Source organism: Advenella sp. RU8, assembly GCF_048381675.1.
Classification (GTDB): domain Bacteria; phylum Pseudomonadota; class Gammaproteobacteria; order Burkholderiales; family Burkholderiaceae_B; genus Advenella.
This window is the reverse complement of sequence record NZ_JBLWIS010000005.1, coordinates 57,672-171,236: the sequence shown is the minus strand read 5'-3', so window position 1 is coordinate 171,236 and position 113,565 is coordinate 57,672. Positions and strand designations below refer to the sequence as shown.

At 50.8% G+C, this 113,565-nt stretch carries 105 protein-coding genes, 1 tRNA gene and 1 riboswitch (2 of these 107 running past the window's edge); of the genes, 78 read left to right on the top strand and 28 right to left on the bottom strand.

All coding sequences use genetic code 11. From position 1 onward, the window contains the following. On the bottom strand, positions 1 to 1,286 hold the 5' portion of the coding sequence (locus tag ACM5Q9_RS08575; RefSeq protein ID WP_418144311.1) for a hemolysin family protein. It extends 34 nt beyond the left edge of the window; only the first 1,286 of its 1,320 coding nucleotides appear in the window; its start codon is at positions 1,284 to 1,286; its stop codon lies off the left edge, out of view. Positions 1,287 to 1,495: 209 nt separating this feature from the next. Here ACM5Q9_RS08575 and ACM5Q9_RS08570 point away from each other — a divergent pair, with 209 nt between their 5' ends. After that, positions 1,496 to 3,481: an acyltransferase family protein gene (locus tag ACM5Q9_RS08570; RefSeq protein ID WP_418144310.1), complete on the top strand. Its 1,986-nt coding sequence runs from the start codon at positions 1,496 to 1,498 to the stop codon at positions 3,479 to 3,481. 10 nt (positions 3,482 to 3,491) lie between these two features. Here the strand turns inward: ACM5Q9_RS08570 and ACM5Q9_RS08565 are convergent, their stop codons facing one another. After that, positions 3,492 to 4,367, bottom strand: coding sequence for an acyl-CoA thioesterase domain-containing protein (locus tag ACM5Q9_RS08565; protein ID WP_418144309.1), 876 nt, complete (start codon positions 4,365 to 4,367; stop codon positions 3,492 to 3,494). Positions 4,368 to 4,415: 48 nt separating this feature from the next. Here ACM5Q9_RS08565 and ACM5Q9_RS08560 point away from each other — a divergent pair, with 48 nt between their 5' ends. After that, a complete protein-coding gene (locus ACM5Q9_RS08560) occupies positions 4,416 to 4,547 on the top strand; it encodes a hypothetical protein (RefSeq protein WP_418144308.1) in 132 nt (43 codons plus the stop codon). A 206-nt stretch (positions 4,548 to 4,753) separates the two neighbouring features. After that, entirely contained in the window at positions 4,754 to 5,731 is a 978-nt protein-coding gene (locus ACM5Q9_RS08555; RefSeq protein ID WP_418144307.1) for a tripartite tricarboxylate transporter substrate-binding protein, read from the top strand. A 43-nt stretch (positions 5,732 to 5,774) separates the two neighbouring features. On the opposite strand, the gene ACM5Q9_RS08550 is transcribed toward ACM5Q9_RS08555, so the two are convergent. After that, complete coding sequence (locus ACM5Q9_RS08550) at positions 5,775 to 6,260, bottom strand: acyl-CoA thioesterase (protein WP_418144306.1); 486 nt, start codon at positions 6,258 to 6,260, stop codon at positions 5,775 to 5,777. 222 nt (positions 6,261 to 6,482) lie between these two features. On the opposite strand from ACM5Q9_RS08550, the gene ACM5Q9_RS08545 reads away from it, so the two are divergent. Beyond that, positions 6,483 to 7,169 (top strand): YggS family pyridoxal phosphate-dependent enzyme, encoded by a 687-nt coding sequence (locus tag ACM5Q9_RS08545; RefSeq protein ID WP_418144305.1) that lies wholly within the window; start codon positions 6,483 to 6,485, stop codon positions 7,167 to 7,169. 158 nt (positions 7,170 to 7,327) lie between these two features. Here the strand turns inward: ACM5Q9_RS08545 and ACM5Q9_RS08540 are convergent, their stop codons facing one another. Continuing rightward, a complete protein-coding gene (locus ACM5Q9_RS08540) occupies positions 7,328 to 7,996 on the bottom strand; it encodes a Crp/Fnr family transcriptional regulator (protein WP_418144304.1) in 669 nt (222 codons plus the stop codon). Between the two features lie 199 nt (positions 7,997 to 8,195). Between ACM5Q9_RS08540 and ACM5Q9_RS08535 the strand changes: the two genes are divergently transcribed. The 11 genes from ACM5Q9_RS08535 to ACM5Q9_RS08485 all read left to right on the top strand — a co-directional run bounded on the left by ACM5Q9_RS08535 (position 8,196) and on the right by ACM5Q9_RS08485 (position 21,482). Then, positions 8,196 to 10,169, top strand: a complete 1,974-nt coding sequence (locus ACM5Q9_RS08535; protein WP_418144303.1) for an AMP-dependent synthetase/ligase — start codon at positions 8,196 to 8,198, stop codon at positions 10,167 to 10,169. Between the two features lie 2 nt (positions 10,170 to 10,171). After that, complete coding sequence (locus ACM5Q9_RS08530) at positions 10,172 to 10,966, top strand: ABC transporter ATP-binding protein (RefSeq protein ID WP_418144302.1); 795 nt, start codon at positions 10,172 to 10,174, stop codon at positions 10,964 to 10,966. Positions 10,967 to 10,973: 7 nt separating this feature from the next. After that, complete coding sequence (locus tag ACM5Q9_RS08525) at positions 10,974 to 11,903, top strand: branched-chain amino acid ABC transporter permease (protein ID WP_418144301.1); 930 nt, start codon at positions 10,974 to 10,976, stop codon at positions 11,901 to 11,903. Positions 11,904 to 11,928: 25 nt separating this feature from the next. Beyond that, positions 11,929 to 12,993, top strand: a complete 1,065-nt coding sequence (locus ACM5Q9_RS08520; protein WP_418144300.1) for a branched-chain amino acid ABC transporter permease — start codon at positions 11,929 to 11,931, stop codon at positions 12,991 to 12,993. A gap of 70 nt (positions 12,994 to 13,063) precedes the next feature. Then, positions 13,064 to 14,392 carry an ABC transporter substrate-binding protein gene (locus ACM5Q9_RS08515; protein ID WP_418144299.1) on the top strand — a complete coding sequence of 443 codons (1,329 nt, stop codon included), beginning with the start codon at positions 13,064 to 13,066 and terminating at the stop codon, positions 14,390 to 14,392. A 106-nt stretch (positions 14,393 to 14,498) separates the two neighbouring features. Beyond that, positions 14,499 to 15,323, top strand: coding sequence for an ABC transporter ATP-binding protein (locus tag ACM5Q9_RS08510; protein ID WP_418144298.1), 825 nt, complete (start codon positions 14,499 to 14,501; stop codon positions 15,321 to 15,323). A gap of 8 nt (positions 15,324 to 15,331) precedes the next feature. Continuing rightward, entirely contained in the window at positions 15,332 to 16,621 is a 1,290-nt protein-coding gene (locus ACM5Q9_RS08505) for a phenylacetate--CoA ligase family protein (protein WP_418144297.1), read from the top strand. A 232-nt stretch (positions 16,622 to 16,853) separates the two neighbouring features. Further along, positions 16,854 to 17,111, top strand: a complete 258-nt coding sequence (locus ACM5Q9_RS08500) for a YtcA family lipoprotein (protein ID WP_418144296.1) — start codon at positions 16,854 to 16,856, stop codon at positions 17,109 to 17,111. Positions 17,112 to 17,150: 39 nt separating this feature from the next. Next, the gene (mdtN, locus tag ACM5Q9_RS08495; protein ID WP_418144295.1) at positions 17,151 to 18,161 is read left to right on the top strand and encodes a multidrug transporter subunit MdtN; all 1,011 of its coding nucleotides are present in this window, start codon (positions 17,151 to 17,153) and stop codon (positions 18,159 to 18,161) included. Continuing rightward, on the top strand, positions 18,145 to 19,950 hold the full coding sequence (locus tag ACM5Q9_RS08490) for an FUSC family protein (RefSeq protein WP_418144294.1): 1,806 nt from the start codon (positions 18,145 to 18,147) through the stop codon (positions 19,948 to 19,950). Before mdtN ends, ACM5Q9_RS08490 begins: the two co-directional genes overlap by 17 nt. Further along, complete coding sequence (locus ACM5Q9_RS08485; protein WP_418144293.1) at positions 19,947 to 21,482, top strand: TolC family protein; 1,536 nt, start codon at positions 19,947 to 19,949, stop codon at positions 21,480 to 21,482. The genes ACM5Q9_RS08490 and ACM5Q9_RS08485 overlap by 4 nt, the downstream gene beginning before the upstream one ends. On the opposite strand, the gene def is transcribed toward ACM5Q9_RS08485, so the two are convergent. Further along, positions 21,479 to 21,985, bottom strand: coding sequence for a peptide deformylase (gene def, locus ACM5Q9_RS08480; protein WP_418144292.1), 507 nt, complete (start codon positions 21,983 to 21,985; stop codon positions 21,479 to 21,481). The genes ACM5Q9_RS08485 and def overlap by 4 nt on opposite strands. A gap of 377 nt (positions 21,986 to 22,362) precedes the next feature. On the opposite strand from def, the gene dprA reads away from it, so the two are divergent. Next, positions 22,363 to 23,637: a DNA-processing protein DprA gene (gene dprA, locus ACM5Q9_RS08475; protein ID WP_418144291.1), complete on the top strand. Its 1,275-nt coding sequence runs from the start codon at positions 22,363 to 22,365 to the stop codon at positions 23,635 to 23,637. Between the two features lie 93 nt (positions 23,638 to 23,730). Next, positions 23,731 to 24,648: a hydroxymethylglutaryl-CoA lyase gene (locus ACM5Q9_RS08470; protein ID WP_418144290.1), complete on the top strand. Its 918-nt coding sequence runs from the start codon at positions 23,731 to 23,733 to the stop codon at positions 24,646 to 24,648. 75 nt (positions 24,649 to 24,723) lie between these two features. On the opposite strand, the gene ACM5Q9_RS08465 is transcribed toward ACM5Q9_RS08470, so the two are convergent. Beyond that, positions 24,724 to 25,674 carry a cation diffusion facilitator family transporter gene (locus ACM5Q9_RS08465; RefSeq protein ID WP_418144289.1) on the bottom strand — a complete coding sequence of 317 codons (951 nt, stop codon included), beginning with the start codon at positions 25,672 to 25,674 and terminating at the stop codon, positions 24,724 to 24,726. A gap of 145 nt (positions 25,675 to 25,819) precedes the next feature. On the opposite strand from ACM5Q9_RS08465, the gene fmt reads away from it, so the two are divergent. Both fmt and ACM5Q9_RS08455 read left to right on the top strand, forming a co-directional pair. Continuing rightward, complete coding sequence (gene fmt, locus ACM5Q9_RS08460; RefSeq protein WP_418144288.1) at positions 25,820 to 26,755, top strand: methionyl-tRNA formyltransferase; 936 nt, start codon at positions 25,820 to 25,822, stop codon at positions 26,753 to 26,755. Continuing rightward, entirely contained in the window at positions 26,752 to 27,123 is a 372-nt protein-coding gene (locus ACM5Q9_RS08455; protein ID WP_418144287.1) for a GtrA family protein, read from the top strand. The genes fmt and ACM5Q9_RS08455 overlap by 4 nt, the downstream gene beginning before the upstream one ends. Positions 27,124 to 27,278: 155 nt before the next feature. On the opposite strand, the gene ACM5Q9_RS08450 is transcribed toward ACM5Q9_RS08455, so the two are convergent. Further along, complete coding sequence (locus ACM5Q9_RS08450; protein WP_418144286.1) at positions 27,279 to 27,908, bottom strand: HAD-IA family hydrolase; 630 nt, start codon at positions 27,906 to 27,908, stop codon at positions 27,279 to 27,281. Further along, on the bottom strand, positions 27,905 to 29,227 hold the full coding sequence (gene rimO / locus ACM5Q9_RS08445; RefSeq protein ID WP_418144285.1) for a 30S ribosomal protein S12 methylthiotransferase RimO: 1,323 nt from the start codon (positions 29,225 to 29,227) through the stop codon (positions 27,905 to 27,907). The genes ACM5Q9_RS08450 and rimO overlap by 4 nt, the downstream gene beginning before the upstream one ends. A gap of 155 nt (positions 29,228 to 29,382) precedes the next feature. On the opposite strand from rimO, the gene ACM5Q9_RS08440 reads away from it, so the two are divergent. The 7 genes from ACM5Q9_RS08440 to ACM5Q9_RS08410 all read left to right on the top strand — a co-directional run bounded on the left by ACM5Q9_RS08440 (position 29,383) and on the right by ACM5Q9_RS08410 (position 38,317). Then, on the top strand, positions 29,383 to 30,273 hold the full coding sequence (locus tag ACM5Q9_RS08440; protein WP_418144284.1) for a dienelactone hydrolase family protein: 891 nt from the start codon (positions 29,383 to 29,385) through the stop codon (positions 30,271 to 30,273). A 114-nt stretch (positions 30,274 to 30,387) separates the two neighbouring features. After that, positions 30,388 to 31,734: a 16S rRNA (cytosine(967)-C(5))-methyltransferase RsmB gene (rsmB, locus tag ACM5Q9_RS08435; RefSeq protein WP_418144283.1), complete on the top strand. Its 1,347-nt coding sequence runs from the start codon at positions 30,388 to 30,390 to the stop codon at positions 31,732 to 31,734. 60 nt (positions 31,735 to 31,794) lie between these two features. Next, positions 31,795 to 32,373 carry a DUF4390 domain-containing protein gene (locus tag ACM5Q9_RS08430; RefSeq protein ID WP_418144282.1) on the top strand — a complete coding sequence of 193 codons (579 nt, stop codon included), beginning with the start codon at positions 31,795 to 31,797 and terminating at the stop codon, positions 32,371 to 32,373. Beyond that, entirely contained in the window at positions 32,373 to 34,661 is a 2,289-nt protein-coding gene (locus ACM5Q9_RS08425; protein WP_418144363.1) for an ATP-binding protein, read from the top strand. Before ACM5Q9_RS08430 ends, ACM5Q9_RS08425 begins: the two co-directional genes overlap by 1 nt. 67 nt (positions 34,662 to 34,728) lie before the next feature. After that, positions 34,729 to 35,448: a response regulator gene (locus tag ACM5Q9_RS08420; protein ID WP_418144281.1), complete on the top strand. Its 720-nt coding sequence runs from the start codon at positions 34,729 to 34,731 to the stop codon at positions 35,446 to 35,448. Between the two features lie 14 nt (positions 35,449 to 35,462). Further along, positions 35,463 to 36,839, top strand: coding sequence for a Trk system potassium transporter TrkA (trkA, locus tag ACM5Q9_RS08415; protein ID WP_418144280.1), 1,377 nt, complete (start codon positions 35,463 to 35,465; stop codon positions 36,837 to 36,839). A gap of 8 nt (positions 36,840 to 36,847) precedes the next feature. Next, positions 36,848 to 38,317 (top strand): TrkH family potassium uptake protein, encoded by a 1,470-nt coding sequence (locus ACM5Q9_RS08410; protein ID WP_418144279.1) that lies wholly within the window; start codon positions 36,848 to 36,850, stop codon positions 38,315 to 38,317. Between the two features lie 39 nt (positions 38,318 to 38,356). Here ACM5Q9_RS08410 and ACM5Q9_RS08405 read toward each other — a convergent pair whose 3' ends face one another. Together ACM5Q9_RS08405 and ACM5Q9_RS08400 are read right to left on the bottom strand one after the other, a co-directional pair. Further along, positions 38,357 to 38,827 (bottom strand): tRNA (cytidine(34)-2'-O)-methyltransferase, encoded by a 471-nt coding sequence (locus ACM5Q9_RS08405; RefSeq protein WP_418144278.1) that lies wholly within the window; start codon positions 38,825 to 38,827, stop codon positions 38,357 to 38,359. Between the two features lie 8 nt (positions 38,828 to 38,835). Next, on the bottom strand, positions 38,836 to 39,435 hold the full coding sequence (locus ACM5Q9_RS08400; protein WP_418144277.1) for a ComF family protein: 600 nt from the start codon (positions 39,433 to 39,435) through the stop codon (positions 38,836 to 38,838). A gap of 3 nt (positions 39,436 to 39,438) precedes the next feature. Here ACM5Q9_RS08400 and ACM5Q9_RS08395 point away from each other — a divergent pair, with 3 nt between their 5' ends. The 6 genes from ACM5Q9_RS08395 to ACM5Q9_RS08370 all read left to right on the top strand — a co-directional run bounded on the left by ACM5Q9_RS08395 (position 39,439) and on the right by ACM5Q9_RS08370 (position 45,314). Next, on the top strand, positions 39,439 to 39,573 hold the full coding sequence (locus ACM5Q9_RS08395; RefSeq protein ID WP_418144276.1) for a hypothetical protein: 135 nt from the start codon (positions 39,439 to 39,441) through the stop codon (positions 39,571 to 39,573). Positions 39,574 to 39,679: 106 nt separating this feature from the next. Then, the gene (locus ACM5Q9_RS08390) at positions 39,680 to 40,603 is read left to right on the top strand and encodes a methyltransferase domain-containing protein (protein WP_418144275.1); all 924 of its coding nucleotides are present in this window, start codon (positions 39,680 to 39,682) and stop codon (positions 40,601 to 40,603) included. A gap of 145 nt (positions 40,604 to 40,748) precedes the next feature. Continuing rightward, positions 40,749 to 41,834 (top strand): glycosyltransferase family 2 protein, encoded by a 1,086-nt coding sequence (locus ACM5Q9_RS08385; protein WP_418144274.1) that lies wholly within the window; start codon positions 40,749 to 40,751, stop codon positions 41,832 to 41,834. Between the two features lies 1 nt (position 41,835). Then, complete coding sequence (locus tag ACM5Q9_RS08380) at positions 41,836 to 43,311, top strand: ArnT family glycosyltransferase (protein ID WP_418144273.1); 1,476 nt, start codon at positions 41,836 to 41,838, stop codon at positions 43,309 to 43,311. A 21-nt stretch (positions 43,312 to 43,332) separates the two neighbouring features. After that, a complete protein-coding gene (locus ACM5Q9_RS08375; protein ID WP_418144272.1) occupies positions 43,333 to 44,046 on the top strand; it encodes a response regulator transcription factor in 714 nt (237 codons plus the stop codon). Further along, positions 44,043 to 45,314: an ATP-binding protein gene (locus ACM5Q9_RS08370; protein WP_418144271.1), complete on the top strand. Its 1,272-nt coding sequence runs from the start codon at positions 44,043 to 44,045 to the stop codon at positions 45,312 to 45,314. The genes ACM5Q9_RS08375 and ACM5Q9_RS08370 overlap by 4 nt, the downstream gene beginning before the upstream one ends. Positions 45,315 to 45,472: 158 nt before the next feature. Here the strand turns inward: ACM5Q9_RS08370 and ACM5Q9_RS08365 are convergent, their stop codons facing one another. From ACM5Q9_RS08365 to ACM5Q9_RS08350, 4 genes are read right to left on the bottom strand one after another with little or no spacing between them, the layout of a single operon-like run. Further along, positions 45,473 to 46,525 carry an NAD(P)H-dependent glycerol-3-phosphate dehydrogenase gene (locus ACM5Q9_RS08365; RefSeq protein WP_418144270.1) on the bottom strand — a complete coding sequence of 351 codons (1,053 nt, stop codon included), beginning with the start codon at positions 46,523 to 46,525 and terminating at the stop codon, positions 45,473 to 45,475. Between the two features lie 10 nt (positions 46,526 to 46,535). Continuing rightward, positions 46,536 to 47,051 (bottom strand): protein-export chaperone SecB, encoded by a 516-nt coding sequence (gene secB, locus ACM5Q9_RS08360; RefSeq protein WP_418144269.1) that lies wholly within the window; start codon positions 47,049 to 47,051, stop codon positions 46,536 to 46,538. Positions 47,052 to 47,097: 46 nt separating this feature from the next. Next, positions 47,098 to 47,355: a glutaredoxin 3 gene (gene grxC, locus ACM5Q9_RS08355; protein WP_418144268.1), complete on the bottom strand. Its 258-nt coding sequence runs from the start codon at positions 47,353 to 47,355 to the stop codon at positions 47,098 to 47,100. Between the two features lie 23 nt (positions 47,356 to 47,378). Beyond that, positions 47,379 to 47,828, bottom strand: coding sequence for a rhodanese-like domain-containing protein (locus tag ACM5Q9_RS08350; RefSeq protein ID WP_418144267.1), 450 nt, complete (start codon positions 47,826 to 47,828; stop codon positions 47,379 to 47,381). 149 nt (positions 47,829 to 47,977) lie between these two features. Here ACM5Q9_RS08350 and gpmA point away from each other — a divergent pair, with 149 nt between their 5' ends. The 4 genes from gpmA (at position 47,978) to ACM5Q9_RS08330 (ending at position 52,656) form a co-directional block, all read left to right on the top strand. After that, positions 47,978 to 48,730, top strand: coding sequence for a 2,3-diphosphoglycerate-dependent phosphoglycerate mutase (gene gpmA, locus ACM5Q9_RS08345; RefSeq protein WP_418144266.1), 753 nt, complete (start codon positions 47,978 to 47,980; stop codon positions 48,728 to 48,730). Between the two features lies 1 nt (position 48,731). Then, positions 48,732 to 50,336: a peptidoglycan DD-metalloendopeptidase family protein gene (locus tag ACM5Q9_RS08340; protein ID WP_418144265.1), complete on the top strand. Its 1,605-nt coding sequence runs from the start codon at positions 48,732 to 48,734 to the stop codon at positions 50,334 to 50,336. A 62-nt stretch (positions 50,337 to 50,398) separates the two neighbouring features. Beyond that, on the top strand, positions 50,399 to 51,901 hold the full coding sequence (locus ACM5Q9_RS08335; RefSeq protein ID WP_418144264.1) for a S41 family peptidase: 1,503 nt from the start codon (positions 50,399 to 50,401) through the stop codon (positions 51,899 to 51,901). Next, positions 51,901 to 52,656 carry a HesA/MoeB/ThiF family protein gene (locus ACM5Q9_RS08330; RefSeq protein WP_418144263.1) on the top strand — a complete coding sequence of 252 codons (756 nt, stop codon included), beginning with the start codon at positions 51,901 to 51,903 and terminating at the stop codon, positions 52,654 to 52,656. Before ACM5Q9_RS08335 ends, ACM5Q9_RS08330 begins: the two co-directional genes overlap by 1 nt. Here the strand turns inward: ACM5Q9_RS08330 and ACM5Q9_RS08325 are convergent. Further along, complete coding sequence (locus tag ACM5Q9_RS08325; protein ID WP_418144362.1) at positions 52,642 to 54,426, bottom strand: M61 family metallopeptidase; 1,785 nt, start codon at positions 54,424 to 54,426, stop codon at positions 52,642 to 52,644. The genes ACM5Q9_RS08330 and ACM5Q9_RS08325 overlap by 15 nt on opposite strands. 96 nt (positions 54,427 to 54,522) lie before the next feature. On the opposite strand from ACM5Q9_RS08325, the gene ACM5Q9_RS08320 reads away from it, so the two are divergent. From ACM5Q9_RS08320 to ACM5Q9_RS08275, 10 genes are all read left to right on the top strand, one after another. Continuing rightward, complete coding sequence (locus tag ACM5Q9_RS08320) at positions 54,523 to 55,302, top strand: enoyl-CoA hydratase (protein ID WP_418144262.1); 780 nt, start codon at positions 54,523 to 54,525, stop codon at positions 55,300 to 55,302. Positions 55,303 to 55,381: 79 nt separating this feature from the next. Next, the gene (locus ACM5Q9_RS08315) at positions 55,382 to 55,837 is read left to right on the top strand and encodes an ATP synthase subunit I (protein WP_418144261.1); all 456 of its coding nucleotides are present in this window, start codon (positions 55,382 to 55,384) and stop codon (positions 55,835 to 55,837) included. Positions 55,838 to 55,902: 65 nt separating this feature from the next. Beyond that, complete coding sequence (gene atpB / locus ACM5Q9_RS08310; protein WP_418144260.1) at positions 55,903 to 56,790, top strand: F0F1 ATP synthase subunit A; 888 nt, start codon at positions 55,903 to 55,905, stop codon at positions 56,788 to 56,790. Between the two features lie 151 nt (positions 56,791 to 56,941). Next, complete coding sequence (atpE, locus tag ACM5Q9_RS08305; protein WP_169293495.1) at positions 56,942 to 57,184, top strand: F0F1 ATP synthase subunit C; 243 nt, start codon at positions 56,942 to 56,944, stop codon at positions 57,182 to 57,184. A gap of 154 nt (positions 57,185 to 57,338) precedes the next feature. Next, on the top strand, positions 57,339 to 57,809 hold the full coding sequence (locus ACM5Q9_RS08300) for a F0F1 ATP synthase subunit B (protein ID WP_169293496.1): 471 nt from the start codon (positions 57,339 to 57,341) through the stop codon (positions 57,807 to 57,809). 12 nt (positions 57,810 to 57,821) lie between these two features. Then, positions 57,822 to 58,364 carry a F0F1 ATP synthase subunit delta gene (locus tag ACM5Q9_RS08295; protein ID WP_169293497.1) on the top strand — a complete coding sequence of 181 codons (543 nt, stop codon included), beginning with the start codon at positions 57,822 to 57,824 and terminating at the stop codon, positions 58,362 to 58,364. A 33-nt stretch (positions 58,365 to 58,397) separates the two neighbouring features. Beyond that, a complete protein-coding gene (atpA, locus tag ACM5Q9_RS08290; protein WP_169293498.1) occupies positions 58,398 to 59,939 on the top strand; it encodes a F0F1 ATP synthase subunit alpha in 1,542 nt (513 codons plus the stop codon). 67 nt (positions 59,940 to 60,006) lie between these two features. Next, positions 60,007 to 60,909, top strand: a complete 903-nt coding sequence (atpG, locus tag ACM5Q9_RS08285) for a F0F1 ATP synthase subunit gamma (protein ID WP_169293499.1) — start codon at positions 60,007 to 60,009, stop codon at positions 60,907 to 60,909. 56 nt (positions 60,910 to 60,965) lie between these two features. After that, positions 60,966 to 62,363 carry a F0F1 ATP synthase subunit beta gene (gene atpD, locus ACM5Q9_RS08280; protein WP_418144259.1) on the top strand — a complete coding sequence of 466 codons (1,398 nt, stop codon included), beginning with the start codon at positions 60,966 to 60,968 and terminating at the stop codon, positions 62,361 to 62,363. A gap of 13 nt (positions 62,364 to 62,376) precedes the next feature. Next, the gene (locus ACM5Q9_RS08275) at positions 62,377 to 62,802 is read left to right on the top strand and encodes a F0F1 ATP synthase subunit epsilon (RefSeq protein ID WP_169293501.1); all 426 of its coding nucleotides are present in this window, start codon (positions 62,377 to 62,379) and stop codon (positions 62,800 to 62,802) included. A gap of 144 nt (positions 62,803 to 62,946) precedes the next feature. Here the strand turns inward: ACM5Q9_RS08275 and ACM5Q9_RS08270 are convergent, their stop codons facing one another. Next, positions 62,947 to 64,623, bottom strand: coding sequence for a thiamine pyrophosphate-binding protein (locus ACM5Q9_RS08270; protein WP_418144258.1), 1,677 nt, complete (start codon positions 64,621 to 64,623; stop codon positions 62,947 to 62,949). A 111-nt stretch (positions 64,624 to 64,734) separates the two neighbouring features. Here ACM5Q9_RS08270 and ACM5Q9_RS08265 point away from each other — a divergent pair, with 111 nt between their 5' ends. Next, positions 64,735 to 65,724: a Bug family tripartite tricarboxylate transporter substrate binding protein gene (locus tag ACM5Q9_RS08265; protein WP_418144257.1), complete on the top strand. Its 990-nt coding sequence runs from the start codon at positions 64,735 to 64,737 to the stop codon at positions 65,722 to 65,724. A 206-nt stretch (positions 65,725 to 65,930) separates the two neighbouring features. On the opposite strand, the gene ACM5Q9_RS08260 is transcribed toward ACM5Q9_RS08265, so the two are convergent. Next, positions 65,931 to 66,161 (bottom strand): hypothetical protein, encoded by a 231-nt coding sequence (locus ACM5Q9_RS08260; protein ID WP_418144256.1) that lies wholly within the window; start codon positions 66,159 to 66,161, stop codon positions 65,931 to 65,933. Positions 66,162 to 66,392: 231 nt separating this feature from the next. Between ACM5Q9_RS08260 and ACM5Q9_RS08255 the strand changes: the two genes are divergently transcribed. From ACM5Q9_RS08255 to ACM5Q9_RS08240, 4 genes are all read left to right on the top strand, one after another. Continuing rightward, positions 66,393 to 67,166: a hypothetical protein gene (locus tag ACM5Q9_RS08255; RefSeq protein WP_418144255.1), complete on the top strand. Its 774-nt coding sequence runs from the start codon at positions 66,393 to 66,395 to the stop codon at positions 67,164 to 67,166. 69 nt (positions 67,167 to 67,235) lie between these two features. Then, positions 67,236 to 68,309 (top strand): uroporphyrinogen decarboxylase, encoded by a 1,074-nt coding sequence (gene hemE / locus ACM5Q9_RS08250; RefSeq protein WP_418144361.1) that lies wholly within the window; start codon positions 67,236 to 67,238, stop codon positions 68,307 to 68,309. A 287-nt stretch (positions 68,310 to 68,596) separates the two neighbouring features. Next, complete coding sequence (locus tag ACM5Q9_RS08245) at positions 68,597 to 70,663, top strand: primosomal protein N' (protein ID WP_418144254.1); 2,067 nt, start codon at positions 68,597 to 68,599, stop codon at positions 70,661 to 70,663. Beyond that, positions 70,660 to 72,741 (top strand): UvrD-helicase domain-containing protein, encoded by a 2,082-nt coding sequence (locus ACM5Q9_RS08240; protein ID WP_418144253.1) that lies wholly within the window; start codon positions 70,660 to 70,662, stop codon positions 72,739 to 72,741. The genes ACM5Q9_RS08245 and ACM5Q9_RS08240 overlap by 4 nt, the downstream gene beginning before the upstream one ends. A gap of 525 nt (positions 72,742 to 73,266) precedes the next feature. Here the strand turns inward: ACM5Q9_RS08240 and ACM5Q9_RS08235 are convergent. Further along, positions 73,267 to 73,803, bottom strand: coding sequence for a c-type cytochrome (locus ACM5Q9_RS08235; protein ID WP_418144252.1), 537 nt, complete (start codon positions 73,801 to 73,803; stop codon positions 73,267 to 73,269). Positions 73,804 to 74,105: 302 nt separating this feature from the next. Between ACM5Q9_RS08235 and ACM5Q9_RS08230 the strand changes: the two genes are divergently transcribed. The 5 genes from ACM5Q9_RS08230 (at position 74,106) to ACM5Q9_RS08210 (ending at position 79,300) form a co-directional block, all read left to right on the top strand. Next, positions 74,106 to 74,180, top strand: a tRNA-Arg gene (locus ACM5Q9_RS08230). Between the two features lie 340 nt (positions 74,181 to 74,520). Beyond that, on the top strand, positions 74,521 to 76,197 hold the full coding sequence (locus ACM5Q9_RS08225; RefSeq protein WP_418144251.1) for an alpha/beta hydrolase: 1,677 nt from the start codon (positions 74,521 to 74,523) through the stop codon (positions 76,195 to 76,197). 127 nt (positions 76,198 to 76,324) lie between these two features. Further along, the gene (locus ACM5Q9_RS08220) at positions 76,325 to 77,392 is read left to right on the top strand and encodes a linear amide C-N hydrolase (RefSeq protein ID WP_418144250.1); all 1,068 of its coding nucleotides are present in this window, start codon (positions 76,325 to 76,327) and stop codon (positions 77,390 to 77,392) included. Positions 77,393 to 77,460: 68 nt separating this feature from the next. Next, positions 77,461 to 78,222, top strand: coding sequence for a hypothetical protein (locus ACM5Q9_RS08215; RefSeq protein ID WP_418144249.1), 762 nt, complete (start codon positions 77,461 to 77,463; stop codon positions 78,220 to 78,222). A gap of 76 nt (positions 78,223 to 78,298) precedes the next feature. After that, positions 78,299 to 79,300, top strand: coding sequence for a linear amide C-N hydrolase (locus ACM5Q9_RS08210; RefSeq protein ID WP_418144248.1), 1,002 nt, complete (start codon positions 78,299 to 78,301; stop codon positions 79,298 to 79,300). A gap of 136 nt (positions 79,301 to 79,436) precedes the next feature. Here the strand turns inward: ACM5Q9_RS08210 and ACM5Q9_RS08205 are convergent, their stop codons facing one another. Next, positions 79,437 to 79,808: a DUF6746 family protein gene (locus tag ACM5Q9_RS08205; protein WP_418144247.1), complete on the bottom strand. Its 372-nt coding sequence runs from the start codon at positions 79,806 to 79,808 to the stop codon at positions 79,437 to 79,439. A 405-nt stretch (positions 79,809 to 80,213) separates the two neighbouring features. On the opposite strand from ACM5Q9_RS08205, the gene ACM5Q9_RS08200 reads away from it, so the two are divergent. Genes ACM5Q9_RS08200 through ACM5Q9_RS08180 form a run of 5 tightly spaced genes read left to right on the top strand, consistent with a single transcriptional unit; the run spans position 80,214 to position 84,902 of the window. After that, positions 80,214 to 81,242, top strand: a complete 1,029-nt coding sequence (locus ACM5Q9_RS08200; RefSeq protein ID WP_418144246.1) for a 2-keto-3-deoxygluconate permease — start codon at positions 80,214 to 80,216, stop codon at positions 81,240 to 81,242. Continuing rightward, positions 81,239 to 82,456 carry a four-carbon acid sugar kinase family protein gene (locus ACM5Q9_RS08195; RefSeq protein ID WP_418144245.1) on the top strand — a complete coding sequence of 406 codons (1,218 nt, stop codon included), beginning with the start codon at positions 81,239 to 81,241 and terminating at the stop codon, positions 82,454 to 82,456. The genes ACM5Q9_RS08200 and ACM5Q9_RS08195 overlap by 4 nt, the downstream gene beginning before the upstream one ends. Then, positions 82,453 to 83,493 carry a 4-hydroxythreonine-4-phosphate dehydrogenase PdxA gene (gene pdxA / locus ACM5Q9_RS08190; RefSeq protein ID WP_418144244.1) on the top strand — a complete coding sequence of 347 codons (1,041 nt, stop codon included), beginning with the start codon at positions 82,453 to 82,455 and terminating at the stop codon, positions 83,491 to 83,493. The genes ACM5Q9_RS08195 and pdxA overlap by 4 nt, the downstream gene beginning before the upstream one ends. Before the next feature lie 19 nt (positions 83,494 to 83,512). Then, positions 83,513 to 84,298: a GntR family transcriptional regulator gene (locus ACM5Q9_RS08185; RefSeq protein ID WP_418144243.1), complete on the top strand. Its 786-nt coding sequence runs from the start codon at positions 83,513 to 83,515 to the stop codon at positions 84,296 to 84,298. Between the two features lie 34 nt (positions 84,299 to 84,332). Beyond that, complete coding sequence (locus ACM5Q9_RS08180) at positions 84,333 to 84,902, top strand: class I SAM-dependent methyltransferase (RefSeq protein WP_418144242.1); 570 nt, start codon at positions 84,333 to 84,335, stop codon at positions 84,900 to 84,902. Here the strand turns inward: ACM5Q9_RS08180 and ACM5Q9_RS08175 are convergent. Both ACM5Q9_RS08175 and gshA read right to left on the bottom strand, forming a co-directional pair. Continuing rightward, positions 84,899 to 85,273, bottom strand: a complete 375-nt coding sequence (locus ACM5Q9_RS08175; RefSeq protein ID WP_418144241.1) for a hypothetical protein — start codon at positions 85,271 to 85,273, stop codon at positions 84,899 to 84,901. The two genes, ACM5Q9_RS08180 and ACM5Q9_RS08175, sit on opposite strands and share 4 nt — an antisense overlap. Positions 85,274 to 85,509: 236 nt before the next feature. After that, a complete protein-coding gene (gene gshA / locus ACM5Q9_RS08170; RefSeq protein ID WP_418144240.1) occupies positions 85,510 to 87,063 on the bottom strand; it encodes a glutamate--cysteine ligase in 1,554 nt (517 codons plus the stop codon). A gap of 95 nt (positions 87,064 to 87,158) precedes the next feature. Here gshA and ACM5Q9_RS08165 point away from each other — a divergent pair, with 95 nt between their 5' ends. The 4 genes from ACM5Q9_RS08165 to ACM5Q9_RS08150 all read left to right on the top strand — a co-directional run bounded on the left by ACM5Q9_RS08165 (position 87,159) and on the right by ACM5Q9_RS08150 (position 90,946). Next, positions 87,159 to 87,668 carry a hypothetical protein gene (locus tag ACM5Q9_RS08165; RefSeq protein ID WP_418144239.1) on the top strand — a complete coding sequence of 170 codons (510 nt, stop codon included), beginning with the start codon at positions 87,159 to 87,161 and terminating at the stop codon, positions 87,666 to 87,668. Between the two features lie 40 nt (positions 87,669 to 87,708). Further along, positions 87,709 to 87,787: riboswitch (SAM riboswitch) on the top strand. After that, entirely contained in the window at positions 87,777 to 88,967 is a 1,191-nt protein-coding gene (metX, locus tag ACM5Q9_RS08160; protein WP_418144238.1) for a homoserine O-succinyltransferase MetX, read from the top strand. It overlaps the preceding riboswitch by 11 nt. Further along, complete coding sequence (gene metW / locus ACM5Q9_RS08155) at positions 88,964 to 89,596, top strand: methionine biosynthesis protein MetW (RefSeq protein ID WP_418144237.1); 633 nt, start codon at positions 88,964 to 88,966, stop codon at positions 89,594 to 89,596. The genes metX and metW overlap by 4 nt, the downstream gene beginning before the upstream one ends. A gap of 45 nt (positions 89,597 to 89,641) precedes the next feature. Beyond that, positions 89,642 to 90,946, top strand: coding sequence for an AmpG family muropeptide MFS transporter (locus tag ACM5Q9_RS08150; protein ID WP_418144236.1), 1,305 nt, complete (start codon positions 89,642 to 89,644; stop codon positions 90,944 to 90,946). Between the two features lie 155 nt (positions 90,947 to 91,101). On the opposite strand, the gene ACM5Q9_RS08145 is transcribed toward ACM5Q9_RS08150, so the two are convergent. The 4 genes from ACM5Q9_RS08145 to ACM5Q9_RS08130 form a co-directional block, all read right to left on the bottom strand. Beyond that, a complete protein-coding gene (locus tag ACM5Q9_RS08145; protein ID WP_418144235.1) occupies positions 91,102 to 91,887 on the bottom strand; it encodes an exodeoxyribonuclease III in 786 nt (261 codons plus the stop codon). A gap of 171 nt (positions 91,888 to 92,058) precedes the next feature. Next, a complete protein-coding gene (gene msuE / locus ACM5Q9_RS08140) occupies positions 92,059 to 92,640 on the bottom strand; it encodes an FMN reductase (RefSeq protein ID WP_418144234.1) in 582 nt (193 codons plus the stop codon). A gap of 134 nt (positions 92,641 to 92,774) precedes the next feature. Beyond that, entirely contained in the window at positions 92,775 to 93,743 is a 969-nt protein-coding gene (locus ACM5Q9_RS08135; RefSeq protein WP_418144233.1) for a tripartite tricarboxylate transporter substrate binding protein, read from the bottom strand. 134 nt (positions 93,744 to 93,877) lie between these two features. After that, positions 93,878 to 95,482, bottom strand: coding sequence for a rhodanese-related sulfurtransferase (locus tag ACM5Q9_RS08130; RefSeq protein WP_418144232.1), 1,605 nt, complete (start codon positions 95,480 to 95,482; stop codon positions 93,878 to 93,880). 107 nt (positions 95,483 to 95,589) lie between these two features. Between ACM5Q9_RS08130 and ACM5Q9_RS08125 the strand changes: the two genes are divergently transcribed. Then, positions 95,590 to 96,519: a LysR family transcriptional regulator gene (locus ACM5Q9_RS08125; RefSeq protein WP_418144231.1), complete on the top strand. Its 930-nt coding sequence runs from the start codon at positions 95,590 to 95,592 to the stop codon at positions 96,517 to 96,519. Here ACM5Q9_RS08125 and ACM5Q9_RS08120 read toward each other — a convergent pair. Further along, complete coding sequence (locus ACM5Q9_RS08120; RefSeq protein WP_418144230.1) at positions 96,481 to 97,689, bottom strand: acyl-CoA dehydrogenase family protein; 1,209 nt, start codon at positions 97,687 to 97,689, stop codon at positions 96,481 to 96,483. The two genes, ACM5Q9_RS08125 and ACM5Q9_RS08120, sit on opposite strands and share 39 nt — an antisense overlap. A gap of 202 nt (positions 97,690 to 97,891) precedes the next feature. Here ACM5Q9_RS08120 and ACM5Q9_RS08115 point away from each other — a divergent pair, with 202 nt between their 5' ends. The 8 genes from ACM5Q9_RS08115 to ACM5Q9_RS08080 all read left to right on the top strand — a co-directional run bounded on the left by ACM5Q9_RS08115 (position 97,892) and on the right by ACM5Q9_RS08080 (position 105,972). Next, positions 97,892 to 98,986 carry an LLM class flavin-dependent oxidoreductase gene (locus ACM5Q9_RS08115; RefSeq protein ID WP_418144229.1) on the top strand — a complete coding sequence of 365 codons (1,095 nt, stop codon included), beginning with the start codon at positions 97,892 to 97,894 and terminating at the stop codon, positions 98,984 to 98,986. A 30-nt stretch (positions 98,987 to 99,016) separates the two neighbouring features. Then, positions 99,017 to 99,862 (top strand): class II aldolase/adducin family protein, encoded by an 846-nt coding sequence (locus tag ACM5Q9_RS08110; protein ID WP_418144228.1) that lies wholly within the window; start codon positions 99,017 to 99,019, stop codon positions 99,860 to 99,862. A 9-nt stretch (positions 99,863 to 99,871) separates the two neighbouring features. Further along, positions 99,872 to 100,876: an ABC transporter substrate-binding protein gene (locus ACM5Q9_RS08105; protein WP_418144227.1), complete on the top strand. Its 1,005-nt coding sequence runs from the start codon at positions 99,872 to 99,874 to the stop codon at positions 100,874 to 100,876. 4 nt (positions 100,877 to 100,880) lie between these two features. Beyond that, the gene (locus ACM5Q9_RS08100) at positions 100,881 to 101,930 is read left to right on the top strand and encodes an ABC transporter permease (protein ID WP_418144226.1); all 1,050 of its coding nucleotides are present in this window, start codon (positions 100,881 to 100,883) and stop codon (positions 101,928 to 101,930) included. Then, on the top strand, positions 101,924 to 102,730 hold the full coding sequence (locus ACM5Q9_RS08095; RefSeq protein WP_418144360.1) for an ABC transporter ATP-binding protein: 807 nt from the start codon (positions 101,924 to 101,926) through the stop codon (positions 102,728 to 102,730). Before ACM5Q9_RS08100 ends, ACM5Q9_RS08095 begins: the two co-directional genes overlap by 7 nt. Before the next feature lie 37 nt (positions 102,731 to 102,767). Continuing rightward, positions 102,768 to 103,919 carry a c-type cytochrome gene (locus ACM5Q9_RS08090; protein WP_418144225.1) on the top strand — a complete coding sequence of 384 codons (1,152 nt, stop codon included), beginning with the start codon at positions 102,768 to 102,770 and terminating at the stop codon, positions 103,917 to 103,919. A gap of 67 nt (positions 103,920 to 103,986) precedes the next feature. Further along, complete coding sequence (locus ACM5Q9_RS08085) at positions 103,987 to 105,327, top strand: LLM class flavin-dependent oxidoreductase (protein ID WP_418144224.1); 1,341 nt, start codon at positions 103,987 to 103,989, stop codon at positions 105,325 to 105,327. 57 nt (positions 105,328 to 105,384) lie between these two features. Continuing rightward, positions 105,385 to 105,972, top strand: a complete 588-nt coding sequence (locus tag ACM5Q9_RS08080) for a cysteine dioxygenase (protein WP_418144223.1) — start codon at positions 105,385 to 105,387, stop codon at positions 105,970 to 105,972. A 66-nt stretch (positions 105,973 to 106,038) separates the two neighbouring features. Here the strand turns inward: ACM5Q9_RS08080 and ACM5Q9_RS08075 are convergent, their stop codons facing one another. Beyond that, positions 106,039 to 106,890 (bottom strand): DMT family transporter, encoded by an 852-nt coding sequence (locus tag ACM5Q9_RS08075; protein WP_418144359.1) that lies wholly within the window; start codon positions 106,888 to 106,890, stop codon positions 106,039 to 106,041. Between the two features lie 90 nt (positions 106,891 to 106,980). Continuing rightward, entirely contained in the window at positions 106,981 to 107,775 is a 795-nt protein-coding gene (locus ACM5Q9_RS08070) for a DODA-type extradiol aromatic ring-opening family dioxygenase (protein ID WP_418144222.1), read from the bottom strand. Positions 107,776 to 108,157: 382 nt separating this feature from the next. On the opposite strand from ACM5Q9_RS08070, the gene pyrE reads away from it, so the two are divergent. The 4 genes from pyrE to ACM5Q9_RS08050 all read left to right on the top strand — a co-directional run. Continuing rightward, positions 108,158 to 108,826 carry an orotate phosphoribosyltransferase gene (pyrE, locus tag ACM5Q9_RS08065; RefSeq protein WP_418144221.1) on the top strand — a complete coding sequence of 223 codons (669 nt, stop codon included), beginning with the start codon at positions 108,158 to 108,160 and terminating at the stop codon, positions 108,824 to 108,826. Positions 108,827 to 109,100: 274 nt separating this feature from the next. Then, positions 109,101 to 110,348 (top strand): sarcosine oxidase subunit beta family protein, encoded by a 1,248-nt coding sequence (locus ACM5Q9_RS08060; protein WP_418144220.1) that lies wholly within the window; start codon positions 109,101 to 109,103, stop codon positions 110,346 to 110,348. 22 nt (positions 110,349 to 110,370) lie between these two features. Further along, positions 110,371 to 110,646 (top strand): sarcosine oxidase subunit delta, encoded by a 276-nt coding sequence (locus tag ACM5Q9_RS08055; RefSeq protein WP_418144219.1) that lies wholly within the window; start codon positions 110,371 to 110,373, stop codon positions 110,644 to 110,646. Next, on the top strand, positions 110,643 to 113,565 hold the 5' portion of the coding sequence (locus tag ACM5Q9_RS08050) for a sarcosine oxidase subunit alpha family protein (RefSeq protein ID WP_418144218.1). 86 nt of this gene lie beyond the right edge of the window; only the first 2,923 of its 3,009 coding nucleotides appear in the window; its start codon is at positions 110,643 to 110,645; the stop codon falls past the right edge of the window. Before ACM5Q9_RS08055 ends, ACM5Q9_RS08050 begins: the two co-directional genes overlap by 4 nt.

Here is a 113,565-nt window from a genome sequence, read left to right as displayed (position 1 = left end):
GGAACGATTTCAGACACCAGCACCCGGTCAATCCGGTGCTTGTCCATGTCCACCACTTCGAATTTGTAGTTTTCCCATTCCACGCTTTCGGTTTCAGTCGGAATGTGCCCTAACTGGTGCATGATGAAGCCGGCAATAGTGTGGTAGGACTCGTCTTCTTCTTCCGGGAATTTAACGGTGGATGCGAAAATTTCACGGAAGCGGTCCAGTGACACGCCACCATCCAGCAACCAAGAGCCATCCTTGCGCTGCACGGCGTCCGAAACCTGGTTTTCATTAATCGGAATCGCGTGACCCACCAATACTTTCAGGATGTCGCGTAGGGTCACCACGCCTTCCACTTCGCCATATTCGTTAATGACCACCGCAATTTCAGAGCGGTTTTTTTGCAGGGCTTCCAGCAGGTCCATGGCGCTAATGGTTTCGGGGACATACAGGGCCGTTTTGGTAATCGACTCGATGTTGATTTGATGCAGTTTGATTTGCTGCTCGAACAGGCTGCCGGCATCCACAATGCCAATAATATTGTCAAGTCCGTCCCGGCAGACCGGGAAGCGGGAATAGGGGCTATCGGCAATGCGCAGCAGCGTTTCTTCAAGCGGGGAATTCAGGTCTATATAGTGAATATCCGAGCGTGGCGTCATGATGGTGCCAATATGCTTGTCATCCAGTTGCAGTGCCCTGGCCACAATATCATGCTCGGTTTTTTCAAACAGGCCGGCGGTGGCGCCTTCTTTTAGCATGCCGCTAATGTCCTCTTCGGTTAACGAGCTGTTTTTGCTGTCATGCAGGCGCAGGACTTTCATGATGAAGTCGGTGGAAAACGACAAAACGGCAACAAAGGGTGACACAATCCGTGACAGCCAGGTCATAGGCACGGAAATAAACATGGCGACCGCTTCAGGGTATTGCATGGCAATGCGCTTGGGCACCAGTTCGCCAAGAATTAATGACGCATAGGTAATGCCAATCACCACGGTTGCCAGTGAAAACTCATAGGCATAACCACTAATTGGCTGAATATTAAGGAAAAAAGGAGTCAGTCTGGATACGATAGAGGCTTCACCGAAGGCACCGTTGAAAATCCCGATCAGGGTAATGCCGATTTGTACCGTGGACAGAAAGCGGCTTGGGCTGTCGGATAGTTTCAGGGCTGCAGCCGCGCTTTTACTGCCGTTGTCGGCTTTGTTTTGCAGGCGAATGCGTTTGGAAGAAACAATGGCGATTTCAGACATTGCGAAAAGACCATTGACTAGAATGAGTCCTAATATGATAAGGATATCCATGACTTGTGGGCGGCTTGCCGCCTTAAACTCCTGTAGTTGAAAAAAATATTTTACAGGTTTCAATTGATAATTCGGGGTCTGCCGATATTTTCCAATATTTATTTGGCATTATTTGATGCAGGATAAAATATTTTTAACCAATTTTTGCGCTTTGCAATATGGGTTAAGATACTCTCGTTTACTGTTGCAATTTTTTTGTGTTGGGCACTATGTCTTTGTTTGTTCCGGTTCATGAAGCTCCCCGCGCTGGCTATCAACCCGAGGTAGATGGGTTGCGGGCACTTGCCGTGATGGCTGTATTGTTTTTCCATGCCGGGTTTTCCGTGTTTGGGGGCGGGTTTACGGGGGTTGATGTTTTCTTTGTGATTTCCGGCTATTTGATAACCCGGATTTTAATCGACAGTTGCCAGGCTGGCTCATTTAGTTTTACCCGCTTTATGGTACGGCGGATTGCGCGGTTGTACCCGGCCCTTTTATTTACCCTGTTGCTGTGTCTGGTCCTGGGCTTTCTGGTCTTTTCGCCTGGTGATTATATCTCCCTGGCCGAGTCAACCATATATGCCTTTTTTTCGGTGTCCAATATCAAGTTCTGGCTGGGGGCAGGGTATTTTGATACTTCTTCTGAGACCAACCCATTGCTGCATACCTGGTCGCTAGGGGTAGAGCAGCAGTTTTATCTGGTTTGGCCATTTATTGTTTATGGCGCGTACAGGCTTAATGCCCGTCTGTTGCCCTGGGTGCTGGCATTGTCGGGGCTGCTTTCCCTGCTCGCCTCGCAGTGGTATACGCAGGTGGACCCTTCGGCCAATTATTTCCTGACCCCATTCAGGGTGTTTGAGTTTGCCATTGGCGGCTTGCTGGTTTTTGCCGTGCGCCGCTTTGTGTTAGCCAATGTCTGGCAAGAGCTAATCATGCTGGCGGGCTATGCCTTGTTGGCATGGGGCGTGTTCATGTTTGATAAAACAACCGCTTTTCCGGGCTTCAACGCGCTGGTGCCGGCACTGGGGGCCGCCCTGTGTATTTTTGCCAGTGGTGCCCGTTATGCCGGTTGGCTGCTCAGGAACCGGCTTGCGGTGTTTATCGGGCTCATTTCTTATTCGGTATATTTGATTCATTGGCCGTTGATCGTTTTTTATAAATACTATATTTACCGTCCCTTGGTGCCGGCCGAGCAATTGGCCTTGGTGGTATTGCCCCTGTTTTTGGGCTATGCCATGTATGTATGGGTAGAGAACCGTTACCGGCGCATGAATCTGGCCAGTTGGTATTTCAAGGAAATGCTGCTGCGGGTCGGTGCGGTGGCGGTGGTGTTACTGCCCGCTTTTTTTATACTGACGCAAAACGGCATGCCATTCAGGATGAATACGCATTTCAGCCAGCATACTTTTGATTCCCCCCGTTTTCACGAAGAACAGTACGGTGGGGCCGGATATGAAATGGGTAGCCAAACCCTTGGCGACCCCCAGGCCCTGTTTCATGAGGCCGTTTTTTTGGGTGACAGTTACGCGCGGCAGTTTGCCTACGGGCTAGACCAGGTGTTGGCAGGGCAAGGTATAAAAATAGACACGTCATTTGAAGATGGCTGTTTTTTTGGGCCAGGCTACACCCGTATCCTGGATGGTATCGCCCGCCAGGATTGCCAGGACCGGCTAGACTACGCCTTGCAGACGGCATTTACTTCTCGAATTCCCCTGATTTATGCGGTCAGTTTCCGTAATTACCAAAATACCCTTGGCAAGGCCGATGGCAGCCGGGTTCGCCTGTCTGATGAGGCCTATGCACTTTTTCTGCAGGCCAATTTTGATGCCATCCATGAGCGGATCGGGCTGGATAACCCGTTAATCATCATCGGTGCACCGCCCGGGGCAGGTTCGCAGGTGGGGCTGGCTTCCTGTGTAGACAGGCCTGGCTATTTGCCGCTGACTTGTGCCAAATACCTGGAGTTGCCACGGGAACAGGGCAATGCCTGGCAAATTAACCAGATGCTGGCCCAATACGCTTTGTCCCGATTCAACGTGATTTTTATTGATCCCTATGACATTTTATGTGGTGAACGGTTGTGCCAAACCATGCAAGCGGGCCGCTTCCTGTATTCAGACGGCACTCACCTGTCACGTGATGGCTCCCTGTTGGTTAGCCAGAAAATTGTGCCTGAGTTAATGCGTGCATGGGGCCTTGAACCAGACAAGGAATAGGGCCTTGTGTTTATGGCTGTGCCGGGGTTTTCCGCATAAGCCCTTCCTGGGCACTGGAAGCAACCAGGCGACCACGGCGGTCAAAAATATTGGCCCGGCAAAAGCCTCTGGCATTACTGGCGCTGGGTGATTCTATGGCATATAGCAACCATTCATTCATGTTTGCCGGGCGATGAAACCACATTGCATGGTCAATGCTGGCCATTTGCATGGATGGGCTGAAGGCGGATTGTCCGTGTGGCAGCAAGGCGGTAAGCAACAAATGAAAGTCAGAGGTATAGGCCATCATGGACTTATGCAGCAACGAGTCTTCGGGCAGGATGCCGTTGGCCTTGAACCAGAAATTTGAACAGGGTAAATGAGCCCCTGGATTCAAAGGGTTAATGGGGTTAACCGGACGAATATCGATAGGTGGTGTTTGCATGACACGTTTGGCCCATGCTGGGGGCAGTTCTGCGGCAATTGACCGGAATATATCAATTTCACTTTGCAGGCTTTCCGGTGACGGCACCGTGGGCATGGTGGCCTGGTGTTCAAATCCCGGTTCGCTGGCCTGAAAGCTGGCGGACATGAAAAAAATGGGGCGCTCATGCTGTATGGCAACTACACGCCGTGCCGAAAAACTGCCGCCATCGCGGATGCGTTCCACTTCGTAGCGGATAGGTTCATTGGTATCCCCGGGTAGCAGGAAATAGGCATGCATGGAATGCGCCTCCCGTTCCTGTTTGGTGATGGTTCTGGAGGCAGCCATGAGGGATTGGCCGAGTACCTGACCACCGAAAACGCGTCCCGAACCAAAAAGGTCGATGCTTTCACCAAGGAAAGTATTGCTATCAAGGGCAGTCAGTTTGAGTTGTTCTGTCAGGGCAGTCAGTGCTTGGTTCATTGCGGGATCAGGAATGTAATGTTCAATGCTGGAAGTTTAGCAGCTAACGTGAAAAATGTTGATGGGTTGTCTTTTACGGGCAAAGTCTGGCAGGCAATGGCAAGTACCGGTCATGACACCGTGCATGGACTTGGGTCAGGACGTGTCTGCACGCTGAATGCAGAAAGTATTTTTGTTTGACGTGACGCAAGTGTTTTTTGTAACCTGCAATGTAAGTTTTAGTAAAATGAAGTAAAATTAAATTGTTTGAATAGTTAAGAAATGTAAAGTTTGTGCATTGTAAATATTCATAGTGCGCACCTTGAGGGCAAGGTTCGGGTTTTTGTGTTTTCGGCTTAATTATGAATAGGCACGGGTTTTTGTACATGGTAATGAATAAACAGTTCATGCATATAATGCGTTGGTTGCTGGTGTCTGGTTTGGCTTTTCTGTCATTGGCTGGGCATGCCCGGGCATATCATAATCATGATATTGCGGCCAACTTGCCAGTGGTTTCCGTGGTGGTGGGTACTCAGATGCCCAAAACCCTGAATGAGTTTGCCTCCGCTTTTTCCAGTTTTTTGCATGAAAAAATAGGTTCTGACGTAGAGTTCATGCAAATAAGCGGGGAAGGAGGCATGATCAGTGCCGATTATGTCACCCAGTCTGCCGGGGATGGTAGTGTTTTTTTGCTGTCAACGCATTCAACCCAAGGCGTTAACAGCATGTTGCAAAAAGACAATTCCTATTCTCCTGAGCAGGATCTTGTCAATATTGGCATGATTGGAACCTCTCCTGCCGCGCTTGTCGTGCCGGCCAACAGTCCGTTCCATACATTTTCACAATTGTTAGAGGCCATTCGCCTTAATCCGGCCGATTACCGGATAGGCTATTACAACAGCACCTCGCAGGTTGCCGCCGGGTTATTCAATTATTATGCTGATTTAAATGTCAACATCATGCCTTATACAAACCGGCAAATGCTATTGCATGAACTGGCGATAAACGGGATACAGTTTGCTTTTCTTGATGGTATTTTTATTGCCGACCTACTGGCAGAAAATAAAATCCGTGTATTGGCCACCACCGGAGATATTCCGGGGCTTGATATGAGCATGGTAGAGTCAACCACAAAACTGCATCCGGATTTCGTCCTGGAAGGGTGGGTTGGTGTGGCGGCACCCAAGGGCGTGGCCCCTGAGGTGGTAACAAAAATGCGCTCCGTGCTGCGAGAATCCGTATCTGACCCCAAGGTAAAGCTGGCCATGCAAAAAACAGGTTTAAAGCCCCTTGACAAGGTTTGCCTGAATATTGATAAATTCATTCAGTATGAGGCAGAGCGTTGGCGCAAGCGAATCACGCTGGCTAAAATCAGGCCCCGCTAAGGTTTGTGGCTGGCATTGTTCATAAGCTTAAAAATTTGCCAGCCTAGTTGTTTGCCCTGATTTCCGCGTGGCGTTTTTCCATTTCTTGACGTAGTTCGCGGCGTTGTTGCGCGGCAATGAAACGATGTTTTTCTTCTTCCGTCGTGGGAGTAAGCTGGGGTACTGCCGTAGGTTGTCCATTATCGTCAACCGCAATCATGGTGAAATAGCAGCTGTTGGTGTGGCGCACGAATTGTTCCCGAATGTTTTCCGTGACGACTTTAATGCCAATTTCCATTGAGGTTTTGCCGGTGTAGTTAACGGATGCGTAAAAATTCACCAGTTCGCCTACATGAATCGGTTGGCGGAACATGACCTGGTCTACTGACAGGGTAACCACATAGGTACCCGCATAACGGCTGGCACAGGCAAAAGCCACCTGGTCAAGGTATTTCAAAATGGTGCCACCGTGTACATTACCGGCAAAGTTGGCCATGTCGGGGGTCATTAGAATGGTCATGGAAAGTTGGTGTGGCTTGTTGTGGCTCATGGCGATATTGCAGGGGGTATTTGAAAATTGAATTATACCGAATTTAAACCGCTTGCCCCACGGTAAGTTTGGGGCAAGGTGGGTTGTGGCCTCGTTGAAGACAAATCACTGCGGCATGCCAAGCTTTTGCAGAGGCTTGGTTAGCGAACGAACAACTGGCTCTATGTAGGCGACAGGGGCTGGGTTAAAATAGGTGCTGGTTTTTCAACAGGAGCAGTGGTAATGCTGGCACAACGCTACGAAGAAGTAAAAAAAAGGGTGGAACAGGCTTGTATCAGGGCAGGACGTGAACCTGACAGTGTACGGATATTGCCGGTTAGCAAAACCTTTGGGCCCGATGTGCTCCAAGAGGCAATCAATGCCGGCCTGCGCCGTTTTGGTGAAAATAAAGTGCAGGAAATGAAGCAAAAAGCCGAAGTGTTTCACGAGTATCCCATTGAGTGGGTCATTATTGGCTATATGCAAACCAACAAGGCCAAGGAAGTGGCCCGTTATGCCGCTGAAGTCCAGTCTATGGACCGGCTGGACTTGGCCTTGGCGCTGGATAAACGCTTGCAGCTTGAAAACCGCACGATAGATGTGCTGGTGCAGGTAAAAACCAGCCCCGAGGAAAGCAAGACCGGCATGCCAGCCGAGGCGGTGCCGGCGTTTTTACAGGAACTCAAAGCTATGCAAACGCTTCGCCCAATGGGGTTGATGACGGTTGCTGAAAATAGCGATTCTGAGGCAAAGGTGCGGGCATGTTTTGCTGCCTTGCGTCATTTAAGGCAGCAATGTCAAGATCAGACCGGATTGGCGCTGCCTACCCTTTCGATGGGCATGAGCGGTGATTTTGAATGGGCCATTCAGGAAGGCTCTACCGAAGTCAGGATCGGTTCGGCCATTTTTGGCCAGCGTGATTATGCTTAAGACTTCCGGCAACCACCCCGTCAGGCTGCGCCTGCCACCCCTCCAGGGGAGGGGAATTTTCTTTCTTCGTGGAAACGACTGTACTACACATTCCCCTCCTGCGGAGGGTTGGCGCGCAGCGACGGGGTGGTTACACGCAAAAATCAAATAGTTTGCATCTAATTACCGTAGTTTTGCAGGCCTTCCAGGTCTTCTACGCAGATAGCCCCATACTCCACGCTTAACAGGCCGTCTGCCTCCAGTTTTTTCAGGGCCTGGTTGGCCCGCTGGCGTGAAACCCGGGCCAGGTAGCCTAGCTCTTCCTGGGTTATTTCCATGCGATTGCCAATGCCTGGATACAGGCGCGAGTTGCAAAGTTCGGCCAGGCAGCGCGCGATACGGGCATCGGCATTTAGCAGGCGGTCGTGTTCGGCTTTGCCGACAAAGTGTCCCACCCGTTCGTTAAGCAGGTGCAGCAAATAGCGGTTGAAAGGGATGCTATTGTCCAGCAGCCATTCAAACGTGTAGGCCGGCATTTTGGCAATGGTGGAATGGCGCAGCGCAATAATGTCATATTTGCGTTGTTCTTTTTTCAGCAGGCTGCCTTCACCCACCCAACCCCCTGAAGGAATGCCAATGAGTGCCGCGACCTTGCCGTCGGCATTGCCGACCGAGATGCGGATTAATCCTTCAATAACGCCAATCCAGTGATCGGAAGATTCGCCCTTGCGCACAATCATGGCGCCTGGCGGATATTGATGCACCTTAATGTCCTGCCTGACCCGTTCTTGATGTTCGGGGGCCAGAAGAGGAAACCAGCTGGAGAGATGTGGAGCAAATTCAGTCATAAGGACTTACCCTAGAAGCGGTCAAAATGTCACCGTAACGACAGTTAGATTACATTCAACAGGCTAACTTTGCAATACATTAAAAAGAATAATTACACAAGATTGATCCATCCGTTTTTATTTCTAATTTAAAGTTTTAGTGGTAAACAGAATAAAACGGAACAAGTCATGCTAGAGACACAATATACAAGGAGACAACATGGCTCACGCTATGTATGGTGCTGGTCCGGAAGCGGGTCTGGACACATTTCCGGCCTTGCTGTTGCATCACGCGCAAGTTCGCGCTGACAAACCGGCATTGCGAGAAAAAGATCTGGGCATTTGGCAAACCTTAAGCTGGGCACAAGTTGCCCAGGAGGTTCGGCAAACTGCCTGCGGCCTGGCCGCATTGGGCGTCAAGAAAAATGATCATGTGGCGGTCGTCGGTGAAAACCGTCCCCGCCTGTACATGGCCATGATGGCAGCCCAGTCCCTGGGGGCCATTCCTGTGCCCATGTACCAGGATGCGGTAGCGCAGGAAATGGTTTATGTGCTGCAGGATGCCGGTGTGCGGGTGGTGGTAGTGGAGAACCAGGAGCAGGTGGACAAAATGATCGAGGTGCGCGAACAGGTGCCCGATCTTGCCCATGTGGTTTACGATGATCCGCGTGGCCTGCGCCACTACACCGACGAGCTGTTGCTGTCATGGGAAAAACTGCAAGAAAAAGGGCAGGAATATGATCTTGCCAAGCCCGGTTTTTTTACTGACACGGTGCAAAGCCTGAAGGCTGATGATACGGCTGCCATGTTCTATACCTCTGGCACCACGGGCAAGCCCAAAGGCGTGGTGCTTACCCATCACGCCCTTATCGACCGTGCCCGGGTTATCCAGAAACTGGAAAACCTGACCGACAAGGAGGAGGTACTGGCCTATTTGCCACCGGCCTGGATCGGGCAAAACATGTTTTCCTATACCCAGCTTCTGGTGACCGGTTTTACCGTGAATCATCCCGAGTCACCGGCGACGGTGTCGATTGACATGCACGATATCGGACCAACCTATTATTTTTCTCCTCCACGGGTGCTTGAAGACCTGCTAACCCAGGTCATGATCCGGATGGAAGATGCGGGTAGCCTTAAAAAGGCTATGTTCAAGTCATGCATGGCGCTGGCCAAACGGGTGGGCACCCGAATCCTTGATAAGGAACCGGTCGGCATATGGGATCGTTTCAGGTATTCGTTGGGTGACTGGTTGGTTTATGGTCCTTTGCGTAACGCCCTGGGCATGAGTCGGGTTCGGGTAGCCTATACGGCCGGTGAGGCGATTGGCCCTGACCTGTTTTCTTTCTACCGTTCAATTGGTATTAATTTAAAGCAATTGTATGGTTCCACCGAAACCTCGGTATTTGTCTGTGTGCAAAGCGATGGTAATGTCAGGGCTGATACCGTGGGGCCGCCCGTTGAAGGAGTGCAATTACGTATTGCCGATAATGGCGAGGTGCAAATAAAAAGCCCGGGCCTGTTCAAAGAGTACTACAAAAACCCCGAGTCTACCAAAGAGTCGTTTACCACTGATGGCTGGTATCACACCGGGGATGCCGGGGTCATTGATGCCAACGGGCAGCTTAAGATTATTGACCGGGCCAAGGATGTGGGCAAATTGCGTGATGGCCGTATGTTTGCGCCCAAGTATGTGGAAAACAAGCTGAAGTTTTTTCCTTACATCAAGGAAGTGGTGGCGTTTGGGGCGGACATGGATTTTGTTTGTGCCTTTGTGAACATCGACCTTGAAGCGGTGGCCAACTGGGCCGAACGCCGTGGCCTGGCTTATGCCGGTTATACCGACCTGGCTTCAAAGCCCGAGGTCTATGACCTGATTGCCGATTGCATTAACCAGGTCAATATTGATGTGGCCAGTGATGAAATGCTGGCTGGATTGCAAATTCACCGTTTCCTGATCCTGCATAAAGAACTTGATCCCGATGATGGCGAGCTGACCCGAACCCGCAAGGTGCGCAGGGCATTTATTGCCGATAAATACAAAGTCTTGATTGATGCCTTGTTTGAAGGCAAGAAAAACCAGTTTATCGAGACTGAAGTCAAGTTTGAGGACGGACGTACCGGCAAAATTTCTGCCGATCTGAAAATTGCCGAAGGCAAAGTGGTGGATGTCAAGATGAAGAAGGCTGCCTGAGAATGATGAACGAACGAGAAAAGCAGATTGGTGACGTGATATTGGATATGCAAAGCATTTCCCTGTCATTTGGGGGTGTCAAGGCGTTAACCAATATTTCATTTAATGTTAAAGAGCATGAAATTCGTGCCATTATCGGTCCTAACGGTGCCGGTAAAAGTTCAATGTTAAACGTTATTAACGGGGTTTATGTGCCGCAAGAAGGCGGCATACAGTTCAGCGGTACTCATTTCAACCGCATGACGCCGCGCCGGGCTGCCGAAATGGGCATTGCACGTACCTTCCAGAACCTGGCCCTGTTCAAGGGGATGAGCGTGCTGGATAACATCATGACCGGTCGCAACCTGCGCATGAAAAGCGGCATCCTGTCCCAGGCATTCAGGATTTTTGGTGCCGAAAAGGAAGAAATCAGGCACCGCGAGTTTGTGGAAAACATTATCGACTTCCTGGAAATCCAGGCGTATCGCAAAACTCCGGTGGGGCGCTTGCCCTATGGCCTGCAAAAACGGGTTGACCTGGGCCGTGCGCTAGCCATGGAGCCCCGGCTGCTGTTGCTTGATGAACCCATGGCTGGCATGAACATCGAGGAAAAACAGGATATGAGCCGTTTCATCCTTGATGTTAACGATGAATACGGCACCACCATTGTGTTGATCGAACACGATATGGGCGTCGTGATGGATATTTCGGATCGTGTCGTGGTACTGGATTACGGCAAGAAAATTGGCGATGGCACACCGGCCGAGGTTCGTTCAAATGAAGAAGTGATTCGTGCCTATCTGGGCGTAGAGCATTGAGGGCATTATGGGATATTTCTTGGAAACTTTATTTGGTGGTCTGATGAGCGGCATGCTATATGCGCTGGTTGGACTGGGTTTTGTACTTATTTTCAAGGCATCGGGCGTCTTTAACTTTGCCCAGGGTGCCATGGTGCTGGTAGCGGCACTGTCGATGGCTCGGTTTTCAGCCTGGCTGCCCGAGTGGCTGGGTTTTGAAAGCATGTGGCTGGCCAATATACTGGCCTTCATTATCAGTGCCATTTTAATGGTCATGATTGCCTGGCTGGTAGAGCGGTTGGTGTTGCGCCACCTGGTTAACCAGGAAGCCACTACGCTGTTAATGGCTACCTTGGGTATCAGTTATTTTCTGGATGGTTTCGGCCAGACCTTGTTTGGCAGTTCGGTTTACACCATTGATGTCGGCATGCCCAAAGACCCGGCCTTTATTCTGGGCAACCTGTTCGAGGGGGGCATTCTGATCAACCTTGAAGACCTTACGGCGGCAGCGATTGCGGCTGCCCTGGTGGCCGCCCTGGCTTTCTTCTTCCAGTACACCTCTACCGGAAGGGCCTTGCGGGCCGTGGCTGATGACCACCAGGCAGCACAGTCGATTGGTATCCCCCTAAACCGCATCTGGGTCATTGTATGGGTGGTCGCCGGTATTGTGGCGCTGGTTGCGGGCATTATCTGGGGCTCCAAGTTCGGGGTGCAGTTTACGCTTTCCACCGCGGCATTGCGGGCTTTGCCGGTGGTTATCCTGGGTGGCCTGACCTCTGTGCCGGGTGCGATTATTGGCGGCCTCATTATTGGGGTGGGCGAGAAGGTGTCTGAAGCTTATCTGGGTCCCTATCTGGGGGGCGGCATTGAAATCTGGTTTGCCTATGTATTGGCTCTCACGTTCCTGCTGTTCCGTCCGCAAGGTTTGTTTGGCGAAAAGATTATCGACCGCGTATAGCGGCCAAGCGTAAAGGAAGTACATCATGTTATATCGTGAAAATGGGCAGTTCAAGACAAGCTACCGGGCCGATCAGCAGATCTTCCCGATCCGGCAGGATCGTGTCCTGATGGTTATTTTGCTGGCATTTGCCTTTTTGGCCGTGCCGGCAATGGCCAGTGACTATTTGTTAAGTGGCGTTGTTATTCCATTCCTTATTCTTTCCCTGGCGGCTATCGGCTTGAATATTCTGGTGGGCTATTGTGGCCAGATTTCATTGGGTAGTGGTGCCTTTATGGCGGTAGGCGCTTATGCTGCATGGAATTTCGGGGTGCGTTTTCCTGAAATGCCCTTAATATTGCAAATCCTGCTGGGCGGTTTCTTTTCCATGCTGGTAGGAATTGTATTTGGCATTCCCAGCTTGCGTATCCGTGGCCTGTATCTGGCGGTTGCCACGCTGGCGGCCCAGTTTTTTGTTGACTGGACTTTCCTGCGGATTCCGTTCTTTACAAATTATTCTTCTTCCGGCAGCGTGTCGGTGCCACCGCTAACCTTTTTTGGCTTTGATGTGCAAACACCGGTACAGAAATATCTGTTCATTCTTTTGCTGGTGGTCATTATTGCCCTGTTGGCCAAAAACCTGGTGCGCAGTGCGGTTGGCCGTGAGTGGATGGCCATCCGTGATATGGACGTGGCGGCTTCGGTCATTGGCATTCGCCCCATGTATGCCAAGCTTAGCGCCTTTGCGGTCAGCTCGTTCATCATAGGCGTGTCCGGTGTACTGTGGGGTTATATGCACCTGGGTTCATGGGAGCCGCTGGCCTTTGACCTGAACCGTTCTTTTCAACTTTTGTTCATGGTGATTATTGGTGGCCTGGGTTCTATCGTAGGCAGTTTTTATGGCGCTGCCTTTATTGTCCTGATCCCCATTTTGCTTAACCGGATTCCCGCCATGTTGGGTATTCCGATTGGGGTGGATACCGCTGCCCACATCGAGCATATGGTATTTGGTGCCCTGATTGTCTTTTTCCTGATTGCGGAACCGCATGGCCTGGCAAGATTGTGGAGTATTGCCAAAGAGAAGTTGCGGATATGGCCTTTCCCACATTAAAAATGTTCAAGTTTAACTGATTTGTCATTCATAAAAAACAGCAGTATCAATTTCTTCGGAGGAGACCGATATGAAATTAAGCTTTAAATCCATTACGGCAGCCCTGGCAGTTAGCGGTGTATTGGCGACGATTCCCCTGCAGGTACAAGCGGCAGATGAACAGTTTGTGCCCTTGTTTACCTATCGTACGGGTTCCTTTGCCCCCTTGGGTATTCCATGGGCCGATGGCAAGATTGATTACCTGAAACTGATTAATGAGCGCGATGGTGGCGTAAATGGCGTGAAAATCGCCTTTGAAGAATGTGAAACCGCCTATGCCACAGACCGCGGTGTTGAATGCTATGAGCGCCTGAAAAATGCCAAGGGTGGTGCTTCGGGCTTTGATCCGCAATCCACCGGCATTACCTTTGCGGTGTCAGACAAAGCCCCCATTGATAAGGTTAGCATCGAGACCGTTGGCTATGGCTTGTCGCAATCGGCCAATGGCAGCGTATTCAAGTGGAACTTTCCGCTGTTGGGTACTTATTGGACAGCGGCCGACGTAATGATCCAGGATATTGCCAAGAAGCTGGGTGGTGAAGATAAGCTTAAAGGCAAGAAAATTGCCCTGGTCTATCATGACTCTCCGTATGGCAAAGAGCCTATTCCATTGCTAAAGGCACGTGCCGAAGCCAATGGTTTTGAGCTGCAGTTGTATCCTGTAACAGCCCCCGGGGTGGAACAAAAATCAACCTGGCTGCAAATCCGTCAGAAACGTCCCGATTACGTCCTGCTTTGGAGTGCGGGTATCATGACCCCCACTTCCATTCGTGAAGCCCAATCTACCGGTTTCGCTCGCGACAAGATCTACGGTATTTGGTGGGCCGGCTCCGAGGGCGATGTCAAAGACCTAGGACAGGTTGCCAAAGGTTATAACGCCATCACCATCCACAATACCGGCGAAAGCAAGGGCAAAATTTACGATGACCTGAAAACTTATCTGTATGACAAGGGCCTTGAGTCAGGCAAAGACACCAAAGGTTCGCTGGCCTATAACCGTGGCATGGTGATTTCCATGTTGCAGGTGGAAGCCATTCGTGCCGCCCAGGAAAAATTCGGCAAAGGCCAGCACATGACCCCCGAGCAGGTGCGCTGGGGTTTTGAGAATCTGAACCTGACCGAAGAAAAGCTCAAGGAGCTGGGTTTTGATGAAATGCTGCGTCCTGTCAAAACCAGCTGCGAGAATCATATGGGTGATGACTGGGCCCGTATCGTACAGTGGGACGGCAACAAGTTTACGGTGGTTTCCGACTGGTATCAGTCTGACAAGAAATATGTAGACCCACTTGTCAAATCCGAGGCCGAGAAATATGCCACCGAGAAAAAAATCACCCCACGTGATTGTGCCGCCGAGTCGTAAGTAAATTGCAGTGCTTCGGGAAGCTGTATGCCCTGTTGCCGTTCCGTGCATGCACGGCAACAGGGGTGTGTGAGCGCAGCTTCCCACCTGACTTCAGGAAATGAGTATGGAAACCAAACAAGAGGCACCAAAAGCCTTATTAGATGTGAATGGTATCGAGGTTATTTACAACCACGTTATCCTGGTGTTGCGGGGCGTATCGCTGGTGGTGCCCGAAGGCAAGATTGTTGCCTTGCTGGGCGCCAATGGTGCCGGTAAAACCACGACGTTGCGCGCCATTTCAAATTTGCTCAAGAGCGAGCGTGGTGACGTTACCAAGGGAAATATCCATTACAAGGGAGAGCGGATTGACAGCCTGACGCCTGCCGACCTGGTCAAGCGCGGTGTTATCCAGGTGATGGAGGGCCGGCATTGTTTCGGGCACCTGAGCATCGAGGAAAACCTGTTGACCGGCGCTTATACCCGAACCTCCAGCAAGGGCGAAATTGCCGCTTCGCTGGATATGGTTTACCAGTATTTTCCCCGCCTGAAGCAGCGTCGTACCAGCCAGGCTGGATATACTTCGGGTGGCGAACAGCAAATGGCCGCGATTGGCCGTGCCCTGATGGCCGACCCTAAAATGATTCTTCTTGATGAGCCTTCCATGGGGCTGGCACCGCAAATCGTGGAAGAAATTTTCGAGATCGTGCGTGACCTGAATACTCGAGAGGGGGTCAGCTTCCTGCTGGCAGAACAAAATACCAATATTGCCCTTCGTTATGCCGATTATGGTTATATCCTTGAAAGCGGCCGTGTGATGATGGACGGCAAGGCTGAAGAACTGGCCAACAATGAGGATGTCAAGGAATTCTATCTGGGCATTGAAAGTGGCGACCGCAAGAGTTTTCGGGATACCAAGTTTTATCGTCGTCGCAAGCGCTGGTTGGCCTAGGAGCTATGATGAGTGAATATTTTGATGTGTTGGAGCATCGCGATGCCGATGCACGTGAACAGGCCCTGTTTACCGCCTTGCCCCAGGCCTTGAAAGCGGCAGTGGAACGGGCCCCTGCGATTGCTGAACAATTGCAGGGTATCGAGGTGAGCGGGGTGCATAACCGTGTGGCCCTGGCCGGTTTGCCGGTCATTCGCAAGTCGGAATTGCTAGAGCGGCAATTGAACGGGCGCGGCAGCATGTTGGGCGTGGCTAAACAGCCCGGTGATGAAATAAATCGTGTTTTTGGCGGTTTTTCTACCATTGGCTGGGGGCAGGCACTGCGTGTTTTTGCTTCACCCGGCCCAATTTTTGAACCGGAAAGTGCCCGCGCCGATTACTGGCGTTTTGGGCGGGCCCTGTTTGCGGCCGGTTTTCGCAAGGGCATGCTGGTTTACAACTGTTTTTCGTATCACTTTACACCGGCCGGTTCGATGTTTGAAACCGGTGCGCATGCCTTGGGTTGCACGGTCTTCCCCGGGGGCATTGGGCAGACCGAGATGCAGGTACAAAATATTCGCGATTTGGCACCTGATGGCTATACCGGAACTCCAAGTTTTCTTCGCCTCATCCTGGAAAAGGCCGATGCGATGGGTGTTGCCCTGCCTTCGTTAAAGCGGGCCCTGTTTTCCGGCGAGGCATTTCCGCCGTCTTTGCAGAAGTGGTTTGCCGACCGTGGCATTGAAGGTTACCAGGCTTATGGCACGGCCGACCTGGGCCTGATTGCCTATGAAACCGAGGCGCGTGACGGTTTGGTGGTGGCAGAAAATATTATTCTTGAAATTGTGCGCCCTGGCACGACCGAGCCGGTGCCCGATGGTGAAGTAGGCGAGGTGGTGGTGACCACGCTTAATCCCGATTATCCCTTGGTGCGCTTTGGGACCGGTGATTTGTCCGCCATTATTGCGGGCCCTTCGCCTTGCGGTCGTACCAATAAGCGAATCAAGGGCTGGTTGGGCAGGGCAGACCAAACCACCAAGGTGCGTGGCATGTTTGTGCATCCAGCGCAGGTCAATGTGATTGCCAAACGGTTTTCGCAGGTACAGCGTGTCCGGCTGGTGATTAGTGGTGCCGTAGGTAATGACCAGATGAGTCTTTGGGTAGAAGTGGCACCGGGGGCTGTTTCCGAAAGCCTTGAAAAGTCACTGGTTGATGCTGTTCGCGATGTTACCAAGCTGCGAGCCGAAATCGTGTTTGAGGAACCCGGCAAATTGCCCAATGATGGTAAAGTCATCGATGATGTCCGCTCATATGAGTAACCTTGCCTGAAGCCGGCATCCTGGTAAGGAATGCCGGTTTTGCAAGTGTCAAGTCAAAGGCTGATAGCTAATGGAAGTAATTAAATTTTGATAATTTTTGTAAACAACTGAATTGACAGTTATTATTCTGTATGGGAGTATAGCCAGCTAAACTGATTACATTAAAATAGTTTCGCCTGATGCTTCTCAAACAACTCTATTTTTCTGGTTCGCCACCATAAAGGCTGTAATTATGCCACGTCTTATTACGCTTTGGCTGGTTGCAGTCATGCTTGCGGGTTGTACAAACGCACCTTCCGTTTATGCTTTCGGATCGTATTTTCCTTCATGGTTGCTTTGCGCTGCAATTGGCATCATTGGGGCAGTATTGGTTCGCGTGCTTTTTATTTTTTTGCAGCTTGATGACGCCTTGCCATTTCGGCTTCTAGTTTACATATCTGTAGCGCTCATTATTGCCATCGCCACATCGCTGGCTTTTTTCTCCACCTGATCCATGAATCATCCTTCTTCCCCAAACAAGCATAAATTTGTGGCCCGTTTTGTTGCGGCCATTATTATCCTGGTGGCCGTTGCGCTGATTTTTTTCTATCAATTGAAAAATGAGCCCTTGTCGGAAGACGCGATGTTGCAGGCTGATGTCGTGCATATCAGTACGCCAGTGCCCGGTCGCGTCGAGCAGTTCCATGTTACTGAAAATGGCATGGTCAAGCGTGGTGAGCTTTTGTTTACGCTTGACCCCACGGTCTATCGTTTGCGGGTTGCACAGGCAGAGGCCGAACTGAAGTCGGCCATGGCAGCCCGTGATCTGAAACAAAGGCAGATTAAAGCAGAGCTTTCCAATGTGACGATTGCCAATGAGCAGGTTGAGCGTGCTCTTTCAAACTTGAGTCTTACCGAAAAAACCCTGGAAAGGCTGATTCCCTTAAATAAAAAAGGCTACGTTACCACCCAGCAGGTGGATGACGCCCGAACCCTCTATCAAGATGCACAGGTCAGTCTGAGACAGGCCCGGGCACAGGCGCAGGCAGCTGAAAACCTGGTTGGTAACATGGAAGCGGCGGATGCACTTGTCGAGGTTGCTCAAAGTGCCTTGGCAATTGCCCAGCGCGCCTTGGCTGATACCGAGGTTAGTGCTCCCCATGACGGACTTATTGTAGGGCTCTCGGTTTCCTCGGGTGAGTATGTCGCGCCCGATCAATCACTGTTTACTTTGATCAATACCGAACAGTGGTATGCCACCGCTTTTTTCCGGGAAACGGAACTCAGCGAACTCAAGCCCAATGCATGCGCCGTGGTTTATGCGCTTGCCGACCCGTCTGTTGCTATTAAGGGAAAGGTTGACAGCATAGGTTGGGGAATCAGTTCAACTGATATGATCGATCTGCCTCGTGTCTTGCCGATTGTGCAAAAATCCCTTAACTGGGTGCGGGTGGCCCAGCGTTTCCCGGTCAGGGTACGCCTTGAAAATGCCCCTGAAAACCTGTTGCGTATTGGTGCATCGGCTGTCGTGGTGGTAAAAAAACATGACGATGACTGCTAGCCGCTTTCTGTCTGTCATTTTTCATACAGCGAGTAAAGACCTGCGTCCTTTTGACGGGCGTCTGGCGATGGCTTGGCGGGTTGCCGCGCAATGTGCCTTGGCGGCTTTGCTGTTCATGACTTACGGCATCCCTTTGGCAGCCATCGGGTGCTACCTGATCCTGTTCCTGATGAAACCCGATAGCGCTGAAAATTCCTTAATGGCGATTGGCTTGACGGTTTTGGTGGCGCTGGTGGTGGTAATGCTGCTTTATCTGGTTCGCTGGACTATTGATTACCCCATGTGGCGCTTGGTGGTGATTGCCGTCGGCTCTTTTATCTTCCTGTATATTGGCGCCGCCAGCCAGTTGGGGGAGATTGGCAGTGTTCTTGCTTTGGTGGTGGGTTTTGCCATGACCTTGCTGGGCGATGTGCCTTTCGGTGAGGCCGCCACGCGTGCCTTGCTTTATGCTTGGTTGATGACCGTTGCGCCAATGGGCATTATTGTTGTTTTCAACCTGTTTCTTGGGCGCTCGGCGGTACGCGTGCTGAAATCCGAATTGGTGCAAAGGCTTGAAACAGTGGCGCGGGTGCTTGAACAGGCAACAGCTGCTGATGATTTGCTTGAGCTGCTGCAGGAAGGCAATGAAGCGATGAAAAAGCGTGCAGTGAATATCAAGCTGTTGCATTTGGTCTCTACTGCGCAAACCCGTTATTTGAATGGTGCGATTGATGAGTCGTACCGCTTGATGCTTGCTGTTGCGACGTTGGCGGGCACTATACCTGAACAGCAGTGCGCCGAACTGGCCACGCAATGTCGCCAGGCTGCCCGGGCAGTGGCCGACGGCTGTCCTCCCGATATTCCCCCTGGCCAAAACACTATCACGTATGGGGCAGGCCCGGCTGAAGCCGCCAGACAGGCTCTTGATACGCTGCTGGGCCGTTGCGCCATGCCCGAGGGGCAGGCCGGTAAGGCGCCCTTTTTTTTCAAAGATGCCCTCACCAACCCAGCTTATCAGCGCTTCGCCCTTAAAACCACGGCGGCTGCCATCATTAGTTATCTGGCTTATACCGCGATAGATTGGCAAGGTATTCATACGGCCATGATCACCTGCTATGTGGCTGCTTTGGGGACCACAGCCGAAACCGTGCATAAGCTCGTGTTGCGTATTATCGGATGTTTAATAGGCGCAGCCATGGGGATTGCTGCCATTCTATTCCTGATTCCGCATATGACCAGTATTGGTTCCTTAATGGCCTTGGTATTTGCCGGTATATTGGTGGCAGGGTGGGTGTCTGCAGGCAGCGAACGGATTGCCTATGCCGGCATTCAAATTGGCCTGGCATTTTTACTGACTATTTTGCAGGGCTTTGGTCCGGATATCAGTATGTCAGCTGCTTCAGACCGTATCATGGGCATTTTGCTGGGCAACCTGGTCATGTACCTGGTTTTTACCCGGATTTGGCCGCAGAGCATCGCTTCGGTGGTGTATGACAAGATAAGCAATGCCCTTGAGGGCCTTACCGGGATTTTGGGTTCGGCCAATACCAGGCCAGTTTCCATGGATGAAATTTCCAAAGTAGTGGTGACGCTACATGAGGCCCGGGAGGAGCTTGGCTTGTCGATGTTTGAACCGAGCAAGCTGCGATTGGATGATGAAACTATTTTGCGCCTGAAGGAGCTGATAGTCCGGGCAGAGGCCTTGTGCCCTGTTGTTGTTTTTAAAACGGCGGATTCTTTTTCCGCAACAGCCCGGGCGCTTGATGAGATTGGGCAAATGAAGCTATTACTGAACAAGAGCCAAGGATGAATAAACAGGCATATTTACCCACCCAATTTGATTCCCCCTTAAGGACTCCGTTTCTTGGGCTGGCAATGTGTATTGCGCTTTCAGGTTGCGCAAGTGAAGCACTGAAGCGGGCCCCTTCTGCACCCGACAGGCCATGGAAGCCTGAGGCGCAGGATACTGCTGCCACGATTGGCAAGCCTGAATTGGCGCCGGGTTTTTCAGTGCCTGTTGTACCCGAGGCCGCTGTTTTGCCGTCAGCACCTGTTATCAATAACAAGCAGGCGTATGGCCTGCCACAGTTAATTGATATTGCCCAACGCGAGAATCCCGAAACGCGCCTGGCGTGGAACCGGGCTAAACAGGCTGCGTTGGCGGTTGGTACGGTTGAAGCAACTTTCCTGCCGCAATTGTCTGCCAATGTGATTAGTGGATGGCAAAAAAACCATACACCGCTTCCTTTGTTACCGGGGAATCGAAGCCTTGATACCGAGTTTCACGGCGTGGTGCCTGCGCTGGCGCTGGAATGGCTGATCTTTGATTTCGGGCAACGCAAGGCGCTTGCCGAGGGGGCCAAGCACGCTTCTTTTGCCGCCAATGTGCTGTTTAATGGCACGCACCAAAGAATTATTCATGAGGTGACGAATGCCTATTACTTATATGCCGGCGCCAGCGCCAAAACCGGTATTGCCGGCCAAGCCCTGAAGAACGCGAACCAGATTGCCAGCGCGGTAGAGGCGCGCCGCAAAGCCGGCCTCGCTACTGTTTTAGAGACATCCCAGGCCAACCAGCAAGTGGCCCAGGCAAAGTTGCGCCAGGTTACCGCACAAGGTGATCAGCAAATTGCTTATCAAGCCCTTCTGGCTGCGGTTGGCTTGCCGGCGACCACGAAGATCAAGATTACCAACCCGCCCGGCAACCCCTTGCCGAATGCCAACTCGACACTAACCGATGAAGCCATCCAGATGGCCATTTCCCGGCGTCCAGATGTGCTGGCCAGTTATGCCGCGATGAAGGCCAGCCAAGAAGGAATTGTCGCTGCCGAAGCCGAATTCATGCCTAAAGTATATTTGGGTGCGGTGGCGGCCCGTAACCGCACCAATTTTGATGTACGTGGTTTGCCAAGCCTGAGCCAGACAACCGGTTCAAGCAGCGTGATATTGGGCGTAACGATACCAATATTCGATGGCGGTCTTCGCTCTTCACGTTTGCAAGATGCAAAGACGGTCGCAGATAGTGCATCTCATGTTTTCCGGCAGTCGCAGCAGGCGGCCATGCGGGAAATTATTGCTGCCTCGAATATGTTGCGCACGGCCTTGTCCAGTCATCAGGCGGCTTCCGGGTTGGTGAGTACGGCAAAAACAACTTACGATGGTGCGCTTGAGGCTTACCGCCAGGGCTTGGGTACCCTGACGGCCGTAACCATGGCAGACACCGCCCTTCTGGATGCGCAACAAGCCCGCCTGGATGCCAGGACGGCTTCTCAAACTGCGGCAGCCAATCTTGCCTTTGTCACAGGAAATATGACGGCCGCACGAGAAAGCTGGGTTGATTAGGCTTTTTCTTTAGCCTGTTTTTTGATCTTGGTTTTGATGCGGTTTTGTTTCAGGCTGGAAAGATGCTCAACAAAAACCCTGCCCATCAAATGGTCCAGTTCGTGTTGTACGCAGACGGCCAGCAAGCCATCTGCCTCAAAGGTGTATTCTTCACCTTTTTCATTCAGCGCCTTCACTTTGACTTCGGCCGCGCGTTCCACCTTGTCGTAGATGCCAGGCACTGACAGGCAACCTTCTTCATAAACTTGGGTGTTATCACTTTTCCAGATGATTTCCGGGTTGATCAGTACGCGCAGTTCATTGCCTTTTTCAGAAATATCAATAACTACAATACGCTCATGTACGTCGACCTGGGTGGCTGCCAGGCCAACGCCGGGTGCGTCATACATGGTTTCGGCCATATCCTTGACGAGTTGGCGAATGCGGTCATCCACCTGTTCAACAGGTTTTGCCACTTTGTGCAAACGTGGATCGGGGTAATGAAGAATAGGTAGTAAGGCCATAAAATAAAATGTGTGTTCAAGTAAAAGACGCGCCTGTCCGGTTTGTCGGATTGCTTGCCGGTATATAGGTACTTAGAGGCGTCAAAAGGTATTTGGTTCAGCAAAACGTGACGGACGTAATCCGGCATGTTAACAATATCAATATTATAGGCAAATTTTACGGGTAGATAATCACTGCACTGGCTGGAATGGGGGAATTCCCATGCAGTGCCATGGCAGAGGATGTCTGCGACTGCTGGCAGACCAAATTATCCGCATGTTCCGGTTCTTTTGAACAAATAGTGGCACACTGTCATATTTCAAGTCTTCGTGTGGCGCTTTACCTTTCAGCCGCCGTGGCACGGTAAGATAATGCTTATTTCATCCTTGTCTTTCAAATGTCTTTTATGAGCTCCCAAGAAGAATTGCAGGCCTGGCTCAGGCTTACCCTTGAGCCGGGCGTGGGTCCGGTGACGGCTCGTCAGCTATTGGCGGTTTTTGGTTTGCCAGACCAGGTATTTGCCGCTTCGGTAGGCCAGCTCATGAAATACCTGCCACAAAAACTGGCCTTGCAACTGGCGGCTGAACCAGTGCCCGAAATACAGGCGCTCATTCATAAAACCTTCGAGTGGCTGGCCAAACCGAAACATTACATTCTTACACTCGCCGACCCTTTATACCCAAAATCCTTGCTGGATACCCATGATCCACCAATACTACTGTATGTAGATGGCAACCCCGAGTTGTTTGCCTTGCCCGCGATTGCCATGGTGGGTGCCCGTAATGCAACCATAGGGGGCAGTGATAATGCCCGTGCATTTGCCAAATACCTGGCAAGCCAGGGCTGGTGCGTGGTCAGCGGACTGGCCCATGGCATTGATGCCGCAGCGCACGAAGGCGCCCTGGAAGCGCCGGCAGGCACGGGCAGTACCATTGCCGTCATGGGAACCGGCATTAACCGGCTGTACCCGGCCGCCAATAAGAACCTGGCCTTGCGCATCCGCGAACAGGGCGCCCTGGTTTCCGAATTGCCACTGGATACCCCGGCTGTAGTGCACCAGTTTCCACGCCGCAACCGGATTGTGGCGGGCTTATCCAAAGGGGTGTTGGTGGTAGAGGCCGCCAAACAAAGCGGCTCGCTTATCACCGCCCGTCTGGCCGGAGAAATGGGGCGCGAAGTCTTTGCCATTCCGGGTTCCATCCATTCTCCCCTGTCACGCGGTTGTCATGCCCTAATCCGCCAGGGGGCAAAGCTGGTGGAAACGGCCCAGGATATTCAGGAAGAATTAACGGGTGTCCCTGGGCAGGGTATAAAGGCAGGTAGCGGACGCACGATAAAGCGGGGTATGCAAGACCCATCGTTGGACGGGACGACAAGTAAGATGCCTAAAAAACCGGGGCAAGAGCAGGAATTGCCCGGAATGGAATCGGTTGAATCTGTTCAGCCCGGCGGCATTGCCCCTGCAGCAGTGCAAAACAATACGTCAGATTTTGTTCTTGGCCCAGAACAGCTTCATTTGCTCGAGCGGATGGGGTTTGAACCCTTAAGCTTGGATGCCCTGATTAACGATTTGCAAATAGACGTGGCCCAGGCAAGCAGCTGGTTGCTGGCGCTTGAGCTGGGGTCTTATGTGGTGCGTTTGAATGATGGGCGATATCAGCGTTTGCGCTAGGCAGTTCAGATTATAATAAGCGGTTGAAAAACGCCATTGATGGCATTGAATTACTATTTTTAAAAACAGCAACCAAAAGGAAGGAAGACAGCCATGGTATTGCCAGGTAAAGTGAAAATTGTGGAAGTAGGCCCACGTGATGGCTTGCAAAATGAGAAAAATTTTGTCCCGACCGACATCAAGGTGGAACTGGTAAACCAGCTTGGCGATGCCGGCTTTCTTAATATAGAGGCCACTTCCTTCGTGTCACCCAAATGGGTACCGCAAATGGCTGATGGTGCCCAGGTCATGCAGGCCATCAAGCGTCGTGAAGGCACTGTTTATTCGGTGCTTACACCCAATATGCGCGGTTTTGAAGGTGCCCTGGCAGCCAAGGCCGATGAAGTGGTTATTTTTGGTGCGGCCAGTGAAGCCTTCTCGCAGAAAAACATCAATTGTTCCATTGATGAATCCATTGACCGTTTCGAGCCTGTTGCCCGTGCGGCCAAAGAAGCGGGTATTCGTCTGCGTGGCAGTATCAGCTGTGCCCTGGGTTGCCCTTATCAGGGAGAGGTACCGGTTGAATCAGTGGTGCACGTGGCCCAGCGCCTGATTGCCCTGGGCTGTGATGAGATTGATGTGGCGGATACCATTGGGGTAGCAACGGCCTCACAGGTTTATCGGGTCATGTCAGCGGTTACCGAAAAAGTTGACCCTCGGCAGGTGTCCGGTCATTTTCATGATACTTACGGGCAGGCACTGGCCAATATATATGCTTCCTTGCAGGCCGGGATTTCAATTTTCCATTCATCCGTCGCCGGTTTGGGTGGCTGTCCTTATGCCAAGGGTGCAACCGGTAATGTGGCCACTGAAGATGTGCTGTACATGCTGCATGGCATGGGTATTGAAACTGGCATTGACCTGGATGCAGTGATTACAACCGGGCAGTGGATTTCCGATTACCTGCAACGTCCGAATGCCAGTCGTGCCGGCAAGGCCCTGATCAACAAGCGTGCAGCTGTTTGTGCCTGATCATGTCCCCGCCTGTGAGAGCGGGGGTTTCCCTTGCAGCCGTTAAGTCCGCCTGGCTTGCAAGGGTGAGTCTGTTTAACGCGGGTCAAAATGGGTGGTGATATCCAGGATGTCTTCACCTTCCATGGCCCGTCGGCAGGCCTCTTCGGAAATTTCATGGCCTTCGGCAATGGTCATGTTGGCGGGCAGTTCAATGTGCACTTCCACTAAAATCATATCGCCCATTTTGCGGGTTTTAAGGTCATGAATGCCTAGCAGGCCAGGGGTGCCGGCCAGTTTATCGTAAATGCGCTGGTAGGTTTCAGCATCCACCGAACGGTCTGTCAGGTCATTCAGGTTAGACCAGATGAATTTAAGGCCCATGCGGGAAATCATCAGGCCGACGATCAGGGCGGCAATCGGGTCTGCCCAGGTAAAGCCGACCATATTGGCTAGAATCCCGATTGCAACAATCAAGGATGAGGCGGCATCAGAACGGGAGTGCCAGGCATTGGCCACGAGCATGGAAGAGCGTACTTTTTCAGCTTGTTTGAGCAGGTACCTGAACAGCAGTTCTTTGCCAACCAGCGTGGCAAAGGCAATGATAAGGGCCGTGTAGTGCACTTGGGCAATCGGTTTGCCGCTTTGCACGCTTGCTGCGGCCGCCCAGATCATTTCAACACCAACCAGCAGTAATAAAACTCCAATGCACAGAGCTGCCAGGGTTTCAAAGCGCTGATGGCCATACTGGTGATTGTCATCGGGGGCCTTATTAGCATGTTTGCTGGCAAACAGGACAACAAAATCAGACACCAGGTCGGACAGCGTATGAACGGCATCGGCAATCAGGGCCTGTGACTGGGCAATAATGCCAATGATGATTTGCAAGATTGACAGGCTGAAGTTAACCGCAACACTTACCCAGGTACTGATACGGGCGACCCTGACACGTTCCTTGTTTTGGGCCAGGGAGGCCCCCGGTTTTTTGGCAGTGTGGTGGTGGGAAGATTCCTGATTTTTTTGATCGGAATGGGGCAATTGGCTCATAATAATGGTCGGTACCGAAAAAGATGGACGATTGCCGCTACTTTAACTTAATCCACTCGAGTTAAGCGGCGATTGTCTGAATTCGTGGCATGTGGTGAGTTAAAATCGTTATCATTCAGGATTATTTGCAGGAAGATAAGGAATTATGCGAGTCGTATTTGCCGGAACCCCCGAGTTTGCCCGCCTGGCCTATGAGGCGATTGTCAAGGCAGGGCATGAAGTCCCGTTAGTATTGACCCAACCCGATCGCCCTTCGGGCCGGGGGCTGAAATTAACGCCTAGCCCGGTCAAGCAGGAGGCACTGGTGCAAGGGGCGCAGGTATTGCAGCCCCAAAGCTTGCGGCTTGATGGTAAATATCCTGATGAAGCCCGCCAGGCACAACAGGCGTTGCTGGCGCTAGCCCCCGATGTGATGGTGGTGGCTGCCTATGGCCTTATTTTGCCCCAATGGGTGCTGGATTTGCCCAAATACGGTTGCCTGAATATTCACGCCAGCCTGTTGCCACGCTGGCGTGGTGCCGCACCTATCCAGCGTGCCATTGAAGCCGGTGATGCGCAAACCGGGGTAGCAATCATGCAAATGGATGTGGGCCTGGATACCGGCGATGTTTTGCTTGAAAAGCGTATTGATATTACCGACCAGACTGCTGCCGTATTGCATGACCAGCTGGCCGAAATGGGGGCGGCATGCATTACTGAAGCATTGGGCAAGTTGGGCACGGGCGAGCTTAAAGCCGTGCCCCAGCCCGAGGAAGGTGTGACTTATGCGGCCAAGCTGGAAAAATCCGAAGCGCCCATTGATATTCGCCAGGATGCCCAAACGATTGCCCGCCGTATTCGTGCTTTTAATCCGGTGCCAGGGGCAACGTTGCAGCTGCCAGGCCTGAAAGACCCGGTCAAGGTATGGCAGGCTGTAGCTTTGCAGGAAAACACCCAGGCAGAACCAGGTAGTGTATTGTGCGCCACACCCGAAGGGGTGGATATTGCCACAGGGCAGGGTGTGTTGCGTTTGCTCGAGCTGCAGAAGGCGGGCGGCAAGCGCCAGCCAGTAGCGGTTTTTGTAACGGGCTGGAAACCTTGAGTACCCGAAAAACAGGTGTTTTGTTTTCAAAATACCTGATGACCGGTGTGCTGAATACCCTGATTCACTGGGGTGTCTTTTTCCTGGCATATAGTGTTTTCAATGCTAGCCAGGCGCTTGGTAATTTTATTGCATTTTGTGTGGCCGTGAGCTTCAGCTTTTTTGCCAATGCCCGGTTTACTTTCAAGTCCAATGCCAGTGTAAAGCGTTATTTATTGTTCGTGTCATTCATGGGGACGCTTTCTGCCCTGATAGGATGGGGCGCAGATGCGCTGGGGGCTTTGCCTATTATTACACTGGTGTTTTTTTCGGCTGTCAGCCTGGTGCTTGGTTTCGTTTATTCCAGGTATATTGTTTTCAGGACCTGAATGTTTCAGGTGTGGGCAGATTAATGATGAATACCCGTTACCACGCAGGAGCGTGTGAACGAGTAGATTCCAAGAAGCTCGACAGTCCGTATACCTTCGTTTTGAACTGCACCCCAAGAATTGAGCCTCGCTCCCATGCTCCTGCGTGGGAATACCTAAGTTAAAGCCTTAACTATATCCATTGGCGATGTAAACAGGAAATTAGGCTGTTCCTGTTGCAAGGCATCACGACTGTTATAGCCCCAGGTGACGGAACCAATCATTACTTTGGCTTTTTGGGCAGCCTCAATATCGCGCAACTCATCACCGATCAGCAGGCATTCCGCGGGAGACAATTGGTGTTTCTCAAGTAGTTTACCCAGTTTGGCCGGTTTGCCGAAAAGATCAGTGCCACACATGAACTCATCAAAGTAAGCCACATTCGTTTTAAGAATCTGGCGTACATTGAGTTCACTGTTTGAGCTCAGGATAGCCATTTTATATCCCTTGGCATGCAACTGTTGCAATGCTTCGGGAATACTGTCAAACAGTTCGATATCAGGTGAGGCGTCCTGCATCCGCTGGCGGAATTCCATCAGGATAGCGGGCGCTTTCCAGAAAGGAATTTGCAGCGTTTGCAAAATTTCACCTGCTTCCATACTGCGCAAGCGGGCCTTTTCTTCGGCGGAAGGGTCACGAAAGTTATATTTTTGTGCAACACTGCTTAGGATTTCGTCAAACCAGGGCAGGGTATTGGCCAGGGTTCCATCGAAATCGAAAGCAATGGTTTTGGGAAGCGTGCTCATTCCTTGACGTCTGCCCACAAGTCATATTCATCGGCATCGGTTACTACTGCACGCACGATATCGCCCGGTTTCAGGGGTTTGTCGCTGCTTAAATAAACACAGCCGTCAATTTCGGGGGCGTCGGCGCTGGAGCGGCCAATCGCATCGCCATCTTCGTCAATTTCGTCAACCAGAACGCTAATTTCCTTGCCGATTTTAGTTTGCAGGCGAGCAGCTGAAATGGCTTGCTGGTGCGCCATGAAGCGTTCCCAGCGGTCCTGTTTGACATCGTCAGGCACAGGGTCGGCCAATTCGTTGGCGGGTGCGCCTTCGACGGGCGAGTATTGGAAGCAGCCAACCCGGTCAAGCTGGGCTTCTGTCATCCAGTCAAGCAGGTATTGGAAATCTTCTTCGGTTTCACCGGGAAAGCCCACGATAAAAGTGGAGCGAATGGTAAGGTCGGGGCAGATTTCACGCCATTTCTTGATGCGGGCCAGGGTTTTGTCTTCAAACGCAGGGCGTTTCATGGCTTTTAAAATGCGCGGGCTCGCGTGCTGGAACGGGATGTCCAGGTAAGGCAGGATTTTGCCTTCAGCCATGAGCGGGATGACTTCATCCACGCTGGGGTAGGGGTATACATAATGAAGACGTACCCAAACCCCCATTTCAGCCAGTGCACTGCAAAGCTCGGTCATGCGGGTTTTAACCGGACGGCCATTCCAGAAGCCGCTGCGGTATTTAAGGTCTACCCCGTAGGCGCTGGTGTCCTGGGAAATAACCAGGATTTCTTTTACGCCGGCATTCACCAAGCGTTGGGCTTCGTCAAGCACATCGCCAATTGGACGGCTAACCAGGTCTCCACGCATGGACGGAATAATACAGAAGCTGCAACGATGGTTGCAGCCTTCTGAAATTTTCAGGTAGGCATAGTGACGGGGTGTCAGCTTGATGCCTTGTGGTGGCACCAGGTCTGTAAAGGGGTCATGTTGCAGATTGGGTGGCGCAGCTTCGTGTACGGCACGCACGACCTCTTCGTATTGCTGGGGACCGGTAACGGCCAGCACACTGGGATGGACGTCGCGAATGACATTTTCTTCCACACCCATACAGCCGGTCACGATGACTTTGCCATTTTCGGCAAGTGCTTCCCCAATCGCTTCCAGCGATTCGGCCTTGGCGCTGTCAATGAAGCCACAGGTGTTAACCACCACGACGTCCGCGTTTTCATATGAGGGGGAAATTTGATAGCCTTCAGTGCGCAGCTGGGTAAGAATGCGCTCGGAATCGACCAAGGCTTTGGGACAGCCAAGGCTGACAAAACCGACTTTGGGGTTGGACATAAAAAACAATACCTTTTGAATGAGCAAGGCTCAACAATACTTTTAAAATCAGTATTTTAACTTTTTTTTCTGAAAAACGTTCTTTTTGGAACCCATTCCACGTAAACTGTGAAATACCTTGTTTTATCAACCTTTTTTATCAAGAGGTCGTTGTTATGGAACGTAAAAAAGCAAGTGATTTTCCGCCTGCGATCCTGAAAGAATTTGATTTGTATGTGCATGGGCTTATTAGCCGGCGCGAGTTTTTAAACCGGAGCGCCCGTTTTGCTGTCGGGGGTGTGACCGCTGCCGCCATTCTTGAAAGCCTGCAACCGAATTTTGTCTGGGCCCAGCAGGTGCCTAAAGATGACAGCCGGATCAGGGCTGAATACACCAATTATCCATCGCCCAAGGGCAATGGCACCATGAAAGGGTATTTGGCCCGCCCTGCCACGGCAAGTGGCCCTTTGCCTGCGGTGGTGGTTATTCATGAAAACCGTGGACTGAATCCGTATATTGAAGACGTGGCTCGCCGTTTGGCGCTTGAAGGTTATTTGGCTTTTGCACCTGATGCCTTGGCAGTGGTTGGCGGCTACCCCGGTGATGAAGATAAGGCCAGGGAAATGTTTGCCAAACTTGACCCGGGCAAACGCACTGAAGATATGGTGGCAGCAGCCGAGTTTCTGAAAAACCATCCTGAATCCAGTGGCAAGCTGGGGGTGATCGGTTTTTGTTACGGAGGGGGTGTGGCGGGTATTCTTGCCGTACGCATGCCCGATCTTGCCGCTGCCATTCCGTTTTATGGTGCCCAGCCTCCCGCTTCCGAAGTGGCTGCCATCAAGGCGCCGTTGCAAATTCATTATGCCGGGCTGGATGAACGTGTCAATGCAGGATGGCCCGCTTTTGAAAAGGCTTTGCAGGATAATGGCAAGCAGTATGAAATGCATAGGTATGCTGATACCCAGCATGGCTTTCATAATGACACTACGCCACGCTATGATGAAAAGGCCGCAAAATTGGCCTGGAGCCGCTCGCTGGCGTTTTTCAACCAGCATCTCAAGTCCTGATGCCGGTGATTGGTGTTTTCTTCGGCCGAACACCAGACGCTGCTGAAAATTAACAGAAACCAACATCAGGCAGGTTACACTTGGGTTTATTCGTTTATTTTTCTCCGGTTTTTTATGACTGCTTCTGTTGCTGCTCCTGCCCTGTCTGATGTCCTGTTTGCCTGTGCAGGCTGTTTGCGTGATGTACTGGCGGGTCGCTCCCTGACTGAATCTCTCCAAGATGTGCCCGATGAATTGCGCGCACCGGTGCAGTCGGTTTCGTTTTATGTCATGCGAGAGCTGGCGACCGGGCAGGCGCTTAGCGGCTTGTTACTAGATAAAAAAGCCCCTAATCGTCTGCTTGAATCGTTGCTGGTAGTGGCTTTGTGCCTGCTAGCGGTTGATGAAGACCAGGAAAGCAAGGCGCGCCATGTGCCGGTTTACGATGGGTATACCGTGGTAAATCAGGCGGTAAAGGCAGCTGAAAAACATAAGAAAACCGCTTCATTCAAGGGCCTTGTTAATGCCTGCCTGCGCAATTTCCTGCGCAACAAAGAAACGTTAATGCAAGCCATTGCCGTACGCAGTGAGGTGCAATGGGGTTTTCCCAAATGGTGGATTCATCAGATACGCGAGGCTTACCCCGAGCAATGGCGTGAAATCCTTGCATCGGCTGCTACGCCGGGGCCCATGACTTTGCGGGTCAATACACGTCAAATCAGTCGTGAGGCCTTACATAAACTGTTTACCGAACATAATATCGAGTCCCATGAAACCGGGCATGCCGGCCTGGTTTTGGCGCAGGCCCTGCCGGTTACCCAAATACCCGGGTTTGAGCAGGGCTGGTGGTCGGTGCAGGATGCGGGCGCACAGATTGCCGGTGAAATCGTGCCGCTACGCAATGGCATGCGGGTGTTAGATGCCTGTGCCGCCCCTGGCGGTAAAACGGCCCATATGCTTGAACGGGCCGATCTTGAAATGACGGTGCTTGACGTGGACAGCCGCCGGCTTGCCAGGGTGGCAGACAACCTGGCGCGCCTGAAGCTGGACGGCCCGCATGTACAAATGCTGGCTGCCGATGCGGCAGACCTGGCGCAGTGGTGGGATGGTGTGCCCTTTGACTTGGTGCTGGCTGATGTGCCTTGCACGGCATCGGGCATTGTGCGCAGGCATCCTGACATCAAATGGCTTCGGCAAGAGGCCGATTTGGCTAAAACCGCCGCCTTGCAAAGAACAATTGTGCAGGCCTTGTGGCAAACGGTGGCTCCGGGTGGTTACTTGTTGTATGTTACCTGTTCCGTGTTTCCCATAGAAGGGCATGAGCAGGCACGATACCTGGAAATGTCACTGGCCGAAGCCGAGCGGTTGGGGGCGCCAGGGCAAATTCTGCCGCTGGCCCAACAGGCAGGAAGTGTTGCGCCTCATGATGGTTTTTATTACGCCCTGTTTCGTAAAAAAACGGCATCAGGCAATGGTGGGTAAAAGAATTTGAAAGACCATTTTTTTTCGCAAGCTGCTTATCAATGGTTTGGCCGCATTTTTATGTGGTCGTTTTTGGCTATGTTCCTGCTGTTGCCGGTGTGGTTTTCTTCCGCACAAGAGTTTGAGCAGGCACAGCCCGATGCCTGGATAGAATCCCTTGAGTTGGGCAAGGAAAAAAACAATTACACCTTGTCGGCCAATATTTCCTTAAACCTGGGCGATGAAGTGCGCAATGCGGCTGAAAGAGGGGTGCCACTTTATTTTACCCTCAATATGGAAGTGCTCAAGCAACAGCTGTTATGGTTTGATACCACAGCACTGACGCAGCAGCATACCTGGCGCATTCAATACAATGCGCTTTTGCGCCAATGGAGAATCAGTAACGGAGAGTTATCCATATCCGAGTTGTCGCTGGATGATTCCTTGCAGCATATTATTCACCTCGAGAGCTGGCCAATAGAAAATCTTGACCAGCTTGACCCCGCCATTGACTATAAAGGCCGATTACGCCTGAAGCTGGATACTTCGCTGCTTCCGAGGCCTTTTCAGATTAATGCATTCAACAGTAGCGCCTGGTCCTTATCAACACCATGGAAAAATTTCACCTTAAAAGTTTCGGATATAAAACCCAACTCCTGATTTCCTGGCTGGTGAAAGCCAGCTTCATGGTTATCGTGCTGGCAGCTTTTGTCCTGCTGGGTTTGCTGGTGGGCTCAACCGGTAATACATCCCGTTATGCACAGCAGTTTGATTTGTTGTTGTTGCTCAATGGTGTGTTGGCCCTGGCCCTGTTTATCTGGGTCGCAACCCTTACCTGGCGACTGGTTCGTCAATTGCGCAAGAAAAAGTTCGGTGCCCGCCTGACCTCCCGGTTTGCCATGGCTTTTGCCGTGATGGCGATTATTCCTGGTGTGGTTATCTATCTGCTGTCGGTGCAGTTCATGTCACGTTCTGTCGAATCGTGGTTTAACGTCAAGGTGGACAGTGCGCTAGAGTCCGGACTGGCTTTGGGACGGGCTTCGCTGGATAGCCAGGTGGCTGATTTGCTTGCCAGGGCGAAGGCTATCTCCACTGATTTGTCACGGGTGCCCGAGCAGGACATGCCGATGGAGCTGACGCGTTTGCGTGAGGCCAATGGCCTGAGTGAGGCTTTGGTGTTCTCGGCGGCGGGTAACCGTGTGGTGGCCTTTTCCTCTTCAAACTTTGGCAGTTTGTTGCCTTCCATGCCGCCGGCCAGTATTGTGAACCAGTTAAAATTAACGCGGCAATATGCCCGTGCCGAAGAGACCAGTAATGGTGATACCGAAAATCCGCAGCTCAGGATTCGGGTCATCGTGCCCGTCTTTACCCATTCATTCCGCTTCGATGTGCCGCTGGGGGCTGCCCCTGAGCCGTATTGGCTGCAACTGACCCATCTGGTTTCCGAGAATCTGGGTAATCACCTGAACCAGGTGCAGCAGGGTTTTCGTGATTATGAAGAGCTGGCGCTATCCCGTGCCGGTATCCGCAATTTGTATGGTATCACCCTGACCATGGCCTTGTTGCTGACCGTCTTTGCCTCTATTGGCGTGGCATTGGCGATTGCCCGTCAGTTGGTTCAGCCTTTGCTGAACTTGGCCGAAGGTACCCAGGCTGTGGCGATTGGTGATTACCGGCCTTTGCCCGAGCCGGATGCCAAGGATGAGGTGGGGCAACTGACGCGTTCGTTCAACATGATGACGCATCAGCTGGATGAGGCCCGCAAGCAGGTGGAATTGAACCGCCTGCAGCTGGAGCGCTCCAATGTGTACCTGGAAAGCGTGATGGAGGGCCTGTCATCGGGCGTTATCGTTTTTGACGAGCGCTTCAATGTCACTACCGTTAACAAGGGCGCGCAGACTATCCTGAATGAAGATTTGCGTTCGGTGCCGGGCCGGCCCCTTGAGGTGGTGGATAACCTGATCGAGTTTACGCAGGATATTCGCAAGGCATTTTCCAACCATGCGGCGGTGGGTTCCGGGCGTCATTATTGGCAGGAACAAATCGAAATCATGATTGGCGCGGAATCTGGTGATGATCAGAAAACTGTCACGCTTTTGATGCGTGGCACGCGGCTGCGGGTGGATGGCCGGCAGACCGGCTATGTGGTTGTTTTTGACGATATTTCAGAGGTCATCTCGGCCAACCGTGCGGTTGCCTGGGGAGAGGTCGCGCGCAGGCTGGCCCATGAAATCAAGAATCCGCTGACGCCTATCCAATTGTCGGCCGAAAGGCTGGCCATGAAACTGACCGACAAGCTTGAAGAGGCGGATGCCAACATGCTGATTCGTTCCACCAATACGATCGTGAACCAGGTGACTTCCCTGAAAAAAATGGTGGATGATTTCCGCGAATATGCAAGAACACCGCCTGCACAGATGCAACACGTCAATATTAATGCTTTAATAACGGATCTTGCATTGCTGTATGGTTGGGACCCTGAAGGAAATCATGCTGAAGAACCGCTGAGCCGGCGGGTAGGCCTGAAACTTGATCCCATGCTGCCCGAGGTCGAGGCTGATCCGACACAGCTGCGTCAGGTGCTCAACAACCTGATGGCCAACTCCCGGGATGCCATGGCTGATCTTGAGCTTGACGGAGACGAGCCGGGCATCACCATTCAGACTATGCTCACAAAAGTAGCGACTGGCGCCACCGATGAGGGTGAAGCGGTTAGAATAATGCTCGAGGATCGGGGTTGCGGGTTTACTTCACAGGTCTTGCAGAATGCCTTTGAGCCATACGTTACGACCAAAGTGCATGGCACGGGTCTTGGGTTGGCAATCGTTCGTAAAATAGTAGAAGAACATGGTGGCAAAATTGATATTTCAAATCGCAAGGAAGGGGGCGCCCGTATCTCTATTTTACTCACGCGACTTGTGAAGAAAAGCAAAAAAACCATGTCCTGATGGTTATAATTCGATTAATCAGATTTAAATAATAGTACAGAAGTACGTTAGTAATAGGTGACTACATATGGCCAGAATACTGGTGGTAGACGATGAAATTGGAATTCGTGAGCTTCTTTCTGAAATTTTGTATGACGAAGGTCATACCGTAGAGCTTGCCGAGAATGCTTCCCAAGCACGTGCCGCACGCCTGAGATACCGGCCTGACCTGGTTTTGCTGGATATCTGGATGCCCGATACCGACGGGGTCAGTCTGCTTAAAGAGTGGGGCTCACAAGGCTTGCTTGACATGCCGGTCATCATGATGAGTGGGCATGCTACGGTTGATACCGCGGTAGAGGCAACCCGCATTGGCGCGATGGATTTTCTTGAGAAGCCCATCACCCTGCAAAAGCTTCTTAAAACTGTCCAGTCTGGCCTGGCCCGTCCGCATGCCAAGCAGGTCTTGGCTTCTGCCGGTATGGCGCCTGCTGCACGTCCTGCTCCGGCCATGGTCAAAGCACCGGTTGCGCCGGCTTTTGTTGCTGCGCCTGCAGCTGTTGCCACCGCAGCACCTGCACAGGATGCCGTGCCACAGCAACAGGGTTCCATGCTGGGTAATATTACTCTTGACCAGCCTTTGCGTGATGCGCGCGATGAGTTTGAACGGGTTTATTTTGAATACCACCTGGGACGAGAAAACCATAGCATGACACGCGTTTCAGAAAAAACCGGACTTGAACGTACCCATCTGTACCGTAAGTTGCGTCAACTGGGTATCGATTCATCTCGAAAGCGTAACGCCTAGTACTGTCTGTTTCCATGAAGATTCTCATCATCGGAGCAGGGCGAGTCGGTTCGAGTGTGGCCGAAAACCTGGTGTCAGAGCAAAACGACATCACGGTCGTGGATACCAACCCCGATCGCCTGGCCTATCTGCAGGAACGCTTCGATTTGCGCGGTGTGCTTGGCGATGGTTCGTTGCCTGATGTGCTCGAGGAAGCCGGTGCCAATGATACGGATCTTCTTGTGGCGTGTGCAGCCACCGACGCCTCCAATCTGGTGGCTTGCACAATAGCCCGTGATGTTTTCAATATTCCCCGTCGCATTGTTAGGGTCAGGGGGCCGTCCTATTCTGATAATCCGGAATTGCTGGCCGAAAGCTTCGGGGTGGATTACATTATCAGTCCCGAAAAAAGCGTAACGCAGTATCTTTACAGCCTGATTGAATTTCCTGAAGCCTTGCAGGTTGTCGAGTTTGCTCAGGGTCGGGTAAGTGTGGTGATTCTTAAAGTGGGACGCAAAAGCTCCCTGATTGGCCACCAAATAGACGAAACCCACCTGAACCTGCCTAACCTGAATACCCGAATCCTCGAGGTCATGCGTGGTGAGATTTCAATTCCCATGAACCGGGTGGGTGCCATTCAGGCCAATGATGAACTGGTGCTGGCTATAGATACTCGGCAGGCCCGTGAAAGTATCGCTTCTTTTCACAAGGAAAAAAAGCGTATCCGTTCAATCATGATTGCCGGTGGCGGCAATATTGGTTATCGGTTGGCCAAAGAACTGGCTGAAGAAAATTACAATATTCGCATTATCGAAAGCAATAAGGCACGTTGCCAGTGGCTGGCTTCCATGCTGCCTGAAAACGTACTCGTGTTGCATGGCAACGGAACCGACGAGTCTTTGCTCGAAAGCGAAGGGATTGCCGAAATGGACACCTGGCTTGCCCTGACCAATGACGATGAGGACAATATCATGTCTTCCTTGCTGGCCAAGCGTCTGGGGGCCCGCAAGGTGATTGCCCTTATCTCTCGGCAGGCTTATGGCGAGCTGATGCAGGGCAGTATGATAGATATTGCGGTTTCGCCTGCCCAGGCAACGATTGGTGCCCTGTTGCGCGATGTTCGCCAGGGGGCGGTGGTTGCTGGCCACCGTTTGCGTCGCGGTGCGGCCGAAGTTATCGAGTTCGAGGTACTGGGCGACATCAGCAGTTCAAAACTGGCCGACAGATCGGTCAAGGATATTCAGTTTCCCAAGTTTTCAACACTGGCGGTTATTTTCCGTGAGGGTTATCTCATCATGCCTGAACCCGATACCGTGATTCGCCAGGGCGACCACGTCATTGTTTACGCAGCAAACCGCGAAACCATGAAGAAAGTGGAAAAAATGTTCCAGGTTTCGGCTATGTTTGTTTAGGAAACGGCATGCGCAGTATTCTGAATGTCCTGCATGCGCTCGGTCTGACCATGGTGGTGTTTGCAACCACCTTGTTGTTTCCCTATGTTCTTTCCCGTCTTTTTCAAGATGGCGCCCATGATAGTTTCATGACCAGCTTTATGCTGGCTGCCGGCAGTGGTCTGTTGCTTTGGCTGCTTACCTATCCGTTTCGTCGTGAACTGCGCTCGCGTGACGGGCTGTTGCTGGTTTTTCTGGTGTGGACAGTATTTCCTCTTCTGGCCTCCTTGCCTTTAATGCTGGAAGCTTCGCATCTTGGCGTGAAGTTATCATTTACTCATGCTTATTACGAAGCTATGTCTGGACTGACCACAACCGGTGCTTCAGTTTTGCCAGATGTGACGCAATTGCCCAAATCCCTGAATCTTTGGCGGCATACCTTGGTATGGTTTGGCGGTATGGGAATCCTGGTGTTGGCAGTGGCCATTTTGCCCATGCTGGGGGTGGGCGGGCATCAGGTCATGCGTGGCGAAATGCCGGGCCCCATGAAAGAAGAGAAACTGACCCCACGCATTGCCGGTACAGCCAAGGTGCTTTATGCCATTTATTTCTCGGCGTCGGTCTTGTGCCTGATTGCCTACCGCCTGACGGGCATGAACTGGTTTGATGCCTGGTGCCATACGGCCTCCACGATGGGGCTGGGCGGGTTTTCCACTTATAGCGGTGGTTTTGTAGATATCAATTCGCCAGCTGCCGAAATGGTGGCGATGGTCTTCATGTTGTTTGCCGGCATTAACTTTGCCACGCATTTCAAGGTTATACGCAATCGCGATTTATCCATTTACCGGTCGTGTCCTGAAACCATTCCGTTTTTACGGCTGGTGCTGGTCAGTGCGGTCCTGATCAGCCTGTACCTGTATTTTTCCAACGAGTATGGCAGTTTGATCGAAGCGTTCAGGTTTGGTATGTTCAATACCATTTCCGTGGCAACCACCACCGGGTTTGCCAATGTAGACTACCTGCAGTGGCCGCTGTTTCTGCCTATCGTCATGCTGTTTCTGGGGGCCTGTGCAACTTCGTCGGGCTCTACGGGGGGCGGCATCAAGATGATTCGCCTTATTCTCGTCATCAAGCAGATTCGTACCGAAATCCGTCATATCTTGCACCCGCATGCGGTGTTTCCTGTCAGGCTGGGTGCACGCATTATTGATCAGGGCGTGCTGATGTCCATCATGGTATTCATGCTGGTGTATGCCTTAACCCTCATGGTCTTGTCTGCCGTGATGCTGTTGTCTGGGCTAGAGCCAACTACGGCGTTTTCCGCCACTTTTGCCAGCCTTAACAATATCGGCCCGGGGCTTGGCGGGGTCGGGCCAATGGGCAATTACAGTGTCTTGTCTGATTTTCAGATCTGGGTATGCACGTTCGCCATGCTGATCGGGCGTCTGGAGCTGTTTACCGTGTTGGTTATTTTTACCCCCGGATTCTGGCGCCGTTAGGTCTTCGTGCGACACTCGTTGCATCAATTTTTATCAGGTTTATACGCTGCCGGCATAGCCGATGTGTCGCCAAGCCTCGTAAACCGTGATGGCGACCGCATTGGACAGGTTCAGGCTGCGCGAGTCGGGGCGCATGGGCAGGCGCACGGCGTTTTCAATTCCAATGGTTTCCCATTCCTCGGGCTTGAGTCCGGCTGTTTCACGGCCAAAAATAAAGACGTCCCCGTCGGCAATGCTAATGTTGCCAATGTGGCGTTGTCCTTTGGTGGAAATCGCAAAAATATGGCCGGCTGCCGCACCGGTTGAGTTGATGGCTTCCTGCAGGTTGTCGTGAACCTTGATATCGGCCCATTCATGGTAGTCCAGCCCAGCCCTGCGCAGGCGTTTGTCGTCTAGCATGAAGCCCAGTGGCTTGACCAGATGCAGCTGTATGCCGGTGTTGGCGGCCAGGCGGATGATATTGCCGGTATTGGCAGGAATTTCGGGTGAAACAAGAATAATGTGAAACATGCGATTGCTTAAAAATGTTTTGGGGGAGTGCGGGCGATGGCCAGGGCATCCACGCGCTGTACACCGGCGGCCAGCAAGGCTCGGGCGGCACTGTCAAGGGTGCTGCAAGTGGTGACTATATCGTCTACCAGAATGGCATGTGGCATATCCAGGCGGCGCGAACAATAATATAAACCGGCTGTAGCGGCTCGACGTGCGTGACGGGACAGGCTGGATTGCTTGAGATGCTGGTCATGGCGGTGCAGTACAAAATGCTCAACTGGTAATTGTAGTTTTTTTCCAAGGTGTTGTGCAAACTCTGCTGCCGGATTAAAGCCACGCCGGGCAAGTGATTGCCGGCTGCCAGGAATGGGAACGAGGCAGGCGTTTTTAATGGGCAGTAAACCCCGGTGTTGCAGCTGTTGGCATAGCAGTTGTGCAAAGGCGGGTGCCAGATCAAGCTGGCGGCCATTTTTGTAGCGTAAAACCAGGCTGTCCAGTGGATGCACATAATCAAAGGCGGCCATAATGAGACCGGTGTGCAGGGCTTCTTCGCTGCAGTCGGGACAGGGTCCCTGGTCTGGCAGGGCCAGGCAGCAGCGTGAACAGCGATAGGGATGGTTTTGCATGGAATGCAAAATATCGTTGCGACAGCTGGGGCAGAATCTTTCACCGGTGCAGGTGGTGCCACACAGGGGGCATATGCCGGGCAGGGCACGGCTGATGCGGTTGACCAATCGTCTGGCATGGTTGGTAAGCCAGCCTAATCTTTTGTTTTCGTAAGGGTTTTGCACAGAATGGTAGAAGTCTTATTTACAATATGGGCTTATCAAATCATTTTCTTCCCGTATTAACAATACGTCAGTGATCTCAATGTCCCAGGCTATTTATTCTCCCCAGGTTTTGCCCATCAATCCCGAACACGTCGTCAAGCAATTTTCCCGCCGGGGTTTATTGGAAGATTCACGGTTTTTTTACGATGAAATCAGCCGTCGAATGATTGGCCGGTTAAGTTATATCCGGATCAGTCCTGAAACGGTGGTTGATGCTGGTTGTGGTCCCGGTCATTCACTAGCGTCGCTTAGGGAGCGTTTTCCGAAAGCACGCCTGATTGGGGTGGACAGTTGTCCTTCGTTTATCGAGCACTGCAAGAAGACGTATTTGCCCAAGGGCATGCAGGCATGGGTATCAAAACTGGGGCGTAAAAGCCAGGATGAGTTTCACTTGGCCGATTTGGCCGCCATGCCAATGGCAGCCGAGTCAGCTGGCCTGGTCTGGTCCAATATGGCACTGCACTGGCATCCTGAGCCCCATAAGGTGATTGCTGAATGGCGCAGGGTAATACAGGTTGGCGGCATTTGCATGTTTTCCTGTCTTGGTCCTGGTACTTTCATTGAGTTGCGCAAGGCTATTGAAACGGCTGGCATCCAGACTAAAACCGTGTCTTTTGTTGATATGCATGATTTCGGCGATATCCTGCTGGAACATGGTTTTGTTGATCCGGTCATGGATCAGGAAGTCATAACGCTGACTTACCAGAGCCCGCAAAAACTGCTGGCCGATGTCGCCGCCCTTGGCGGGAATCCGACCATCGGGCGCCATGACGGATTGGTAGGGCGCCAATGGTACCAGCGCTTGTGTGATGCCTTCGAGCAGCAGCGTCAGCCTGACGGGAAATTGCACCTGAGCCTTGAAGTAGCGTATGGTCATGCCTGGAAAAGTGCCGTACATAAAACAGCAGCAGGAGAAACGCATATTTCCCTGAGCGCTATTGGAGGAAGAAAATCACCCCAGTGAACCTGACTGGATTGATCAGGCTTAAAGCACGTCTTCGGACGTGCTTTTTTTTGATATTTAATTGATTTTTGATTGATGATTCCTTGTTGCATCAAGACGTATTCTTACGCCTGTAATGTTCAAAATATCAAAGCAGGTGCTGTCAATGAATGCAATGGAAGAAAACGGGACGTCCTTGTATCAGGCCGAAAAAGGTCTGGTCTTATCCATCGTGATTCCTGTTTATAACGAACGGCAGATGTTGCCTTTGCTGTTTCCCCGGTTGGCCTCGATTCTGGATCCGTTGGGAGTAACTTATGAACTGGTGATGGTGGATGATGGCAGCCGTGACGGGTCGGGAAATTTTCTGGCTGAACGGGCTGTCCGGGATGAGCACCTGAAACTGGTTCGCTTAAGCCGCAATTTTGGCAAGGAAGCCGCCTTGAGTGCCGGCCTGGCGTATGCCGGAGGACAGGCAATCATTATTATGGACGCGGATTTGCAGGATCCGCCCGAGTTGATTCCCCAAATGCTGCAGGCCTGGAAGGAGGGAGCTGATGTTGTCACCATGAAGCGCCGTTCACGTGAAGGAGAAACCTGGTTCAAGAAATTTTCTGCCCATGGTTTTTACCGTTTGCTGAACCGCATCAGTGATGTTGATATTCCCGAAGATACCGGTGATTTCCGTTTGCTTAGCCGCAAGGCAGTTAATGCCATGAGCCAGTTGGGTGAACGCAATCGCTATATGAAGGGTCTGTTTGCCTGGATTGGCCTGCCGACCAAGGTCATTGAGTATGATCGGCAGCCCCGCGCTGCGGGTGCCAGCAAATGGGATTATCCCGGCTTGATGGGACTGGCATTCGAGGGAATTACTTCTTTTTCAGTGGCGCCTTTGCGTCTGACGATGGTGGCCGGTATTTTGACTGCACTGATGGGTATTTTATTTGCCCTGTGGATTGTGGCCAAAACCATGATGCTGGGCGAGCCGGTGCAAGGCTATCCCTCGTTGATCTCCATGATTACTTTTCTGGGTGGCGTCCAGCTGATTTCGATTGGCCTGTTGGGTGAATATGTGGGTAAAACCTATTTTGAAGCCAAGCAGCGCCCGGTTTACCTGATTAGGGACGTGCTGCGGAAAAACAGGATGGGCGTTCAGGAGCCGCTTGTGAATAGGGACGCTGAGCTTAATCAGTCAGGTGTAACGCGCCAGGATGAAGCGGTTCGCGAGTTGATGGTTGTTAAAGGAAAATAAAGTGACTCGCAGGATTGATTTATGGTGGGTGGTAGCTGTTTTGTTATGCCTGCCGCTGGTAAGTATGGCTTTGATGCCGCTGTCTGATACGTCTGAACCCCGTTATGCCGAAATTGCCCGCATGATGGCGCAAAACGGTGACTGGATTACACCCTGGTTTGAGCCTGGCAAGCCATTTTGGGGCAAACCGCCGCTCTCGTTCTGGGCACAGGCCTTGTCTTTCAATTTGCTAGGTGTTAATGAGTTTGCGGTACGCTTTCCTTCATGGCTAAGCATGGTGGCAACGGCGGGCCTGCTGGTTGCCTTTACCCAGGCGTTTTTTGACAAACAGATCGCCCAATGGACCGCGATTATTTATAGTACTTCTGCCCTGGTGTATGTCACTTCGGGTGCGGTGCTAACCGACCCCTTTTTGGTGCTGGGCACTACCCTGTGCATGACATCTTTTATGATGGCGCGGCAACATTCGTCTTGGTTCTGGCGTTACGGATTTTTTGTGGGACTTGCCATTGGCCTGCTGGCAAAAGGTCCTTTGGCGGTGGTTCTGGTGGCGGGTCCGCTACTGTTATGGCTGTTGCCTGACAGAAGCCGTTTTGCTTACGTCAAGGCATTGCCCTGGAAGCGTGGTTTGCTGTTAACGGCATTGCTGGCCCTGCCGTGGTATGTGCTGGCTGAAATCAAAACCCCTGGTTTTTTGAATTATTTTATTGTCGGAGAACATTTCCTGCGCTTTGTGGATCCGGGCTGGCAGGGGGATTTATATGGGACTGCCCATAAAAAAATGCATGGCACCATTTGGTGGTATTGGTTGCAGGCCAGTTTTCCATGGGGTTTGATGGGTATAGGTTTGCTGGTGGTCACTGTTCTGAAAAAGGGCTGGCATCTCAATATCAAGACGCTTGTTGCTTCTGCCAACCTGTCTTATCTGTTGGTCTGGGCATTGTTTACTCCTTTGTTTTTTACGCTTTCAGGCAATATTCTCTGGACTTATATTTTGCCGTGTCTGGGCGCTTTCAGCATCTTGATGGCCCTTGGCTGGCGCAAGTGGGTGGAAGATAGCCAGTGGCGGTTTGCCGAACATACCCGGTGGATGGCAGCCATTGTGCCGCTGGTGCTGGTTTTGCTAAGCCTGTTTGCTTATGTCAGTCCCAATCAGCTTAAAACAGAAAAAGGTTTGATTCAATTTGCATCGACTCAGGTGCAGGCAGGTACACCAGTCTATTATGTCGACGAGCGTCCCTTTTCGGCCCGGTTTTATTCTGGTGGAACGGCAGAGTTGTTGAAGATTGATGAGGTTTCTGCCAAACTGGAAAGCAGTAGGATGCCTTTGTTGCTGGCGATACCCAAAAAGCGGCTGAACGAGGTGGCCCATGCTTTAAGCGTGCCGGTACAAAAGCGCTACGAGAACAAACGTTATATTTTGTTTGAAACAAGTCCCGGACTCAATCAGGCGGGCTTGTCCATAACGGCAAATTAACTTTTATTTTCTAGAAATTGCATGAATACATCTACAAAGCCCATTCGCATGCTGGTGGTTGAAGACCATGTCGGGCTTGCCGAGAATCTGTCGGAATATTTTGACAATTCGCATTATGTGCTTGATTTCGCTTCGGATGGTTTAACGGCCCTGCACTTGATTTCAACCCATGAATATGATGTCATCGTGCTCGATGTAATGTTGCCAGGCTTGTCAGGGTTTGAAATCTGTCACCGTATCCGGAACGATATCCAGTGCACGACACCGGTGATCATGATGACAGCCAAAGATCAGCTCAAAGACAAGGAAGAGGGGTTTCGGGCTGGGGCAGATGACTACCTGGTCAAACCGTTTGACCTTCGCGAGCTGCAGCTTCGGGTAAATGCCCTGTACCGTCGCAAAGAGGGTATGGGCAAGACGCCGGGGATAGAAGTGCCTGGTATTCGTTTCGATCCAGGCAAGCTGACGGTTCAGGTGGAGAACAGTGGTTCCCTTGAATTAAGCGGTACCATGGCGCGTATTTTTGAAGAGCTGATTAAAGCCTATCCTGGCTTCCTGTCTTATGAGCAGTTGCAAGAACGCATCTGGGGAGAAAAAGAGGTCGATATGAACACCTTGCGTACCCATGTCTATACATTGCGCAAGCTATTGCAGGATACCTTTGGTTTTTCCATGATCAAGACCATGCACGGGCGTGGTTATCGACTGACCTCACCGGTACAGGCAAGCCAATGAGATCTATTTCAAGGCGTATCCACCGTGCCATTTTGCTGGTTAGCATGGCATGTATTGCTGTCATGGTGGTGATGGTGCTGGAAGTTAATGAAGACCTTGAGCGAACCATGCTGCAGGTGGAGTTTGAGCAGGAAGTGGATTTCATGCTTGAAAACCGTGACCAGTCCGAGCTTTTTGTTTGGGAAGGGTTTAACCAGCAGATGGTGTTTGTGCCTCAAGGGCAGGCAACACCAGCCCAAATGCCCGAGGTTTTCAAGGATTTGCCCTTGGGGTTTTCTGATGAGATAAGGCGGAACGAGAAGACGTATTTGGTTAATGTGGCCGTTTTGCCCAAGGGGGTGGTCTATATTGCCAAGGATATCACCCACTTTGAAAATCGTGAGTTGCTTTTCAGCTGGGCACTGGGTGTCATGACGTTGCTCATCATTGGCCTGGGCTTATGGATGGCAACGTTAAGCAGCCGGCGAATTGTCAATCCCTTGCGGCAACTGTCAGAGCAAATCAGCGAAGTGCCGGTGGGGTCGCAAATGCCGCGTATCCCGGTTAATTACACCGATAGTGAGTTGTATACAATTGCGGAAACCTTTAATCGTTTTCTTGGCGAGCTGGAATCTTACGTGCGCAGGGAGCAATCGCTGTTAAGCCTGGCCAGCCATGAGCTGCGAACACCGGTAGCGGTCATGTCAGGCGCCCTGGATATCCTGGAAATGCGTGGCCAGCTCAAGCCCAATGATTTGGCCACGGTGGCCCGTATGCGCAATGCCTGCACCGAGATGCGCAGCAATGTGGAAATCCTGCTCAAGCTTTCGCGCAACCAGGACGACGCTTCTCCTGTCATGGAAGTCATTTCCCTGATGAACTTGGTGGAAGAGGTTCTTGATGACCTGAATAATTTATTCAAGGCCAGGGACAGGGTGAGGGTAAATGTCATCGACAGGATTATGCTCAGGACCGATGCAGTGCTGGTGAAGATGCTATTGCGCAATCTTATCCAGAATGCCTTGCAGCATACGCAAAAGGAAATCGATATTACGCTGGGCCAAGGTGTGATCCAGATAAAGGACAGGGGCACAGGGTTTACAGCTGGGCAAAAAGCCATCCTGAACAAGGAAATCTCGGTAGTGCCGGGCAGTTCCGCCCTTAATGGCTTGGGCCTGTATATTGTCACGCTGATGTCAGAGCGCCTGCAATGGAAGTTGCAAGTGACCCGCAGTGATTCAAGCGGAACCGTGATCGAGCTAAGTATTCCCGCAGATCAAATCCTTTAATAAAGCTGGGGTAATATGCTTGTTACCATGTTCTGAAGCAGCCCGTGCTTGTTCCTTTGTTGCTTGTTTCCACGCAGGAGCGTTGGAACGAGTAGTGTGCCCAGCTTTTGGTTGGTATTTCACTCCTGCATGGAAACGGGTACGGGTGCGGAAAGGGCTTATTCAGCTGGCCATTCGGCTTTGGCTTCGCGCGCCAGCAGGTTGGAAACTGCCTGCAGGGGAGGCATGGCATTGAACAGGACATCGCATACCGCTTTGGTAATTGGCATCTCAATGTTCAGGGCGGTGGCGCGGTTCAGGGCATCACGGGCGCAGCGTACGCCTTCGGCGGTCATGCCGGCAGCCAGGATATGGTCCAGTGATTGACCTTGCCCCAAGGCTAGGCCGACCTGACGGTTGCGCGACAGGTCACCGGTGGCGGTCAAGACCAGGTCCCCCAGGCCGGTAAGGCCTGAAAAAGTGGCTGCCTGGCCACCCAGGGCTATGCCCAGGCGGGTAATTTCAGCCAGACCACGGGTAATAAGCGCAGCCCGGGCATTGGCGCCCAGCTCTAGACCGTCTGAAATACCGCAGGCAATGGCCATAACGTTTTTAAGGGCCCCGCCCACTTCCACGCCAATCACATCGTTGCTGGCATAGATGCGGGTGTTGTTGGCATGCAGGGCGGCTGTCGTGTTTTGGATAGTGATGTCGCTATGGCTGGCAACAGTCAGGGCGACAGGTAGATTGCGGGTTACTTCTTTGGCAAAAGACGGTCCTGACAAAACACCGGTATTGGGAATTTGATTGCCAAAAACAGATTGCACGATTTCATGCGGCAATTGCCCGCTGTTTTGTTCAAAGCCCTTGCATGTCCATACAATGGGTGTATCAGCCAGTTTGGCTTCTTGCAGTTGTGTCAGCCAGGTTTCGCAGGTGCTACGCATGGCCATGACAGGCACGCCCAGGATGATTAACCGTTGATGTTGGTGGCGGCCTTGCAGATGGGCAATAGCTTGCTGAATGCTGGTGGTGCTTTTCAGGCTGAGGGGCAAGGAAAGATTGCCCAGATACTTGGTGTTGCTGTGCCGGTTGTTGATTTCTGATGAAACAGCCTCATTACGGGCTAGCAGCAAGGTAGAGGTATTATTGGCTGCCGAGGCAGCCAAGGCGGTTCCCCAGCTACCCGCACCTATAACCAGTACATGAAGCGAAGTGCCGGGAAGTAACATGCGAACCTGCTTACTGACGGGTTACGCCAGGAGGCAGAATGATGCCGGAGTCTTCAGGTGCGGCACTGTTTTGCGCCTGCTGTTGTGCTTCCTGGATACGCTGTTCGTACAGGGCCTGGAAGTTGACTTCTGCCAGGTGCAGCGGGGGCAAAGAGGTACGGTTAATCGCATCGGCAATATTGGCGCGCAGGTAAGGGAACAGCATGGTAGGGCAGACAATGCCAAGGAGTGGGTCAAACTGTTCTTCAGGGATGTTGGCAATTTCAAAAATACCGGCTTGGGTACCTTCAACCAAATACAGGACTTTGTCACCGATTTTGGTTGTAACGGTGGCGCGTACGGTGGCTTCGAAAATGGTTTCTGCCAGGCGTTGGCCGCCAACGCTCAGGGAGATTTCAACCTCTGGAGTTTCCTGCTCGAGGAAAATCTGGGGTGAATTGGGCATTTCCAAAGACAGGTCTTTCAGATAGACACGCTGCAAATTGAATGCGGGATTGGTATTTTCTGCTTGTTGCTCTTCAGCCATGCTGTTTCCTAATTAAGAAGGTTAAAGGTTAAATTGCGCTGATGGCCTAGTCAGCCAGCAGGGTAGTCAATTCACCGGCGCGGTCAAGGGCCATCAGGTCATCACACCCACCAACGTGTTTGTCTCCGATGAAAATCTGGGGAACCGTGGTGCGTCCGGTGCGCTCAATCATAACAGCACGTTGTTCACGGTTGGTGTCAATGCTGATTTTTTCCAGATTTGTGACGCCACGCTCGAGGAGCAATTTTTCGGCACGAATGCAATACGGGCAGGTTGCCTTGGAGAACATAGTGACTTTTTTCATGGTGTTTTTGCTACGTAAATGGTTTAACGGGTTGGTTTGCGGGTGTTGGCTACCGTGTGTTTTTTTAGGGGCAAGCCGTCCTGCTTCCAGGCTGAAAGACCACCGGAAAGCACATGAACTTCTTCAAAATTGAGTTTTTTCAGGGTAGCTGCCGCTTTTTGTGCCGAACGGCCCATATTGCAAACCAGGATAACTGGCTTGCTCTTGGACAGGGAAGCGGTTTTTTCTTCAAGTTCGTCCATGGGAATATTACGCGCTTGGGGAATCGAGCCGTCTTTGTATTCTTCGGCCGGGCGGATGTCAATAAAAATGGCGGCTGATTTATTAGCCATTTGCACGGCTTCTTTGGTGCTGAGCATATTGGCTTGGCCACCAAAGCCCCCCTTACGAACCGAAGGAATGGCCAACAAGATGCCCGATACCAGGGCAAAAGCTAAAAAATAAATGGTATTTTGGTAAAAAAGAAAATCCACGTCTAATCCTGTAGGTGTGCTTTTTTCAAGCTTAATTCTCAGATTATAAAATAGCTGGACAAATAGAGATAAGACTTCGCTAAAATAATGGAAAATTGTTTGGGTATTGAATTGTTTATTTCTTAATTTAGTGGAAAAGAGCTCATAGTATGTACAAAATCGTATTAATGCGTCATGGTGAAAGCCAGTGGAATCTTGAGAACCGTTTTACCGGCTGGACCGATGTTGACCTGACCGATCTGGGTCGTCAGCAGGCATGGCAGGCGGGTGAATTGCTGAAGCAAGAAGGGTTTTCATTTGATGTGGCTTATGCTTCCGTTTTGAAGCGGGCCATTCGTACTTTGTGGATTGCGCTAGATGCCATGGATGCCATGCATACGCCCATTCATCTTAACTGGCGCCTGAACGAGCGCCATTATGGCAACCTGCAAGGCCTGAATAAAGCCGAAACCGCTGCAAAGTATGGTGATGAGCAGGTGTTGGTATGGCGCCGTGCTTATGCGATCGCACCTAACCCTCTTGACCTGGACGACGAGCGCCATCCCCGTTTTGATAGCCGCTATGCACGCATTCCCGCCGATCAATTACCAGCTACCGAATGCCTGAAAGACACCGTTGCCCGGGTCTTGCCTGTCTGGAATGAGTCCATTGCGCCTGCGATCAAATCGGGCAAGAATGTGCTGATTGCTGCACATGGCAACAGCCTGCGTGCATTAATCAAGCATCTCGACAGCATTTCCGATGATGATATCGTTAATTTGAATATTCCAACCGGACAGCCGCTGGTTTATGAGCTGGATGAAAACCTCAAGCCTATCCGCCATTACTACCTGGGTGACCAGGAAGCGATTGCTGCCGCGGTAGCTGCCGTGGCTGCCCAAGGTAAAGCCCAAAAGGACTAATGTGAACAGGTGGGTGATTTGCATTTCCCTGTTTGCACTGTTCAGTGCCGGGCCGGTTACGGCCCAGCCTGCGGCTGCCTTAAGCGAACAGCAAAAAACGGCTGAAAAGCAGAAAGCCCATTTGCAAAACCAGATAGAAGAAATCCATAAAAAAATCAAAGAGCAGGAAGAGGATAGAAAAGACGTCACCGATGAATTGCGGAAATCCGAAACGGAAATTTCTAAAATAAATGCACGGCTTGATGCGTTGCAGGCGCAAGCAGGGCAGGCCAAAAAGGAATTGGGCGCGTTGCGAAAACAGCAGGACCGCCAGCAAAAAATCATGGAGCTGCGCCGCGATGAGCTGGCCGAGCAATTGCGGATGCAATATACCAGCGGTCTGTCTCCGTGGGCCGCATTGCTGTCAGGTGAAGATGCCCAGAAAATTGGTCGCGATCTGACTTATCTGGGTTATGTTTCCAAAGCACGGGTCGAACTGGTGCAGAAATTGCAAACTGAAATTGCCCGTCTTGATGAATTGAAGCAACAAACGGCGGAACGCCAGAAAACGATCGACCGGTTGGCCGAGCAAACCCGGGTTGGCAAGAACGAGCTTGAGTCCGAGCAAAAAAAACATGCTGTGGTATTGAAAAAAATTGAAAAAGACCTGGCAAGCAGGCGCTCACAGGCTACTAAGCTGGCGCAAGATGAAAAACGGCTTAACAGCCTGATTGACGATATTCAGAAAAACATTTCAAAGCAACTGGAAGAGGCCCGTCAAGCAAGGCTTGCCCAGCAGAAAGCCGAAGAGGAAAAACGCCAGGCAGCCTTGCGTCAGAAAGAGCAGGAAGCGGCCCAGGCCAGGGAGCAGGCAGCCAGGGCATCCATTGTGGCTAAACAGGCAGAACAGCAAACCGAACTGGCTTACGTGGTGTTGCAAAGCGCGGTAGTAAACCAAGAGCAGCAAACCCGGGCCCTGGCCCAGGCACAACAGCAGGTTTCGCAGGCTCAGGATGAGTCCCAACGGCAACAGGCACAGCAGCAAGTGCAAACGGCCCTGCAGCAAACCGAACAGGCTCGCGAGCAACTTGCACTGGCACGACAGCAGGCTGAAAATGCTGAAATTGAACGGGCGAAGGCACGGATTCAAAAAGAAAAAGAAGAACAGGCCGCCCTGCTGGCCCAAAAGGCCCGGGAAGATGAACGTCGGGCAGCGGCCAATGCCGACTCCGGTGCTACTGGTTTGCAAAAAGGCGCACCCTGGCCGGTACGTGGTGCCCTGCAGGGACGTTTTGGTACTACCCGGCCCGATACCGGTGGGGTTTGGCGGGGTATCCTGATTAGTGCTAACGAAGGCACGCCGGTGCGGGCGATTGCCGGCGGACAGCTGGTGTTTTCATCCTGGGTGCGCGGTTTTGGCAATCTGGTCATTATCGATCATGGCAATAACTATATGAGTGTGTATGGATATAATCAAAGCGTATCAGGAAGTGTGGGCGATAGCGTTCGTGCCGGACAAACCATAGCCCGTGTAGGGGCAACCGGTGGGCAGGTTGATCCTGCCTTATACTTTGAAATACGTAATGGTTCCACTCCGGTTGACCCATTAAGCTGGTTGTCAAGATAATATAGCCAGGACAGATAGCGCATACCACTGAAACTTTATTCGATTGCAGGCAGGAGTGTTTTGTGATAAGTAGAAAACAATTGGTCAGTTACATGGTGGCGGCAGGATTGCTGCTTACAGCTGCCATGCCAGCATGGGCGCAAAAGGTATCGCATGAGCTTCCCTATGAAGATCTGCAGCGTTTTGCCCGGGTCTTTGCTGCTGTCAAAAATAATTATGTCGAGCCGGTCTCAAATCAGGCGCTGATTGCATCCGCGATTAAAGGGATGGTTAGCGATCTTGATCCGCATTCTTCTTTTTTGGATGAGGACGAGTTTGAGGAAATGAAAGAATCCACTGATGGCGAGTTTGGTGGGCTGGGGATTGAGATTGGTGCCGAACAAGGCTTGGTTAAAATTATCGCGCCGATTGAAGATACACCGGCAGCCAAGGCCGGTATCATGCCTGGCGACCTGATTGTAAAAATCAATGGTGAAAGTACCGAAGGCAAACCCCTGAGCGATGTCATCAAGCAATTGCGTGGTGAGCCGGGCAGTGAAATTGTCTTGACTGTTAAGCGATCTTCCTCGGCAGAGCCGCTGGATATTAAAATTGTCCGGGACATTATCCAGGTGCGCAGTGTGCGCAGTAAACGCCTGCCCGATGACATTGGTTATGTACGTATTTCGCAGTTTCAGGAACGTACCGGGGCAGATCTTGCCCAGCAGTTGACTGACTTGGGCAAAAACAAGCCCCTGAAAGGCCTGGTGCTGGATTTGCGTAATGATCCTGGTGGTTTGCTGAATGCGGCCATCGGCGTTTCGGCTGCTTTTATCGAACCCAATAAACTGGTGGTTTCAACCAAGGCTCGCGAGCAGGAAATGCAGCGTTATCTGGCAGTTTCTTCCGAATATGCACCCGATGGATCTGACTATCTGAAAAACTTGCCTGACTGGACGCGCAAGGTGCCTTTGGTGGTGCTTATTAATGTGGGCTCGGCCTCGGCCTCTGAAATTGTGGCGGGTGCCCTGCAGGATTACAAGCGTGCCACTATTATGGGTAACCGCAGTTTTGGCAAGGGTTCGGTGCAGGTGGTCATGCCATTGGATGACAATACCGGCATCAAATTAACGACTGCCCGTTATTACACGCCGCTTGGGCGCTCCATTCAGGCAACCGGCATTGAGCCGGATATCATTGTTTCCGATACCGCAACCGGCGACTTGTTCAGTTTCCCCCGGGAAGCTGATTTAAATGATCACTTGAATAATGAGCAGGCCCCCAAAACAGATGCGCAGGGCAATATTAATCCTGAAAAAATGAGTGAAATGCTCAAGGAACCCGAAGAAATGTTTGAGTTCGGTTCCGAAGATGATTTCCAGCTGCAACAGGCTATTAACCATTTAACCGGTAAAAAGGTTGATCAGGGGGTTATCACCAAAGAAAAGCCCAAGGGCCTGACCAAGGAAGAAATGGAAGCGGTCAACCCTAGCACTGAATCGACAACAACCGATGCAGGCAAGTTGCCAAACAGTAAAGGTGACGGTGTTGCAGGTGACAAGGGCGCTGAAAAGCAGAAAAAATAATGGATGATTCCCAGCTATTACGTTATGCCCGGCACCTGATGCTGGATGAGATTGGCTTTGAAGGTCAGCAGAAAATCATGTCATCACGGGTGTTGGTGGTGGGGGTTGGCGGGCTGGGTTCTCCGGCCGCCGCTTATCTGGCGGCAGCAGGTGTTGGCCAACTGGTGCTAGTTGATGATGATCAGGTCGATCTAAGCAATTTGCAGCGGCAAATTCTGCATACGACCGAGCGGATAGGCCAGCCCAAGGTCGAATCAGCCAGGCAAGCTTTGCAGGCCTTGAATCCCGATACGGTCATTGAGTGCCATGCCCGGCGACTGGATGGGCCAGGCTTGATGGCACTGGTCAACGATGCCGATGTGGTGCTTGACTGTACCGATAACTTCCTTACCCGTCATCATATCAACCGTGCGTGTGTGGTGCATAAAAAACCGCTGGTATCGGGGGCGGCGATCCGTTTTGACGGGCAGATAGCGGTGTATGACCTGCGGCATGAAAATGCGACTTGTTATGCCTGCCTGTTTGAGCCCTCTGATAACCTGGGTCCTGATAACTGCGCGACGCTGGGCGTTTTTGCGCCGTTGGTCGGGATTATCGGCAGCATGCAGGCTGCCGAAGCCCTTAAGTTACTGGTGGGCATGCCCGCCGGACTTGACGGGCGTTTATTGCAACTGGATGCGCGCACCATGCAGTGGCATGCGATGCAGGTGCAGAAAAACCCGCAGTGCCCGGTTTGTGGTTCAGCACACCCCTGATGTTTTTTGCATTGGTTCAATCACACACTCGTTAAGCACGGGCGGATTCAAGGCAACGGTAAAGCTTCTTAATTCATCGCGCCTGAATACATGGATAAGGATGCTTTGTCCTGGTTGGTAGCGTTTGAGCAGCATATCCAGATTGCCGGTATCCACCTTGATGCCATCAATCGCCACCAGGGTATCGCCAGCACTCAGCCCGGCTTTATGGGCGGCGCCATTTTCAAGCACGCTGCCGATCTGGCAGGCATTGTCGGCCACTTTGGTGCGAACATCCAGTGATGGCGTGTTGCTGCTATTTTTCCAGCTTAACGTCATATTCTGGGTGGCCAGTAATTCCTTCAGGGGAATATCTTCCGTGCCGTGGGCGAAGCGGGCAATGTAGTCGCTGGCATCAACGCCGGTTGCATTATTGATGATTGATGCCAGTTCATCTTCTTTCAGTCCATCGGCGGGTTTGTTGAAAAAGTCGCGACCGTAGCGTTGCCATAGCAGTTGCATGACATCATCAAGGGATTTTTCATTATGGGTGGCATTGCGGATAGTCAGGTCCAGGCCCAGAGCAACCAGTGAACCTTTGCTGTAGTAGCTCACGATGGCATTGGGGGCATTTTCATCCTGCTTGTAAAATTTGGTCCAGGCATCAAAAGAGCTTTGTGCCACGCTTTGTTTGAAGCGTCCTGGAAGGCCATGGACATTGGCAATGGTTTTGCCCAACAGGCCCAGGTATTGTTCCTGCGTGATAAGGCCGGCCCTTAACAGGGTCAGGTCGTCATAATAAGAAGTGAAGCCTTCAAATACCCAAAGCAGGCAGGTGTGGTTTTCAGTATTAAGATTGTAGGGGGCAAATGCTTTAGGCTTAATGCGTTTTACATTCCAGGTATGAAAATATTCATGACTGACCAGGCCCAGGAAATTTCGGTATTGTTCACTTTGCTCGGGGTTGCCAAGGGTTGGCAAGTCGTTGCGTGATGCCATCAGGGCCGTTGATGAGCGATGCTCAAGGCCGCCGTAATCCTTGCCGGTCACCATGGTCATGAAGACATAGCGGTCGGAAGAGTCCAGGAAAGGGGCTTTGTGCGTTTCGGGTTCGAAAAACTTGATTTGGTATTCGCAGATGCGGGCAGTGTCTGCGGCAATGCGTGCCAGGTCCAGATTGGGGATCTGGCCGGTAAAAACCATTTCATGCGCGGCACCACAAGCCTTGAATGTCACTACTTGAGGCGTGCCCATTTCAACCGGGTGGTCGATCAGTGCATCATAGTTGGGGGCGGAATACATGCCGAAGCCGTGACGTGTAGCGCCATTGGGGTGTTTTTTTGCTTCGGGCAGGCTGGTATAGACTTTCCAGTTCCGGATGTTTTTTGGGGGCCTGAGATCCAGCAGGCAAGGCTGTTCTTCCTGCTCATGGATTTGCAGGAATACGCTGGTGCCATTGAAAAAACCATGCGTTTCATCCAGGTGTGCGCTGCGTACCGATAAATCCCAAGCATAAACAGTATAGGTAATATGCAAGGGTTCCTGGCAGGCCTGGATTTGCCAATGGTGGTTGTCTGTTTTTTCAATCAGCAGTTTCTTGGTGCCGCAACGAGCCTCGATGGTTTCTATATTGCGGGCAAAATCCCTGATCAGGTAACTACCCGGAATCCAGGCGGGCAAGGATACTTTTTGGCCTTCGGGGTTGGGGACGGGAATGCTTATCTCTACAAGGAAGCGGTGGCCGGCAGGATCATGCGGGGTAATGGTATAAATAATTTCGTTCATCAGGATTTTATGTGTTTGTATATATTCAGACAAAGTAACTATAACAAACTCGCTACAATACCTCAGGAAAAACAGTTCATCGACAACTTACAGGAGGGTAGTATGTCAGAGCAGTTGGTATTGACGAAGATTGATGGCGGTGTTGGTGTATTAACCTTGAACCGTCCTAAAGTACTTAATGCACTTAGCAACGAAGTCATGGAAGCGCTAGGCGAAGCTTTGCTGGCGCTGGAGAACAATGATCAGGTGGGTGCTATTGTGCTGACTGGCAATGAAAAGGCCTTTGCAGCCGGTGCCGATATTTCAGCCATGAAAGACTGGTCATACATGGACGTGTATAAAAGCAATTATATTGGCGGTCCATGGGAAACCATGAAAAATGCCATTCGCAAGCCCGTGATAGCGGCTGTTTCTGGCTATGCGCTGGGTGGTGGTTGTGAGTTGGCCATGATGTGTGATTTTATTATCGCTGCCGATAACGCAAAATTCGGCCAGCCCGAAATCAAGTTGGGGACCATTCCCGGCCTGGGGGGTACACAACGGCTGACGAGGGCTATCGGCAAATCAAAAGCCATGGATCTGGTCCTGACTGGTAGAATGATGGACGCTAAAGAAGCGGAAAGTGCCGGCTTGGTGGCCCGTATTCTGCCCCTTGAAAACTTCCTTGAGGAAGTGGTTAAGGTGGCGCAAGGTATTGCCGAACTGTCAACGCCTGTTGTGATGATGGCCAAACAATGCGTGAATGCGGCACTGGAAACGACACTTGAGCAGGGCTTGCAATATGAGCGGCGTGTATTTCATGCAACATTTGCAACCCAGGATCAAAAAGAGGGTATGAGTGCATTTGTAGAAAAGCGCCAGGCAAATTTCAGGAATATGTAATGAAACTTGCTGTCAGGTTTGCTTATGCTGTAAAAAATAAGTTATACTCTCAAGGCTTGACATATTACGAAACCTTGTTATGACCATCTTACATAATAAGTACACGTACTTGGGTAGCTCTGAAGACACCGTACTTAAGCTTAGTAAAGCTGAAAAAGCCAGGCTCAATGCAAGCTCTGCCAAAGGACTTGTAAATATTGTCTTGGCGCAGTTTGTTTTACTCGCGGTAGTGGTGCTCTTGTGCTGGCTGGTCTCTGGTTTGCCGGCAGCATTGTCGGCGTTAGCCGGCGGCATGGCTTACCTGGTACCAACAGCATTTTTTGTGCTGCATATGTTGTTTAAGCTTTATAGCGGTTCAAATGCAAGCGTGCTTACGTTTTTCTGGGGAGAAGCATTCAAGCTCGGAGGTACTGTAGCCTTGCTTGCATTAATAGTTAAATTATCCGGAGCCTTGCTGGTCTGGCCAGCGTTGCTGATCGGCCTGGTTGCGGTATTAAAGGGTTATGTATTGTTATTGGCTTTTAAAAAGCTTTAGTAACAATCATTGGGAAAGAGTGTAATGCAGCCTCATTGGCTGCCAAATCGTGGAGTACGAATCAAATGGCTGCACCTGCAGATGTCTCGCCTCAGTCATATTATGTTCAGCATCACCTTGTCCATTTCAATAACGTCGGAGAAGGACAGGCCAACATTGTAGACTTCGGTGTTATCAACTATGACTCCATCTTCTGGTCTGTTGCAATGGGTTTGCTGGTCGTTGGTTTCCTGTGGAAAGCCGCACGTCATGCTACCTCCGGTGTTCCCGGTCGTTTCCAGGCTGGTGTTGAAATGGTTGTTGACATGGTCAATGATCAGGCAAAAAGTATTATTCACAATTCTGAATCACGCAAGTATGTTGCGCCATTGGCGTTAACCATATTTTTGTGGATCACGCTCATGAACGTACTCGACTTGGTACCCGTTGATCTGTTGCCTTCCCTGTTTGGCTGGCTTGGTCTTGCTGGTCATGGTGAGGCGCATGGTCCACTGTACTATCATCGTATTCTTCCTACTGCTGACTTGAACGTGCCAATGGGCATGTCTCTGGGTGTTTTGCTGCTGTCTATTTACTACGGCTTCAAAATCAAGAATCCCGGTGGTTTCATCAAAGATCTGTTCACAGCTCCTTTCCATTCAAGTGGTATTGGCGCAATTGTTCTGGCCCCTGCCAACTTCGCATTAAACGTTATCGAGTATGCTGCCAAAACAGTGTCTCTGGCAATGCGGTTGTTTGGTAATATGTTTGCCGGTGAACTCGTATTTATGTTGATCGCCCTGTTGGGCGGTGCATGGACAGGATTCAATGCAATGAGCATTGGGTTGGGAGTTGGCCATGTTCTGGCTGGTTCCGTCTGGGCAATTTTCCATATTATGATTATTTTGCTCCAGGCATTCATTTTCATGATGCTGACACTGGTTTATATCGGTCAGGCACATGAAGGGCACTAAGATTTAACGTCCTGGCTTTAAGTAAAAATCCGGGATGTTTTTTCTTGCAAATTGCATCATTTAATTTTTAATTGGGCTGTTTGCTTTATTTTTTAGTAGTTTTTTTTCCATCTTTAAATTTGTTTTAGGTTCATAACCACAAGGAGTTGTCATGACCACAGCAGCTTTCGTTGCTCTTGCTTGCGCGTTTATCATCGGTTTGGGTGCTATCGGTGCATGTATCGGTATCGCTATCATGGGCGGTAAATATCTTGAGGCATCTGCTCGTCAACCAGAATTGATGAATGCACTGCAAACAAAAATGTTCTTGTTGGCTGGTCTTATCGATGCTGCGTTCCTGATCGGTGTTGGTATCGCTATGTTGTTCGCGTTTGCTAGCCCATTCGGCGCTTAATACAGTAAACGTCTATACCATCTGTTGATGGGGTGTGAACTGGATGGAGATGCGGGCCTTATGATTTATCAATAAGGCCTGCATATGACAGAGTTCAATAAATTTCGGGTTTTGCAATTTCGCAAAGCCTTAACATAGTAGAAGGGAAACGACCGTGAATTTAAACGCGACGCTCTTTTTCCAGACGCTCGTTTTCTTTGTATTGGCATGGTTCACAATGCGGTTTGTGTGGCCTCCTCTTACAAAGGCTATCGATGAACGTCGTCAGAAAATTGCCGATGGTTTAGCTGCTGCCGACAAAGGCAAGGCAGATCTGGCTCAGGCCCAGGCTCGTATCAGCCTGATCGAAGCATCTGCAAAATCAGAGAATCACGCTAAATTGGCAGAGGCGGAAAAACAGGCAGCACTTATTGTAGAAGCTGCTCGTGGTGAAGCCGAGTCTGAACGCGCCCGTATTTTGGCTCAGGCCAAACAGGATGCCGAGCTCGAAGTAGAACGTGCTCGTCAGGGACTGCGTGAAGAAGTGGCCGCTTTGGCTGTTAAAGGTGCAGAGAAGATTCTTCAGCGTGAAGTAAATGAAAAAACGCATGCTGAGTTGTTGAATCAACTTAAAGCACAGCTTTAATTCGGGATTATCATGGCTGAATTATCAACAATTGCCCGCCCATATGCAGAAGCCTTGTTTGCCGCTGCCAAAGATGATCAAGCCGGCTTGGCTGCATGGTCAGAGGCTGTTAGTGAATTGGCACAAATTTCAAGTGTATCGGATGTGCGTGAAGCAATGTCCGATCCCAGATTAAGCAAAGATCAACGTAAAAAGCTGTTCTCAGGGCTGGTCAAGTCTGCACTTTCCAAAGGAATGCAGAACTTTATCGATCTGCTTGTGGACAACGATCGATTATTGCTATTGCCCGAGATCGCAGCGCAATTTGAAGAACTGAAAAATCGCCATGAGGGTTCTGCCAGTGCAGAAATCACAAGTGCTTTTGAATTAAGCGATGCGCAAATTCAGGAATTGCTTACTGGTCTCGAGAAAAAATTTGGCTGCAAGTTAAAGCCGGTTGTTACTGTCGATAAGTCACTTATTGGCGGTGTCCGAGTCACAGTGGGTGATCAGGTATTAGATACTTCCGTGCAAGCCCAGTTGGCTCGCTTGCGCGATACATTGGTCGCTGCATAAGCGCCAGAATAACAGGATTTCAGGAGTCTGAATATGCAACTCAATCCGTCAGAAATCAGCGAATTGCTTAAGAGCCGTATCGAAGGCTTGGGTACTTCTGCTGATGTTCGCACACAAGGTACGGTCGTTTCCGTAACCGACGGTATCACACGTATCCACGGTTTATCCGATGTGATGCAAGGCGAAATGCTTGAATTTCCAAACAACGTTTTTGGTCTCGCTCTCAACCTTGAGCGTGATTCAGTTGGTGCGGTTATTTTAGGTGATTATACAGGTGTGTCCGAAGGTGACCCTGTTAAAACAACCGGTCGCATTCTTGAAGTGCCCGTTGGTCCCGAATTGCGTGGTCGCGTTGTAAATACACTGGGTCAGCCCATCGATGGCAAAGGCCCGATCAATGCCAAAGAAACCGATATTATCGAAAAAGTGGCGCCAGGCGTTATTGCCCGTCAATCTGTTTCCCAGCCATTGCAAACCGGTATCAAGGCGATTGACGCCATGGTACCCGTTGGTCGTGGTCAGCGTGAGCTGATTATTGGTGACCGTCAAACTGGTAAAACCGCTGTTGCTATTGATGCCATCATCAACCAGAAAGGCAAAAACGTTACTTGCGTTTATGTGGCTGTTGGTCAAAAAGCATCCACTATCAATAACGTTGTTCGCAAGCTCGAAGAGCACGGCGCACTGGAATACACAATCGTTGTGGCTGCCGCTGCTTCTGATTCTGCCGCCATGCAGTACCTGGCTCCTTATGCCGGTTGTACCATGGGTGAATATTTCCGCGATCGTGGCGAAGATGCCCTGATCGTTTATGATGACCTGACCAAACAGGCATGGGCATACCGTCAGGTATCCTTGCTGTTGCGTCGTCCACCAGGCCGTGAAGCTTATCCCGGTGACGTTTTCTATCTGCATTCCCGCTTGCTCGAACGTGCGGCCCGTGTGAATGCCGACTATGTTGAAAAATTCACAAAAGGCGAAGTAAAAGGCAAAACAGGTTCCCTGACTGCTCTGCCTATCATTGAAACACAGGCAGGTGACGTTTCCGCTTTCGTTCCAACCAACGTAATTTCCATTACCGACGGTCAGATCTTCCTGGAAACAGACTTGTTTAACGCGGGTATCCGTCCTGCGATTAACGCGGGTATTTCCGTGTCTCGCGTGGGTGGTGCAGCCCAGACCAAAGTAGTCAAAAAACTGTCTGGCGGTATTCGTACCGACCTGGCCCAGTATCGTGAATTGGCTGCTTTCGCCCAGTTTGCATCTGACCTTGACGAAGCCACTCGCCGTCAACTGGAGCGTGGTAAACGCGTGGTTGAGTTGTTGAAACAGCCTCAGTACCAGCCTTTGCAGGTATGGGAACAAGCCGTGTCTCTGTTTGCCGTGAATAATGGCTACCTTGATGACATCGATGTCAGCCAGGTTCTGTCATTTGAAAAAGGTTTGAAAGATGAGTTGAAACACAAGCATACTGCTTTGGTTGATCGCATCGAAGAAACCAAAGAGCTTTCTAAAGATGACGAAGCCACTTTGAAAGAAGCGGTTCTGTCATTCAAGAAGAACGGTACTTACTAAGACCTGGTAGGGTGCACGATCATGATCCTGCACCCTTGTTTTGCAAAACCGTCTAACAGGAAGGCTTATGGCTGGAATTAAGGAAATCCGTACTCAGATCAAGAGTGTGCAAAACACTCGCAAGATCACAAAAGCAATGGAAATGGTCGCTGCTTCCAAAATGCGCAAGGCGCAGGAAAGAATGCGTGCAGGCCGTCCCTATGCTACCAAAGTACGTGAAATTGCTACGCACATGATGCAGACACATCCTGAGTACTCTCATCCTTATCTGGAAGAGCGTAAAGACCTCAAGGCTGTCGGCATTGTAGTGATAAGTACAGATAAAGGTCTGTGTGGGGGCTTGAATACCAACATACAGCGTCTTGTCTTGTCACGTCTTAAAGAATTTGATGCCCAGGGCATTAAGGTTCAGGCTACTGCGATTGGTAACAAGGGCCTGGGCTTTTTGACTCGAATCGGTACAAACCTGGTTTCTCAGGAAGTGCAGTTGGGTGACACCCCAAGTCTCGAGCGTCTGATTGGTGCACTGAAAGTGCAGTTTGATGCTTATATGGATGGCACGATTGATGCTTTGTATGTTGCCACGAACGTTTTCGTCAACACCATGAAGCAGGAACCTTCGTTTATTCGTTTATTGCCGTTGCCTGATGGTCTTGCTGATCCTTTCCAGACTTCCCAGGAAGAAGAGTCTCAGCTTCCCAAGGCATCATATAAGTGGGATTACATTTTCGAACCCGATGCAAAGTCAGTCATTGATGACCTGTTGCATCGCTATGTAGAGTCCGTAGTCTACCAGGCAGTAGCAGAAAATATGGCGTCTGAGCAGTCAGCCCGAATGGTGGCTATGAAAGCTGCGTCAGATAATGCGAAAAAAGTGATTGGTGATTTGCAACTGGTTTATAACAAAACCCGTCAGGCAGCAATTACTAAAGAAATTTCAGAAATCGTGGGGGGAGCTGCAGCCGTTTAAGCCAAGGGCTTGCTGGCTGTCAGTTTCTTTCAATCGTTATTAAGTAAGGAATCGACATGAGTAACGGTACCATCGTTCAGTGCATCGGCGCCGTCGTGGATATACAGTTCCCACGCGACAACATGCCAAAAATTTACGAAGCGCTTGTTTTAGCAGATGATGCAGGCGGTTTCGCTGAAAAAGGGCTTACCCTTGAAGTTCAGCAGCAACTGGGTGACGGCGTTGTCCGTACTATTGCCATGGGTTCAAGTGACGGTCTTCGCCGCGGCATGCAAGTGATTAGAACCAATGCAAATATTTCCGTACCTGTTGGTCAGGGTACGCTGGGCCGCATCATGGACGTTTTGGGACGTCCAATCGATGAAGCAGGTCCGATCGAACATGAAGAAAAACGTGGTATTCACCAGCCCGCTCCAAAGTTTGACGAATTGTCTCCATCAGTAGAGCTGCTGGAAACAGGTATTAAGGTTATTGACCTGGTTTGTCCGTTTGCCAAAGGCGGTAAAGTGGGTCTGTTCGGTGGTGCCGGTGTAGGTAAAACCGTTAACATGATGGAACTTATCAACAACATCGCCAAACAGCACTCCGGTTTGTCTGTTTTCGCTGGTGTGGGTGAGCGTACCCGTGAAGGTAATGACTTCTACCACGAAATGGAAGAGTCTAATGTTCTGGACAAGGTTGCCATGGTTTTCGGTCAGATGAACGAACCCCCAGGAAACCGTCTGCGTGTTGCGCTGACCGGCCTGACAATGGCTGAGAAATTCCGTGACGAAGGCCGTGATATCCTGTTCTTCGTTGATAACATCTACCGTTACACGCTGGCCGGTACCGAAGTATCCGCGCTGCTGGGACGTATGCCTTCAGCGGTGGGTTATCAGCCTACACTGGCTGAGGAAATGGGTGTTTTGCAAGAGCGTATTACCTCTACCAAAACAGGTTCCATTACATCGATCCAGGCCGTTTACGTTCCTGCCGATGACTTGACCGACCCTTCTCCTGCAACGACCTTCCAGCACTTGGACTCTACCGTTGTGTTGTCTCGTGACATCGCTTCACTGGGTATTTACCCTGCGGTTGACCCACTGGATTCCACCAGTCGTCAGCTGGACCCACAAGTTGTTGGTACCGAGCATTACGAAGTGGCCCGTGCTGTTCAGCAAACCCTGCAGCGTTATAAAGAGTTGCGTGATATTATCGCGATTCTGGGTATGGACGAGTTGTCTCCTGAAGATAAACAGGCCGTTGCACGTGCCCGTAAAATTCAGCGCTTCCTGTCCCAGCCTTTCCACGTTGCTGAAGTGTTTACCGGTTCTCCTGGTAAATATGTTCCATTGTCAGAAACCATCCGTGGTTTTAAAATGATCGTGGAAGGTGAATGCGATGCGTTGCCCGAACAGGCGTTCTATATGGTTGGTTCAATCGACGAAGCGTTTGAAAAAGCCAAAACCTTATAATTAAGGAATAGCGATGGCTACTATACATGTTGATGTGGTAAGTGCGGAAGAATCGATTTTTGCCGGTGAGGCCAAATTCGTTGCTTTGCCTGGTGAAGCGGGTGAACTGGGTATTCTTCCAGGCCACACACCACTGATCTCTCGTATCCGTCCCGGAACAGTGAAAATTGTTCGTGAAGACGGAGGCGAAGAGCTGGTATTTGTGGCTGGCGGCATCATTGAAGTTCAGCCGTATGGCGTTACGGTATTGTCTGACACAGCTATTCGTGCTGCAGATCTTGATGAAGCGAAAGCGGTCAAGGCACGCGAACAGGCTGAAGAAGCGTTGCGTAATGCACGAGACAAGGCAGAGATTGCTGTGGTCGAAGCCGAGTTGGCCATGTTGGCCGCTCAGGTTAGCGCCGCTCGTCGTCTGACTCAAATGAAAAATCGCCATTAAGCGACAAAAGAAGTACGAAAATAGCGCCCTTTGGGCGCTATTTTTTTGTATTTTTAAAACCCGGTTTTGTTTGGCGCCATTACGTTTTTCTGGTGATTGCTGCCCTGCCGGGCATTCATACCCGGCAGGGTGGAAAAACAAGGTTTATTTCAGGGCTGCGGCACGAATTTGGTCAATGGTTGCCGAAGGGGTGATCGCCTGTGGATCAACCAGACAATGCAAAATGGCCGGTTTTCCGCTTGCCACTGCCCGTTCAAAGGCAGGGCCAAATTCTTCATTGCTTTCCACTCTTTCTCCGTGGCCGCCAAACGCGAAGGCATAGGCGGCAAAATCGGGATTTTGCAAATGAGTGGCACTGATCCGCCCTGGGTAATGTTTTTCCTGGTGCATGCGGATGGTGCCATACATGCCGTTGTCAAAAATCAGCACAATGATATTCAGGCCGTATTGAACGGCGGTGGCAAATTCCTGGCCGTGCATCATGAAGCAGCCATCACCGGCAAAGCAGACAACCGGCGTGTCGGGCAACAGGCGTTTTGCACCCACAGCCGCAGGCAGGCCATAACCCATCGAGCCCGAGGTGGGGGCCAGCTGGGTACCGAATTGAGTAAACCGGTGGAAACGGTGCAGCCAGGTAGCATAATTGCCGGCTCCATTGGTCATAATCGTATCTGGAGTCAGCCGGCTCGCCAGGTATTGCATGATATGTGGCATTTGCAGTTTGCCAGGCACGCTGACGGTTGCTGGGTCACTCCAGCTCAGGTATTCGTTATGGGCCTGCTTGACCAGTTCCTCTCGGCCAGTGGCCGGCTTGATGCTTAATTCGTCCAGTGCACGGGTGAGTTCTGTCGGGCTGGCGTTAATGGCCAGTTGTGCCTGATAAACCCGGTTCAGTTCCTGGCTGTCGGGGTGAACATGGATCAGCTTTTGTTTGGGTACCGGAATGGACAGCGCCGTATAGCTTTGTGAAGGCACTTCGGACATGCGACCACCGACCAGCAGAACGGTATCGGCTTGCTCAAAACGTTTCAGTAATTTGGGATTAATGCCCAAACCAATATCACCCGCAAAACAGGGGTGGTTGGCGGGAAAGAGCATTTGTCGTCTGAATTGGACAGCTACTGGCAGTTGGTTTTTTTCCGCAAAACGGGCAAAAGCATTCACGCTTTCTTCGCTCCAGCGGCTGCCGCCCAGAATGGCAATCGGGTTTTTGGCTTCAGCCAACAGTTTTTCAAGTGAATCCAGTTGGGATTGGGTGGGTGCAGACTCAACCGCTTCCACGCGGGGAGCATCAACCACGTCACGCAGTTGCACAAGCATGTCTTCGGGCAGGGCAATGACGACCGGGCCGGGCCGGCCGGAGGTGGCGATATGAAAAGCCCGCGAAATCAGTTCTGGAATTCGGCTGGCATCATCAATTTCGGTGGTCCATTTGGTTTGGGTGCCGAAAACGGCGCGGTAATCCACTTCCTGGAAGGCATCTCGTTCACGCATGCCGGTTTCAATCTGGCCAACAAAAACGATTAAAGGGGTTGAGTCCTGTTTGGCTATATGGATGCCGGCAAATGCATTGCTTGCACCGGGACCACGTGTTACCATGCAAATGCCTGGACGTCCGGTTAGTTTTCCATAGGCATCGGCCATCATGGCAGCGCCTCCCTCTTGCCGACAGACGGTAACTTGGATATCAGTATCGTGCAGTGCATCAAGTACGGCAAGATAGCTTTCACCCGGCACACAAAAAACGTGATCCACGCCTTGTGCCATAAGTTGATCTACAAGAATTTGTCCACCACTGCGAGTTTTGATATTGTTTTCCATGAGTATTCTATAATATTAGGGTTTGTACTAGGTGTGGCCAGAATAGAAAGTTATCTTGCTTCTTCAGAAAATATTCTGGTTGCCGAAACATTATATTAAAGGAAATTTTATATGAAAGGGCGTTCTCTATTTCGCGTAGCTGCGCTTGCAATGAGTCTGGGCCTTGGTTTTATGAGCATGACATCTCCAGCCAAAGCGCAAACCAACTATCCTGACCATGCCGCAAAGATCGTGGTTGGTTTTAGTCCTGGCGGTACCACCGATGTGTTGGCACGTATTGTGGCCAAAGGCCTGACAGAAGAGTTTGGTGAAACCTTTGTGGTTGAAAACAAAGCGGGTGCTGGCAGTAATATCGCTACAGACATCGTTGCGCGCGCCAAACCCGATGGTTATACATTGCTGATGATGGCAATTACCACTACCATTAACCAAACCCTGTATAACAACATCAAGTTTAATGTTGAAAAGGATTTTGCACCTGTTGCATTGGTAGCCAAAGTTCCTAACGTGCTGGTTGCCAATAAAAACATGCCTTATAACTCTGTCAAAGAATTGGTCGAGTTTGCAAAATCCAAACCTGAAGAAGTAGTCTATGGCTCTTCTGGTTCTGGTACCTCCATGCACTTGTCTGGCGAGCTTTTCAAGCAACAGGCTGGCGTTCAGATGTTGCACATTCCCTATAAAGGTAGTGGCCCGGCGATGACAGCCCTGTTGGGTGGTGAAGTTCATGTCATGTTCGACAACATGCCATCTTCTGCCCCGCATATTAAGGCAGGTTCACTGAAGCCATTTGCTATTACTTCAGCAAATCGTTCTCCGACCTTCCCGGATGTACCAACCTTGCAGGAACTGGGTTACCCTAATTTCACGGTTGACTCCTGGTTTGGTATTGTTGCACCCGCTGGTACACCCAAAGAAATTGTGGACAAACTTAACGTGACCATCGAAAAAATCCTGTCCAAGCCAGAAGTGGTTGAGCAACTGGATGGATTGGGTGCAGTGGTTGAGAAAAACACACCAGAACAGTTTGGTGCATTCATTTCAGCTGAAACCAAAAGCTGGGGTGATGTTATCCGCAAAGGCGGCATTAGCGTAGATTAATCCTACACCCAGTGGCTTGCCATTATTGGTTCTTCCTTTACTGGCAAGTCACTAACAGTCAGTCTTTGCCAAAGACGTAAAAAAAGCTAATAGACCAAAAATCTATTAGCTTTTTTTGTTACTTCTCAATCCAGGACTTTATCCCTCTTGTGGGGATCTTACATGGGGTTTATACAAAAGCAGAGAATGCTTTTTACTGGTCTGGTTTACCAGCTGAAACCACCTGTGTTGTGATCTTTACGATCAGCCTGGTCAATTGCTTTTTCTGTGTCTTTGAACATTTCCAGAAAAACACCGAATGCGGTGGCAACGGAGGAAGTAACTGCTTTAAACATTTTTACCAGATTGACAGGCCGCTCTTCGCTGATAGCCTGTGAAATAAGTTCGCGCTCAAGGTTGTCGCTAAGGGTGATGCTGGAATTCATTGCGGTTTTCATGTTTCGTCTCTCTTGAATTGAGTATTATGTAAGTAGATTCCATTATAGGGTTTTCCCTAGGTCAATGCAAGGCAAACTAGACTTTATTTTAATAATTAATTGAAAATTAAGGGTTTTTCAAAAAAAACCACAATTCATGCAGTTTTAGTATTGTGGGAAACAACAATTGTTACAAAACATTATTAATTGTTATTATGGGCGCAATCAAGGACAGTAAAAATGGAGACAAAAATGCGAGAATGTTTGGATTGCGGGGTTTTGATGGTGCCTACATTTGAAAAAAGAATACAGGCATTCATTGATAAGGCAAATTCAAATACCCGGAAACTGAACTTGTATCCTGTTAACCTCATTGAAGATGATTGTTCTGGCAACATGTCTCTTGTTCAGGCGAAGCAACAGGATGCTTATCCAGATCCTTCCGTTTTATCAAGCCTGTCGCAAAGGCTACAACGTTTTGACGTGATTTTGCTCCCGGTATCACAAGACTCGTTGGTATGGACCAGAATGCTGCTTCAGCAAACCCCGGTATCCTTGTTGCGTCCAGTGGTTGCGCTAAGCAAAGAAATTCATCCTGTGGCCATGTATGACCTGCTTTGCCTCGGTGCGACCGATTTTTCCTTTGAGCCAGACCAGATAGAAGCATTAAGAATTCGCTTGCTCATGATATTGCGCAATGAACAGGGTAGGCAATTACTGAATCAAACAGGCACGCCTGTGCTGCAAGATAAAGCTCGTGAAGGGCATGGAATGTCCAAGTTTGCAAAGCCTGTGTTCAACAGCAATGCTTGCTGCAGGGACCTGGCCAGTCAGGCCAATTCGTATAAAGAAGCCAAGTCCAAGGTTGTCACGCATTTTGAAAAAACGTATGTTTCAAATGCCTTGTTCAAGTGTGGTGGTAATATTGCCATGGCGGCCAGAATGTCCAGCAAGCATCGTCGGGCGTTCTGGGCCCTTATGCAGAAACACGATATCAGTGCGGATCAATTCAAAGATATCCTCTAGTCCGTAACTGGCGCCCTGTAAGTGCCTGAATCAGTTAAAATCTTGGATTCATCATTAAAAGGGATTGCTGTGGTTGCCGCTACATTACAAAACGATACTTTCCTTCGCGCCTTGCAACGTCAGCCGGTTTCTTATACACCGGTTTGGCTCATGAGGCAGGCAGGCCGTTATCTGGCTGAATATAAACAAACCAGAAATACAGCAGGCTCGTTTCTTGGGCTGGCCAAGAACCCGGATTTTGCGACAGAAGTCACCATTCAGCCTCTTGACCGTTTTCCGCTAGATGCGGCCATTCTTTTTTCAGATATCCTGATGATTCCCGATGCCATGGGGTTGGGACTTGATTTTGTTAACGGAGAAGGTCCGCGTTTTGCCCGTCCTTTACGCACCGAAGACGACATCAAGAAACTGGCAGTGCCAGACATGAACGAATTGCGTTACGTGTTTGATGCGGTCGCCCAAATCAGGAGCAGCCTTAATGGTCGTGCTCCGCTAATCGGGTTTGCCGGCAGTCCCTGGACAGTAGGGTGCTATATGGTAGAAGGCCAAAGCTCTGCCGATTACCGTACCATTAAAACCATGCTGTATACCCAGCCAGCGCTTTTGCACCGGATCCTGGATATTACTGCCCAAACCACCTGCCAGTACCTGAACGAGCAAATCAAGGCGGGTGCCCAAGCCGTGATGATTTTTGACAGCTGGGGCGGTGCCTTGGCCGACGGGTTGTACCAGCAGTTTTCATTAGCCTACATGAAGCAGGTTTGCGATGGCTTGCTGCGTGAATACAATGGCCAGAAAGTCCCGGTTATTGTCTTTACCAAAGGCGGCGGCTTGTGGCTTGAAGATATCGTGACATCCGGTTGTGATGCCATTGGCCTGGACTGGACAGTCAATCTTGGCAAGGCACGTAGCCGTGTCAACGATGCTGTGGCCTTGCAGGGCAACCTTGACCCCATGAGCCTGTTTGGCTCTGAAGAGTCGGTACGTCAGGAAGTACGCCGGGTCATTGATGATTTTGGTCCGGTAGGCAAGGGTGGGCACGTATTTAACCTGGGACACGGCATTTCCCAGTTTACCAATCCTGAAAGGGTCGCGGCCCTGGTGGATGAAGTACATACTTATAGCCGTAAAATGCATGGTTAACTGAAGTTGTGCACAGTTTTAATAAAGGGTAATATTTGCCCTTTATTAAAACAAAACCCAGGAAGTTATTCCAACTCATTGATTTAAAATAACAAATATAATTTGTTAAAGTGTTTTGTGAAGAGCATGTGGTTTTTGTCAGCTTTTCAACAGATTATCAATATACTTTTCCCCAAAGTTATCCACAGCCTGTTGCCTGGGTAGTCCATCAGAGAGATTCAATATCAAAGGGTGGTGATTGAAGTTATCCTAATCGTATATCAGGCAATTTTTTCAGGAATCAGGGTTTGAAACATACTCAATGGATTCGTGTTGCATTGGATGTTCCTTTGGCGGGTCCATTCGACTATCGTGTGCCAGAGTCCATGACGGCCATCCAGGGACAACGGGTGCTGGTGCCATTCGGCAGGCGGGAGTTGGTGGGCATTGTGCTGGAAACCATAGAAAGCCCCTCTTACCCTGAAGACCAGATCAAGGACATATTGATGGTGTTTGATGATTTGCCTGCCCTGCAGCAGGATTGGCTTGATTTCGGCCAGTTTGCCGCATCGTATTATCATCGTCCGGTTGGTGAGGTCCTGTTGCCTGCCATGCCTTCGTCGCTTCGAAAGCCCGGTGCTTATACCGGTAAGCTGTCCAAGGGGGGGCCGGTTGCCAGGCTTGACCGCCGCAAGAAAAACACCAAGATTCCCGAGTCCCCTGAAGACAGGATGCATGTGCTTAACCCTGAGCAGCAGGAAGCCGTGGATGCCGTGCTGGCCATCGAAGGGTTTAAAACCGTCCTGCTGCATGGCGTGACCGGTAGTGGCAAAACTGAAGTTTATTTGCATCTGGCACTTAATGCCCTGAACCAAGGCAGGCAGGTGCTGTTTCTGGTGCCTGAAATTAATCTTACGCCACAATTTGAGCAGGCCTTGCTGGCCCGCTTCCAGCAGGTGGTGGGTCTTGAGGGGATTGCAGTGTTGCATAGCGGCCTGGCGGATGGCGAGCGCCTCAAGGCCTGGGTCGCCATACAGCGTGGCCAGGCCAGGGTAGTGCTGGGAACCCGAATGGCTATTTTTGCTCCCTTGCAAGAAGCCGGCCTGATAATTGTTGATGAAGAGCATGATGCCTCTTACAAGCAACAAGAGGGATTACGTTATTCTGCACGGGATTTAGCCATATGGCGGGCGCATCAGCTGAAAATTCCTATTGTTTTGGGGTCTGCCACACCGTCATTGGAAAGCTGGCAGCATGCCAATTCTGGCCGGTATCTCAAACTGAGCTTGAAAAAACGCGCCAAAACCACTTGCATGCCTGTTATCAAGCTGGTTGACACTAAACAGATCAAGCTGGAGCAGGGGTTTGCACCGGTGGTCTTGCAATCCATCCGGGAGCGGCTGGAGCGGGGTGAACAATCCCTGGTGTTCATTAATCGGCGAGGCTATGCGCCTGTCATTCATTGCGCTTCATGCGGTTGGATGAGCCAGTGCCCACGTTGTTCGGTTTATACGGTCATGCATCGCATGCCCGGGCATGGCAATGTTTTACAATGTCATCATTGTGGTTATTACGGCAGGGTGCCTGTTAAGTGTCCCGATTGCGGAAATCAAGACCTGGAAATGTTGGGCAGGGGAACCCAGCGGGTGGAAGAGTTCTTGCAGGAAGCGTTTCCCGAGGCCTGTGTAGAACGGATTGATGCAGACAGTACCCGCTTGAAAGGCAGTGCCCGACAATTGTTTGACCGGGTCCATTCAGGGGAAATTGATATACTGGTAGGCACGCAAATGGTGGCCAAGGGACATGATTTTCGTAAACTTGGGCTGGTGTGTGTGCTGAATGCCGATGCCATGCTATTTTCTTCCGATTTCAGGGCCCCCGAGAAACTCTTTGCCCAGCTTGCCCAGGTATCTGGCAGGGCGGGCAGGCATGTGGCCGGTGGAGAAGTACTGATTCAAACCGCTTATCCCGAACAGGCGGTTTATCAGGCCCTGATACAACATGATTACGATGCTTTTGCCAATGCCAGCCTTGAAGAGCGTAAAATTACCAGTTTGCCGCCTTTTTCGCATCAGGTGCTGATTAGCGCCCAGGCTAAAACCGTGAATGAAGCCATGCAGTTTTTACAGGAAGTCAAGCAACTGCTAAAGGCAGAGCCACAACTGGCCGGTTTTCAGTCAGCCATTAATATGTATGACCCTGTTCCGTTGCGGATTGTCCGGGTAGCGCACGTAGAGCGTGCCCAGTTGTTGGTGGAATCGGCATCACGCCCTGTTTTACAGGCATTTCTTGGACAGTGGCTGCCACTGGTGCAGGAAATTGCCAAGCGTCACCGTATTCGTTACTTTACCGAAGTGGATCCCCTTGAAATATGAGCACAACAAATCTTGATGGCTTGAACGCCTCCCAGCGCGAAGCCGTCCTGTACCTGGATGGGCCCTGTCTGGTATTGGCCGGTGCGGGCAGTGGCAAGACGCGTGTGATTACCCAGAAAATTGCCTATCTGATCAATATTTGTGGCTATGATGCCAAGGGCGTGGTAGCGCTGACGTTTACCAACAAGGCCGCCAGGGAAATGGCAGAGCGGATTAAAGCGCTGGTTGACCGCAAGCTTATGAAAGGGTTGATTATCAGTACTTTTCATTCGCTAGGCGTACGTTTTTTGCGGGAAGAAGCCGCTCATGCCGGCCTGAAGCCACAGTTTTCCATCCTTGATGCCAATGATACCTACGGGATTGTGCAGGAAATGCTGTCCACGACTGACAAGGGGCGTATTCGCATGGTGCAGCAAAAAATTTCACTCTGGAAAAATGATCTGGTTACACCCGATATGGCAGAAAAAATCGCGCAAACCCCGGATGAACAGGATGCTGCCTTGGTGTACCGCAGTTATGATGCTACCCTCAAGGCATACCAGTCGGTGGATTTTGATGACCTGGTTCGCCTCCCTGCCCAATTGATGATGAATAATGCCGAGGTGCGCGAGCGCTGGCAAAAACGCGTGAAATACCTGCTGGTGGATGAGTATCAGGATACCAACGTCTGCCAGTATGAATGGGTAAAGCAATTAACCGGATTCCGGAATATGTTTACCGCTGTGGGCGATGATGACCAGGCCATTTATGCCTGGCGTGGTGCCACCATAGAGAACCTGGCCAAGCTGACCAAAGACTATAAAAACCTGAAGCTGATCAAGCTGGAACAGAACTATCGCTCGGTGGAAACCGTGCTTACCGCCGCTAACGAGGTCATCTCTAAAAATCCCAATCTGTTTGGCAAAAAACTGTGGTCAAACCTGGGCAGGGGAGAGCCGATTCAGGTTATTTCAATGGACAACGAAGAGGCTGAAGCCGAGTCGGTGGGCATGCGTATATCGGCTTCCCGCTTTGAGCGCAATGCTCAATGGAAAGATTATGCCGTTCTTTACCGGGGTAACCATCAGGCCAGGATTATTGAGCAAACGTTCAGGCAATTGCGTATTCCTTATACCATTTCGGGCGGGCAAAGTTTTTTTGATAAGGCCGAGGTGCGGGATGTGCTGTCTTATTTAAGGTTGATTGCCAATGAGGAGGATGACCCGGCTTTTATCAGGGCGGTGACGACACCCAAACGGGGGGTTGGCCAAGCGACCCTGACGGCATTGGGTGAGCATGCGGCAGAAAAAAAGTGTTCCCTGTTTGAGGCGGTCTTTGATGAAGGCCTGGAAGGTAAAATTGCCACCCGGCAGCTAGAGCCCATGCGGGTGTTTGCCAAATTCATCCAGAACATTCAGTGGCGTGCCAGCAAGGGTAAGGCTGATCCTGCCCAGGCCGTGCAACCGGCATCGGCCGAGGTGCTGCTGGATGAGATACTGAAATACATGAATTACGAGCATTACCTATACGAAACCCAGGAAGAGCGGGCGGCGGAAAACCGTTGGCTGAATGTGCTGGAACTGGTTGACTGGCTTAAACGCAAGTCACGCGATGATGGTCTTAACCTGATGCAGCTGGTGCAGCATATTGCCCTTATCACCATGCTGGAGCGTAGCGAAGATGATGAGGAGCCGGATGCCGTCAAGCTGACTACCATCCATGCTTCCAAGGGGCTGGAGTATCCGTATGTGCATATGGTGGGAGTAGAGGAAGGCCTGTTGCCTCATTTGGGCAAGGATGATGAATATGGCGATGCCAATAAAGACGCCGAGGCGCTGGATGTGCGTATTCAGGAAGAGCGTAGGCTGATGTATGTAGGTATCACCCGGGCACAATTTCACCTGACCCTGTCCTGGTGTAAAAAACGCCGTCGGGCGCGTGAGGACCTGATTCGTGAGCCTTCACGTTTTATCAGTGAAATGGGGCTGGAAAGTGGCCGACAGCTTTTGCAGGATCCATACCAAGGCATGAGTCCGAAGGAAAGGCTGGTTAAATTAAAGGAAATGCTACAGAAAAAAAACGGCACTGCAGAAGGGTAAGCACTGGTCACTGCCAGTGTTGGCAATGCAGGTACTCAATTTTTTGGCTTAATTGCACGGCAACGCGATCATTTATGTTCATCAAGTGAATCACGAGAAACCAAAAAGGCCTGAAGATGTTCTTGGCTTTTCTGGTTAATATTGTCGCAAAGTAAAAAATTGGCAAATTCAGTGCCAAAAATAGTTTTCACAGTATTAAATAAGATATTAAACATCTTATTTCCTCCTCAAAAATTCCAAGTGACTTCCTTTCAGGCAAGATTTGCTGATGAAGTCTATTATTCGTTTTTTTTATGACAGAACCGTCTTTGCAGCGGGCAGTTGGTTGTTTTTTTTGGTAAAAATATTTTTAATAATGATACTGCTTGTGGCTTTATTTTTGTTTAAGGGTTAATACTAATTTTTTATCTTCTTAACTATTTTTGTAGGTCGTGAGTGCTTTCAGTCGCGGTCATGTGTTTTGAGCAGGCAATAAAAAGCCTTCGGCAGGGCGAAGGCTTTTCTAGGGCAGGAGGCCGAACAGTTTTATTGTGCAGCGGGTGCTTCGGGTTCAGTTAAAGAGCCGCCTGATTTGTTTACCATATATACAACGGCACGTTTGACTTCAATATCATCCAGCTTGGTGTCACCACCTTTGGCAGGCATGGCGTTAAAGCCTTCAAGTGAATGCTTGAACAGGGTATCTTCACCAGCTGCTATGCGTGGAGCCCAAGCGGCGTTATCACCAATTTTGGGGGCGCCAGCCACGCCAGCGGCATGACAGGCCATGCAAAGTTTGTTGTACAGGGCTTCACCGGTCAGTAATTGTTTGGGGCCGGTTTCTTCGGCTTCTGTTACGATGGTCACGTTGTACAAGGCTACTGGCGCGATACGGGCGGCAATGGCCTCATGAGACATGGCATCTGAGCCGTAACCAACCCTGGGTGTTGTATCTACCAGCTTTACCAGCAGGATGATCGCGATGACAGGCACCAGAAACGCCAATCCTACAACGAGGATAAGTTGCTTGGGTGATTTGATGGGACTTTTGTGTTCTTCGTTGTGTACTGTTTGTTCGCTCATGGATCAAATCCTAAGGTTTTTTGTTTGCGCAAATACGAGTGGGTAATGAAAACCGGTCATTTAGTATGGTTAATCAGATTATACTTACTAAAGGTACACGGGGGATTATAGTGATGAATTATAGCGACACTATCTGAATTTTGTATGAATTCCAGCAATTTAACCCCTTAAAATGCTGTTTTTACGTGCCTTTTATGACAACACTCCTGTTTTTTTCTTGCCCTGTCTTATCTTTTAAACAAAAATTTTGTTAAATGGTAGCGATCATCAATATTAATAAGGTACAATTGTTGGTTCTGTCAGTCTCCGTAGTTCAATGGATAGAATGAGAGTTTCCGAAGCTCTTGATACAGGTTCGATTCCTGTCGGAGACGCCAAATGAATATTTTTTTATTGTTCGATACCGCATTAAAAACCCCTGTTTTCTTTATGAAAGCAGGGGTTTTTTTATACTCATGTTGTTGAGTAAAGTTGGCAGAGTGTTGTTTAAAATGTTATCGCGAATGGTACTATGGTACTTGTCTTATTTAAAAAGTGTAATTTTCAGGCTTGCTTTCAGGCCAACTGTAAAGTCTGTTTAAGTTGATATTGACATACCTTAAGGATTACAGTAAAAAATTGAAGCAGCGGAAACAACTTGAGCCCGTTGAGAAATGTCCTGAGCAATTTGTCGACATTAAGAATGGCATGGCCAATTTCACATAAGAAGCAAAAACAATGAATCGATTTGTTGGTTTTTTCAAATCACTAAGCGGTATTGGCTTAATCCTTGGTGTTTTATGCTTTGCAGCCTCGCTTACCCCAAGCCTGATTCCCAGGGACTATGTTACGCAAGGTGTGCTTTCGGGCCTTGCTTTTGGTGCCGGATATGGCATAGGAGCGCTAGTGCGCGCGCTCTGGCGCTACATGGAGTTGCCAGGCTTGCCTTCGGGCGTGCTGAAAGTTACAACACCCGTCTTAAGTCTTTTTTGCCTGGTGCTTTTGGCAACATCGTTGTATCACACAAAAACCTGGCAGAACTCCGTCCGGAGCGTGGTAGGCATGGACCCCGTTGAAAGCGGGTATCCAACCAGTGTCTTTATCATTGGGCTTTTAACCTTTGTCGTGCTGTTGCTCTTGGCACTTGCATTAATCAGTTTCGGAAAATTCCTTACTAACAAGGTCTACAACTTTTTCCCCCGGCGTGTGTCTGTAGTTGCAGGTATTGCGCTTTCTGTTTTCCTTATTATCACGCTCACCAATGGCGTTTTGGTTGAGTATACATTCCGGGTGCTGGACAAGTCGTTTGAGCAGTATGACGCATTGCTCGAGCCAGACCGGCCCCAGCCGCTTATTGCTGAACGGTCCGGCAGTCCAGATTCAAAGCTTGATTGGCGCGAGCTGGGGCGTGCAGGCAGGGAGTTTGTTTCATCCGGGCCAACCGCGGCTGACATTAGCGCGTTCAGCCAGCAGGAAGCCATGGAACCCATCCGGCTTTATGCAGGCTTGCAGGTTGCCGAGACCCCAGAGGAACGTTCGCAGCTTTTGCTGGAAGAGTTGATACGCGTAAAAGCCTTTGACCGTTCAGCCCTGGTCATCATCACCCCCACAGGAACAGGCTGGGTTGACCCCTCTGCAATGGACGGATTAGAGTATTTGCTTAATGGTGATATCGCAAGTGTTGCCTTGCAATATTCCTACCTTAATAGTCCGCTTGCCTTGGTATTTCAACCTGAAAGCGGGCTTGATTCTTCACAGGCCCTTTTTCGGACTATTTATAATTACTGGAAAGATCTCCCTGCCGGCCAGCGACCCAAACTCTATCTTCACGGGCTCAGCCTGGGTGCTTTCCATTCTCAACGGTCATTAACTTTTTTTGATATTCTCAGCGATCCTATTAGTGGCGCCGTCTGGAGCGGCCCGCCCTTCCCGAGCGAAATGTGGCGGGAATTAACCAATGAACGTGAAGCAGGCTCTCCAGAATGGTTGCCTGTTTATCAAGGCGGGAGGTTCGTTCGATTCATGAATCAGGACGGCACCTTCAATAATGAAAGCTCCCAATGGGGTGATCTGCGCTTTGTTTATTTGCAGTACGCAAGTGATGCGATTACTTTCTTTGAGAAAGACCTGTTTTACCGGGAAGCAGACTGGATGAAAGCACCACGGGGGCCTGATGTGTCCCCATTGCTTAAATGGTATCCGGTGGTCAGCATGTTGCAGTTGCTGGTTGACATGCCTTTGGCTGATACCGTGCCGATGGGATATGGACACGTTTATGCACCCGGGCACTACCTGGATGCCTGGCTGGAAGTAACAGGCATTGACACTTGGTCTGCCGAGCGCATTCAGGCGCTCAAAACAAGGCTACTCAAGAAAACTGAAACCGGCGATGGCTATGAATCTCGCGGAGGATAAACGTCTGTTTGCCATCGTGGCCAGGCATGGCGGCTTAAGCTGTCTTGCCAGCGTATGTCCTGGATTGAACAGCGTTTCCCGGTTTCATGAAACAAGTTACCCCTTCTATATTTAAAGGATATTTACCATGTCTTTACTCACCAAGGCTTTACGCAAAACCGCCGCTGCCACTCTTATAGCAACCATGCTTGCGGGCACCGCTGCACAGGCTTGCACCCGGTTGGTTTATCACGGCGTCAATGACCAGATCATCACCGCCCGCTCAATGGACTGGAGTGTAGATGTGGAAACCAATCTGTGGGTATTCCCCCGGGGTATGGAAAGAACGGGCCAGGCTGGAGAGAACTCCCTGCGCTGGACTTCAAAATATGGCAGCGTGATTGCATCGGGTTATGACATTTCAACGACAGACGGCATGAACGAAGCCGGTCTGGTAGCCAACTTGTTATGGCTGGTTGAATCAAGTTATCCTGAATTTGATAAAAACAGCGCACCGGGCCTGACTATTGCTGCCTGGGGGCAATATATTCTGGATAACTTTGCCACAGTTCAGGAAGCGGTTGATGAACTGCGTAAGCAGCCTTACACCATTGTCTCCCGCGACGTACCGGGACAGAACAGGCTGGCCACGTTACATCTGGCCATCTCTGATGCCAGCGGTGACAGTGCCATCGTTGAATATATTGATGGCAAGGCGGTGATTCATCACAGCCCTAAATATCAGGTTCTAACCAACTCGCCCACTTTCGAGCGTCAACTCGCCCTGCATTCATATTGGACCGAGATAGGGGGTACAGTCATGCTGCCGGGTACCAACCGCGCTGCTGACCGCTTTACGCGCGCTGCCTTTTATGTAAACGCCATTCCTCGTGAAGAAGATCCTCGCAAGACCATCGCCAGTGTGTTCAGTGTGATTCGCAACGTGTCTGTGCCATTTGGCATCAGCACACCAGACCAGCCCAATATTTCGTCAACCCGCTGGCGCACCGTGGCTGACCAGAAACGCATGCTGTACTTTTTTGAAAGCGCACTTACCCCTAACGTTTTCTGGGTAGAACTCAATAATATTGATTTTTCTAAAGAAACCGGTAAAGTCAAAAAACTGGATCTTGGTCCAAATCAGGCTAATCTTTTCTCGGGCGTGGTAAATGATAAATTTGAGGAATCCAAACCTTTTGAGTTTTTGGGTCTCTGATTATGTCAATTCGGGATATAAATTAGCATATTGCGACATGTTTTATAAAAATCACAGAGAATATATTAATGTCTAAATTTTATCAAAGGCGCTACTTGCGAAAACGCGATGCTTGCATTTCAATCTTTGCCTGCGTCTTTGCCCCATCAATCGTTAATGCCCAGGATGCTGGTTGGCAGGGGCAAATTACCCCTTATGTCTGGGCAACCGGGGTGGGGGGGCATGTCAAGCCTGTTTCCGGGGCACCCACCATTTCATTTGACCGTTCCTTTTCAGAAACATTAAAAGACCTGGATGCCGCTTTTTTTATTAACGGATTTGCAAGAAAAGAGCGGTTCGTTCTGGCAGGAGACCTGTTGTATTCCAGCCTTTCCAAGAAAGGCACGGTTTCTCCGGGTGTTTCAGCCAAGGCCAAGATGCGCATGGCATCGCTTACGTTACTCGGCGGGTACCGTGCCATTGAGGATTCATCCATGGCACTTGATGTCATGGCGGGTGCACGGGTTTGGCATACGCGCGCTTCTCTGAGTGTTCCGGTGATTGGTGAACAGCGGTCCAGCACCCATAATTTTATTGATCCGGTGGTCGCAGTGCGTGTTAATTTCAGTCTTAGTCCAAGCTGGTCCATGCTGGGATATGCTGATGTTGGCGGCTTTGGAGTGGGTTCTGAGCTGACCAAGCAGTTTGCCCTCAGCGTCAATTATCAAGTGAATGAAAACATCTATGTTTCAACTGGATATCGTCATCTTGACCTCGATTATAAGGATAAGGGAATGCGAATTGACACAAAATTGACAGGGCCATTTTTTGGTTTTACCTGGAAATTTTGAGACTGGCCATGTACTGGTTCAAGAATGAAGCGATCTTTTTGATTTTAAAGTAATTATATTTGGAATAATACTAGCTATGGCATGTACACGAGTGGTTTATTTGGGCGAAGAGCAGCAGATTATTACTGCTCGCTCAATGGACTGGAAAATGGATTTGGGCACCAATCTATGGGCATTGCCCCGTGGGGTGAAACGGGAAGGGCAGGCAGGCGCAAACTCTCTTTCCTGGGAGTCCAAGTATGGCAGTCTGGTTGCCACGGGTTATGATATTGCCACCACTGACGGGCTCAATGAAAAAGGCCTGGCAGTTAACCTGTTGTGGCTGGTCGAATCAGAATACCCGGCATTTACGCCGGAAAGCAAACCCGGCTTGAACATTTCCCTGTGGGCGCAATACATGCTGGATAGTTTCGCCACGGTCGATGAGGCCGTCAAAGCACTGGAAAAAGAACCCTTTACCCTGGTCACCGATCAGGTTCCGGGGCAGGGCCGTCTGGCGACTTTGCATCTTTCGTTGTCGGATGCCTCCGGAGACAGCGCCATTATTGAATATATTGGTGGCAAGCAGGTGATTCACCATGACCGGAAATATCAGGTCATGACCAACTCTCCCACATTTAATGATCAGCTGGCGCTTAACGCTTACTGGAAACAAATTGGCGGCACCGTGATGTTGCCGGGTACCAATCGGGCGGCGGACCGTTTCGTGCGTGCTTCGTTTTATGTGGATGCCATCCCGCAAAAAGCGCCGATTGCCGACTCCTTGGCCAGTATGTTTGGGGTCATCCGGAATGTTTCGGTGCCTTATGGTATTGCTTCTGAAACAGAGCCGAACATATCGTCAACCCGCTGGCGAACCGTGGTTGATCACAAACATTTGAATTATTTTTTTGAATCGGCGTTCAGTCCCAACACTTTTTGGGTAGACCTGAAAAAAATCGATTTTGGCATGGATCCATCCAAAGCCCTGAAGCTGGATTTGGGACCCATGGCAAGCAAGGTGTATGCAGGCGAAGTCTCGTCCTCTTTTGAACAAGCCCAGCCATTTGCCTTTTTGTCAGCGGGTGCTGGCAAATAGCACCGTGCAGTAGCACAGGTGCTTAGATATCCGGTTTTCTCCGGATACGCTTTTGGCCTGACCCCAAAAAACTGGACATGTTTTCAGTTTTTTGGGGTTTTTTAATATTGTTCAAGTGCGCGATAAGCCACGCCATTTATTTGACCAATGTGCCTGCCGCTTCCAGATAGGCTTTACCTTTGGTTTTTGCCGTATTGGTATCCATGGTTTCCGAAGCAATGTGCACTGCTTCCAGGTTGTCGGCCATGGTATCTACTTCTTCTTTGATTTTTGCAATGGCATTTTCTATGGTGTAGGTTAACTGGTGGATTTTGGCCATGTTTTCAGCTGTCAGGTCCTGTTCAAGTATGCCGCTGAGCTTTTGATTGTATTCTGAAAAGTTGGCAACAGCCTGGGCCAAGGTTTCGGAGGGTTCTCCTTTGAAGTGGGGAGCCCGCTCGTTTGCCAGCGCACCGGTGGAAAGCATCAACCCAAAGCCCAGTACTGCTGTCTTCAATAGTTTTTTCATAAAAATCCTTCTTGTTTTGAGAAGATAATGAGAATCATTATCAACTATATTGATATGCTATTGAACCTTTCTGAAGATTGTTTTGATTAAAATCAATAAAACTTAATTTAAGAGATCCGTTTTTTACAGGCAGGAAAAAAACTGGATTTGGTAGAAATATAGTCAGCAAAGCAATATTTCATAATTCTGGTTTTTTCTGTTGAGCTGGTAAGTCATTGGTTTTACAAATTAAATTTGTTGTTGACAATTTTATGACAAAGTAGAATAATCCCATCCTGTACGTACAGCCTGTGCGTACAGGATGGAGTTCAGCAAGCCATGGGTGGCCAGTCATGAGCGGTCGGATTTCATGTTTATTCACCAAGTAAATTCATATTCTTAAACCAAGTAAGGCTGGGTCGGTAAATGACACAAGAGCGTTCCACATTTCCTATGTTCAAGACAATGCTTAAGATCCCTGGAGGGTTAATGCTTGTCCCTCTGATTTTGGGTTCCATTCTTGGCACCTTTGCACCCGAGGTGTTGGGTATTGGCAGTTTTACAACGGCCTTGTTTAAAAACAGTGCAATGCCATTTATTGCCTTGCTGATTTTTGCCACGGGCACCCAGGTCAATATGCGTACCGGTGGCCCCATTCTGGCCACGGCAGGCACGATTCTTTTTTGTAAAACCATTATTCCTGCCAGCCTGATTGTATTGCTGGGTACGTTTGTGGGTCTTGATGGTATTTTGGGGGTATCCGTTCTTGCCCTGCTGGCCGCCTTTGATAACAGCAATGGCGGCCTGTGGCTGGCCTATACCGGGCAGTATGGTGATAACCGTGACCGCGGCGCATATGTTGCCAGTGCGGTTAATGATGGCCCGTTCTTCAGCCTGTTGTTCTTGGGTGCATCCGGCCTGGGCGACATTCCCGTGATTGCGCTGGTGGCTGCCCTGGTACCGTTCATTCTGGGTGTGATTGTGGGTAATCTGGACGTGCAGTGGCGTAAAACGCTGGAGCCGGTGCCTAATATCGTGATTCCGTTTTTCGCTTTTTCCCTGGGTACCGGCATTAACCTGAGTGCGATTGTCAGCGGTGGCATGACAGGTATTGTTCTTGGCTTCCTGATCAGCCCCATCACCGGCTTCCTGGTTTATCTGGGCTATAAATACGTGTTGAAACGTGGTGGCAAAAGCGGTATCGGCTTTGCCGCGGGTACTACCGCCGGTAATGCCATTGCAACACCGGCCATCGTGGCGGCTGCCGATCCGCGTTTTCTGGTGTATGTGGAAACAGCGACCGCACAGGTTGCCGCATGTGTGTTGATCAGTTCCATCATGGCGCCCGTGCTGGCTTCCTGGTTCCTGAAAAAGTCCGCTGAACTGAAGCCGGTAGAGGATGCCACCATTATTGCCGATGACGGCCTGGCAACAGACGGTGTCGTTAAATTATGAAACCTGAAATAGCCATCATCGCCGATGATCTGACCGGCGCGGGTGATTCCGCCGTACAGTTTGTGCGTTGCGGCTGGGAAACCCAGTTGTATGTCGGGGGCTCCAAAGAAGCCTTTTCCCAGCCAGGTATTCATGCTGACGTCGTGTCGATCAACAGTAACAGCCGGGGCTTGGCGGCAGAGGCAGCCGCTCAGGCGGTTGCCAGCGAAATCAGGACGCTCAAGGCATATGGGGTTCGTTATTTATTCAAAAAGGTCGACTCTACCTTACGTGGCCCGTTTCTGGCAGAGATTGACGCCGCAAGGCAACACTGGCATGACAATGCGGTGGCTGTGGTCTGTCCCGCTTTTCCGGCAACCGGTAGAACGGTTGAAGCGGGCGTGTTGCTGGTCAATGGCGTTCCCGTAACCGAAACATCGGCAGGCAGTGATCCGGTTACGCCCGTTACGCAAAGCCATATTCCCAGCCTGCTTGGCTGCACTCTGATCAGTCCACAGCAAAGCGATACGGCGGAAACGCTGGCTGAAAAAATCCGTCAAAGTGGTCATACGGTTGTCGTGGATGCCGTCACCAATCAGGATCTGAAACGTTTGGCCCGGGCCATTGTGCTCTTGGGTGAACAGGCGTTGCCCGTTGGTGCTGGCGGACTGGCCATGGCCATGGCGGCAGCATGGGCCCACCGTATGGATCAGGAAGGGATTGTGCTGGCTGTCGTGACCTCCCAGCATAGTGCCACCCGCAGGCAAGTGCGGGTATTGCAAGAGCGTGGTGGCCTGGTCATGTTGCCCACGCTTGAGGTCTTGAATAATCAGGCGGCCTTTGATGACTGGAAAAGCCAGGCGCTGGACAGTTGCCGCCAGGCTTTGCAGAAGGGCCAACAGGTCGTGGCCCTTGTGGCGCCAGAGGGGCAGTATCCCGGTTTATCCCCTGAAATGGTGGCATGGCGGCTTGCCCGGTTTGCGCTGGATATTGTCAATACGTTTAATGTCAAAGGAATCATCGGAACCGGTGGTGACGGTGCGGAACAGGTCATGAAAGCCTTGCAGGCAACTGGCATTCGTCTGCTTGATGAGGTTTCTGGCGGTGTGCCCTTGGGTACCCTGATTGGTGGCGATTATGCCGGTATGCCTATTGTAACGAAAGCAGGCGGTTTTGGTGCCGACGACATATTGATTCAGGCGGCAGAAAACCTGATGGAAAGGAAATTTAAATGAGTGAAAAAAGATTGCCCGTTTTGGCGGTAACCGTTGGTGATGTGGCCGGTATTGGCCCTGAAATTACGGCAAAGATGTTGCTGAATCACCCTGAACTCAGGCAGAAAGCAAAATTTGTGGTGATTGGTGATGTGGCCGCCTTGCGCAAAGCGGCGGCAGGTTTGAATGTGGATGCCGGCAAGGTGCGCGAGATCCAGTCTCCGGCACAGGCCAGCAACGAAGCGGGCACCATAGAAGTGATTCAGGTTGGCCCGTCACTGGAAGACGTTGAGTTGGGCAAGCTGGATGCCCGGGCCGGTGCCGGTTCGGCATTGTTTGTGATGAAGGCCTGCGACTTGGCCCGTAAAGGCGAAGTTGATGGCATCGTGACTGCCCCCCTGAACAAGGCTGCCATGCATTTGGGTGGATACAAATGGCCCGGCCATACCGAACTGCTGGCCCATGAGTTTGGGGTGAAAAACTATTCACTGGTGCTGTCGGCCGGTGATTTGTATGTGTTTCATGCAACCACTCACGTTTCCCTGCGTCAGGCCATTGAAGACACCAATCCCAAGCGCATGGATGACATCCTTGAACTGGTTCATGCCTTTTCCAAGGCCCTGAATCGTCAGGATGAGCCGATTGCCGTGGCCGGTTTGAATCCCCATGCCGGAGAAAACAATATTTTCGGTACCGAAGATAGTGCCATCCTGACACCTGCCATTGAAAAGGCAAGGGCGGCAGGCATTAACGCTGTGGGTCCGATTCCGGCCGATGCACTTTGGCCCCAGGCCGTGCGTGGCAAGTGGAAATTCCTGGTTGCCTGTTATCATGACCAGGGTCATGCTCCCTTCAAGGCGGTTTACGGAGATGATGGCGTGAATATTACGGTAGGCTTGCCGGTGGTGCGTGTTTCGGTTGATCACGGTACGGCATTTGATATTGCCGGTAAAAATATTGCACGCGAAGACAGCCTGATACTGGCTGCAGAACGTGCCGCCAGCCTGTCCCTGGGCTGGTCAACCGTTTGGGAAGCCGCCTCCCGCACCGAGGCTTAAATCAATTACCGGAGGAATCGTGCTGTATCTGGAAAAACTTTCAGACGAAAATAAAGGCAAAAATGCGTTGTACAAGCAGGTGGTGCAAAGCCTGAAACAGGCTATTACCAATAATCAATTGCCACCTGGCAGTGCGATTCCCAGCGAAAATGCCTTGAGCGCACACTTTAATGTGGCCCGCAGTGTGGTGCGCCAGGCCCTGGCGATTCTGGTTGAGGATGGTTATATCCTTAAACAGGCGGGACGCACGTCGGTGGTTGCGCCTCGCGTCAAGCACCGGCGTAATTTGCAAAACTCCCTCAGTCTTCACTCCCAGCTTGAAGACAAGGGAGTAACGCTCAGAACCGAAGTCTTGCGTTTGGAAAAAGGCGTGTTTCCCGATGCCGTGGCCGGGTTTTACGGGGCTCCGGATGGGTTATTGCTTGAGCGGCTGCGTTATATCAATGAAGAGCCCATCTCTTATGTGCAAACCTGGTTGCCTATTGAATTTAACACCTTGACGCAGGCGGACCTGACTAATGATTCGTTGCACCAGCAGCTACACAAACAGTTCAATCGTAAACCTGAACAGGGAAGAAACCAGATTCAGATTGTTGCCGCTGATAAAAAACTGGCGGCTTACCTGCAGGTTAAAAACAATAGCCCTTTATTGCAATTGCAGGCCAGTTACTATGACCAGCACGGTTTACCAATGGAGTGGTTTACCGCTTGGCACCGTGAAGACAAAGTGGTGTTTGATATTGCCGTTGATGCTTCGTTGGAAAACAAGATTCAGGTGAAAAACTTTCAGCGCGTGCTAAAGTAACCGCTTTTCAATCATTCTCGTTATTTATCCTGCCATGACCCAGTTAGTGCCTGTCCTTTCCTTTGCCCATCAGCTCTTAAGACAGGTGGTGCAGCCGGGTGATGTGGCGGTAGATGCCACCATGGGTAACGGACATGATACGGTGGTGCTGGCCCAATGTGTGGGGGGCAGCGGCAAGGTGTATGCGTTTGATATACAGGAGCGGGCCTTGCATAAAACACGGCGTCGCCTGCAGGCAGCCAGCTTGGATGATCAGGTTGCGTTGATTTGCGAAGGCCATCAGCACATGCATAAGCATGTGCGGCAGGCCTTGTCGGCGGTGATTTTTAATCTGGGCTATTTGCCGGGTGGCAACAAGGCGCTGACTACCCAACCGGATACCACGCTGGCCGCCATTACCCAGGGCCTGGCATTGTTGCGGCAGCATGGTTTGTTATTGCTGGTTATTTACCCGGGCCATGAGCCAGGCAGAATAGAGCAGGAAGCCATTGAGGCTTTGGTAACCGGTCTGGACCAGCAGTATTTTCAGGTGTTGCGCTACCAGTTCATCAACCAGAAGAATAATCCTCCTTATTTGCTGGCTATCGAGAAACTGCAGGTTTAGAGGTGTGACAGGGTTTCCTGGGCAGACTGCGTGAGTTGTTCTTTGAAAGCGGTCCTGGCCTTGATTAAATATTCATCATTGAAATGGGCAATTTTTTTATTGCTTCTGCCATCCTTGATCTGGCTGATGATATAGCTGCCTCTGGCGCAATGCCGAAGAATCAGCAAGTCATATTGCAGGGCGCTCTTGGGATTGTAGTGCTTGAAGATTTGGGGGATGCCTTCTTTCAGGCCTTTTTCACTGAGCCAGCCAGAGCGGGAATAAAATTCGGGATTGGCCTCTTTTTGGCACGGTAGGGCCAGGTTTATATAGAAAGGATTGTCTTTATGAACGCGGTCATCAAAATTTCTGTACAAATAGGCTTGTTCCATGGGACACCCATATAAATCAAAATGTTATGTGGGCATTATCCTTGGCTTGTGTTAAAAAACGGTGACAGTTTCCAAGTGGAAACGTTTTCGCGGCAGGTGTTGCATTGTTGCCTGCCGCGTTTTATTGTTGGCTGGACAGTCTTTTCCCTTGCGGGAGCGTGGGAACGAGGGGTATGTTGCATCTGGCGGGGGCTGCCTTGTTATAAGTGCGGGCAGGCAGCCTATTCGCCAGCGCATCAGGCCGGTTTTTTCAGGGATGCGTGATAGTGTTCGACATAAGCTTCAAAGCTTTCGGTGTCGGATGCTTCCAGCTCTTTTTGCTCAAGAATGGAGTCTTGGGCCATGGTTTTGAATTGCTGGTCCACTTCGGGTGGCAATTCGGCAAATCGTAGTTCATCCGACTTTTCCTGGCTCTTCAGCAAGGTATAGTCGTGCAGGCTTAAGCCGCTTTCACGCAGTTCGCTCAACAGGCGGGCAGAAGGGGTAAGCCCGGCGTTGTCCAGTTTCTGGCGCTGCAATTCTACGGCAGCACTGTATTGGGTTGTACTGTAGGCAATATCAAGTTCTTTGGCATAAAGATTTACCTGGTCCAGGATCTGGTGTCCCCAGTCTTGCAGGCTTATGCTGTTGCCTTCGTTATTCAGGGTCAAGCCCGGTTTGCGACCGTTTTTCACTACATGTTTGAAATTGTCCTGGCAGATTTCACAAGGGCCGTCAAACGGTAAGCAACGGCTCTCATTGACTGCGCAGAAAAGCAGGAAGGCATCCATGAAGTGACAGGTGGTGTCGGCAATGCCAACCGGTTCAAAGGGATCGATATCCAGGCAGCGGACTTCAACATACTGTATGCCGCGCTCCATGAGTGCGGTTACCGGCCGTTCTCCGCGTGCCGTGGTGCGCTTGGGACGAATGCTGGAATAGAATTCATTTTCTATTTGCAGGACATTGGTGTTTAGCTGAATCCATTCTCCGTCACGGTGTGTGCCAATCTTTTCGTAGGCAGGCCAGGGTTGGGTGACCGCATTGTACATTTTGCTAACAAAAGAACCTAGGTCGTTGTAGCAAAGGGTCAGGGCTGCCTGCGCATCATTCTGGTAGCCCAGGTCACTCATGCGAAGGCTGGTGGCGTAAGGCAGGTATAGTGTGTCGTGATCCAGTGTTTGCAGATCATGGGGGGTATCAGCCAAAAATGATTTTGAAACTGCCGGAGAGGCGCCAAACAGATACATCAGGAGCCATGAGTAATGGGTAAAGTTGCGAATCAGGGCAAGGTAGCCATTGGATTGCTGTTCCTGGTGGGTATTGCCTTGGTATTCAAGCAAGTGCCATAAATCGGGCGGCAGGGAAAAGTTGTAATGCACACCGGCAATACATTGCATTTTTTTGCCATAACGTTCGGCCAGACCCCTGCGGTAAACGTGCTTGAGCATGCCTGAATTGGAAGTGCCATACCAGGCAATAGGGATCTCTGCTTCGGAAGGCAAAACAGCAGGCATTGATTGCATCCAGAGGCTTTCCTGGCTGACCTGCTGCATCACGAACTGGTGAACCTGGCGCAGTTCCTGCAACAGGGATTCCACGGTGGTGTGGGTACCGGTAATCAATTCAAGCAGCGATTCAGAGTAATCGGTAGTAATATGAGGGTGTGTAAGTGCCGAGCCAAGCGCCAGCGGATGCGATTGACGCGATAAATGACCTTCCCGGTTAACACGTAAACCTTCACGTTCAATTCCACGCATGGTTCGGGTTAAGATGTCGCGATGTTGTTGTAATTGAGTAAAGCGCTGCACAAATAATCCTGAATCGTCTGACGAAAATTCGATTTTAAGGGAGAAGTGGGCCAATTGGCCTGAAAATTATTTTTTATAATATTTTTATCCCCAACATGAATGTAATTACCCGTTTTTTTCTGCTTATGTCCTTTGTGTTGCTGGGTGCCTGTTCGCCCGAGTATGACTGGCGTAGCGTGAATACCGCGGAAGGCAATCTGACGGCTTTGTTTCCGGCCCGGCCGGTGGAGCAAACCAGGCAGGTGGAGCTTGATGGTGAAAAAATGCCGTTTACCATGCAGATTGCCACGGTCAGCGATGAGGTGTATGCCGTGGGATATCGTGTCTTTCCGGTGGAGATGGTGGCCGAGCAGGCAAAAATTGAGCAAAAAGGCAGGGCACTTATGGCTTCGGTTTACTACACCATGGGCGAACCCATGCCCGACCCGGCGCCCGCTTTTGGGGAAATATTCAGTTTTTACAAGGGGGTAAACGGCAAGGTTTTCAATGTGCATGTCAAAATACTGGCGGCCAACGGTATTATCGCCCAAGCCTATGTGGCTGCAGACAACCAGGCACCGGCAGAACAGGTCAGGCAGTTTCTTGATGGGGTGAAAATCAACTAAATGCCTGTCGTATGCCGTTGAAGATGTTAGAATCATGCTTTCAAAGTTTTGCGCCGATTTGCTTGATCTGCTTGCGGGCGCTTCAAAAATCCAGCTAAAGAGGTCCTTATGGCCGAATCTATTCCTGAAAAAAAATTGTCTCAATCCGTTGGTGTTGTCAGTCCGGTTTACCTGGACTTCCAAGAGCCCTTGCCCCTGGCAAGCGGGCAAGTCCTTGAAAGCTATACCCTTGCCATTGAAACTTATGGCACCCTCAATGAAAATGCATCGAATGCCGTACTGGTGTGCCATGCCCTGAATGCTTCCCATCATGTGGCCGGCATATCGGCTAGCGATCCCAATGATATCGGCTGGTGGGATAACATGGTGGGTCCGGGCAAGCCGGTGGATACCAATATTTTCTTTGTTATTGGCATCAATAACCTGGGTTCCTGTTTCGGTTCCTCGGGGCCAGCCTCCATTAATCCGCAAACCGGCACTCCGTGGGGGGCGGCGTTTCCGGTGCTTACTGTCGAAGACTGGGTCCATGCGCAGGCCAGGGTGGCTGATTATTTTGGCATTAAGCGCTTTGCGGCGGTCATGGGAGGTTCGCTGGGCGGCATGCAGGCCCTAAGCTGGGCAATCCAGTGCCCCGAGCGGGTGGCCCATTGCGTGGTCATTGCCAGTACCTGCAGCCTGTCTGCCCAGAATATCGCTTTCAATGAAGTGGCCCGGCGCGCCATCATTACCGACCCGGAGTTTTACGGTGGTGACTATTATGCGCACAAGACCGTGCCCAAACGGGGCCTGTCGGTGGCCCGCATGATTGGTCATATCACGTATTTATCCGATGATGACATGGCCGAAAAATTCGGCCGTGCGCAACGTAATCCCACCGAAGACGGCCGTTTCCGTTATGGCTACGATGTCGAGTTCGAAGTCGAGTCTTACCTTCGCTATCAGGGAGAAAAGTTCTCCGGTTACTTTGACGCAAATACTTATTTGCTGATTACCCGGGCATTGGATTATTTCGATCCGGCCCGCCGTCATGGTGGAGACCTGAGCAAGGCGCTGGCAAATGTCCAGGCCGATTTCCTGACGGTTTCTTTCACCACAGACTGGCGTTTTCCGCCCGAGCGTTCCCGTGAACTGGTGCGTGCCCTGCTAAAGAACCAAAGCAAAGTCACTTATGCCGAAATTGACGCGCCACATGGGCACGATGCCTTTTTGCTTTCCGATCCCCGATATCACGCCGTCGTTAAGGCGTATTACGAACGTATTGTGCGGGCCCTTGATCTTGCTCCAGAGGTAACGGCATGAATAAAAAATCGGTTTTAAGGCCCAATCAGGGAAAAATCCGCCCCGACCTCATTCGGATTGCCAGCTGGATCAAGGAAGGTACCCGTGTACTCGACTTGGGCTGTGGAGACGGTGCCTTGCTGGCACACGTTCAAAATAGCAAGGGTGTAACCGGTGTTGGCGTTGAGATTGAAGATAATCATGTCATTACCTGCGTGCAAAAAGGGGTAGAGGTCATTCAGCAAAACCTGGAAGATGGTCTGGCCATGTTTGACGACCGGCAGTTTGATACGGTCGTGCTGTCGCAAACGTTGCAAGCCATGAAGAATACCGAAGATATCCTGAAGGAAATGTCGCGGGTGGCACGTTACGGTATTGTGTCTTTTCCCAATTTCGGGCATTGGACCCATGGCTGGTCTATTCTTAACGGCCGCATGCCGGTTACCGGGCAAATGCCTTATCAGTGGTATAACACGCCTAATATTCATTTGTGCACCTTGCATGATTTTGAGGCGCTGACCAGCCAACTGGGGATTAAAATACTCGAGCGCGCCACCTTCAATGAGGATCGGGAAATTGCTTTCCTGCCAAGCTGGCGCAGTACGCTGGCGGTTTATCACTTTGAGTCAGCGCCCTTGGCGAAGGAATAAATCTTTTTTCTTTCGCCTAACACATAGCCCGGTCAATCAAGGAGTATGCATATTTTCAACTATATCCAACCTTATCTGAGCCGCCGGGTTTATCCATTGCTGTTGCTCGGGGTGGCCAGTGGCTTGCCACTGGCGCTGACCGGAGGCACCCTGCAGGCCTGGGCAACGGTTGAAAATGTGTCGCTCAAGGAAATCGGTTTCCTGACCCTGGTGGGGGCGGCGTATACGTTCAAATTCCTGTGGGCTCCCCTCATTGACCGCTTTGTGCCTCCCTTCATGGGACGGCGGCGTGGCTGGATGGCGATTGCGCAAATTGCTTTGGGCATCACCATTGCTTGCATGAGCCTGTTCAGCCCGTCTGAAAACCTGTTTGTGCTGGCCTTGCTGGCTACCGCGGTGGCCTTTCTGTCGGCTACCCAGGATATTGCCTTCGATGCTTATAGCGCCGAAGTGCTGAAACCTGAAGAGCGGGCAGCGGGGGCGGCCATCCGTACGCTGGGCTATCGCATCGGGATGATTGTTTCCGGAGGTCTGGCGCTGGTGATTGCCTCGGTCTGGCTGGGGTGGGCCAATATGTATCTGCTCATGGGCCTGTTGATGTTCGGTTTTGCCGTGCTAACCTGGCTGGCCCCTGAGCCGGATGACTCACGAATACAGCCGCCGCGCAATATTTATGATGCCTTTACCGTGCCGTTCCGGGAGTTTTTTTCACGTCCCGAGGCATGGTCCATTCTGGCCCTGATCGTATTTTATAAACTGGGTGATGCCTTTGCCGGCGCCCTGTCCACGACCTTCCTGATTCGTGGGGCCGGTTTTCCGCCCGAGGTGGTGGGTTCGGTCAACAAGATCCTGGCCGTTATCGCGACCATCATTGGGGCCCTGGTAGGGGGTTCCATCATGAGCAAGCTGGGCCTTTACCGTTCGTTGATGTTTTTTGGGGTAATGCAGGCAGTATCCAACCTGGCATATTGGGTGGTTGCCATTATGCCGCAAAGCATTCCTGTGATGGCGCTTGCGGTTGGCCTGGAAAACCTGTGTGGGGGCTTGGGGACGGCCGCTTTTGTGGCGCTGTTAATGGCCTTGTGTCACCAGCAGTTTACGGCTACCCAGTTTGCCCTGTTATCGGCTTTGTCTTCAGTGGGACGCGTTTTTCTGGCAGGTCCCCTGACCCCGCCACTGGTGGAATCGTTTGGCTGGCCCGGATTCTTTATTTTTACGGTGTTTATTGCGCTGCCCGGTTTGTTGCTGTTGTGGTTTCGCCGCAAGGAGCTTAACCGGTTGGACCGGCCGCAAGAAACGGAAGATGCGGGCGCTGAAACCGAAGCAGGAATGTCTACTGCATCTCGCTAATATGTATGCATTCCCACGCTCTGAACTGACCCCTAAAAGTTGAATGGGTGTCCAACTTTTTGGGGTCAGTTCACTCCTGCATGGGAACACGTACGAACCCTGAGCGGGCAATAATGTCGGTATCTAGGTCAGCCTTGCCAGTCCTGCCGGTAAGCTTAAAGGCTAATGTCGTAATCAATCGTTAGCGGTGCGTGGTCTGAAAAACGCTCGTCTTTATAAATAGAGGTGGCCACGGCTTTGTCGGCAATGCCCGGGGTTGCAATTTGGTAATCAATCCGCCACCCCACGTTTTTGGCCCAGGCCTGGCCACGGTTGCTCCACCAGGTGTATTGGTCGGGCTCGGGGTTCAGCTTCCTGAACACATCCACAAAACCCCGGCGGTCAAAGACATCTGACATCCAGGCCCGCTCTTCCGGTGTAAAACCCGAGTTCTTCAGGTTGCCTTTCCAGTTTTTCAGGTCAATTTCCTTGTGGGCGATATTCCAGTCACCGCAAATGATGTAGTTGTGACCGGTTTTTAGATGGTCTTCCATCATGGCATCAATCCAGGGACCGAATTTGTCCAGGAAACGGAACTTGGCCGCTTGCCGTTCTTCGCTACTGGAGCCTGAAGGCAGGTAGGCACTGATAACGGTCAGGTCATCCCAGCGGGCACGGATCAGCCGGCCTTCCGCGTCAAATTCATCACAGCCCATGCCGGTTGCTACCGGTACATCTTGGCGGGTATAAATGCCTACCCCGCTATAGCCTTTTTTTTCAGCGTGGCAAAAAAAGCCGCGGTAATCAAGCGGGTTGCGCAATTCGTTAACCAGGTCCGGGTCGCTAACTTTAATTTCCTGTAGGCAGACAATATCGGCATTATGTTTTTCCAGCCAGGGAATAAGTCCTTTTTTGGCGGCGGAACGAATGCCGTTGACATTGATGGAGGTAACGCGTAACAAAATAAATTCCTCTTTTATTTTTAAGCTATGTTTGCTTGGGAAAGATGACTGCCGTTATTATAAATAACCCACCAATAACCATGCATTGGGTGGGTCTCGGCAAACAGTATCCAAGGCTCAACAATAGCATAAACCCGCGCAAGGAAAATGATTAGTCCCTTTGAAATATGGTTATGCAGGGAGCAGTTCTTCCGCTTTATTTTGTTGGTGTAACGCGATGCCTTGCAGAACAGGTGTTGCCAAATTGGCGACCAGTTCAAGGCGCTGTCTTAGGGCAGCGCTTGTAATCAGGCCATCCTCAATGTCTTCCTGCGTGGCGTATATGCCGGCAGGCAGGCTAAGCGCATGAAAGAACCCGAACAGGGTGCGTAGCTGGTGGTCAATCATCAACGCATGTCGGGTGCTGCCACCGGTTGCAGCCAGCAGAACAGGTTTGCCAGCGATGGCATTCATATCAACCAGGTCAAACAAATGTTTACACAGGCCGGGAATGGAGCCCTTGAATACGGGAGTCCCTACGATTAGAAAATCGGCCTTTTCAATTCGTGATAAAGCCTGTTTTGCATAATCGTTCAGATGATCGGCGGAAAGTGCTGTTCCAATATAGGGAACCAGATCGACTAGATCGATGAATTCAGTTTCAAGCGTAACTCGCTTTGATATTTGTTTCTCGATTTCATTCAGCAGTACACCGGTACGGGATGGGCGGTGCAAGCTGCCGTTGATGACGACCGTAGTTAATGGTTGTGACATGTTGTTCTCTTTTCGGTTAGATGTATATTAATTCTGGCCGTTGAGGAATTCTTCAGCCAGGATTAAGTAATTGACTCATTGCATTAACAAATAGGATTCACAAAAACAGGATTCAAAAAAAGCAAAATCGTATTTCAGTTAATCTTGATGTTGGCTTCGGCTGCTAGCGCTCTCCATAGCGGGATTTCTGTTTTTACAATGTGATCCAGCTCTGCAGTCGTGCCTCCAACTGCTACAGCACCCTGTGCTAGAAACGCTTCTTGTATCGCTTTGTCTTTGGTGCTGTTAGCTAATATTGTCTGAATTTTATTAATGATTGTCTCAGGGGTATTGGCTGGTGCAAACATGGCATACCATGAATCCACATTAAAGCCAGGCAGTGTTTCTGAGACAGCAGGAACATCGGGCAGCACGGGGGTGCGATTTGTGGTGGATACGGCAAGCGCCTTCAGTTTCCCTGATTTGATGTGCTGTGTTACGGCTGGCAAGGAAACCCAGAGTAGGGGAATTTGTCCACCCAGTACATCAATGGTAGCAGGACCACCTCCACGGTAAGGAACGTGTGTCAGTTCTGTTTTTGAGCTTTTCTTGAATAATTCAACGGCAATATGACTAGGTGTGCCAACACCGGCAGAGCCATAAATCAAGGGGGTGTCCGAATTTTGGGCAAACGTGATCAATTCCTTGATGGTGGAGGGTGGGAATGAGGGGTTTGCAACCAGAACTTGCGGTGCCGAGGCCACCAGGGAGACGGGAGTCAGGTCTTTTTCGGTGTCAAACGGCAGTGTTTCATAAATGGCTGGATTGATGGTATGCGAGGATAGCGTCAATAATAAGGTATAGCCATCAGGATCACTTTTAGCGACTTGTGATGTACCAATGGTTCCACCGGCGCCGCCTTTGTATTCGATAACGACACTTTGACCTAGCTGCGTGGCAAGCGGCTCTTGAATAATATTGGCTGCGACGCCTACACTGCCACCGGTTGGGTAGGGCACGACCAGGCGGATAGGTTTATCCGGGTAGGTTTCTGCATTCGAGAGGGTTGTGAATGCAAGGGTAAAAATGGTAAACAGTGTCTTGATTTTATTTGGTATTTTCATTTCAATTCTTCTGGATTTCAATTTCTTTAATAAGGCCATTTCAGCACTAATATGAATCTGGCCATGATTAATGGATAGAGCTTATGGTCTGGCCAGCACGAAAGGCATGCTGGCAATCAAGCGTGCAGTCGCCCTTACAGCACATTAAAAAAATGGGTGCCATCGCGGTTCAGTTGTTCCACAAGACCAAACTCCCAGTCCAGATAAGCTTGCATGGCACTGGCCGGGGCATCGGTGCCTTCATAAGGACGGCGATATCGGTCAATAGCGGGGCTGGCCAGATGACTTGGGCCATGCTCCAGTGGCAGGCCTGCATCTATCCAGGCTTGGGTGCCTCCATTCAATACAAAGATAGGGCTTGAAGTATGGGCCTGTGCATCATTCGCGGCAAAGCGGGCCAGTTGGCTTGAGCCACATGTGAAAATGAATTTTTTGTCGGCTGGCTGGGCTGCAACTAATCTTCCGATGTGGCTGCGCAGGGCAAATCGGGCGCCAGGAATATGACGCTTCAGGTAATTGACACTAGTTGTAAAATCAAAAATCAGGTAGTTTTCATTTTCATCAGCGTTAAGGATTTCCTGAAGTTGTGAGGCTGAAATTTCCTGTGTTTTGCCTGGTTCAGGAGCAGGGTTTGAGGTTTCACCTTTGACCGTAAAATCCTCGGGATCGGCAGGTTCAATGACAAAGGTTTCCCAGCCCATTTGCGCAAGCCATGAGGCAGACATGTTTGCCCGTACGCCATCCAGGTCTGCCAGAACAATTCGTGCTCCCCTGACGGGGGCGGTGTGATCGGTTTCCTGGACCAGTTGTCCACCCGGTACATTGATAAAGCCGGCTAAATGACCGTTTTTATATTCTTCGGGTGTTCGTACATCAATGAGGTAAGTGGTACGGCCCTTTTCCTGCAGTTGCGGCAGCGAGTCGATCGTAATGTGCCTGACCCCGGCGGCATCGGCGACACGGCGCGCATCAGCCTGAGCCAATTCAAGAGCCTGCCTGTCAATATTGTCAGGGAATTTTCTGTTTGCCCCGGTTTCCAGTTCGTAGCCGGCCAGTGTCCAGCCAATCGTGCCATTGCGCAGTGCGGCAATCGGGTTGGGAAGGCCTGCATTGACCAATGATTGGGTACCTATGATGCTTCTGGTGCGGCCTGCGCAATTGACGATAATCGGGGTTGATGGGTTGGGGGCTAGTGCTCGTGCCCGCAGCACCAGCTCTGCGCCCGGCACACTGATTGAGCCTGGAATGTTCATGGTTTGGTATTCATCAAAGCGGCGTGCATCCAGAACAATCGTATCAGTATCGCTTTCTAGCCGTTTTTTGACTTCCTCGGCGCTTAGGGATGGTGTGTCTTTATGATGTTCAACCCACTCGCCAAATGATTTGCTGGGAACATTAACATCCCTGAAAATTTCACCGCCCGCAGCGCGCCATCCTTCAAGGCCGCCTTCCAGAATAAATACCCGGGTATAACCCAGCCCGGACAGAATCTGTGCTGCACGGGGTGCCAAGTCTTCCAATTCATCTTCACCATATACCACAATCGTCGTATCCCGTCTGGGGATGCGGCGCCACGCCTGCAGTTCCAGGCGGGACAGCGGAAAATTGCTGGCCCATAGCGGGTGTTCTTGTGCATAGGGGTCTTCTTCACGTACATCAATCAGTGCAATTTCATTGCGTGCCAGCAGTTTTTCTCGGACGGTGGCGGCACTGAGTACAGGATAGGCATGGATTGTCATTTACTGATTTCCTTATGAGTTCAAGTTCATGGATAAGCTGACATCAAGCCATGAACAGGTATATGATTATTTTTAATTAAGTTAATGGATAAATATTTAAAAAAAACATGAAAATTGATGATATTGATGCTTTTGTGGCAGTCATGCGCTGTCAGTCCATCAGTTTGGCTGCACAGGAATTGGGTTTGACGCAACCAGCGATTACCCGTCGTGTCCAGAGTTTTGAAGAGGCGCTGGGTGTACAGTTGCTGGACCGCAATTCCAAGCCGCCAAAGCCAACGGATTTGGGCAAGCGCGTGCATGAGCAATGCAATGCCGTGTTGCGGGAAATTGACATTTTGTGTGAACTGGCAGCGGTTGATTTTCCACCTGCCGGAAATATTCGTCTTGGGTTGACCCAGGGGATTGGAGAGCTGGTTGCTTTGCCCGTTTTGGCTGAATTGAAAAAAAATTGGCCAGATGTGCATCCTTTGATGGCTACGGGTTCTGGTGGTCAGTTGATGCTTGAACGTTTGGAACGTGGGGAACTGGATGCCGCGGTCCTTTTTTTGCCCACAGGTGCCGCGTTGCCCAAAAATTTTCATGGGGAAAAACTGCTTAAATCGAAACTGATTGTGGTTGGGCGCAAGGACGAGTGGAACAAACGCCAATATTCGCTGGAGCAGTGCAACAGCAAAGGCTGGGTGTTGAATCCGGACGGTTGCGGTTTCAGGGCTGGCCTGAAGCGTACGTTGGCCATGAAGAACTTGTCTTTGCTTGTCAATCTGGACACTTATAGTCGTGCGGTTCAATTGCAAAGTATTGTGCAGGGTATGGGCCTGGGCCTGTTTCCTGAAACTTTCTTGCACGGTAATGATTGGAGTGATCAGCTTCATCGGGTCAATGTCATTAACTTCAAGCCGGTTATTGAGTTGTGGCTGGTATATGGCAAAGCATTGGGTCGCTTGCAAGATCCAGCCAGAGAGTTTGGTAAATATATTGCGCACTTCATGCTTAAACTAAACAGTAGCCAGCGCGGTGCGCCCGGCCATGACTAAGACGCTGTCATTTTGTGGGGTATGGATGCGGCTGCATAATACGTCCCGGTAATGCCGTTCAAGTGGATTGTTACGGCTAAGCCCATGATTGCCGCAAAGAGACAAGGCCTGTTCCACGGCTTGAATGGCATTGTTGGTGACGATGTACTTGGCCAGGCCGCTTTCGCTTGGGGACCCCGGTGTGTTCTGGTCGGTTTGTTGGGTCAGGTGATCCAGAATAACTTTATTGGTATGCAGTAAGGATTCTATCCGGCCAACCTGTTCCTGTATCCGCGGTACGGTAGACAAAGGGGCGCCCAGGCTGCTAGGTGTCCGGTTACGCAGAAAATCCAATAACCAGTCACGGGCTGCACGGGCAACGGCATCATATAAGGTGCTTAAAAGCACAATCATCCAGGCTTGTTGATCCCTGTTTTGTCCCAAATCAGTGTGTGAGGTGCCGCTGGCTGCCCATTCTTCAGGGAGTCGTAAGTCAACGGCATGGCTGGGTGCCAGCTTGACATTGTCAAAAATCACCAAATGGCTGCCAGATGCCCGCAAGCCCATATGATTCCAGTTTTCCACAATACTCAGCCCTTTATCTACGCTTGGGCGATGCACCAGAAACGTTCCCGTGCGCGGTTTTTCTTCATCGGTTTTGGCCCAGACGGCCATCCATTCCAGCGCGGGTGAGCCGGTGCAGAAAACTTTCTGGCCGCTCAGTAACCATCCATTATCCTGTTTGCGCGCAGTCGTGTCGGGTAAACCGCCCCTGGCCGGTGAGCCCAGCTCTGGTTCAACACGCAGGGCGTTGATTAAACCCCCGTGCCTGGCACTTTGCAGTACTTGTTCCCGTATTGTTTTAGGCCATTGATTATCAGGGCGGCTTAGTTGACGATGATTCAGGTAGGTCATCGTGAGGACCAGCGCTGTTGCCGGTTCGGCATAAGCAATGGTTTCAATGACTTTGCGGGCTTGTGAAAGCGTTGCGCCATGTCCAAAGGGAGAGGGGGCAACCAGCTGTATTAAACCTGCCTGCCGTAAGGCGGCTATGTTTTCATGAGGAAACTGTCCGCTTTGATCAAAATGCGCGGCTGTTTTTTGAAATGCCGTGCGCAGTGAAAGAAGATCCGTATCTGAAATAATCGTTGGCGAGTTTGTATCTGGACTGATTGTATTGCTGAAAATCATAATCGTTGTGGCCTGCAAATGACGCAATTCTTTGGTAAACAATCATCTTAAGGTTTTTATCAAATAAATTTAAATATGCAAAATTTATATAAACATTAATTTTTTGTATTTAAAAAATTTATAAAAGAGGCGTAGTCTCCAAGATGTTTTCTGCCATGAACAGAAAAATAAACAACAAAATAAATCTCTGGAGCGATTTGAAATGAGTGTGCAAATTATTGGAATGATCCAAAGCCAAAAACAATCGGAAATACAGGCGGCCACAGGGCCGGTCATTGATCGGGCATATGTGCGGGATTTTGCCCAGGCCCATGAAAAATCAGGTTTTGACCGAATTCTGGTGCCCCATCATTCGACCGGGCCATCTGCTGCCCATACGATTGCTTATGCCGCCGGTGTCACTGAACGGATCCATTTCATGCTTGCGCACCGTCCCGGTTTCGTGTCACCAACCTATGCGGCCCGTGATATTGCATCACTTGACCAATTTACCGGAGGGCGTCTTGGCGTGCATTTCATTTCAGGAGGATCTGATTATGAACAGCGCAGGGACGGAGACTATCTTGACCATGATGAGCGCTATGCACGCACCGATGAGTATCTCAGTGTGCTTCGTCAGGTCTGGACGGCTGAGGCGCCTTTCAGCCATGAAGGAAAATATTATCGTTTTGAGGATGCCTGGTCTGAAGTCAAGCCTGCTCAAAAACCACATGTACCCATTTTCTTTGGCGGCGCTTCCGAAATTGCGCTTGATGTGGCGGCACGGCATGCCGATATCTATGCCTTGTGGGGGGAATCATTAGAGCAGGTCCGTGAGTTGACTCACCGGGTTCGTGCCAAGGCGGCTGCGAATAAACGAAAAATCGGCTTTTCTGTTTCATTCAGGCCCATTCTGGCGGAGACCGAAGAAAAAGCCTGGGCAAGGGCGGACCAGATTCTGCAACAGGCGAAGCATTTGCGTGCGCTTCAAGGCTTGACCGAACCGGGTGATCCCCAGCAAAGCGAAGGTGCCAGGCGTTTGCTGGCAGCGGCAAAGCAGGGCGCCAGGGTTGATCAATTGTTGTGGACGGAAATTGCCAAATTGACCGGTGCCCGTTCGAACTCAACGGCTTTGGTGGGAACCCCTGAACAGGTCGCGCAGGCACTGCTGCAATATTACGATCTGGGCGTTGAAACATTTCTGCTTCGTGGATTTGATCCACTGGAGGATGCCAGGGATTATGGGCGTGAGCTGATTCCGAGATTGCGTGAAGGTGTTCGGGCCCGACAGATTCAGATCGATAAAGCGGTTGCCTGAATTGATGATTAACGACAACCGGAAATCAAAATGAATGCAATTGTAGCTTTGAAACATGAAGCGGAAACAGCAAGTGGCTTGCTGTTGAACCCTACCCCGGTGCAGAAATTCTGGTTTGAGCCGGCACCATCGAACCGTACCTTGGCAGAAGAGCGACGTCATCGCCAGGAGCGTCTGGCAGCGGCATTCCGGCTATTTGCGCGCTATGGCTTTGACCAGGGATTGGCCGGGCACATTACCGCGCGGGATCCGGAATTAACCGATCATTTTTGGGTTAACCCGTTGGGTATCCATTTTTCGCGAATGCGTGTCTCAGACCTGTTACTGGTGAATAGTCGTGGCGAGACCGTCATTGGCAACCTTCCCCTGAACAAAGCAGCCTTTGCCATTCATGCCGCCATTCATGAGGCGCATCCCGGTCTGGTGGCTGCCGCACATACCCATTCTACTTTTGGCAAGGCCTGGTCAACATTGGGGCGAAGCTTGGATCCATTGACACAGGATGCTTGTTCATTCTACGAAGATCATGTGCTCTTTGATGACTTTACCGGCATGGTTGTGGATATTAGTGAGGGCGAACGGATTGCCCAAGCGCTCTTCAAGGATGATCAATCAGCCTATAAAGGCGTCATCCTGAAAAATCACGGCATTTTGTCGGTAGGCACGACGGTTGAGGCTGCTGCCTGGTATTACATTGCGCTTGACAATGCGTGTCACACCCAATTGCTCGCAGAGGCTGCGGGCACCCCCAAGCCTATTGATCATGAAACGGCAAAGCTGACCCATTCACAAGTGGGTGGCAGTGAAGGGGCACGTTACGCATTTGAAAGTTTATATGCAGGTTTGCTAAAAGACGAACCTGACTTTTTGGAGTAGGAGTAATTTATGCACAAACTCAGTCAAATTAACCGACGCAAGTTTTTAGGCCTCACGCTTGGCACCGCGCTTGCGGCACCTGTTCTTTTGCACAACAGTCAAGCCTGGTCAGGTCAAAAAAAATTGACGTTTGCCTGGAATCAGAATGCATTTTGCCTGACTCCTGTGGTGGTGGCAAAAGAGTTGGGTTATTTCGAGAAAAATGGTCTTGATGTTGATTTGCTCAACTACAGCGGCTCTACCGATCAGCTGCTGGAGTCGGTGGCAACCGGCAAGGCGGATGCCGCGATTGGCATGATCCATCGCTGGTTGAAACCGCTTGAGGCAGGGTTCGATGTGAAAATTGTGGGTAGCTCGCATGGGGGGTGTGTTCGATTGCTGGGACACAAGGCTTCTGGTGTGACCCAATTAAACGACTTGAAAGGAAAAACCGTGGGAGTCAGCGATTTGGCGGCACCTGGCAAGCACTTTTTCACGATTCTGCTGGCAAAAAACGGCATTGACCCGGACAAGGACATAACCTGGCGCCAGTATCCCGCTGATTTGTTGGGGATCGCTGTGGACAAGGGTGAAATCCAGGCGATTGCCGATGGTGACCCCAATCTTTATTTGCTGGAAAAACGCACCAACGGTGCTTATGTTGAGCTGGCCACCAACCTGTCCGGCGAATATGCCCGCAAGACTTGCTGCGTGGTCGGGGTGCGTGGAGAGCTGGTGCGCAATGATAAGCCAACGGCCGCGGCATTAGCGCGCTCGATCGTGCAGGCGAGTGATTTCATGCTGGAGAACCCCAATCAGGCAGCCCGTATTTTTGCAAAATACTCACCCAAAATTACCGAGGATGATTTGCTCAAGCTGTATAACACCTTGACCTTTGATCATCATCCTACCAATGTCGATTTACGAGATGAAATTGCCTTCTTTGCTGAAGATTTTAAAAGTATCGGTGTCATCAAGCCATCTACAGATACCAAACGCTTTTCGCAGCATGTCTATGTTGATGTTTTGGGGTGATTGAATGAATGAGTTTATCGCAAGTGGAACCCTGGGACAGGAGCCGGCTATTGTCAAATCATCCGGGGCGCTGGATGGGCAGGCTGCCGTATCCCAAGTATGGCATTCCGGTGTGTTGGCCGGTCTGGCCTGGATTTTATTCGGTCTTCTGACCGGGGTGATGCCGAATCATATCGTTGGTTTTAATGACTGGTTATATACCAAAGAGTTGGGGATAGCCGGTGTCTTGATCGGTACGGGATTGTTGCTGGTTTCACCGTCATGGGTGCAGCAATCGGGTGGCCCCAGGCTGCAGGCACTCAGGTCTGCTGGACCATGGCTTTTTGCCACGCCGATTATTTTAGGACTGTGGGAGTACCTGACTGCCAAAACGGGCATTTTACCGGTGCCTTTTTTTGCTCCACCCCAATCCCTGATTGATGTCTATATTGATGACTGGCAACGTTTGGGTAGCAGTGTTGTTAATACCTTGAAGCTGTTGGCAATGGGCGTGGCATACGGAGCGGTGGTTGGTTTTCTGGTGGGTGTGTCGGTGGGATGGTCAAAAAACATCGGGTATTGGGTTCACCCGGTATTGCGTGTTTTGGGGCCTTTGCCAGCCACCGCCTTATTACCCCTGACCTTTTATTTCTTTCCGTCCAGTTATTCTGCCGCCATTTTTCTGGTGGCCCTGGCAACCGGATTTCCCGTTGCAGTGCTGACGTGGTCAGGTATCGCCAGTGTCAGCAAAAGTTATTATGATGTCGCCCGCACTTTGGGGGCCTCCGAGTGGTTTCTGGTATTCCGGGTAGCTATTCCGGCTGCATTGCCCCAGGTTTTTGTGGGCTTGTTCATGGGCTTGAGTGCCTCGTTCTCGGTACTGGTTACAGCGGAAATGATGGGTGTTAAATCCGGTTTGGGTTGGTACCTGACCTGGGCCCAGGGCTGGGCATCGTATACCAATATGTATGCGGCGCTGATTGTCATGGCCTTGCTGTTTTCAGGCTTGATTTCCCTGTTGTTTTTGGTGCGGGATTATGTGTTGTCATGGCAAAAAGGAACAGTGAAATGGTAGCCATCGTTGAACAAAGTGGGCTGGCACAAAGCAGTCAAAAAGTTATTGGTTCTCAAATAGATATTCAGCAAGTCAGTCATGTATTTGATACCCCTCAGGGCAAGTTGCCTGTGTTGAATCAGGTCAACCTGAGTGTACAGGCGGGTGAGTTTGTCGCATTGCTGGGCCCGAGCGGGTGTGGCAAGTCAACCTTGCTGCGTCTGGTCGCAGGCCTGGAACCGGCAACGCAGGGCAAGCTCTTGCAGGATGATGAAATTATTCTTCAACCTGATCCTTCCCGGATTGTGGTTTTCCAGGATCCAACATTATTTCCATGGCGTACCGTTTGGGACAATGTGGCATTGGGACTGCAGGCACGTGGCTTGCTCAAGCGCGACCGTCATCGGGTTGATGACGCATTGAACCGGGTCGGGTTGGGTGAATTTGCGCAAAGCTATCCTCACCAGCTGTCAGGCGGGATGGCTCAGCGCGTGGCTTTTGCCCGTGCTTTGGTTAATGATCCTTGCCTGCTGATATTGGATGAACCATTAGGCAAGCTTGATTCCTTAACCCGATTGGCAATGCAAACCGAATTGGTTGACCTGTGGCGCAAGAACGGGTTTTCGGCCTTGCTGGTGACCCATGATGTTGAAGAAGCCCTGTTTCTGGCTCAGCGGGTTGTGGTCTTTAGTGAGCGTCCCGCACGTATCAAGGCTGAGATCAAGGTTGATTTGCCCTACCCACGTCACCGTGGGGATCCGCGGATTGCCGAGCTGCGTCGCGAGGCTTTGGCGCATTTGGGGCTGGATGCAAGTTGGTAATGATGCGAAATCATAATAAGAAGGTGCAGGCTTAATCATGAATGCACCACCCATGACTGAATGGCTTAATGATTTGCTGTTGATATTGCAATGGCTGCAGCAAAGTGCATTGTGGGCATTTCATGCCTTGACGGGTAAGCAGACCGGGTTTGGCCAACCCGCCTGGCCTTTCAGTTATCGACTTGCCGGAGAAATCCTGATCATTGATCATGGCTTGGCACGGCAATTGATCATCAGCCTGGTGGCTGGATTGCTAATACTGCTTTTGTTTGTTCTGGCCTGTTTCTGGCGCAGGGCACGCTGGGGTTTGGGTTTGATTGCTCTACTGCTGGTGGTTTTTGTGCCATGGCCGGCTACAACGATACTGGCCAATGCCGTGCCTACCAGCCTGCATCAATCCCCGACCGGATTCAATGCAGGCAGCATACAGCTAGGCAGTCAGCTGTATGCCAGGCATTGCCTGAATTGTCACGGGGTAGATGGACGTGGTCATGGCGTGGATGCAAAACTGCTGTCATTCCTGCCACCGGATTTGACCAGTCAGTTGTTGGGCAAGCGCGCGGATGGTGAGCTGGTGTGGCACATGCTGCACGGCATGTACGACGGGAAAGGAGAGCAGACGATGCCCGGTTTTGCCGGGGAATTGACGCCTGAGGATACCTGGGCATTGCTTGATTACCTGAAAGCGTTGGCTGCCGGGCAAGGGGCTGCACGTAATGGTGTATGGCCGATTCCTGTGGCATTGCCCGATTTTGAAGTGTTGTGCAATTATGGTGACAGCGGGCGCATGCGTAGCCTGCGGCGTAATCAGTTTGTCAGGTTGGTTGCCGTTGGAGGTGAAGAGGAGGTGATGGAAGATCCTCGACTTTTTACGGTATTGGTGGGGCCTGCTGCAGATACACATGAAAATCCGTATGTGCAATGCCGGGTGAAGGATGATGCGGTGTGGCAAAGTCTTGCATTGATCGCCGGTACCACCGCCAAAGATCTTCCAGGGAGCCAGTTTCTGGCTGATCGGGCCGGCTGGCTGAGGGCGCGTACGTTTACCGCCTGGAGCACTGAGGATTTTCTGTGCCGTGATGCCACTGCAACGGCAAAGAAGGAAAAAACGGTTGATGAGTTGCAAGAGCTTTTGCTGCGTATGGACCGTGAACCCGTTAAATACATAAAGGGTGGGTTCGTTCACTAAAATTTTAAGCCTAAATAATTGGTATTGATTGTCAGTACCTGTTTTTTTGCGGATCAAAACATTAAAGATGATGAATACAGAACAGAGAACTTTTCATTTGGGCGCTTATTTCACCGGTTCAGGTGTGCAAGGCGATAGTTGGCGTCATCCGCAGGTTGATACGGATGCCTATACCGATTACAGCAAATATATTTCCTATGCCCAAAAACTGGAAGCGGCCAAATTTGATGCGGTCTTTTTTTACGACAATGTATTTTCCGCTTCAGACAGTGAAACGGTTGCCCGCAGTCCACAGGCTCCCCGCTGGGAGCCAATAGTTTTGTTGTCTGCCCTGGCGGTGACGACCAGGCGAATTGGTCTGGTGGCTTCCGTGAGTACCAGTTATAACGAACCTTATAACGTTGCCAGAAAATTTGCTGCCCTGGATCACCTGAGCAAGGGGCGAGCGGGCTGGAATGTGGTCACTTCTACCGGTGGTGGAGAGAACTTCAATTTGAGCGGGCACATGGATCATGCCAAACGATATGAACGGGCCCACGAATTCGTTGATGTGGTGACTGGATTGTGGGACAGTTGGGCTGATGATGCTTTTTTGCGTAACAAGCAAACAGGCCAATGGGCTGATCCCGCCAAATTGCATCTGCTTAATCATGACGGGGAGTTTTTTAAGGTTAAAGGGCCCCTGAATGCACCCAGGCCCTTGCAAGGATGGCCGGTTTTGTCGCAAGCAGGGTCATCGGAGTCGGGCAAGGATCTGGCCGCACGAATCGGCGAGATGCTTTATACCGCAGCCCAGGACAAGCAAGATGCACAGCATTTCTTTGCCGATGTCAAGGCACGTGCCGCATTGCTGGGCAGGCCAGCCGGAAGCATTAAGATTTTGCCGGGCGTGATGCCCGTTATTGGCCGCACACAGTCAGAGGCTGAGGATAAATTTGATCAATTACTTGAAACCCGCGATGTTGATGTTGTCTTGCAGTCCTTGTCGAGTTATGCCAGCCTGGGCATTGACCTCACCAGTCTGGGGTTTGATGATGAAGTGCCTTTGCCAGCGATGATTCCTGAAACCAATTCGCATAAAAGCCGGCAGCAATTGCTGGTCAATTGGATCCGGAAGGAGCGTCCTACCGTGCGTCAGCTGTACACAAAATGGAGTGCAGGAGGTCACCGCATCCTGGTTGGTACGGCCCAGTCAATTGCTGACGATTTTGAAGAATGGTTTCATGACAAGGCTTGCGATGGCTTTAATATTATGTTCAGCAGTACGCCAGGCGGATTGGATGATTTTGTCGGCCTGGTTGTCCCTGAGCTTCAGAAGCGTCAATTGTTCCGCAAGGAATATGCCGGTTCAACACTCAGGGAGCATCTGGGTTTGCCGTTCAAGAAAAATCAGTTTTTTAACAGTTAACAGCCCTGTTATGCTAACGGGTAAGTACAACAATATTCTAAATTTGGAGGGCTTGAAATGAGTAATATTGCTCCTTTACGCACTTTTGTGAGTGCATTTTCCGCATTGCTGGATCAAACTGCTGATGAGGCACAGATACTTGAGAAGGGAGGGGCCTTGCTGGCCAATCTGGTCGCACAGGATACCTGGTTACCCGAGCAGCTGGCCCAGCCTGATCCAGACAGGTATCAGCAATTCTTATTGCATGCCGATTCGGGCGGGCGGTTTTCTGTTGTCAGTTTTGTGTGGGGGCCGGGACAAAGTACCCCTGTGCATGATCATACGGTTTGGGGTTTGATCGGCATGTTGCGTGGTGCAGAGTACTCACAGGGTTTCAGTCGGGAAGAAGGCGGTAAATTGGTGCCCGATGGCAAGGCGATTCTGTTGAAACCGGGGCAGGTTGAAGCGGTGTCCCCTGCTATTGGCGATATACACAAGGTATCTAACGCATACCCGGATCAGGTTTCCGTCAGTATTCATGTTTATGGCGCCAATATCGGTGCAGTGAATCGTTCGGTGTATCGTGACGATGGAACGATAGCCGAGTTTATTTCAGGTTATTCCAATGATTGGATACCGAATATCTGGAATCAATCCAAACCTTGATCATTGCTTGAATATTTAAAAAATGGGTGGAAGTAAAACGTAACATAATAAACAGCCATGTTTACGTTACGTTTTCTTCGGAAAGACGGCTGCCGTTATGATCAGGGCACCACCAATAATCATGCGCTGGGTGGGGGCTTCGGCAAACAGTATCCAGGCAACCACAATGGCATAAACCGGTTCCAGGGCAATGATTAAGCCAGCAGTGCGGGCGGTCAGGGAACGCAGGCTGAAGACGAACAGGTAATGGGACAGGGCCGTGCACATGATGCCAAGCACCGCTATCCAGAAATAATCCTGTGGTGCCAATAGGAGGATATTGGTAAAAATAAAAGGCAGGGTTAAGGTGGCAACCACCAGATTCTGCCAGAAGGCAAGTTGTACAGGGTTAAGGCTGACGGCATTTTTGCGGTTCATGACGGCCAGTACGGCAAAAGCGAAACCTGAAATAACACCCCAGATCAAACCACTGGCAGCATGATTGTTAGGGTCTGTTGATGGTGCAGGCGTGACCAGAATCAGGCCGATTAAGACCAGAGCCAGTAGAAACCATTCTCTTTTGCCTATTTGCTCTTTCAGAAAGATACGTTCAAGCAGGGTGATGAAGGCTGGAAAGCTGGCAAAGCCCAGGGTGGCAATGGCAACCCCGGCCGTTTTGATGGCAATGAAGAAGGTAAACCAGTGAATGGCCAGGGAAAGGCCAGAGAAAAATAAAATTTTAAGCGTATGGTGGTTGATGTTTTTTGCAATCGGACTGCGCAGCAAAAAAGAGGCGATAGCCAAAGCGATGACCGCAAAAAAAGCCCGGCCAAAGGTAATGATGGCGGGCGTACTGTCTATCAGGGCACCAAGAACACCGGTAAGTCCAAACAGAAAAGCGGCGAGATGGGCAGAAACAAGGCCCTGACGTGCAGAAATCATGAAATGGGATCGTAAAAAGGTGAAAAAGCCAATGCATTAAGGATACATGATGCGCTGGCTTTTTGTACTGTGCCTGCTTGAAAGGCATTAGCCAAACTTGAAGCTTGTTGCGGTAATGGCGCCAAATGCGGTAGTTTCATGATACACACAGGTAGCAGGATCATCGCCAGCCGAACCAACAGCTACCATTAGCGGTATCAGGTGGTCTTCCTGGGCATGGGCCAGGCGGGCGGCAGGGGCTTTTTCCCATTGAATCATTGCCTGGCTGCGGTCCTCCAGGTTTCTGTCCAGTATAGAAACCTGGAGCCATTGATCAAAGTTGGCCGAAGGAGCGGCACCGGCCGGACCCATCAGGCGCAGGTTGTGGTAGCTCAGGCCACTGCCAATAATCAGTACGCCTTCGTTGCGTAGCGCAGCCAGTGCCTGGCCCATGCGAATATGATAGGCCGGGTCATAATTGCGGTTGATGGATACCTGAACCATCGGAATGTCGGCTTCGGGAAAAGCAACGGCCATGGGCACAAAGGCACCATGATCAAAACCGCGATCCAGGTCAATCCGGGTTTCAAAGCCGGCATCGGCTAGCATGGCTTGTACCCTGGCAGCCAGGGCCGGCTCACCGGGGGCATTGTAATGAACATGATAGGTGTGCTCGGGAAAACCGTAATAATCATAAAGCATCCCCGGTTTTTCACTGCCCATGATCAGGATCTCATGACCAATCCAATGCGCCGAGACCATCAGGATGGCCTTGGGTTTTTCCGGAAGTTCTGCAGGCAGGTGTTGCAGGGATTCACGCAATGCCTTGTATTGCTCATCCCATTCTTTAATATACGGCCAGGGCCCACCACCGTGAGAAATAAAATAGCAGGGCATTTTCATATGAATTCCTTTTAAAAGCAATAATCGGTAGCCAGGTGTTTGCGCGTCATAAGTCGATCAGGCAGGTTTTGGCTAATTAATGTCTGGTTTAGTGCAAAAACGGTTTCTTTTTTCTATTAATACATTCTAATCAGGATCGGGAAGTAAATAAACGGGATTAACCTGAATGCACTGTTCCATTATTGGAGGAATAGAGGCGTGATGAGGTCGTAATTATGCTAGCTACTGGCGCGAATCCGTTTTTCTGGCGTGGTTCAGCAGGTGGGATAAGGGTATGTAATTTTCTTTTCGGAAAAACTGCCAAATAAAGGTGGAGCAGCGGTATGAATATTGCTAAGATGACAGAATTATTTTATTCATCAGTTTTTGTGCAAGGTTAATTATGTCATCTCGGAATCGTCTTGATTTTGTTCGTTTTTCATTGGGTCAGGGTGTTTTGAAATTTGGCCAGTTTAAAGTCAAGTCTGGTCGCCTCAGCCCTTATTTTTTCAATGCCGGCCTGTTTGATTCAGGAAAGTCGGTGGGTGAGTTGGCCCAGTTTTATGCCCAGGCACTGGTTGATTCCGGGGTAGAGTTTGACATGTTGTTTGGTCCTGCCTACAAGGGCATTTCACTGGCAACCGCTACGTCTATTGCCCTGGCCAATCATCCTGGGCTAAACGGGCGTGATGTGCCGTTTGCTTTTAATCGCAAAGAGGCCAAGGACCATGGCGAGGGCGGGGTACTGGTTGGTGCACCGTTGCAGGGTAAAGTGGTCATCATTGATGATGTGATTACAGCGGGTACGTCGGTGCGTGAGTCGGTTGATATTATTCGCAAGGCGGGTGCAACCCCTGCTGCCGTGCTGATTGCCCTTGATCGCATGGAGCGTGCCGGCCCCGATGAGGCGCTGTCGGCCCATTCTGCCGTGCAGGATGTGTCGCAAACTTATGGCATTCCGGTGGTTAGCATTGCTTCTTTGAGCGACATCATGCAATTGCTGAATGAAGATCCCGAGTTTGCCGGACACAAGGACGCCGTTGCCGCTTATCGCGCAAAATACGGCGTGTAACCACCCCGTCGCTTCGCGGAACCACCTCATGGTGCAAGGCAACCACCCCGTCGCTTCGCGCCACCCCTCCACGGAGGGGAATTTTCTAAACTTTTTTGATCAGGGCAAAGAATTCAAACAATTCCCCTCCGCGGAGGGGTGGCAGGCGAAGCCTGACGGGGTGGTTGCCTCGAGCCGCGAGGTATTTCCTTGTAACCTGCCTTGTTCCCATGCTCCCGCGTTGGAATGAAAACCTACAGAAACCTTTATTATCCCACCAGTTGCAAGAGGAAGTATGAGTCAGAAATATTCCATTTTCAGTCTGGTCCGCAACGGGCTAAGTTATCACCGGAACTGGGAACGCGCCTGGCGCAGTCCCGAACCCAAGAAAGAATACGATGTCGTGATTGTGGGTGGGGGCGGTCATGGCCTGGCAACCGCGTACTATCTGGCCAAAGAGCATGGCATCCGTAATGTGGCCGTGCTTGAAAAAGGCTGGCTGGGTGGTGGCAACACGGCCCGCAATACCACCATTGTGCGCTCCAATTACCTGTGGGATGAAGCCGCTCTGCTGTATGAAAAATCCATGTCGCTATGGGAAGGCCTGTCCCAGGACCTGAACTATAACGTCATGTTCAGCCAGCGGGGCGTGATGAACCTGGCCCATACCTTGCAGGAAGTGCGTGACACGCAGCGTCGCGTCAATGCCAACCAGCTTAATAATATTGATGCCGAATTCCTGACCCCTCATCAGGTGCAGGAACGGGTGCCGATTATCAATCTTAATAGCCGCTATCCGGTACTGGGGGCTTCTTTCCAGCCGCGTGGCGGGGTAGCCAGGCACGATGCCGTTGCCTGGGGTTTTGCACGGGCGGCCGACCATCGTGGGGTGGATATTATCCAGAACTGTGGGGTAACCGGCATTCGTCGTGAAAATGGCGCCGTTACCGGTGTTGATACCGTCAAGGGTTTCATCAAGGCCAAGAAAGTGGCGGTGGTTGTGGCGGGCAACTCCAGTGTCTTGGCCGAGATGGCCGGGATTCGCCTGCCCATCGAAAGCCATCCCTTGCAGGCCCTGGTCTCGGAATCCATCAAGCCTGTTATCAATACCGTTATCATGTCCAATGCCGTGCATGCCTATATCAGCCAATCCGACAAGGGAGACTTGGTGATCGGGGCTGGCATAGACCAATACACCGGTTACGGGCAGCGCGGCAGTTTTCACACCATAGAAGGCACCTTGCAGGCGATTGTTGAAATGTTCCCGGTGCTTAGTCGTGTGCGCATGAACCGGCAATGGGGCGGGATTGTTGATGTCACCCCGGATGCCTGCCCAATTATTTCGAAAACGGCCGTCAAGGGACTTTATTTCAATTGCGGCTGGGGTACCGGAGGCTTCAAGGCCACGCCTGGTTCTGGCTGGGTGTTTGCCCATACGGTTGCCAACGATAACCCTCACCCGCTGAATGCGGCCTTTTCCATTGACCGTTTTTATACCGGCCACCTGATTGATGAGCATGGGGCTGCTGGTGTTGCCCATTAGTTAAAGCCTGAAGGAAAAAAATATGCTGTTGATAAAATGCCCGTGGTGTGGAGAAAGGGCCGAATCCGAATTTGCAGCGGGTGGTGAGGCGGGTATTGTCAGGCCTGCCAACCCCGAGTCGTTAAGCGATGAAGCCTGGGGGGATTATCTTTTTATGCGGAAAAATACACGTGGCCTGCAGCAGGAACAGTGGCAGCATGTGCATGGTTGCCGACGCTGGTTTACGTTGCACAGGGATACCGTCACGTATGCCTTTGAACAGGCAGAAGTCCCGGTTCAGAAAGGAGATGCCGCATGAGCCAGTCGTTCAGGGTCAAGGAAGGAGGCCGGGTTGACCGGCTTCGTAAAATCCGTTTCCAGTTCAATGGAAAAAGTTATCAGGGTTACGAGGGCGACACACTTGCCTCGGCCTTGTTGGCCAATGGCGTGCAGTTTGTGGCGCGTAGCTGGAAATACCATCGTCCGCGTGGCATCATGACTGCCGGGGTTGAAGAGCCTAATGCGATTGTCCAGCTTGAAACCGGTGCCTATACCGTGCCGAATGCCAAGGCAACCGAGGTTCCGCTTTATGAGGGCCTGGTGGCCAGCAGTGTGAATGTAAGCCCTAGCCTGGCCCATGACAAAATGGCGTTTGTGCAGAAGTTGTCGCGTTTCCTGCCTGCCGGTTTTTACTATAAAACCTTCATGTGGCCGCAAAAGTACTGGCCCCGCTTCGAAGAAAAAATCCGTGAGATGGCGGGCTTGGGTGTGGCCCCCAAAGCCCGTGATGCCGATCGTTATGAAAAGCAGTTCATGCATGCCGACATTCTGGTGGTGGGGGCTGGCCCGGCCGGGCTGGCTGCAGCATTGGCTGCCGGAAAGGGCGGTGCACGGGTTATCTTGCTTGATGACCAGGCAGAGGCGGGCGGCACGTTGCTGTCCAGTGATGAAACCATTGATGGCATGAGTGCAGTGCAATGGATAGACGGCATCATGCGGCAATTGGCGCAATTGCCCAAGGTGAAGGTTTTTTTGCGTACGACCGCTTTTGGCTATCAGGATCATAACCTGGTGACGGCTTGCCAGCGCCTGACGGACCATTTGCCGTTGGCCGAACGTAAGGGAACCCGTGAACGGATCATGAAAATCCGAGCCCGCAAGGTCATTCTGGCCACGGGGGCCCATGAAAGGCCATTGGTTTTTGCCAATAATGATTTGCCGGGCATCATGCTTTCGGGGGCCATTGCCACTTATGTGAATCGCTATGCGATTTTGCCAGGCAAGTCGGCTTTGGTTTTCACCAATAATGATGAAGGCTATCGCGCGGCCATTGCCCTGAAGCAGCACGGTGCGAATGTCACGGTGATTGATGCACGACCCGTTTCTGGTGGTACCTTGCCGCAACGTGCACATGCCATGAGTATTTCCATTCTTTTTGAATCGGTGGTGCTTGAAGCCTTCAGCGAACAGTTTGACCATCATATCGAAAAGGTCAGCGTGGCCTCTTATCGAAAAGGCCATCTGGGCGAGATTGTGGCTACCTTGTGCTGCGATCTGCTAGGGGTTTCAGGTGGCTGGAGCCCGGTGGTGCATTTGTTTGCCCAGTCTGGTGGTAAAGCCGCCTGGTCGGATGAAAAAGCCTGCTTTCTGCCGGGTGTTTCGGTCCAGGCTGAAACCAGCGTGGGAGCAGCCAATGGAGACTTCCTGCTGTCAGAGGCATTGGCCGGTGGCCAGCAGGCGGCCAGCGATATGCTTGAACAGCTCGGCTTGCCTGCCGTACAGCCCGTGTTTTGGGAGCTGGATGAATACCGGGAAAACCCCATTCTGCCACTATGGTTAATTGGTGACAGGGAGCAGATTGGCCAGGGTGAAAAGCAGTTTGTCGATTACCAGAATGATGTGTCCGCCGCCGATATCTATCTGGCCGCGCGCGAAGGCTATCAGTCGGTTGAGCATGTCAAGCGCTATACGGCGCTGGGGTTTGGCACCGACCAGGGAAAGCTGGGCAATATCAATGGCATGGCTATTTTGGCCGAAGCCCTGAAGCAAACCATACCGCAAACCGGCACCACCACCTTTCGGCCCAATTACACGCCGGTTACCTTTGGTGCTCTGGCAGGGCGTGAGCTGGGGGATTTTTTTGAACCGGTCCGGACTACTTGCATTCATGCCTGGCATGAAGCGCATGGCGCGGTATTTGAAGATGTAGGTAACTGGAAGCGGCCCCTTTATTACGCCGTTGGCAATGAAGATTTGCAGGCAGCCGTCAGGCGCGAGTGCTTGGCTGTGCGTAACGGGGTGGGTATTCTGGATGCCTCTACCTTGGGCAAAATTGATGTTCAGGGCCCCGACGCTGCCGAATTCCTCAATCGCATGTACACCAATGCCTGGAACAAGTTGGGCATTGGCAAATGCCGTTACGGGCTGATGCTTGATGAAAATGGCATGGTTTTTGATGATGGGGTGAATATCCGCCTTGGCGAGAACCATTATTTGCTTAGCACCACCACCGGTGGCGCAGCCAGGGTCATGCAATGGATGGAAAGGTGGTTGCAAACTGAATGGCCCGGGCTGAAAGTTCACCTGGCTTCGCTAACTGACCATTATTCCACCTTTGCCGTAGCCGGGCCAAATGCCCGTAAGGTGCTGCAAAAAGTGTGTCACGACATTGATTTTTCGCCCGCGCAATTTCCGTTCATGAGTTTCCGTGAAGGCAGCATTATGAACGTTCCGGTGCGTATCATGCGGATCAGTTTTTCGGGTGAACTTAGCTATGAAGTGAATGTGCCTTCCAATTATGGCAGGGCGGTTTGGGATACCCTGATCCAGGCCGGGCAGGAATTCAATATTACCCCTTATGGTACCGAAGCCATGCATGTACTGCGGGCTGAAAAGGGCTTCATTATTGTGGGTCAGGATACCGACGGTTCCATGACGCCTGCCGATTTGGGCATGGATGGCCTGGTGGCCAAAACCAAGGATTTCATTGGCAAGCGTTCATTAAGTCGAAGCCATACTGCAGGCAGTGGCCGTAAACAGTTTGTGGGCCTGCTGTCTGATGACCCGGAACAGGTTCTGCCCGAAGGTGCGCAAGTATTGCGGGAAGAAACCATACAGCGTCCGGCTCCCATGTTGGGCCACGTCACCTCCAGTTATTACAGTCCAACGCTTGAACGCTCAATCGCCCTGGCGGTTATCAAGGATGGTTTCAGCCTGTTGGGCTCAACGGTTGTGGTAT

What these genes read in the sequence shown, in the direction of transcription:
- ACM5Q9_RS08570 (WP_418144310.1), top strand. Translation starts at nt 1,496, where the DNA reads ATGTCTTTGTTTGTTCCGGTTCATGAAGCTCCCCGCGCTGGCTATCAA.
- ACM5Q9_RS08565 (WP_418144309.1), bottom strand. Translation starts at nt 4,367, where the DNA reads ATGAACCAAGCACTGACTGCCCTGACAGAACAACTCAAACTGACTGCC.
- ACM5Q9_RS08555 (WP_418144307.1), top strand. Translation starts at nt 4,754, where the DNA reads ATGCATATAATGCGTTGGTTGCTGGTGTCTGGTTTGGCTTTTCTGTCA.
- ACM5Q9_RS08550 (WP_418144306.1), bottom strand. Translation starts at nt 6,260, where the DNA reads ATGAGCCACAACAAGCCACACCAACTTTCCATGACCATTCTAATGACC.
- ACM5Q9_RS08545 (WP_418144305.1), top strand. Translation starts at nt 6,483, where the DNA reads ATGCTGGCACAACGCTACGAAGAAGTAAAAAAAAGGGTGGAACAGGCT.
- ACM5Q9_RS08540 (WP_418144304.1), bottom strand. Translation starts at nt 7,996, where the DNA reads ATGACTGAATTTGCTCCACATCTCTCCAGCTGGTTTCCTCTTCTGGCC.
- ACM5Q9_RS08535 (WP_418144303.1), top strand. Translation starts at nt 8,196, where the DNA reads ATGGCTCACGCTATGTATGGTGCTGGTCCGGAAGCGGGTCTGGACACA.
- ACM5Q9_RS08530 (WP_418144302.1), top strand. Translation starts at nt 10,172, where the DNA reads ATGATGAACGAACGAGAAAAGCAGATTGGTGACGTGATATTGGATATG.
- ACM5Q9_RS08525 (WP_418144301.1), top strand. Translation starts at nt 10,974, where the DNA reads ATGGGATATTTCTTGGAAACTTTATTTGGTGGTCTGATGAGCGGCATG.
- ACM5Q9_RS08520 (WP_418144300.1), top strand. Translation starts at nt 11,929, where the DNA reads ATGTTATATCGTGAAAATGGGCAGTTCAAGACAAGCTACCGGGCCGAT.
- ACM5Q9_RS08515 (WP_418144299.1), top strand. Translation starts at nt 13,064, where the DNA reads ATGAAATTAAGCTTTAAATCCATTACGGCAGCCCTGGCAGTTAGCGGT.
- ACM5Q9_RS08510 (WP_418144298.1), top strand. Translation starts at nt 14,499, where the DNA reads ATGGAAACCAAACAAGAGGCACCAAAAGCCTTATTAGATGTGAATGGT.
- ACM5Q9_RS08505 (WP_418144297.1), top strand. Translation starts at nt 15,332, where the DNA reads ATGAGTGAATATTTTGATGTGTTGGAGCATCGCGATGCCGATGCACGT.
- ACM5Q9_RS08500 (WP_418144296.1), top strand. Translation starts at nt 16,854, where the DNA reads ATGCCACGTCTTATTACGCTTTGGCTGGTTGCAGTCATGCTTGCGGGT.
- ACM5Q9_RS08490 (WP_418144294.1), top strand. Translation starts at nt 18,145, where the DNA reads ATGACGATGACTGCTAGCCGCTTTCTGTCTGTCATTTTTCATACAGCG.
- ACM5Q9_RS08485 (WP_418144293.1), top strand. Translation starts at nt 19,947, where the DNA reads ATGAATAAACAGGCATATTTACCCACCCAATTTGATTCCCCCTTAAGG.
- def (WP_418144292.1), bottom strand. Translation starts at nt 21,985, where the DNA reads ATGGCCTTACTACCTATTCTTCATTACCCCGATCCACGTTTGCACAAA.
- dprA (WP_418144291.1), top strand. Translation starts at nt 22,363, where the DNA reads ATGTCTTTTATGAGCTCCCAAGAAGAATTGCAGGCCTGGCTCAGGCTT.
- ACM5Q9_RS08470 (WP_418144290.1), top strand. Translation starts at nt 23,731, where the DNA reads ATGGTATTGCCAGGTAAAGTGAAAATTGTGGAAGTAGGCCCACGTGAT.
- ACM5Q9_RS08465 (WP_418144289.1), bottom strand. Translation starts at nt 25,674, where the DNA reads ATGAGCCAATTGCCCCATTCCGATCAAAAAAATCAGGAATCTTCCCAC.
- fmt (WP_418144288.1), top strand. Translation starts at nt 25,820, where the DNA reads ATGCGAGTCGTATTTGCCGGAACCCCCGAGTTTGCCCGCCTGGCCTAT.
- ACM5Q9_RS08450 (WP_418144286.1), bottom strand. Translation starts at nt 27,908, where the DNA reads ATGAGCACGCTTCCCAAAACCATTGCTTTCGATTTCGATGGAACCCTG.
- rimO (WP_418144285.1), bottom strand. Translation starts at nt 29,227, where the DNA reads ATGTCCAACCCCAAAGTCGGTTTTGTCAGCCTTGGCTGTCCCAAAGCC.
- ACM5Q9_RS08440 (WP_418144284.1), top strand. Translation starts at nt 29,383, where the DNA reads ATGGAACGTAAAAAAGCAAGTGATTTTCCGCCTGCGATCCTGAAAGAA.
- rsmB (WP_418144283.1), top strand. Translation starts at nt 30,388, where the DNA reads ATGACTGCTTCTGTTGCTGCTCCTGCCCTGTCTGATGTCCTGTTTGCC.
- ACM5Q9_RS08430 (WP_418144282.1), top strand. Translation starts at nt 31,795, where the DNA reads ATGTGGTCGTTTTTGGCTATGTTCCTGCTGTTGCCGGTGTGGTTTTCT.
- ACM5Q9_RS08420 (WP_418144281.1), top strand. Translation starts at nt 34,729, where the DNA reads ATGGCCAGAATACTGGTGGTAGACGATGAAATTGGAATTCGTGAGCTT.
- trkA (WP_418144280.1), top strand. Translation starts at nt 35,463, where the DNA reads ATGAAGATTCTCATCATCGGAGCAGGGCGAGTCGGTTCGAGTGTGGCC.
- ACM5Q9_RS08410 (WP_418144279.1), top strand. Translation starts at nt 36,848, where the DNA reads ATGCGCAGTATTCTGAATGTCCTGCATGCGCTCGGTCTGACCATGGTG.
- ACM5Q9_RS08405 (WP_418144278.1), bottom strand. Translation starts at nt 38,827, where the DNA reads ATGTTTCACATTATTCTTGTTTCACCCGAAATTCCTGCCAATACCGGC.
- ACM5Q9_RS08400 (WP_418144277.1), bottom strand. Translation starts at nt 39,435, where the DNA reads ATGCAAAACCATCCCTATCGCTGTTCACGCTGCTGCCTGGCCCTGCCA.
- ACM5Q9_RS08395 (WP_418144276.1), top strand. Translation starts at nt 39,439, where the DNA reads ATGCAAAATATCGTTGCGACAGCTGGGGCAGAATCTTTCACCGGTGCA.
- ACM5Q9_RS08390 (WP_418144275.1), top strand. Translation starts at nt 39,680, where the DNA reads ATGTCCCAGGCTATTTATTCTCCCCAGGTTTTGCCCATCAATCCCGAA.
- ACM5Q9_RS08385 (WP_418144274.1), top strand. Translation starts at nt 40,749, where the DNA reads ATGAATGCAATGGAAGAAAACGGGACGTCCTTGTATCAGGCCGAAAAA.
- ACM5Q9_RS08375 (WP_418144272.1), top strand. Translation starts at nt 43,333, where the DNA reads ATGAATACATCTACAAAGCCCATTCGCATGCTGGTGGTTGAAGACCAT.
- ACM5Q9_RS08370 (WP_418144271.1), top strand. Translation starts at nt 44,043, where the DNA reads ATGAGATCTATTTCAAGGCGTATCCACCGTGCCATTTTGCTGGTTAGC.
- ACM5Q9_RS08365 (WP_418144270.1), bottom strand. Translation starts at nt 46,525, where the DNA reads ATGTTACTTCCCGGCACTTCGCTTCATGTACTGGTTATAGGTGCGGGT.
- secB (WP_418144269.1), bottom strand. Translation starts at nt 47,051, where the DNA reads ATGGCTGAAGAGCAACAAGCAGAAAATACCAATCCCGCATTCAATTTG.
- grxC (WP_418144268.1), bottom strand. Translation starts at nt 47,355, where the DNA reads ATGAAAAAAGTCACTATGTTCTCCAAGGCAACCTGCCCGTATTGCATT.
- gpmA (WP_418144266.1), top strand. Translation starts at nt 47,978, where the DNA reads ATGTACAAAATCGTATTAATGCGTCATGGTGAAAGCCAGTGGAATCTT.
- ACM5Q9_RS08330 (WP_418144263.1), top strand. Translation starts at nt 51,901, where the DNA reads ATGGATGATTCCCAGCTATTACGTTATGCCCGGCACCTGATGCTGGAT.
- ACM5Q9_RS08320 (WP_418144262.1), top strand. Translation starts at nt 54,523, where the DNA reads ATGTCAGAGCAGTTGGTATTGACGAAGATTGATGGCGGTGTTGGTGTA.
- ACM5Q9_RS08315 (WP_418144261.1), top strand. Translation starts at nt 55,382, where the DNA reads ATGACCATCTTACATAATAAGTACACGTACTTGGGTAGCTCTGAAGAC.
- atpB (WP_418144260.1), top strand. Translation starts at nt 55,903, where the DNA reads ATGGCTGCACCTGCAGATGTCTCGCCTCAGTCATATTATGTTCAGCAT.
- atpE (WP_169293495.1), top strand. Translation starts at nt 56,942, where the DNA reads ATGACCACAGCAGCTTTCGTTGCTCTTGCTTGCGCGTTTATCATCGGT.
- ACM5Q9_RS08295 (WP_169293497.1), top strand. Translation starts at nt 57,822, where the DNA reads ATGGCTGAATTATCAACAATTGCCCGCCCATATGCAGAAGCCTTGTTT.
- atpA (WP_169293498.1), top strand. Translation starts at nt 58,398, where the DNA reads ATGCAACTCAATCCGTCAGAAATCAGCGAATTGCTTAAGAGCCGTATC.
- atpG (WP_169293499.1), top strand. Translation starts at nt 60,007, where the DNA reads ATGGCTGGAATTAAGGAAATCCGTACTCAGATCAAGAGTGTGCAAAAC.
- atpD (WP_418144259.1), top strand. Translation starts at nt 60,966, where the DNA reads ATGAGTAACGGTACCATCGTTCAGTGCATCGGCGCCGTCGTGGATATA.
- ACM5Q9_RS08275 (WP_169293501.1), top strand. Translation starts at nt 62,377, where the DNA reads ATGGCTACTATACATGTTGATGTGGTAAGTGCGGAAGAATCGATTTTT.
- ACM5Q9_RS08270 (WP_418144258.1), bottom strand. Translation starts at nt 64,623, where the DNA reads ATGGAAAACAATATCAAAACTCGCAGTGGTGGACAAATTCTTGTAGAT.
- ACM5Q9_RS08265 (WP_418144257.1), top strand. Translation starts at nt 64,735, where the DNA reads ATGAAAGGGCGTTCTCTATTTCGCGTAGCTGCGCTTGCAATGAGTCTG.
- ACM5Q9_RS08260 (WP_418144256.1), bottom strand. Translation starts at nt 66,161, where the DNA reads ATGAAAACCGCAATGAATTCCAGCATCACCCTTAGCGACAACCTTGAG.
- ACM5Q9_RS08255 (WP_418144255.1), top strand. Translation starts at nt 66,393, where the DNA reads ATGCGAGAATGTTTGGATTGCGGGGTTTTGATGGTGCCTACATTTGAA.
- ACM5Q9_RS08240 (WP_418144253.1), top strand. Translation starts at nt 70,660, where the DNA reads ATGAGCACAACAAATCTTGATGGCTTGAACGCCTCCCAGCGCGAAGCC.
- ACM5Q9_RS08235 (WP_418144252.1), bottom strand. Translation starts at nt 73,803, where the DNA reads ATGAGCGAACAAACAGTACACAACGAAGAACACAAAAGTCCCATCAAA.
- ACM5Q9_RS08225 (WP_418144251.1), top strand. Translation starts at nt 74,521, where the DNA reads ATGAATCGATTTGTTGGTTTTTTCAAATCACTAAGCGGTATTGGCTTA.
- ACM5Q9_RS08220 (WP_418144250.1), top strand. Translation starts at nt 76,325, where the DNA reads ATGTCTTTACTCACCAAGGCTTTACGCAAAACCGCCGCTGCCACTCTT.
- ACM5Q9_RS08215 (WP_418144249.1), top strand. Translation starts at nt 77,461, where the DNA reads ATGTCTAAATTTTATCAAAGGCGCTACTTGCGAAAACGCGATGCTTGC.
- ACM5Q9_RS08210 (WP_418144248.1), top strand. Translation starts at nt 78,299, where the DNA reads ATGGCATGTACACGAGTGGTTTATTTGGGCGAAGAGCAGCAGATTATT.
- ACM5Q9_RS08205 (WP_418144247.1), bottom strand. Translation starts at nt 79,808, where the DNA reads ATGAAAAAACTATTGAAGACAGCAGTACTGGGCTTTGGGTTGATGCTT.
- ACM5Q9_RS08200 (WP_418144246.1), top strand. Translation starts at nt 80,214, where the DNA reads ATGACACAAGAGCGTTCCACATTTCCTATGTTCAAGACAATGCTTAAG.
- ACM5Q9_RS08195 (WP_418144245.1), top strand. Translation starts at nt 81,239, where the DNA reads ATGAAACCTGAAATAGCCATCATCGCCGATGATCTGACCGGCGCGGGT.
- pdxA (WP_418144244.1), top strand. Translation starts at nt 82,453, where the DNA reads ATGAGTGAAAAAAGATTGCCCGTTTTGGCGGTAACCGTTGGTGATGTG.
- ACM5Q9_RS08180 (WP_418144242.1), top strand. Translation starts at nt 84,333, where the DNA reads ATGACCCAGTTAGTGCCTGTCCTTTCCTTTGCCCATCAGCTCTTAAGA.
- ACM5Q9_RS08175 (WP_418144241.1), bottom strand. Translation starts at nt 85,273, where the DNA reads ATGGAACAAGCCTATTTGTACAGAAATTTTGATGACCGCGTTCATAAA.
- ACM5Q9_RS08165 (WP_418144239.1), top strand. Translation starts at nt 87,159, where the DNA reads ATGAATGTAATTACCCGTTTTTTTCTGCTTATGTCCTTTGTGTTGCTG.
- metX (WP_418144238.1), top strand. Translation starts at nt 87,777, where the DNA reads ATGGCCGAATCTATTCCTGAAAAAAAATTGTCTCAATCCGTTGGTGTT.
- metW (WP_418144237.1), top strand. Translation starts at nt 88,964, where the DNA reads ATGAATAAAAAATCGGTTTTAAGGCCCAATCAGGGAAAAATCCGCCCC.
- ACM5Q9_RS08150 (WP_418144236.1), top strand. Translation starts at nt 89,642, where the DNA reads ATGCATATTTTCAACTATATCCAACCTTATCTGAGCCGCCGGGTTTAT.
- msuE (WP_418144234.1), bottom strand. Translation starts at nt 92,640, where the DNA reads ATGTCACAACCATTAACTACGGTCGTCATCAACGGCAGCTTGCACCGC.
- ACM5Q9_RS08135 (WP_418144233.1), bottom strand. Translation starts at nt 93,743, where the DNA reads ATGAAAATACCAAATAAAATCAAGACACTGTTTACCATTTTTACCCTT.
- ACM5Q9_RS08130 (WP_418144232.1), bottom strand. Translation starts at nt 95,482, where the DNA reads ATGACAATCCATGCCTATCCTGTACTCAGTGCCGCCACCGTCCGAGAA.
- ACM5Q9_RS08125 (WP_418144231.1), top strand. Translation starts at nt 95,590, where the DNA reads ATGAAAATTGATGATATTGATGCTTTTGTGGCAGTCATGCGCTGTCAG.
- ACM5Q9_RS08120 (WP_418144230.1), bottom strand. Translation starts at nt 97,689, where the DNA reads ATGATTTTCAGCAATACAATCAGTCCAGATACAAACTCGCCAACGATT.
- ACM5Q9_RS08115 (WP_418144229.1), top strand. Translation starts at nt 97,892, where the DNA reads ATGAGTGTGCAAATTATTGGAATGATCCAAAGCCAAAAACAATCGGAA.
- ACM5Q9_RS08110 (WP_418144228.1), top strand. Translation starts at nt 99,017, where the DNA reads ATGAATGCAATTGTAGCTTTGAAACATGAAGCGGAAACAGCAAGTGGC.
- ACM5Q9_RS08105 (WP_418144227.1), top strand. Translation starts at nt 99,872, where the DNA reads ATGCACAAACTCAGTCAAATTAACCGACGCAAGTTTTTAGGCCTCACG.
- ACM5Q9_RS08100 (WP_418144226.1), top strand. Translation starts at nt 100,881, where the DNA reads ATGAATGAGTTTATCGCAAGTGGAACCCTGGGACAGGAGCCGGCTATT.
- ACM5Q9_RS08095 (WP_418144360.1), top strand. Translation starts at nt 101,924, where the DNA reads ATGGTAGCCATCGTTGAACAAAGTGGGCTGGCACAAAGCAGTCAAAAA.
- ACM5Q9_RS08090 (WP_418144225.1), top strand. Translation starts at nt 102,768, where the DNA reads ATGAATGCACCACCCATGACTGAATGGCTTAATGATTTGCTGTTGATA.
- ACM5Q9_RS08085 (WP_418144224.1), top strand. Translation starts at nt 103,987, where the DNA reads ATGATGAATACAGAACAGAGAACTTTTCATTTGGGCGCTTATTTCACC.
- ACM5Q9_RS08080 (WP_418144223.1), top strand. Translation starts at nt 105,385, where the DNA reads ATGAGTAATATTGCTCCTTTACGCACTTTTGTGAGTGCATTTTCCGCA.
- ACM5Q9_RS08070 (WP_418144222.1), bottom strand. Translation starts at nt 107,775, where the DNA reads ATGAAAATGCCCTGCTATTTTATTTCTCACGGTGGTGGGCCCTGGCCG.
- pyrE (WP_418144221.1), top strand. Translation starts at nt 108,158, where the DNA reads ATGTCATCTCGGAATCGTCTTGATTTTGTTCGTTTTTCATTGGGTCAG.
- ACM5Q9_RS08060 (WP_418144220.1), top strand. Translation starts at nt 109,101, where the DNA reads ATGAGTCAGAAATATTCCATTTTCAGTCTGGTCCGCAACGGGCTAAGT.
- ACM5Q9_RS08055 (WP_418144219.1), top strand. Translation starts at nt 110,371, where the DNA reads ATGCTGTTGATAAAATGCCCGTGGTGTGGAGAAAGGGCCGAATCCGAA.